The sequence below is a fragment of the Myroides pelagicus genome, from assembly GCF_009711055.1.
Lineage (GTDB): Bacteria > Bacteroidota > Bacteroidia > Flavobacteriales > Flavobacteriaceae > Flavobacterium > Flavobacterium pelagicum.
The window spans coordinates 1-115343 of record NZ_WMJY01000008.1; the positions used below are offsets into that span (position 1 = coordinate 1).

A 115343-nucleotide genomic window follows, 5' to 3' on the forward strand; every position below is an offset into this window, starting at 1 on the left:
TTTTGACTCTCTGTCCATTTACTAGTATCTTTTGTTAGTAGATATCTACTTCTTATAAGTAGTTGCTTGGCTGTATCTCCATTATCAAACTCAAAAGGTATAAAGTGCTCACCTTGTTTTTTTGCTTCTAATATTTGAGTGTTTTCGACATCTAAAGCTTTCCATCGTTCTTGTACCTTAATGTCTTGTACAGCTTCATTGACAAGCTTCTGTAAGGTGTTCCAATGTACAATTGGTCTATTCCAAGTGGACTAAAAGCTTATATCGACCAAATTATGCGTATTAATGAAACTTGGAAATTTCGCTCAAGCATTCCTGACGGTGATTATGTAGGACTACTAAAAAACAAACAAGTATACATTTTATCTAGTAGAGGTGATACAGGATATGGTCAAGGAGAAAAAAATCAACACATGAATTTTCAAACAAACTACCTCGAACTCATCTTTTCTATCTTAGGTGTAAAAAATATCAAAACTTTATCTTTAGACAATGAAGAATTTGGAGGAGATATCTTTCAAAAAGGACAAATGGAAATCTACCACGCAATAAAACAGCTAAAATAGATGTATAATACCACAAAAGCGATTACAGTATCTGTAATCGCTTTTGTGGTATTATATCCTATTTTTTTTTATGGCTCTTACTCCTCTTCTTCTTCGTTATCGAACTCTAACCACTCCATATCCTCTGTCATTGTCTTGTCGAAAAACATATCCATTTGCTCGACATAGTCTTTTCCAAAATACACGCGTTGTGTTTTTCCTATACTTTCAGATAATCGATATAGCTTAGGTTCTAAGCGATTTCTCAATTGCACATCAACATCGTCAATAACATACATTTTCAATTGATTAACGTCAAACCCTGCACTACTAAACATCTCGTTTAAACGGTTGGCCGTACCAATCAAAATATCGTTACCTAAAGACAATTGGTTTTTATCTTCATCCATATCTGTATGGTCATATGTACCATATACACGAATACCTAAATACTTCCCGTATAGATCAAATAATTCCAATAAACGTTCCACTTCCTGCTTATCTTTAACAACAATAAGCACCTTTGTTGCAATTTCTGTTTCAACAGGTACTTCACAACGCTGTATTGCAGCCATTATCATCGCGGTCGTTTTTCCTTGTTCACTAGGTGCTAAAAGGACAAAGTCTTGACCACTTTTAATTCTTCCAAAAGTAGCTTTTTGCATTTCAGTTGGCATCTCCAACCCGTTGCGTAATAAGTTCTCTTGTAATGTACTATTAATCTTTTTTAACTTCATAATTATTTATTCGCAAATAACTCCACATCTTCTTTAGAGATTTCTTTACCTCCTAATATAATCAAACGTTCAACTACATTTCTAAGTTCACGGATATTACCTGTCCAATCGTATTCTTTTAATAATTGTATTGCCTCCTCTGTAAGCACTTTGGCGACTGTTCCTTGTTCATTAGCTATTTGCTTGACAAAATGAGTTAATAACAAAGGTATATCATCACGACGATCATTTAGACAAGGTACTTCTATCAAAATTACCGCTAATCGGTGATATAAATCCTCTCTAAAACGCCCTTCTGCTATTTCTTTTTTTAAATCCTTATTCGTCGCTGCTAAAACACGAACATCTACTTTCACATCTTTTTCTGCTCCTACACGTGTAATCATATTTTCTTGTAGCGCACGGAGTACCTTTGCCTGAGCAGGCATACTCATATCACCTATCTCATCAAGGAAAATAGTTCCAGAATTAGCTAATTCAAATTTTCCTGGTCTATCCTTTACAGCAGAGGTAAAAGCTCCCTTTACGTGACCGAATAACTCACTTTCGATTAACTCAGAAGGTATCGCAGCACAGTTGACCTCTATAAATGGTTGAGCAGCACGTTTACTTTGCAAATGTAGTTGATGAGCCACCAACTCTTTTCCTGTACCATTGGATCCCGTGATTAAGACTCTTGCTTCTGTTTGAGCTACTTTCTCTATCATTTCCTTAATACGTACAATTGGTGTACTCTCTCCTATAATATCGTATTTCTTATTAACTTTTTTCTTTAATATTGTGTTTTCAACCACTAGTTTACTTGTGTCCAAACCATTGCGAACAGTAGTTAACAAACGATTTAAATCTGGCGGCTTAGAAATATAATCAAAAGCACCTAATCGCATAGTAGTAACTGCTGTTTCTAAATCACCGTGTCCTGAAATCATAACAAACACAGTCTCCGGCTTCAACTTTTTAGCTGCAACTAAGAGCTCTTCCCCGTCCATTTTAGGCATCTTGATATCACTAATTACAAGATCATAATCTTCCGCCTTAATTTTTTCTAACCCCTCTTCTCCATCTTCAGCTACATCAACTTGATAGCTGCTTGACTCCTCCTCTAAAATCTTTTTTAATACTCTTCTAATTGAGCTTTCATCTTCCACAATTAGAATTTTCGAAACTTTTGTCATACTACTATATTAGGAGTTTGTTTTAATACTTCAACCATTTGTATAATTCCTTCCAAGAAGGGCGCTTACCATACATTAAAATACCAATTCGATATACTTTTGCAGCAAGCCATACTACTAGTATAAATGTAGCAAATAATATAACAATAGACAATAAAACCTCCCATACTGGAACGCCAAATGGAATACGCATTAACATCACAATTGGCGAGGTGAATGGTACCATTGAAAATATTGTTGCTATTGATCCATGCGGATCATTAATCACTGTAAAGAAACCGATATAAACACCTAACATTAATGGCAACATAATCGGAAATAAAAACTGTTGCGTATCAGTCTCATTATCTACTGCAGCACCAATCGCTGCATACAAAGAACTATATAAAAAATACCCTCCTATAAAGAACACGATGAAATAAATAAACATTGACAACAATGGCAAACTCAATATCTCGTGAACATAGTTTTGGATATCTCCTAAAACTTCTGGTGAAATAGACCCTGCTGTATTTACTACCTCTACAGTTGTCATACCTGGCGTTCCATTTATACCTAATAAAAAGCTACTTCCCATCAAGAGAAAAGCTCCTACAACTCCCCAAATAATAAACTGTAATATACCAGCCATTGAGGTTCCTATAATTTTCCCCATCATCAATTGAAAAGGCTTTACGGAAGAAATAATAATTTCAATAATACGATTAGTCTTCTCCTCAATCACTGAGCGCATTACCATATTTCCATAAATAATTATAAACATCATGATGAAATACCCAAAAGCTCCACCAATAATAATCTTTATTTCATTAAGCCCTCTTACTGTCTCTTCACCTGTTGCTTTAGTTAGTTTTAAGTTAACCTTTGCCTGGGCTTGATCTATCACTTGTGTATCAATCCCTTTATTCTGTAGATTTACATGTGTAATTTTATCAGCTACTAATAACTCTACCTTACTAATAAAAGTAAGACTAGGGCTATCATTCGAGATATAATAGATATTCTTTTCATAGTCTGTTATTACCTCTTGCTTTGGAATATAAATAAGACCTTCATATTTCTCTGCAGCGACGCTATCTTTTAATATTTCAACATCTATTGCTGATAGATCTTGATAAGTAAAAGCATCATTATTTTTGAATTGTTTAAAAAACAATCCACTTTCATCGTGTATAGCTATTTGTTTGTTTTCACCTTTCATTGAAGCTAAATAGGCTACAAAAACCATTAAAGCTACAAAAAAAAGTGGACTCAAAAATGTCATAACAATAAATGACTTATTTCGAACCTTAGCTATAAATTCTCTTTTTATTATTAAGGATAATATATTCATTTTATTTACTTACAGTTTGAATAAAGATATCATTTACAGTTGGCAGTTTCTCTACAAAATGAGTTACTTGTCCATTTTCAGTCAATACTTGCAACAATTCATTCGGCAATCGGGTACCTAAATCTATCTCTAATTGAAGCTCATTATTTAAGGACTTAAACTCCGTTGTGGTCAATTTATAGTTTTCTGAAAGTTTAATCATTAATTGTTGAACGTTATCTGTTAGGATTCCTACTTGATACAAATGTGTTCTGAATTCCTTCTTAACATCAATTAACTTTCCTTCAATTAGTTTATTTGACTTATTAATTAAAGCAATATGATCACACATTTCTTCAACACTTTCCATACGGTGGGTAGAAAAGATAATAGTGGTTCCTTTATTTTTTAACTCAATTATTTCATCTTTAATAATATTGGCATTTACAGGATCAAAACCTGAAAAAGGCTCATCTAGTATCAAAAGTTTAGGTTCGTGAAGTACCGTTACAACAAATTGAATTTTTTGAGCCATTCCTTTAGAAAGCTCTTGTATCTTTTTATTCCACCACTCCTCAATCCCTAATTTTTCAAACCAATATTTTAATTGCTTTTTAGCATCTTGCTTTGACATTCCTTTCAGTTGTGCCAAATACATAGCTTGCTCACCTACTTTCATCGTCTTATAAAGACCGCGCTCTTCAGGCATATAACCAATATCTTTTATATGACTAGGGTTCAATAGCTGTCCATCTAATAAGATTTGACCACTATCAGGATATGTAATTTGATTGATGATTCGGATTAATGAAGTCTTTCCTGCACCATTAGGTCCTAACAATCCATAGATGGTTCCTTCTGGTACCGAAAGCGATACATGATTTAAAGCTACTTTATCAGAATATTTTTTTACAACATCATTTACTTCTAATATCGTTTGCATAGGTAAGGTCTATTATTTTGTGTAAAAATACTTTTTTATTTCTAATATTTTAAAGCAGTCCTACATTTTCATATAGGCATAAAAAAACCCAACCTTATTTATTCAATAAGGTTGGGAAAAATTGCTATGAAAAAGAAAATCCACTGTTTAATAAGTGTGCGTCAAAAGTATGACTAATTTTTTAATTACGAAAACATTTCCTTTACTTTTTCAAAAAAAGATTTGTCGTTTTTTGACGGCGTTGGTTTAAAGTTATCATCTTCCAACATGCTTTCGAAAAATTCCTTCTGTTCTTTTGACAATTTCTTTGGTGTCCAAACGTTTACGTGGATCAATAAATCCCCGTTACCATAACTATTGATTGACGGTAATCCTTTTCCTTTTAAACGTAGAATTTTTCCAGACTGAATACCTTCTTCTAATTTAATACGGACACGTCCAGTTACTGCTTCTATTTCTTTCGAACCACCTAGAGCTGCCTCTGCAAAGCTTATATATAGATCATAATGCAGATTATCACCTTCTCGTTGTAGTGTTTCGTGCTCTAATTCTTCAATGACTACTAATAAATCTCCCGCAATACTATTTTTACCTGGTGCTTCATTTCCTTTACCTGCTACTTTTAACTGCATGCCATCTGCTACACCTGCTGGTATTTTAATAGATACAGTCTCTTCTTGCATGATTAATCCATCTGCATCTGCTCCTGCTGGTTTGTGATCCATTATCTGACCACTTCCGTGACATGCATCACACGGTGCCGCTGTCTGCATACGTCCAAGCATTGTATTCATTACCTTGACTACTTGCCCTGAACCATTACACGTTGTACAAGTTTTATACGTTACACCTGGTGCTTGTATTTTGCGCTTTACTTTTATCTTTTTCTCTACTCCGTTAGCGATATCTTCTAAAGTTAGTTTAACTTTAATACGAAGACTTGTTCCTTTAACTTTTCGCTGACCACCGCCAAAGCCGCCGCCGCCGAATCCGCCAAAACCACCGCCGCCGCCGAATGCGCTTCCAAATATATCTCCAAATTGACTGAAGATGTCATCCATATTCATATGGCCACCACCACCGAATCCACCAGCTCCATCAAATGCCGCATGCCCATACTGGTCATATCTTGCTTTTTTATCTGGATCACTCAATACTTCGTATGCTTCTGCCGCTTCTTTAAACTTCTCTTCAGCTACTTTATCATCTGGATTTTTATCAGGGTGAAATTCAATAGCCTTCTTGCGATATGCTTTTTTTATTGCATTGGCATCTGCATTTTTATCAACTCCTAATATTTCGTAATAATCCTTTTTCATTGTCTTGTTTATCTATTATTTATAGGTTTGATACTATATTATTGTCCGATTACCACTTTTGGAAAACGAATGATCTTATCACCTAGTTTATATCCTCTTTCTATTACATCTACCACTTTTCCTTTCATCTCATCGCCTGCTGGTATTTGTGTTACAGCCTCCGAAATATCAGAATTAAAGTCATCTCCTGCTTTAATTTCTACTACCGTCAATCCTTTATTTGCCAAAGTGTCATTTAATTTTGTAGAAATCAACTTAACTCCAGTCAAATGGTCACTGTCTCCTTGTTTCTCTAACTCAGTTAGAGCACGATCAAAATCATCAAGTACAGGCATCATTGCTACCATTACTTCCTCACTAGCTGTTTTAAACAATTCGATACGCTCCTTAGCTGTACGGCGCTTATAGTTTTCAAACTCAGCAAAAAGACGCAAAAATTTCTCTTTTTCTTCTGCTAATTGTATCGTTAACTGCTCCTCTGCGCTAAGGGTTTCCTCTTGTGTTAGGTTCTCTGTTTGTTCTATATTTTCTTGAACGATGTCCTTCTCTGTATTTATATCTTTATTTTCAGTACTCATATCTTACTAAGTGTTATTGTTATACTTTGCTTTCTTTATAAGCAAATCCTTTGCCAACTATACATTACTGCCACAATGACACGATAATTATCATCACTCTATCCCTTATCTTATGAGGTACGCTTTTACCACCAGTATTTATATAATCTAGTAATACAATATTTTAATAGACACCCTCTATTGACTATAGATATCTTCCAAAGCATCAACTAAATTGCTATAAATAAATTGATACCCTTCTGATTCAACTTTATGCGAACTTACGCGCTGCCCTTCCAAGACGAGACAGGATTTTTCTCCTAACCCTAGTCTAATCAACCAACCAGGTATCGTAGGTAAAAATATTGGTCTATGAAGTACTTGACCCAAAGTCATTGTAAACACGCGATTACTTACCGCTTCTGGAGCAACAGCATTGTAAATCCCTTCTTTACGATTTATCATTAAATAATAAAACAATCCTACCAAATCATCTATATGAACCCATGAATATACCTGTTTTCCACTACCTAAGACGGAACCCATTCCCCAGCGTATTGGCATCGCCATCTTCGGAAGTGCTCCTTCTTGACTATCTAATACTAATCCAATACGCAATAGCGTCACTCCTATGCCCAATTCACTCAGTTGAGTATTTGCCTTCTCCCATTGCTGTACGACCTCTCCTAAGAAATTAGTAGCTAAGGTAAATTGATCTTCAGATTGTACTTCATCCGTATTTGCATAAATACCAATTGCTGAAGAGCATATTACTTGACTGACATTATGTTTTATCCTTTTTAATGTATTGTATAGCAGCTTCGAACTTTGTACACGGCTATCTATAATTGCTTGCTTTCCTAGCTTAGACCAACTTCCTGCAATATTTGCTCCAGCTAAATGAATAATTATATCTACTGCGTCAAAAGCGCTGACGTCAATTTCTCCCGTAGCTATATTCCAATAATAACCTCGAACATTATTTTTTTGCGTAGCTAACTTTCTTTTACTCGTCGATAAAAAGTGAATCGTATGCCCTTGCTTTAATAAATGACTAACTAATCTTTTTCCTATAAAACCTGTAGCACCTGTAACTAGAATTTTCATAAGCTATGTGTTTATTCTTATCAAAAACACGAATGTAACGATATTAAATCATTTATATATACTTTGAAGTAACACAATAACATTATTGCTTCAACAAAGCTCTTAATCCCTTATAAACAGTAACCTTAGCAATAAAAAAACACTTCTTTTTAATTACTTAAAAAGTTAAAATATAGTTAAATTAAACTACTGTGTTATACAAAGTACTGTCTTTTAAACATATCTTTGTATAAGAAAATTAAGAGAACCAAAAAACAATATATATGAATATTGAGAACACCAAAGCCCAAATGCGTAAGGGTATTTTAGAGTTCTGCATTCTATCCATACTAAAAGAAAAAGATTGCTATACTTCTGAAATACTAGACGAATTGAAACAAGTAAAACTTGTCGTAGTTGAAGGTACTGTTTATCCCCTATTGACAAGGTTAAAGAACGACGATTTTCTTGGATATCGTTGGGAAGAATCCACCTCAGGTCCACCAAGAAAGTATTACTGCTTGACTGAAAAAGGAGATCTGTTTTTACAAGAATTAGCCAAAACGTGGGACGAACTATCAAAAGCCGTTAATCAAATAACTATTAAAACGACAAACGATGAATAAGACTTTAACTATAAATATTGCAGGATTAGTATTTCACATTGATGAAAATGCTTACTACAAACTCGACAATTACCTAAAAGCGATCAGACGCTCTTTTACACAAGAGGAACAAGACGAAATCATACACGATATCGAAATTCGAATCGCTGAATTATTTACAGAGCGAATTACAGATACCAACCAAGTAATTACAGTAAATGATGTTGATGCTATCATTAATATTATGGGAAAACCTGAAGATTACACTTTAGGAGATGATGAAACCACACAAGAGACACAATTCGTCTATTCTGGATCTAAAAAATTATATAGAGATAGTAAAAATGGAATATTAGGAGGGGTATTATCTGGACTATCTCATTATTTAAAAATCGATGTGTTGTGGTTACGTATCCTTTTCTTAATCTTAGTATTGTTCTATGGAACAGGAGTATTGTTATATTTCATCTTCTGGATTGTAGTCCCAAAGGCAAAAACTACGTCACAAATACTAGAAATGGAACGAGAACCTATTAATATCTCCACTATTGAAAAAAAAGTAAAAGACAACATTGATTATGTGACTAACAAAATTAATGATGTGGATTATAACAAAATTAAACAAACCACTGAAAAAGCAGGACAAAAAAGTGCTAAGTGGTTAAAGAATTTGATTGGTATTTTCCTAATTGCTATTAGTAGTTTAGCGTTATTGGGTATCATCATAGGAGGTATCGCTACCTATGTAAACAAAGATATAATCATCACAGAAGGGATAAACAACCATATCCCTTTCTTTGTAACATCTCCTTTTACATATACCTTGAGTACAACCCTAGCTTTCTTTATTGCAGCTATTCCTTTCATTGGATTGATACTTATCGGACTTAGACTGATCTATACGAACATTCGATATGTCTTTGCTACCATAGTAGGACTATTTATTGTATGGCTGGTTCTAATTGGCGCATTCGCAGTTCCATTTTTAAACATGAAAAACTACGACTTTAACCAATTCAACTCTGTTCAAATGGATTCAAAGGAAATTATCCAAAAAATCAATATTGACTTTCCTGAAACAGAAGTATTACACATTGCTTACGTAACTCCTGCTTTTTTTGAAACTGATTCAGAAGACTTTACGAATTACTTATCGACAAAACTAGCAAGTGATTTACCTGTTGATTATGAAATCCTTCCTACTTACCAAAACAATACGTATGTAAAGATAAATGGTGATTTCTCTAAGACTATTACAACAAAAAACAAGCAAATGGCATTAACGGTTGATATCGAAAGTATCAAAACACGCAAAGTAAAAGACACACTTGTTGTTTCGGATACCTATTTAGACGCTAAAGACTTGGAATTCAAAATTTACATACCTGTAGGTAAAAACATATACATCGATGCGAAAACAAAAGAAAACTTAGATGATGATGACTTTGCACATATAAAAGAAAACCACACATACAAAATGAGTGAGGACAGAGTCTTAAGCTGTACAGATTGTTAGACTTGTCATCGAACAATTACTATTACTTATTCAAAAATCTAAAAACGAGTAACCTTAAAAGGTTACTCGTTTTTACTTTGTTAGCGAACACCTATTCACTTTATCTAACAAAAAAGTGTCGTAGATAAACTACAACACTCCTTTATATATCATGTAAAAGCAGAATCTAATTAATAGCTTCCTGCTTCGTTTTGTGCATCTTGAATCATTTTCTCATTCGCTCGAATACCAAATTCAACACGTCTATTTTGTGCTCTACCTGAATCTGTATCGTTTGAAGCAATTGGATCAGCAATTCCCAATCCATCTGTTTTGATACGAGAATGTGCTACCCCATTCTGTACTAAATATTGTTTTACAGAGGCAGCTCTTCTTTTTGATAGAGCAAGATTATACTCCTCTCTACCTGTATTATCAGTATAACCGTAAATATCAATATAAGTATCTGGTTCTTCTTTAAAGACAATTATCAACTTGTCAAGGTTAGCTTTTGCTTTATCAGTAAGTGTTGCTTGATTAAGGGCAAAGTTTACAGAGTTTTCTCCTAAGACTAATTTAATTCCCTCACCTACACGCTCTACTTGAGCTCCTGGTACAGTTTGCTCAATTTTGCGTGCTTGTTTATCCATTTTATTTCCAATGGTACCACCGGCAGCACCACCGATTACTCCTCCTAGTACAGCTCCTAGTGCTCCATTACCTCCTTTACCTATATTATTACCCAATATACCGCCAATAATAGCACCACTCGTAGCACCTATTGCCGCACCACGCTGGGTATTATTCGAATTCTTTACAGCAGTACAGCTCGTAAAACTAATTGATGTAGCTAGTAGCGTACCCGCTAATGCATAAGTTGCTATTTTTTTCATACCTAACAATTTTAATTTTTCACGAATTTATATGTTACATCATAAGCCTGACCTCCTGCATAAAATTTATCTACTAATTCAAATGAAGTCGCGGTCTGATTTTTCACATGCATCGAATATCCTGTAGTAATGTGTTTAGCTTTTACACCTTCATCGATAAATTTAAACTCAAACTGACCTGCTGGAGAAATAGTCCACTTGAAATCACTTTCAAATGCTGGACAGTTACCTGCTTTTGTCAAAGCTAAATGACCTGTATTATTATTTGATACAAAGTTCCACTGGCTACCTACAAAACAGTCTGCATCTGCGATATTAAAAGAATTAACCTTTACGAGGTCCCCTCCTAATCTGTTTACCTTCACTAAAGTCCAGTTTCCTTTTAGTCCTACTTGTGACTTTGTATCCATTGTGGGCTTACACGAAGCAACAAACAAAGCTATTGCTCCTAAATAAAGTACTTTTTTCATATCCTTTTATTATTTTCAAATTTTTCATTACAAATTTACAAAGAATCAATATACCTCAGACACTAATCTGCCAAATTGACACTTTTTTTTCATTTGGTATCTTTTTTGTTTTTTAGCCATTACAAAATACGAAGATTATATAACAACATTAAATATAATATTATGACATCTGGAAAAATTAACGTTACAGTGGAAAACATATTCCCACTAATCAAAAAGTTCTTGTACAGTGATCACGAAATCTTTTTAAGAGAGTTAATTTCAAATGCAACTGACGCAACACTAAAATTAAAACACCTAACAACTATAGGAGAGACTGACGTAGAATATGGCAATCCTATCATTGAGGTAAAAATAGATAAAGAAAACAAAAAACTGCACATCATCGACCAAGGTCTAGGAATGACTAAGGAAGAAGTAGAAAAGTATATCAACCAAGTAGCTTTCTCTGGAGCGGAAGAATTCTTAGAAAAATACAAAGACTCAGCAAAAGACTCAGGAATTATTGGACATTTCGGGTTAGGATTCTACTCTGCCTTTATGGTTGCTGATAAAGTAGAAATCTTCACTAAATCATACAAAGGCGAAGCTGCTGCGCACTGGACTTGTGACGGTAGCCCTGAGTATACCTTAGAGGCATGTGATAAAGCAGACAGAGGAACAGAAATCGTATTACATATCGCAGAAGATTCTTTAGAATTTTTAGAAGAATCAAAAATTCGTGAATTACTTGTAAAATACAACAAGTTCATGCCTGTAGCTATCAAATTTGGTACACACGAAGAAGGTGAAGGTGACGATAAAGTAGAAGTTGATACTATCATTAACAACCCTACTCCAGCATGGACAAAACAACCTTCTGAGCTTTCAGACGAAGATTACAAAAACTTTTATAGAGAGTTGTATCCAACACAGTTTGAGGAACCTCTATTCCACATTCACTTAAATGTTGATTATCCTTTTAACCTTACGGGTATTTTATACTTCCCTAAGTTAAGTGCTGATTTATCGATGCAGAAGGACAAAATCCAATTGTACCAAAACCAAGTTTTCGTTACTGATAATGTAGAAGGTATCGTTCCTGACTTCCTTACGATGTTAAAAGGGGTGATTGATTCTCCAGACATCCCATTAAACGTTTCGCGTTCTTACCTACAAGCAGATGGTAATGTGAAAAAGATCTCTAACTATATCACACGTAAAGTTGCTGATAAGTTGAAATCTTTATTTAATGAAAACAGAGAAGACTTTGAAAGCAAATGGAATGATATCAAAGTTGTATTGGAATACGGTATGCTTTCAGAAGAAAAATTCTACGAAAAAGCAACCTCTTTTGCTCTTTATCCTACGGTAGATGGCAAATACTATACCTTAGAAGAGTTGAAAGAAGCTACAAAAGATGTACAAACTGACAAAGATGGTAATCTTGTCATCTTATATGCCTCAAACAAAGATGCTCAACACAGTTATATTACGGCTGCTCAAAATAAAGGATACCAAGTTGTACTACTTGACTCTCCTATCGTATCTCACTTAATTCAAAAACTAGAAAGTGAAAACGAAAAAATGACGTTCACACGTGTTGATGCTGATCACATCAATAACTTGATCAAGAAAGAAGAGGACACGATCTCTAGACTTTCTGAAGATGAACAAAAATCACTTCAGGAGATCGTAGAGAATTTAGTTCCTAAAGACAAATACACCGTAAAATTAGAAGCTATGGACAGCGCTGATGAGCCATTCATTCTGACGCAACCTGAGTTTATGCGTCGTATGAAAGAGATGAGCCAATCATCAGGTGGCGGAGGTATGTTTGGTATGGGGAACCTACCAGAGATGTATAACCTTACAATTAATACAAACTCTGATTTGGCTAGTAACATCATCAACAACAAAGATGAAGCTACAAGATCAGAAAGCATTAAACAAGCAATGGATTTAGCCAAACTTTCACAAGGTTTATTAAAAGGAGAAGAACTTACTGCTTTTGTGAAAAGAAATTTCAACAACTTGAAATAGTTAATACCCTTTATATTTTGATTTTTAAAAAGCTGAGTGATTACACTCAGCTTTTTTTGTATTAATGACTCCTATTTATAGCTGTCTTTATTTTATATACAATACTTTCTCTTCTAAACGCTTATCGCTTTGAAACAAAAAGATTAGCTACTTCTGGCTGATAATCCCTTCCTTACAATTTTGTAATGTCTCTTTTTCTAAGTAATACACTTACTTTCTTTACTGCATATCTTTTCCATTTCCTTTAAAAACTTAACCATTAGTGATTTTCACTAAAAAAAAATATACTTAACCCACCCTAAACTAAGTGAAACAAACATATTTCTACCCTATCCTTGCTGATTAGTGCAGAATACCTGAGGTATACTGCCCAAAAACATAGTTCTCGGCAACAAAACTGCACGCATACCTCAAGCATACTGCACGCATCATTGCACATATCAAAAAATAAGATAGTCAACTCAAGGAACAAACTAAACGCTCAAAGCTAAGTAAATATCAATCAAAGTATTCAAAATACACACCTACAATTCGCGAACTTTTCATTATATTCAACCCTTATTACGTCTATTTAGTAACAGAATAAAAATATAACAATACCTAGGCACCAGGTAGACATTTGTCCTATAGGACAGATAAAAATATACCTACCTTTGCCTTGCAAATTTGAAAGAGATGAAAGAACAAAATAATGTGGTCAAAGGAGTTTTCCTTGTTGCTTTAGGTGCATCAAGCTTTGGTATGCTAGCGTCATTTGTAAAACTAGCATATAAAAGTGGATATACAACTGCGGAGGTAACTTACTCTCAAGTTATACTGGGACTACTATGCGTATCGTTAATTCACTTTTTTCGCAAGAAAAAATCAGACGAAGCAAAAGCAACGGGTAAAGATATCCGCAACCTGATTTTGGCAGGTACATCTATGGGATTTACATCTGTACTTTACTACATGGCTGTGAGTTATATTGACGCCTCTATTGCCGTGGTATTGTTGATGCAATCGGTATGGATTGGTGTAGTACTAGACAGTATTGCGACCAAAACATTTCCTAATACAACCAAGCTAGTCGCTATTTCCTTAATTCTCTTTGGAACCCTTTTAGCAACAAATGTTTTAGCCAACGAGATCAACCTTGATATAAGAGGTGTAATCTTTGGTTTCTTAGCATCATGTTCATTTGCTACTACGATGTTTGCTTCCGGAAGAATTGCAAACCATTTAACAGCTACTAAACGTAGTATGTCTATGCTAATCGGAGCTACTATCATTGTTAGTATTTTTGTTTTTATCACACAAATAGGCCCTAACAACTCAGAAACTATGATGAACTTATATCAACAATTCTCTGATAACACAAGTGGTATCCGTGATTTTGACTTTAGTATTTTCTATGGCTGGGGATTAGTATTAGCCTTATTTGGAACAGTACTCCCTCCTATGTTTCTAAATATGGGATTTCCATTGACAGGTGTAGGGTTAGGAAGTATTATTTCATCCTTAGAATTACCCGCTTCAGTTACGGTAGCATTCCTTGTACTAGGCGAAGATGTTATCCTAATTCAATGGGTAGGTATTCTACTCATTTTATCCGCTATTGTTCTTATGAATAGTAGTTTGTTGTTCAAGAAAAAAGAACTAGAACTAGAGTAATACACTGCTGAACTAGGTGTATTCGTTTGACTAGTATTTTATATCAATATTACAATTACTTAACTTACTTATTACTAAGAGCCTTCACTAACCGTGAAGGCTTTTTTTTTCAACTAAAACGACAATTAAGTCAAAAAGAAAACTCGTCGAACAATCAAGTAATCCACTTCATAAAAACGCATTGTAAGCACCTCACTTATAATATCACAAATTCTTGTGAACATTTTATAATTTTTAAGATTGTTTACTACTTTTACTTTCTTATATAAAGAAAAAAAACACGATCAAATGATTAAAAGATTATTACCTGCAGTTGTCTTATCTTCTCTGGCTGCACAAGCCCAAGTTGCCAAAGACACAATCTTTACTACTAGGTATAATACGCCTGTAGAGAAAAGTTTAGCCCTAAACTATACTCCGTATAATGCTGAAAAAAAAACTATTCAACCCCTTAATACTTATACGCTTGAAAACGACCAACTAATCATAAAAGGACAAGGTATAGTCAGTAATTCTAAAACAATTTCTTATAATGGGAAGGTTAGTTATTTCACTCCTGACGGAAAAGAGCAAATGAGCTATATGTACAACGAAGAAGGAGAACCTACAAATGCTGTATCACACAATATATTTACAGGTGAAACTTACCAAGCCTCATTTAGAGAAAACTCTTCTGGTTCACTAGAAAACGGTAAAGTAATCCAATATGTCAATGGCGTGTACTATTTAGGTGAAGCAGAACAAGGAATTTTCAAACAATTTGAATACATCAATCCCGCATCCCCTAAAGAGAAGATTAATTTCACTTTTGATGAAGAAGGAAGAGTAACTAGCTCACAAACCTTTGATGCCAATGGTAATGAGATAGAAAAAATGAACTATCAAGATGGATCTCCTTATACTGGAACAATGTCTTATCTTGCGGAACAAGATTATGTATTTGCACAAACAGTAACCTATGAAGCGGGAGAATTAATTGCTCAAAAACACTATTACAGCAATGGTCAGCTAAAAAGTGAAATGAAGGTGGAAGGGACTACTAAAACAGAAACTTACTATAACAAAAACGGTGAAGTTTTGGGAACTTATACAGCAGATATGACCAATGGATATGAAGAAAATTATGATGGGCAAGTTATTTACTTCTACGATAATAGTACTCGTGATATCATTTCCCAGATTTATGAGTACAACAAAGGAACTATAGTAAAGTTTACCAACTTCTATACGACAACGGATAAAAATACCATTCAAAGTATCATAACTTATGACGCAGAAACATCTAACCCTAGTCATACAGTCTATTATGATAAAGATGGCAAAGAACTAGGGAACCTTACTTATGATGGGTATTCTCCACAAGATGGTACATCCTATGAAGAAAATGAAATAGTTACTTACAAAAATGGAGTTATTATTTCTAAAAAAGTGTACTATCCAAATACAAAACAATTAATTGAAGAGCAAAAAGACAACCTGAGCATCTATTATGCAAAAGATGGAAAAGAGCTTGGACGACTTACTTATAAAGCTGATGAATATTATGGTAGTAGTATACCATACAATGGAACTTCATACCTTCATTATGGTGGAATATTTAGCTCAGTAATCAAATATGAAAAAGGACTAACGACTTACGTAGCAGAATATGAAACGAGTCAAGGAACTCCTCCTTTTCAACTCGTACAAGAAACTTTTTACAGCAATAATACTGAGACAAAAAAAGTAAGTTATTTCACCAATGGTAAAGTAAAAGAAGTTCAATTACTTGAACAGGATTATTACAACACTACCCCGTCAAAGTCAACGTACTACGACCTTAAAGGAAAAGAAATTGGTACGTATGATTATAACACAAATACAGGAGTTAAATATGAGTATTACTCTGACAAGCAAATCAAGAGTATTGAAAAATTTAATGCTGGTGTAGCAACGTATGCAAAAGTGTATATTCCTGTAGAAGCAATAGCTTATTTGTCTTCTGAAGATGGGCAAGAAATAAAATACTTCTTGGCATATGAAATTGACTTTAATAAAGAAGGAATATTCTATGATGCACAAGGAAATATTGTCACTAAAACTACGTATAAAGATGGAGCTCCATATAATGGAAAGACGCACATCTTAGATGAGTACACACTAACGGTCACACCTTATGTAAACGGAAAAAAAGAAGGAAAAGAAACTTTATCTTACACCTATGACGGATCTAACAGTCCGTATGCTATAAACCATTATGAAGCAGGTGAGTTAGTGCGCGAAGAGACCTATGAGTATGACCAATTAACTAGTATTACTGATTACAAAGACGGATTAAAAAATGGTCTTTCACAGACTTATAATTCGGAAGGGAACTTACTATCAAGTATGGAGTACAAAGCAGGAGAACCATATAATGGTGTCTTAACCACAGATTATTGGCAATATACCTCAGAAGAGACCTATGAAAGTGGAAAGAAAACAAAAACTATTTATCGCACGGCTGATGAGGATAAAAAAATATTAGCTGAAGAGTACTTTACTAATCCAAACACTTCTGAAAGAAAAATATACGATGTTTCAGGTAAGCTAATGCTACATTACCGTATAACAAATGGAATGCTTAATGGAACTTATTTAAACTATGAAGATGGTAAATTAATACACCAAGCAACAATAAAAGATGGGATTCTTGAAAGCGGTCAAGTAGCTTTGAGAGCATTGGATTATGTATATGACTACTATAGTGATACAGAAGAAATCAATGAATACACTGTGTTAGATTATAAAAAGAATAAACTAAAACTAAGTATTTACAAAGCTGAAAATGATGAACTTCTTTATAATATGGACGCAAAAATAAATAAAGCTAATCAAGCTTTAGACCCTATCTTATCTAAGAAAATCGTACCGACAAAACTATTTCCACATAGTCAATTCAACACAGATGTTGAGGAAAGTTACGAAGGTTAACTCTTTCAAATGATATAACACTAGAGCGTCACGAAGGTTTATACTAAGTGACGCTTTTTTTAGTTATAGAACTATACACATTGAATAATTATTACTTTTACAAACCTACATTGTAAAATTGCTATTATATGTTTAAGAAATCAACTATACTATTTATCTTATTAACTACAGGGGTAAGTGCACAAGAAATTACACAAACCTCAACGCTAAAAAGCCAAGTAAACATAGCCTTCAAAGACAATACACCTTATCAAGGAGTATTGCAAACAATGCAAGGATCGTATAAAGTAAAAACCAACTATGATGAAAATGGTTATAAACTTGATGTACATTACTACACAGAAGAAAGTAATCAACTAGTAGCCTCTATCATGTACTTGATCAATAATTATGTTTCTAAAAAAATATATTATTCAGATATCACCCCTTATGCTTCTTACAAGGTAAAAGATGGTGTATTAGAAGATCAGTATACCCTGTACGAAAACGAAGAAGTTAAGTATGAAGCTACTTTTGATAAAGGAGTGCTAATAGAAGGTACTGTTGCCTTGAAAGATATTGGTATACTACCGAACTATATTGGACAGCGCAATAATCGTGAGACTTATACGGTGCTTAGTTTAGATAAAAAAACTTTAAAAATTGTGATTAAGGACAGTCAGACCGATGAAATCGTCTATCAAGAAAAAACAAAGATCAAAAAAAACAAAGAGTTTATCAATGCAATCAATACCAAGTTAATTACTCCAAGCAACTTATACCCTGATCACCCTATTAATCATTGGGACAACAGACAAGATGAAAAACCTTTATTAAAAAGCGACTTATAAAATAACTACTGCGCAAAAAAGAGACTCCTTGATTTTCAAAGAGTCTCTTTTTTTTCATTGAAACAAAAACACTAGAATATATTATCAAACAACATATAAATAATATTAAACTATTAATTAATTTTATTTATATTTATCTGAATAAAACAAAAAAATAAATGACCTTTAAATCTAAACTCCCTATAAACTGCCCGAGTTGTGAAAGTGAGCTCAAAGTCACTCAACTATCATGTGAGCACTGCCAGACTACGGTCAATGGTCTATTCACTCTTCCATTACTATTGCGATTAAGCAAAGAGGAACAAGAGTTCATTCTAGCCTTCTTTTTAAGTAGTGGTAGCCTAAAACAGATGGCACTTCAAATGAATATTAGCTATCCTACTGTACGAAACAAACTAGACGATATAATAGCTCATATCCAACAGCTACAAAAGACGGAATAACGAACTATATACCAACCAACTTATGACACTAAAAAATTATGTAATCAAACCGTTTGAGAATGTTCAGGAAAAGACTTTATTACTCATTGGTCTTTCTGCTGGAGTAGTCAATTGTTATTTGAGCACACTGACCTATTCTAGATCAATAGCTATATTGAAACAGGCCACTATCAATAAAAACCCAAGCCTACTACAGACACTTGGCGATTATGTCATTACATCATTAATTATGGCAATTGCCCTGTTTCTACTTGGCAGAGTAATTAATAAGCGAACAAGGTTTATCGATATTATAAATACCGTTTTGATTGCACGTATCGGTTTAGACATTAGTGTGGTATTCGATATAAATGGATATATGAGCAGTATAGTCAATCAACTACTGAAAAATCCACAGAACCCAGAATTACTCCTACAAAGCGACCCTTGGGCAATGATCTATCTCATCATCGTTTCACTGGTCAGTATACTGATGCTTGTTTTATTTGGATACTATATCTATCAAGGGTTTAAAACGGCTACACACTTAAAAAAGACCTCAATGATTATTGTCTTTGTCATCACTATTCTTGCTGTCGATACATTGACTAGATACATCACTCGACTATATTAACCAAACCGTTTACATAATGAAAAAACTACTACTAACTTTCGCATTTATATTAACTGTTGCTTATAGTTTTGCACAAGTTCCAATCCAAATAGACAGTGAGATAGACGGAGACTTATACCTTGCTAATAAAGACAGTAAGCAATTAGCTATCATCATTGCAGGCTCTGGGCCTACAGATAAAAACGGCAATAGCGCAGCTGGAGTAAAAGCCAACTCTTATAAATACTTAGCCGAAGGACTACATGCTAATGGAATAAATACATTTACTTACAACAAAAGAATGTTTGCTCAGATGAAAAAGCAAACGTTGAAAGAATCAGACATGACTTTCGAAGACAACGTAAAGGATTTAAACTTAGTGATTGATTATTTCAAAAAAGAGTACCCAAACATTATACTCATTGGACATAGTGAAGGAGCATTAGTTGCTACTCTGGCTAGCCAAAACAATAAAGCTGTAAGTAAACTTATTTCTCTACAAGGACCAGGAGAATCCATAGACAAAACATTGTACAAACAATTAACAACTCAGGCTCCTTTCTTTGCGAAAGCTGTAGAAGATATTCATAATAAGCTAAAAAATGGAGAACAAGTAACTGATGTTCCTCCTATGTTAATGAACCTGTATAGACCTTCTGTTCAACCTTACCTAATTTCGTGGATGAAGTATAATCCAACAATCGAAATACAAAAGGTAAAACAACCAATCTTAATTCTTCAAGGTGATAAAGACTTGCAAGTAAAAACAGATCAAGGTAATTACTTAAAACAAGCTATGCCTACTGCAACTCTGATCACCCTAAAAGGTATGAATCATGTACTAAAAACTGTAGTAAAAGATGAAGATAACTTAGCTTTATACAACAAACCTGATATACCTCTACATGATGAGTTAGTACCAAGTATTGTTAACTTTATAAATAAATAAGATGGAACCATTTATTGTAATAGGTTTACTATACGTAGGAATAAGCTATTTTCTTACACCAGATAATGCTGATGGTCTATTAGCTGGATATAACACGATGTCTGACGAGCGTAAAAAACTATATGATATTGCTTCTATGGTTAAGGCGTTAAACTTGACTATGCGCTACACTGGGATATTTATAGGTGTTTTTGGTACTCTAACTATAATATTGGAGTGGTTTATAGTTGCACAGTCTATTTTATTAATTGGAGCCATTGTACCGCTAATGAGTGCTAATGTTTACACACGACTAAAATACTCTAAAGACCCAATGCGCTGGTATGATTGGATACTTCCCTTAGCTATAAGTATAGGCAGTATTGTTTTGACTTATTTGACCATTACCAACTAACAACACTATGATAGCAACACATTACATACTCTTTCCCATTTTATTTATTGTACTAGGATTAATAGCACCTCATCTCAAAACAATCAATGGGATCATAGGATATAGAACTTATCGAGCGATGAAGAATCAGCCCAATTGGGACTATGCGCAAAAGTATAGTGGCAAATGTTTTATCTATATGGGAATAGTCATACTTCCTTTTATATTGATAGACTATCTTGACTTGATAAATTCTAAACTACTAAGTAGCATATTCTTTGTTACCATAACTCTAGCAATCGCTTTTATTATTTATAAAACTGAACAAGGACTAAAAAGACTCGAACAGAAGTAACAAAAGCCTCCAATTATGGCAATTAAAGACTTTTGTTTACCTATAATATTATCTTGTTGATTAACTATTCTCTAGGAAAGTCAGGTCTATCCATTTTAAATCGACTACCTGATAACGCCTCTAAGAAAGAGACAATTGCTTTGACCTCATCTCTTGTCAACTTTAAAGGTTTCATTAAAGAATCTGTTACGGGATATAAAGGATCTTGTAGTTTCTGCTCTTGCGTTGGATCAATCATATGCATACCACTATTGTACAAATTGACAATGCCTTGTAAATCGTCAAATAATCCATTGTGCATCCACGGTCTTGTGTTATTCAAGTCTCTCAGTGATGGGGTCTTAAATTTGCCTACATCATCAGGATTATTAGTTACTTTATAACGACCTAAATCCTCGTAAAATCGCTTGTAATACGTCAAACCGATATTGTGAAAAGAGTCATCTGTCAAATCCTTTCCGAAATGACAATTCATACATCTACCTTTTGTTCGAAACAAGTGCATACCATAAATCTCTTGATCAGTTAAATAGTTGTATTTTCCATCTATAAAGTGATCTACACGACTAGGCTGACTCTTAATCGTTCGTTGAAAAGCAGCAATAGCACGAATAATCTTTTCATTGGTGATCTCAGGACTACCATAGGCCGACTCAAACAAAGGTAAATACCCTTTCACTTGACTTAAACGTTCTGGCAATTCTGCAATATTCATAGCCATCTCATTATGTGCAGTCAATGGACCAACTGCTTGCTCTTCAATACTATTTGCACGACCGTCCCAAAAGAATACTTTTCGATCAGCAATATTGTATAAACTTGGCGTATTACGTCTTCCTTCCAGATGGTCATGTCCCAAAGCTACTTGTCGGCGGTCTGTCCACCCCATCTCAGGATCATGACAAGAACTACATGAAATTTGCTGAGATTTCGACAATTTAGGATCAAAGAACAACATCTTCCCTAAGATAACCTCTGGCTTATCTTGTGTCGTAAAATAAGCTGTATCTCTTTTAATGCTAGTCATTTCTTCCCAAGCTACGCCTTGATCAATCGTTGGCTTTGGCCACTGGCTAATAGGCTTCTTATACCCGTCTATTATCTGTTCATACGCTGGATCTGTAGTCCATGCTTGGTCAAAACTATACAAACACACTATCATCACACCAACCATTAGGCTGGTAAAACTTCTTTTCATGTCGCTATTATCCTCTATATTAAAACGTTATTCCTAATCTAACTCCCATGTATTGATTTACAGGAAATTCACTGTACTTTTCTTGTTGATACTCCACTAGCGTATATAAACCTAATTTACTAGCCAATTGATGATCATATCGAACAGAAAGATTGCTACTTATACAATTACTACTTTTGAGTAGGTAATCGCTTTCTAACCACTGACCTATCGATGGTTTCATCAAATCTGTATTTAACTGATTGTTCGCTTGGATAATTGCTCTGTGTTGAACAGAAGTAGAAAGTGTCAATACACTTTTACTAGACAGCATACGTCTATACTCTCCCATACCTCCTATAACCCCATAGGTAAATGACTGATTTCTATCCAATAACAACATGCTCTCTTGTTCTTTCTGATAAATATAAAAAGGCTTAAAAGAAACAAAATCACGTTGACCTTCCCATTGATACATCACGCTAAATTCACTATAATCAATTGATTTTTTATAGGCTTTTCGTTCCATTAACTTATCTAAGTTAGTATCTATATTCGTATATAATATATCTGTTCCCTCTCTTTTGAAAAAAGAAAACACCACATGTGCCAACAAGCGATGTCTCCCAATAGTAAACCCTTTGAAAGCATCTATACTCCACTGTTTGTTCTCTAATCTATTTATATCATACTGAGAACTGACTTGCTTGTCTAATTTTCCATGAGTAAAATAGCCCACTAAACCAAAGTCAATATCCTCATGAGAAACGATACTAACTCCTGTATGTATCCCATTATAATTATAATGAGCATCTTGTGTCTTATTACTAAAATAAAAACTATACTCTCCTAACCCCGTCATTTGATAAAGACTTGCACGCCCCGTTTGATTAAAAAACTTCACGTCAGTAGACTGTTTATAGGAAGTTAACTCGGCAAAAGTTCCTATCTCAATATCTTTGTACAAGTTATAGGCGATACCTGCTTTTAACTTCAAGTCAGATGTGGTCGCCTTTGGCCGTGGATCTCTATCTCTATGAGCCATCTGAGCTTTATAACTCATTTCTGCACCAAAGCGCCAATTACTTACCTGTTTAGCTACTCCTCCCATAAAAGCATAGGATTCATATTTATTCGTTCCTTTTGTAGAATCTGCTAATACATAAGGTCCGATATAATCCAAGTCTAATGATGAATTCCATTGAACTCCTTTATGTTGCTTATCTTGATAAACAACCTCACCCCACAATACACTGTTATTTTTTAATCGTTTAAACGAACTTCCTTTCACCTGAATGCCTTTGCTTTGATTACCCTCTTGCAATAAATAGGTTTTCTTTTTGTGTTGACCATATCCAGCATCAAAATCAGAAAAAGAATATATACTATAACCCGACATAAATGCCGGGTTACTAAACAAAACTTCTTTCTCTTGTCTTACTGGATCATACTGTTGGTTTAATCTCTGAAAATAACCCCTATCTTTTTGAGCATACCCAACAATGCTAATCAACCACAAGCATATAAACAAAATACTATTTTGAAACCTCATCAATATAATATTAATGTACTATTCCGTTTTTAAGACTTGCCTCTGTTCCCCACTGAATAAAGTCCTCTGTTGAATTATTCGTGTCTTTATACAATGGTTTTCCATTTTCCATTACCCCTAATTGCTTACGGCGAATAGATTTACCAAATCTTGCAGGATCTCCATCCTCAGTACCGACACCAGTATAACCACTATCCACTGAAGTTCCTATAGGGTTGTGTTCCCAAGCAGCTTGAACTGAACTATTCACTCCGTCTAATATCCATTGATTAGGTACTTTATAATGTGTGCGATCAACCACTCTTCCATTAGCTGCAAATTCAAAAGAATAATCATACTTATAATCCTTCAACCAAGACTCAACTGTCACACCTTCAGGAAAACGAGCAATAGCATAACTTTCAAATCCTCTATTGTGTAAAAAGAACATATTAAAATTCATCTCTGAATAAATAACAAGTGCATTAGGCACTCCAGGACTATCTACCTGTCCCAACCTAGGATTATCCATATTTGGATACTCATAATCCGATCCAGATAAATCAAACGCAGTAGAAACCTGTGCACTATGATCTAATCCCATATCTGCCACTACTATAAAATCCCCAGGTTCAACTTCTTTACCAATTTCATGAGGAATATACAATACACCTCCAACAGGCATAGCCTCTTCTCGAATCTCTGGTGTATAATTATTTTGTTTGATTGCTGAATTAAATGCTGAACGAAGAATTAACAAACCTCCTGTTGATAAAGTCTTATCTGTATTATTGGTGATTTTAAAATATTTACCAGAGTTATACCCTTTTCCTTCCTTAGATACAACCCCTGTAAAAAATACCTCTTCGATAATAAAGTCATTTGCAAATGCTTTTGCAATTAGGCTTAATGTTAATTTGTCTTCTGCATTAATTAACTTCACCTCGCTATTAGATGCAATTCCAACTTTATCTCCACTTTCTAATATTGCAATACCATCTATCGTTACGCGATAAGATCCCTTTGCAGCAACAATAGCCTTTGTAGAGTCTTCGCTTAAGTCCGCTAATATTTCTTTACCTGTATTTAATTCAACTAGAACAACTGTAAGTTTTTCAAAACTTTTAAAACCCGTAATCTTATTTGTATTAAACTCTAATCGCAAATTACTTACTTGAGATTGTTGATCATTTTCAATTGCAGTATCATCACTACTACATGATATTGTGGTCATTGTCAGACTCATTACGGCCACTATTATGGCTAATACTCTTTTTTTCATACTATTAAAAATTATAAGTTAATTCCATTCCGAAATACGGATTAGTAGAACTTGGTCTTTCTACTTTTTTATTGTTAAAATAATAGGGCTGATAATAGTCAAACAACTTGTTGACAAATAAAGAAACCCCCAAACTCTTAAATATCTTTTTGGTTACCTTTAGATTAACCTGAACATCAAAAGGTAATCGCTCTTCCATATTATCAGTGACAGATACAGGTCGTATTAACCACTGTTTGTAGGTATCAGTACGATCCATATCCGTATAATCATGGATCACTCCATCTAAACCAAAATAAGCTATAGGAGCATCGTGCTTGAATGCTCTATACTCGCGTAAAAACCATGTTCCCTGTACCGAAGCCGAGATATTCATATCAATACTAGACAAATACGTATCCACTACAAGATTATAATTCATTCCAGACTTTTCGAACCCTGTATCATTGTTATAAATTCCAATATACTCATATCCTTTACCAGCAAGAGAAACATTAGGCTTTTCTTGTATAGGTTGACTATTTTTATAGGTTGTCCTAAACCACGCTCCCATAAAAGTAAATCTGGTTTGCAATGCTTTAATACGGGGAGAGTAATAACCAAACTCTATTCCTCGCTTATAAGTTTCACTACCGTTGTTTTGTTGACTTCTACTCATCAGTACTGCCTTATCTTCATATGGCAGCTCAGCTAACACAGGAGGAGCTGTCATATTTGCTATATCTAATCCTGAAGTATCATACAGCTTATAAACATAGGAGTTATAATTACTTACTGATCGAAAACCAGAAGGCATCTGTTCATCAAAATAGGTCACAAACAGGCTATGCCCTTTATACCCTAGATCTAAACGAATTTCTTTCTTCACGTTCTTAGCTGCCAAAAGTTTCTTATTGGTAATATCTACGACATACGTCATATAGTTAACTCGTCTAACATCTGGATTGATATGTCCAAAATTGAGCTGAGTAAAATCTAAATACTGTAAATTAGGGTAAAGCATTCCTAAAGTTGGTTGCTTGTACAGCTCTCCATAACCTAAGGTCACCCCACTTATCAGTTCTCCATTTCCAATAATTACTTTAGGAAAATTCCACTGTAGATTAACTCGAGGTTCAGCATATATCTTATTGGCAATGCTATATTCTTGAGAAACATCCAACATCTTCGATAAACGCATACCTGCATATAAGGATAGTTTATGCTTTTGTATAGCATATTCCATGCGATCACCAAGGAATAATGCTAATGTCTGATGTGCTGGAATATCATTAAATGATCTAGGCCGAGTAGTCATATTATCCGATGGTGGTTGAGCTACATCATATATTTGTCCTTTCCCATTATTCTTAGAATAGCGGTAATCTACACCAAACTCAATATTGTGCTTAATACTTGCCGTAGTAAAATCTCCCTCGCCTTTTAATTGAGCTTGAATATCCAGTGGACGTCCTTCTGTACGAAAATTAGACACAAAGGTAGTCTTTGGGTAATAGCCGTCATTAACACCTGTTTCTGTAGCTACAGAAATTGAAGTAGGCCCACTAAACTGTACGAGTTTACGCTGTTTTAAGTTCTCTACTGCTTGTCTAATATTCGTTTGTAAACTAAGTTTATCAATAAACGAATTTCCAAAGAAACGCTGCTCTAATTTATTGGTAAGGTAAAAGACATGTTTTTGATTTTTGTATCTATCAATTTTTTCATACCCTACATCTGGATCTACTACATTCTTATCAATACTAGCTTTATAATCTAAATTCGTTTGCCAACTCAAATCGCTTAAGCCGACGGAATAGATTTTTTTCGAACGAATAGAAACTCCATAACGATTATATAATTGAGTTATATCACGAGGATCACTTTTCGCATTTAAATAGTCCACATTCACATTAATATCCCAAGTTGCTGAAACTGCAAAACCTCTACTTAAATAAAACAGCTTACTAAAGCCATCTGTCTTGAGACGTGCTTCAAGCGATTTAAATCCTGATTTACGAGTAATCTTCACAAGTCCAGAAGTCAAGTCTCCATAAGCTGCAGATGGTATTCCTCTAACAATCTCAACACTTTCAATATCGTTAGTTGCTATAGTACGCATATCCACCCCAATATTAGTCGTATTATGCGTCGGTCCATTTCTATCCACCGACACTTGAAAATCGGCATTTGTATTCAATATAGCTCCATCAATCATAAACTGTGTCCCTAATGAACCAGTATTATATTGCCCTCCACCTTTTCCAAACTCGCGAATAAGCACTCTGTTCGTAGACGTTAAATTCGGTTCCGATGCTTTACCTCCTGGAAGTAACTCCATTAAATCAGAAAAACTAGAAGGTTGAAGATGAGCCATTGCTTTTCTATTGATAATAGAACTACTGCTCAATCCTTTGCCTTCTTTAGCAGTTACCACAATATCTTGCAATGCTGTAGTTACCGGAATAAGCTCTAGTTTATAGATTGCTTTATTGTTAACTGTAAATTGCTTTTGCTCAACTCCATACCCCAAATGACTGGTGATTACCGTGAAAATATTCTCTACTTTCCCAAACTTAGCACTCCCTTTATTGTCCGTCAAATCTGTGTATGTGTATTCTCCTGAAATAACTTGTACATATACATCGCTAATAGGCTTACCTAAGGGATCAATAATCAAAAGTGTATTTTTCTTATTCTGTGCCTTTACACTTATCACACTAAACAAAAGAATAAAAAAAGTTAGTAAAGATAGTTTCGATATCGTGTTAAACATGATGCCATTTTTTTTCAAAGTGCAAATGTATACAATATTATTTTATTTAGACTAATTTTACACAATACGCAATACATACTGTAGTACACTCCATAAATCAATTCACAAGCAAGTTTATTAAAAAATATAATATAGATTAAGTTTAAATAAACTAACAGATGATATCACAAGCTTTCTTATAAAATTTGTATAAAAAGAAAAAAATAACTTTTTAACCATTAAACTAAAAACTTTCTATTTTTAATTATATTTGAATATGAAAACATACATAACACTTCTTAGAGGAATTAATGTCAGTGGTAAAAACATCATAAAAATAGAAGCGTTAAAATCGTTGTGTACTACTCTAGGGCTACAGAATATAAAGACCTATATACAAAGTGGTAATATTGTATATCAAACTACGACACAAGATCCTCATGCCTTGTCTCTAAAAATACACCAAACAATACGAGATAACTTTGGGCTAAACATCTCAATACTAACCATGTCAAGCGAACAATTCGAGGACATCGTCAACCAAAACCCCTATAATACGACAGATGAACTGTCAAAACTATATATCTCTTTCATTAATAGTCCACCTCAACTAAATCACTTAGATTCTCTTAATGAAAAGAAAGCCGACACAGAGCTTATTCACATTACAACCTCTGCCGTATACCTAGTCGCAGCGATTGGTTATGGAAAAACAAAAATCACTAATACGCTTATAGAAAACAAACTAAAAGTAACTGCTACCACACGTAACTACAAAACTTGTTTAAAACTAATTGAGTTAAGTAAAACCTAAACATAGCTGTCTAACGAACAATTATGTCTGTCCTTGTCTAAGCCAATAATACCACATAAGTTTGTCAAAAAAGATGAAACTAAAAGATAACATTACTGCTTTTCATCACTATGCTATCAAAGCACAAGCATATAGTGAAACTATCCTCTTCTATGAGCAATTAGGTTTTGTACAAGTACATACATGGTCATTACCAGACTTTAATTTAAAACAAGCTACTATGTTGTTTCAACCCAAGTTAAATATGTACTTAGAAGTATTTGATAAAGATGCTGATATTCCTACACAAGGACGTAAAAGAACAAGTAATGACGAGTATATCGAAAATGCCTTACTTCACATCTGTTTTACGGTAAAAGATGCAGCACTGGCTAGAACAGAAGCTCTAAAGATAGGTGCAAGAGATTTAAGTCATGGCACTTTTGACATCACACTATCAGACAATAATAAAGACGTAGCTGTAACTAATAGCCTTGTCTATAGCCCTAATGGAGAAGTAATCGAATTCTTAGAAGAAGTCTGCTTTCTATAAATCACCTAATGACTGAAAAGATTTTATTATCGTAATAAAGTCTTTTCCCTTTGATGTTAACCAATAAACGGAAGCTGTTTTATCCTTCTCTTTTCTAATCAAATTGTCTTTTTGCAATTCGCTTAACTGCTTAGTAAGAATGCGCTCTGACAGATTAGGCAGTACTTCGATAAACTCATGATAACGCAATTCTCTCTCAATCAAGGCAAACAGTATAGACATCTTCCATCGGCCACTTATTTGCATTAAGACGCGATGAGCTGCACAATACTCTTTTAGCGTATTCTCGTTACTAAAGTTAGTAGAAGTCTCCTTTCTCATAATAGATCAACTTATAAGACTAATAATGCCATTTCTTTTAATGCCAATGCAGGTTTAGAATACCAGAAAGGCTCGAAGTCTTCGTTGGTAAATTCCTCAAAACTTTTCTTCATCTCTTGATAAGTCATTGTTTGTGACGCTTTCTCTTTTAATGTTTCAACGAAGTGTACAAACCAATCTCCCACTACTCTATCCACATCTACAGCAATAGTTTCTTTCTTGGTATAAAACACCAACTGAGCCATCTCAAACACTCTGTTCTTTTTCTTCTTTTCGAAGTATTCGATATAAGGGAAGGTTCCCAACCATACAACCTTTTGATTAGGCTTACACACTGTCAAAGGTTCGTTGTTTAAACAGCTAAATATATAATCTGACGCTATACTCGTACGGGGTACTTTAAAATCAAACCATTCGTTCAACGGCCAGTCAAAGCACATACCATGCATATAGTTAAACAGTGATTTTTTCAATCCAAAGGAAAACTTGTCGTGTATCGCACCATTCATCTCTACGTGAGGCACATCGTTATTTGCAAATGTTCCCATCTCAGCATTTATTCGTTCTACTTTATACTCTTCAGGATTAATCCCTACAGGTGAATGAGCTGTCATCGCGAACTGATGCCAGAAACCCGACTGCATAACCCCAGCCTCAAAAAGCTGACGTACCATCTCTAAACTGTCTATTGTTTCTTGTGCTGTTTGTGTTGGGAAGCCATACATCAAGTAAGCATGTACTAAAATACCGGCCTCTGTAAAGTTTCTATTCACACGAGCCACTTGCTCTACTGTTACCCCTTTGTCAATTAGTTTAAGTAAACGATCTGACGCCACTTCTAGTCCTCCTGATACAGCTATACATCCAGATGCTTTTAGTAGTAAACACAAATCTTTAGTAAAACTCTTCTCAAAGCGAATATTCGTCCACCACGATACTGTTAGTTTACGTCTGATAATCTCTAAGGCTAATTCTCGCATTAATGCTGGTGGTGCAGCCTCATCTACAAAGTGAAACCCTGTCTCTCCTGTCTGTTCTATTAGCGTTTGCATACGATCGACAATCTGCTTAGCCGCTATTGGTTCATACACTTTGATATAATCTAAACTAATATCACAGAACGTACACTTACCCCAATAGCATCCATGAGCCATGGTCAGTTTATTCCATCGGCCATCACTCCACATACGATGCATTGGATTCACTACTTCTATCACGGAGATATATTCTGTTAGTAGTAGATCAGAGTAATCGGGTGTACCAACTTCAGCCTGTTTATAGTCACGCTTTAGAGGATTATTAACATAGACTACCTCTCCCTCTTTAACAATCAGTGTACGTTTTAATTCCTCTTGTGTAATCTTACCTTCTACATATAGAATCAAGTTTTCCAGTGGAGCTTCCCCATCATCTAAGGTAATGAAGTCAAAGAATTCAAATACTCGTACATCTTTTAACGAACGTAACTCTGTATTTGGGAATCCTCCACCCATCGTTATCTTGATATGAGGATACTCACTTTTGATGTACTGAGCACATCTAAAGCTACTATATAGATTACCTGGAAAAGGTACTGAAAAACCAATAATCTTAGGATTAGTCTTATCTATTAGCTGTTGAAGTAACGCTATCGTAATCTCATCGATATAGGTCAATGGCTGTTGAAGTACCTCATACATCTCATCGAATGTATGTGCCGAACGTCCTAAACGCTCTGCGTATCTACTAAACCCAAAGTTAGTATCTACCGTCTCTACGATCAAGTCTGACAAATCTTCTAAGTACAAGGTAGATAGATGTTTTGCCTTATCCTGAATACCCATTGTCCCGAATGCCCACTCTAACTCTTCTAATTGCTCAAAGCGAGATGCTCTTGGCAAATAATCTTCTTGTACAATAGCATGTGCTAACGTAGGATTCTTTCCTTGCAAGAAAGCGATTACTGCATCTATCGTAGCGATATAGTCTTCTTCTAAAGCTAAGATACGGTGAACATTAGGAGATACCTCTTCTATGTGTTCATGCACATAGTCAAACAAATCTACTAACCCTTGTTTACTAAACAATTGTAATATAACCTCTATCCCTAAGTCCGCCTGATAACTATCTATATTTAGAGTATTCAAGAACCCTTTAATATATGCCGTAGCCGGATAAGGTGTGTTTAACTGTGTAAACGGTGGAGTTATAAATGCTATTGTTGTATTCACTGTATCTAATTTTGGAGTGCAAAGATACTACTATTCAATGGAGTAAAAAACTGTATCTGTTATACAAGCAACACTATTTAATTGCAAATTAACACTCAAAAAATCAGCACATTAATAATAAAAGTAATTTTACTATTCAGTTATTCTACTTATAAATAAAATCACACGATAATTTATTTCTATAACTACTATCTCTATCACATCTATCATATTCCTATCTTTGTACAAAATATTAGAGATATGGAGAACAACAGCATTCCCATTTACAACATTTGTAACTTACTCGACAATAACAACATATCACAAGATTGTGTTGTATATCGATTAGAAGAGTATATTTCTAATAGACCTACCATGGTGTCTTCTCCGCATAGACATGCCTTCTACCAAATATTATTTGTATCAAAAGGAAAAGGAATTCACTCTATTGACTTTGAGAAATTCTCTATCGAAGAGAAATGCCTATTCTACCTAAATCCATCACAAGTGCACAAATGGGAATTCGAACCAGGTACTGAAGGTTTCTTGATAAACTTTAATGACAATTTCTTACGCACCTTTTTAGTAAACCCAAATTACCTAAGTGAGTTTACTTTTTTCGGAGGCAATGCACACTATTCCAAGTTCTCTTGTGAGAAGTGCTATGAAACTTTACAAAGTAAATTTGAAAAGATATACTACGCTTACTTAGAGAACCAGCCTTTACAAAAGGATTATATGAAAGTACTCATGCTTGAGTTGTTTCTAGAAACACAATTATTTCTGGTCAAAAAAGTCTTTGATCACGAAGAGCACAACGAAACAAATGGAGCACATGCGATAGTTAAAAATTTAGAAAAACTAATAGAAACTCACTTCATAGAAAAACGACTACCTAGTGAGTATGCAGAATTACTATATATAACACCAAATCACCTCAACTCACAGTGTAAAAAAGTACTAGGTATAACAGTTGGAGAAGTGATACGCAATCGCGTTATTTTAGAATGTAAACGCTTATTAGTTAATGCTGATTTATCTATTACAGAAATTTCGTATGCCTTGGACTTTAAAAATAATGCCTATTTCTCTAGGTTCTTCAAAAAATACACTGGATTGTCCCCTGAAGAATTCCGCAGAAAGAGTAAATAATTGATTCTTTATATCAAAATCCCTATTTACAAACTACGTGGAATTGATTAGTGTAAATATCACCACGTTTAGTGTAATACTTTTCAGTAGCTAGCATTCTAACTTTGCTGAAAAATAACACAATATGGATTTTCCTTTATTTCATTTAGACTGGTTGAACGACCGTTTTCTTATCGCAATGATAGCGATTATACACGTTTTCATCAATCATGGTCTTGCAGTTGGTTTTATCCCATACATTACATTACTAGAGCAAAAAGGAGTAATGAGAGGTGGCCCTGACCAGGTCACTGACTTAGCTTGGGACAAAATGGTACAACGCATGATGATGGTTGGGTTCGTTATCACAACCACAATGGGGGCAATGACAGGAGTAGGAATATGGTTTTCTGCAGCATTAATTAGCCCAAACTCAATTGGTAGTTTAATCCGCGTATTTTACTGGGGATGGTTTACAGAATGGATTGTCTTCGTTTTAGAAGTAATCTTTATTATGATCTACTTCCTTACATGGAAAAACTCTAACAAATCACTACGTGCCAAACAACGTCATATCCGATTTGGATGGTTCTTATCAGCCTTCTCATGGCTAACGATGGCTATTATCGTAGCGATCCTTGGTTTTATGATGGATCCAGGAAACTGGATAGAAGAACACTCATTTATTAATGGATTAACAAACCCTATATATCTACCTCAACTACTATTTAGAACGCCAACGGCTATGGTTATAGGAGGTGCATTCGGATTCTTGTTAATCATGTTATTCACAAAAAAAGAGAGTCCTATTCGTCCAACTGCCATGAAAACAACAGCGATATGGACACTGTTGTGGTTACCTATGTCAATATTAGCAGCGATACACTACTACAATGTGATACCGGAAGCCATGACAGCAAATATGAGTACTGCTGTAGGTACTATGGAATTTGAACTTTACTACGATATACTTAAGTATATCATTTTAGTAGCGACAAGCTCGTTAGCTCTTCTAGCAATATGGGTGTTGTGGAAGCCTAAAAAGGTCAATCTAATTATGGTCATTATTCCATTTGTACTTTCTCTTGGATTCTTAGGTATATTTGAACGTGTACGTGAATTCATTCGAAAACCTTATGTCATTGGAGACTATATGTATTCTAACCTTATTCGCGAAGAAGATTACCCTTTATTACAGCGCGACGGTATACTGAAACACGCAACCTATACTCGTATCACAGAAATCACAGACGAAAATAAACTTGAAGCAGGTAGAGATGTATTTATGATCGCTTGTTCGAGATGTCATACTTCTCAAGGAATAAACTCCATAATCTACGTATTTGAAAAAATGTACGGCATTGGAAAACCGTTAGACATCAACGGAATGAAAGCCTATATACCAAATATGCACAATGGTAGACCATATATGCCTCCATACCCAGGTAATGAAGAAGAGTTAGATGCACTAGCTCATTATATCTACTACTTACAACAGAGTGGTACCGCATTAGAAGGATCACAAAGTGCTGGATCACAATTAAATCCAACACACTCTGTTGAACATTTTATCGAACAAAAATCTAAACAACAATAATTATGAACAATACTCCATTACCTAAAGATATACCATTAGACTTACCTCTTCCGGAATGGCTATTGGTCTTGCTATTAGTCGTTTCATTTTTAGCACACATCGTCTTTGTCAACCTGATGGTAGGCGGATCAATTGCAACGCTGTGGGCAGAAATAAAAGGACTTAAAAACAAAGAATACGATGTCTTAGCACAAGAAATAGCAGCTACCATCACAGTCAATAAATCACTTGCTGTGGTACTTGGTGTTGCTCCTCTACTAAGTATCAATGCCCTATATACTGTTTATTTCTATACGGCGAATTCGCTAACAGGAATTATGTGGATATTGATTATCCCTTTAGTGGCTATTGTTTTCCTATTAACTTATTTGCATAAGTACACATGGGAAGCCATGGCAAACATGAAGCTTTTACACATATCTATTAATGTGTTAGCTGTCTTGATGTTCTTATTTATCCCATTAATATTCTTAGTGAATATCAACTTAATGTTGTTCCCTGAAAAATGGATGAGTGTTCGTGGTTTTCTATCAGCACTTGCTTTGCCAAACGTATTCCCTAGGTATTTCCATTTTATTTGTGCTTCACTAGCCCTCACAGGTTTATTTATCACATGGTATATGGGACGTAAAAATTACCCTTTCGAAGAATATTTTAAAGTGTTTACAAGAGCAAAAGTAAAGCGTATTGGATATCAATTAGCCCTTGGTGCTTCTATTGCTCAATTCTTATTTGGACCAATAGTTATGGCTACTTTACCAGCCAAAGGATTTAGCTGGACGATGATGGGAATCATCCTTACAGGAGTAGCTGTAGCTATTTATGCTGTCTATTATATGATTCAAACCTTAAGAGGAACAGACGAACAGCTGGACCGATACTTCAAGCGCATCGTTATAGCCATGAGTATCGTAGTCGTATTCATGGGAAGTGGTCGTCATGTATATAGAGCTAATGCAATCAACCCTCACCGCGAATTAATGGCTCAAAAAACAGCAGCCTTCGAACAAGCTTCAAAAGAAGCTAGAGAACAACTCAACAACAAACAGCAACAAGAAGAACTAGCATTAGCCGAAGCATCAGCTGTAGGAGATAATACTGCTAAGGGAAAAGCTGTTTTTAATAGCTATTGTGCGGCTTGTCACAAAGAGAAGACACCTCTAGTAGGTCCTCCTGTAACAGAAATGAAAGAAATCTATACAGGAAATAAAGCTGATCTAATCAAATGGATTAAAAAGCCTGGCAAAAAACGACCTGATGCACCACAAATGCCTCCATTCCCTCAAATTAATGATGCGGATATGGAAGACTTGACTCAGTATATTTTAAACATTTAAAAAAAACACATGTATGATTACAACCTTATATGTAATAGTAATATTAGCTATCTTAATAATCTGTGGTATCACAGCTTCTAAAGTAGTTCAAATCTATTTGTATTCCACCAAAAACAAAGAATTGTGGAAGAAAGAAATCAAGGAAGAAAAAGATTATGAGTTCATCAAAGGACTATACTAAATAGCAAACACTACAATTTCATTCATAACAAACACTACATCCTCTATCCCTTATTATTAAGTAATCACGCTTAGTTACACAATACTTTTTGCAACTATAACCCGTTTTTCAAAAACAACAATAGTCCTAAATCTAAGTGTATGAGCATTACTTTTTAATGAGGGATAGCTTTTTGTCTATACCTATATATTTCTAAAAATTGAACAGCTAATATATTAGCGTCCGATTTTTATTTCAATTCACATAGTAGTTTCAACCATATTTATCAAATAATAAAAAAACTTTCATATCTTCACATCGTACTCTATTCAATTAATTCGGTCTTTTTTAAATATTTTAATTGATTAATTTATCGAAGAAAAAAAAGGTAATTAGCAGAAGAATAACTTCGGCTAATTACCTTTTTTATTTCTACTTATTTTTTTCCCAATGGTCGGGACATGATCATATCTAAATCATTTCAACGATCAAAAAACTACTAATTTCACATTCTCCCAAGGTCTAACAAAAACATCACACCTCACTTCCTCCACTACCGCACCTCAGACTTATATTCTTTTCCACACCTAAAAAAGTATTTTTTAAAGAGATTTTTTTGCCCCATTTTCGTTGTAGAATAAGCTTTATATTTAAAAATAGGACATTTAATGGTAAAAAATTGCTTTTACCTATTGCTTTAACAACTATTTCAGTAAAGATTATTACATTTAATCCTAGGACAATAATCTTTAAACAACGTTAAACCTGAATTTAAAAAGCGATTATTATTTAAATTAGCAAAAAACAAACACTATGCCTACAGATAAAATTACGTTTCAAAACGCGGGCTATTTTTCAAAACTAATGGTCGATTACCTCAATCAAGAGGATAATCTAAAACACTTATATAACCACTTTCCAACGCTACAGAACTTTAAACAACAGATAGACGAAAAACGTGTGAACTATCCTACAGCAAATAGGGCTGTACTCTCTCAAGCGTTGTTAAGCCAATATAAAAATACAAAAGTATCTGACAATACTATAGAAAACATACACGCATTAACACAAGAAAACACCTATACGGTTACTACAGGACATCAATTAAATTTATTTACGGGTCCACTATATTTTTTATACAAGATAATTTCTGTTATCAAATTAGCGAAAGAGTTAAAAACTAAATACCCAACTGATCACTTTGTACCCGTATACTGGATGGCTACAGAAGATCACGATTTCGAAGAGATTAATCACTTCGTATTTGAAGAAAAAGTAATTTGCTGGAACAAAGAAAGTAAAGGACCTGTAGGAAGACTCAGTACAAAAGGGTTAGATAAAGTATTTGAAGTATTCCAATCACATATAGGCGTTGGAATTAATGCGACATATATCAAAGAATTATTCGAAAATGCCTATCTAAAACACGACACCCTAACAGCGGCTACGCGCTACTTAGCCAATGAATTATTTGCTGCCTATGGATTAGTAATCATAGATGGCGATGATGCTGCGCTAAAAAAACTATTTACGCCACATATCAAAGAAGAGTTGCTTCAACAAAGTGCCATCAAAGAAGTAGAAAAAAGTTATGCTACACTAGCTGACTACTTCATACAGGTAAACCCTCGTGAGATTAACTTGTTTTACATACAAGACAATCTTCGAGAGCGCATTATTTTTGAAGATGAGGTTTATAAAATAAACAACACAACGATCACATTCTCTAAAGAAGCCCTACTAGAAGAGCTTGAACATCACCCAGAGCGATTTAGTCCGAATGTAATCCTTAGACCTCTATACCAAGAGGTCATCTTACCAAACTTGTGTTATACTGGTGGTGGTGGAGAGTTAGCCTATTGGTTGGAATTAAAAAGTGTATTTGACTTACATAAAGTAACATTTCCAATGCTTTTATTGAGAAATTCAGTCTTATTAGCTACTTCCAAACAAGTAGAAAAAATGGATAAATTAGGTTTGTCATGGAAAGATATATTTCAAAAACAAGAACAGTTAATCAATGCTAAGACAGAAGAGTATTCGACGATACAATTTGACTTTGACCAACAACGTCAATTCTTAGAAGAACAATTCGAATCACTAGAAAAGATTGCTCTACAAACAGACCAATCATTTGTAGGAGCGGTTAATGCACAAAAAACTAAACAACTAAAAGGGTTAGACAATCTAGAAAAACGACTGCGCAAAGCAGAAAAACGAAAATACGCTGATCAGTTAAATCGAGTTGTTTTACTGCAGAATGAATTGTTTCCCAATCAAAGTTTGCAAGAAAGACGAGAAAACTTTTCAGCTTTCTATAAAGCCTTTGGAAACCAACTAATCAATCGTCTATTTGAGCAATTAACCCCCCTTGACCAAAACTTTGACACTATAACATTAGAAGGTTAAAAACCTACAAATCAACTATATTACCGCTTAAACAATTAATCTATATACAATAAAAAGGTTCATAAACTGTTAATAAATAAGATTTTAAAAACTAATAAATAATCGTATTTTTACGACTTAATTAATTTCATTAACAGAATGGGAAAAATCATTGCTGTCGCAAATCAAAAGGGAGGAGTAGGAAAAACAACTACTTCAGTTAACTTAGCAGCTTCATTAGGAGCACTGGAGAAAAAAGTACTTTTAATAGATGCTGACCCACAAGCGAATGCTACATCTGGTCTAGGAGTAGATGTAGATGCAGTAGAGATCGGAACGTATGAAATTTTAGAGCATAGCTGCTCCCCTGCCGATGCAATTGTCGATTGTACAGCTCCAAATGTGTACTTAATTCCTGCACATATTGACTTAGTTGCAATTGAAATCGAGCTAGTTGACAAGAAGAACCGAGAGTACATGCTAAAAGAAGCATTAAAATCAATCAAAAACAACTATGATTACATCATTATTGATTGTGCTCCATCATTAGGGTTGCTAACATTAAATGCACTGACAGCGGCTGATTCAGTAATTATACCTATTCAATGTGAATACTTTGCCTTAGAAGGGCTAGGGAAACTATTAAATACAATAAAAAGTGTACAGAAAATACACAACCCAGCATTAGATATTGAAGGATTATTGCTGACAATGTATGATTCTCGTTTAAGACTATCTAATCAAGTCGTAGAAGAAGTACAAAAACACTTCAATGACATGGTATTTGAAACTATCATACAACGAAATGTAAAATTAAGTGAAGCGCCTAGTTTTGGAGAAAGCATCATAAACTATGATGCAACAAGTAAAGGAGCGACAAACTATATTAATTTAGCAGAAGAAATTATACTTAAAAACAAATAAGTTAAGTATAGAGAATTTAGAAACTATTATGGCAAAGGCATTAAAAAAACAAGCTTTAGGAAGAGGTCTTTCAGCTCTACTGAAAGATCCAGATAATGATATTAAATCTATTGAAGATAATAACGCAGATAAAGTTGTTGGGAACATTATCGAATTAGATATAGATTCCATCGAAATTAATCCTTTTCAACCCCGTACTAATTTCAACGAAGAATCGCTAAACGAGCTTGCTACTAGTATTCGTGAATTGGGTGTAATCCAACCGATTACTGTACGTAAGATTGACTTTAATAAATTTCAATTAATCTCGGGAGAGCGAAGATTGCGAGCATCTAAACTTGTTGGTTTAGATACAGTTCCTGCTTTCATTCGCATTGCTAATGACAATGAGTCTTTAACAATGGCATTGGTAGAAAATATCCAACGTCATGACTTAGATCCAATTGAAATAGCCCTGTCATATCAACGCCTTATGGATGAGATTGACTTAACACAAGAACAAGTAAGTGATCGCGTAGGTAAAAAGCGCTCTACGATAGCCAACTATATTCGATTGTTACGCTTAGACCCAATTATCCAAACTGGTATCCGAGACGGTTTCATATCCATGGGACACGGTCGTGCTATCATCAATGTAGAAGACTTAGATATTCAAACTGAAATCTATCACAAGATTATACTAGAAAGTCTATCTGTACGCGAAACAGAAGCCTTAGTAAAGCAATATCAAGAAGACTTAAAAACTTCTAAAATTCCGGAGTTACCTAAAAAAGCTAAAACCTTTGAAGTACCTGCTACTTATACCAAATCATTTGGAGAGTTTTTTGGTGCTAAAGTAGATATTAAAGTGTCTGCTAATGGAAAAGGGAAAATTTCAATTCCTTTCCACTCTGAAGAAGATTTAAATCGCCTAATCAAACTTTTAGACAACTAGTGAGAACCAAAATATTATTTTTCATATTCCTTTTCTCATGCATTGGGCCTTATGCTAATGCACAAAAAAAAGAAAAAGAAAGCAAAACAACATTTGATACCGAAGCCGATTACAAGCCATTAGACCCTCTTGCACCTGCAAGATCGGCATTCTTTACATCTGTTGTTCCTGGACTTGGTCAAATATACAATAAGAGCTATTGGAAAGTACCTCTAGTATATGCTGGTATAGGTATTCCAGCCTATTTTTGGGCTGATAATCAAAGACAATACACAAGATATCGAGACGAGTATAAAAGACGTTTACAGGGAGTCCATGACAAAGACCATCCAACATTTGGAGGGTTAGACAATGCCCGTTTATTAGAAGCACAAAAATTTTATAGACGAAACCGAGATCTATCTGTTGTTATTACAGTTGGTTTTTATATATTGAGTATCGTTGATGCAAACGTCGATGCACATCTAACCCAATTCAATGTCAATGAAAACCTAAGTATTCGACCTGCCTTTGAATTCAACAACCAATACTTAACACAAAATCAATTGCAACTGCAGTACGCAGTGAACATACAATATAAATTCTAATCAATCACAATACTATAAGAATGAAAATAGCGTTATTAGGATATGGAAAAATGGGGAAGATAATTGAGCGTATCGCCTTAGAACGCGGACACGAAATCGTGTTGCGTAAAACAAGCGAATCATCATTTAATGGAATAGAAAAAGCTGATGTCGCTATTGACTTTAGTGTTCCTTCATCCGCAGTTGAAAATATAAAAGCTGCATTAGATGCTCAAGTACCCGTGATCAGTGGTACTACTGGTTGGTTAGAACACTATGATGAAATCACATCCTACTGCAACGAGCAAGAAGGTGCATTTCTATATGGATCAAACTTCAGTCTAGGAGTAAATATTTTTTTTAAACTAAACGAGTACCTAGCTAAAATGATGAATCAATTAGAACAGTACAACGTTTCGATGGAAGAGATACATCATACACAAAAATTAGATGCTCCTAGTGGTACAGCAATCTCTCTAGCTGAAGGAATAATAGCGAATTCTAACTACACAAATTGGACACTAGAACAAGCTAATACACAAGAGATCCACATTGATGCAAAACGCATTGATAGCGTTCCAGGAACCCATAGTGTATTCTACGACTCAGCTATTGACCAAATCGAGATAAAACACACTGCACACTCACGCGAAGGTTTTGCTTTGGGAGCTGTGGTAGCAAGTGAGTGGATTAAAGACAAAAAAGGTATATTCACTATGCAAGATGTTTTAAATCTAAACAATAAATAACCTTACAGACAAAAAAATAAACTATGACAATGTTACAATGGTTTTTATTCTTTCTATTGATACAAGTAATTCACTTTGCTGGTACATGGAAACTATATACTAAAGCAGGATACAAAGCTTGGCAAGCACTTATACCAGTCTATAATGCTATCATCTTAATGCGTATAATAAACCGACCTACCTGGTGGGTGATTTTATTATTTATACCTATCGTCAATCTAATTATGTTTCCTGTAATATGGGTAGAAACGATTCGAAGTTTTGGCAAAAACTCAACTTTAGACACCGTATTAGTTGTTCTTACTCTAGGTTTTTACACCTACTATATCAACTATGCGACATCAGTGACCTATATCGAAAATAGAAGTACTAAACCTGCTTCTGAAGCAGGAGAGACAATGAGTTCTATCCTATTTGCAGTAGTCGTAGCTACAATTATACACACCTATGCAATACAGCCTTATACTATTCCTTCATCTTCATTAGAGAAGACACTATTAGTAGGAGACTTTTTATTCGTGAGTAAATTTCACTATGGAGCGCGTACACCATTGACAACAGTAGCTATGCCAATGGCACACGATACAATCCCTTTCACAAAACAAAAGTCATATCTAAAAAAGCCACACCTTCCTTACTTTAGATTACCAGGTTTTCAGAAAGTACAACATAACGATATTGTTGTTTTTAACTGGCCAATAGATACTGTTTATACATTTAGAGACCCATTAAGAAGACCCGCTGTTGATAAGCCAATTGACAAAAGGACGAATTATGTAAAAAGAGCTGTTGGATTACCAGGTGAGAATCTATCCATTAAAAATGGTTATGTATTTATCAATGATAAACAACTAGTACTAAACGACCGTGCTAAATTACAATTTGCTTATGTCGTTAAAACAGATGGTAAACCTTTTGATATCATGTCAGTAATTAAAAAATTTGATATCACAGAAACACCTTATTATCCAAGCAATGCTACACAATCAATCATTGTATTCCCGGCATTAACTAACGAAGCTGTTGATTACATAAAAACATTCAGTGCAGTACAGTCTATCGATCGTATTCCGGACACACCGATGCCAGGTTTTATATTTCCACACAACAAAAAAGACTGGACAACAAATAACTTAGGTCCTATACATATCCCAGCGAAAGGAGAGACAGTAAGACTAACTGCTGAGAATTTACCGATGTATAAACGCATTATAGATACATACGAAAACAATACATTGGCGTATGCTGATGGATCATTTATCATTAATGGGGTTCGTACTAATGATTATACCTTTAAGCAGGACTACTATTACATGATGGGAGACAACAGAGATAACTCTGAAGATAGTAGATTTTGGGGATTTGTACCAGAGGATCACATTGTAGGTAAGCCGGTATTTATCTGGATGAGTTTAGATCAAAACACACCGTGGTCAAAATTCTTAGATAAAGTCAGATGGGATAGACTATTTACTACAGTCAATGGTAATGGTGCCAAAACATCATACTTTCCATACTTCATTGTAGTTTTAATTGGATACTTTGGCTATACTACATATAGAAACAGAAAAAAGAAAAAAAATAATAATTAAATAAACAAATGAATACGATCGTTATTCACCCAACATATTTTCCTTCAATAAGTCACTACGTAGCAATGCTACAAAGCGAATCAATACTTCTTGAAGTTGAAGATAACTTTCAAAAACAAACCAACCGAAATAGAATGTACATTTACAGTGCGAATGGTATCCAAATGCTAAACATACCGATCAAACATAGTAAATCAATTCACCAGAAGTTTAGAGATGTTGAAATAGAAGATGCTTTTGGTTGGCAAAAACAACATTTTAAGAGCTTAGAAGCTGCTTATCGTACATCGCCATACTTCGAATACTTTGAGGACGATATACGCCCTATATTTGAAAATAAACAGAAATATATGATGGATCTTAATTTGCAGATTCATGAGGTTATTACTGAATGTTTAGGTATAACCTTACCATATGAAAAAACATTAGAATATCACAAAACCTATGATAATGACAATATTCTAGATTTTAGAAATCTTGTTAATGGTAAAAAAGACGAAAATCAGTTTACATCGTATACACAAGTTTTCGAAGAAAAGGAAGGGTATCTAAACAACTTAAGTATTCTAGATTTACTATTCAATGAAGGAAGACATGCCATAGACTATCTTAAGCAACAAAAACTAGTCTACTAATAATAAAATAAAAGAGGTAAGCAATGCTTACCTCTTTTGCGTCAAAGTGTTTCTACATATTAAAAAATACGTAAATCTTTCCCATAATAACAGATCGTTATCCTACCAAATTAACATATCTGCCTTTATACTTTAGACAAAAAAAATTACAAAAGTCACATTAGTACACGACAAATCAGTCTATCAAATCACTTTCAATACTATTGCAATTAATTATTATTACCACACCCAACCTATAAATAAGTAGACTAAAATTACAGAGTGCATACCTAGATTACTATTGACGAAAAGTGATCTAAGAAAGGGTAGCAAAAAAACACAACCATACATACAAAAAGAAACCAATGATGTAGTGGAAAAAAGCTTTACAATCGTAATTCAGGTCAATTGATTTACTCCATAAAAAAAGTAGATCGTTATGACCTACTTTTTTTAATTCTTCTTTTCATAGCTTTTACTAGATGTATCACAATCCACTTAATCCTCATCTAGTATACGAACAAAACTTATCAAACCTTTTTCATAGCAATATGTTTTTTTGCTTGTTCTACTATTAAGACAACCAATAGTGTATTTGGTCACTTCTTTTTTGCAAAAACATTCGTAACGACATATATCCATAAAAAAAGCAGATCGTTATGACCTACTTTTTTTAATTCTTCTTTTCATAGCTTTTACTAGATGTATCACAATCCACTTAATCCTCATCTAGTATTCGAACAAAACTTATCAAACCTTTTTCATAGCAATATGTTTTCTTTGCTTGTTCTACTATTAAGACAACCAATAGTGCATTTGGTCACTTCTTTTTTGCAAAAACATTCGTAACGTCATACATCCATAAAAAAAGCAGATCGTTATGACCTACTTTTTTTAATTCTTCTTTTCATAGCTTTTACTAGATGTATCACAATCCACTTAATCCTCATCTAGTATTCGAACAAAACTTATCAAACCTTTTTCATAGCAATATGTTTTCTTTGCTTGTTCTACTATTAAGACAACCAATAGTGCATTTGGTCACTTCTTTTTTGCAAAAACATTCGTAACGTCATATATCCATAAAAAAAGCAGATCGTTATGACCTACTTTTTTTAATTCTTCTTTTCATAGCTTTTACTAGATGTATCACAATCCACTTAATCCTCATCTAGTATTCGAACAAAACTTATCAAACCTTTTTCATAGCAATATGTTTTCTTTGCTTGTTCTACTATTAAGACAACCAATAGTGCATTTGGTCACTTCTTTTTTGCAAAAACATTCGTAACGTCATATATCCATAAAAAAAGTAGATCGTTATGACCTACTTTTTTTAATCTTCTTTTCATAGCTATTACTAGATATCAGACATTCTATCTGGTAGTAGAACTAACGTATCAAACCTTTTTCATAGCACTGTTTTCTCATAGTTCTAAGGTTTAGACTACTATTCTGTAAAAAGTCACTAAAAAAAGCTAAAAAAGAGAAAATATCAACAATTCGGTTCGGAACGAACGAATAAATTTAGTGTATCTGGTGATAGAAAAGGAATATCTAACCCTAACCCTCTAACAATAAATAGCATACCGAAAATAACGATAATGATTGGATAATACTTCAGAATTGCCCCCCTAACTTTCATAGAAAATAGATCACGCACATAAATCATCAAACTCATCAAAGGAATAGTACCTACACCAAACAGAACCATATAGAGCATTCCATACAGAATACTTTGAGTAGATAATGCGCCAAACAAGGCGACATAGACCATTCCACAAGGCAAAAAGCCATTAAAAAATCCGATTGTATAAAGAGAGGATGTGGTCTGTTTCTTAAACTGCCTACCTAATGCTTGCTGAATTTTAGATACTAGTTTATAAAAAGGCATCAAAAAATTAAGTTTACCAAGCTTACTCTGGGGTACCAAAACAAATAAGATCATTAGAATACCGACTATAATCGAAACTTGCTGTTGCAAACCAGCTAAAAACAACCCTTTTCCAAAAATACCAAACACAAGCCCTAAAATAGAATATGCAGATATACGACCTAAATGATAGGTCATAATCTGCATAACTTTTTTAGCTTGATTATCACGAGAGACTGGTAGCATTATAGCAATTGGTCCACACATTCCAATACAGTGTAAACTACTTACTAAACCAAAAACAAGTCCTGTTAAAATCACAAGCAATACCTTTTATATGATTATTTAACTGTCTTTTCTGTCAAATTAAGGCTGTATAAGTTTCTATAAGCTACGTTATTATAACTCCACTCAACAGAAATATCCCAGCGACCGCCTGAACCCAGCTTTGTGTTAGGTATGAGCAAATTGGAAGAAGACAATGATATTGGAATGTCAAAGTCTAATGTCTGGTCAGACGGTCTGTATAGGGATACTTTACCTTTTATTTTTGAGTAATCAAATTCTTTAGGAAACACAATACTAACTTCGCTATTGTCATTAATAGTAACCTTAATTGGCGTTTTAAGCTTATTAGCATGTAGCTCACGCTCTGCTCTACCATCAACCTCAATTTCCTGTTGATAGTAATTCTGAGTAACCAATTGATTATCGTACTTTTTATCTAACTGTACTCTTACAACATATTGTAAAATAAACACCATAAAAAGTCCCATAGCAATAACGATTCCTGTTCCAAAATTGAATTTCATACCTATATATTTTATTTCATTAATCCATAATTCTAGGGCCTAAGAAGTTGGTAGAAGTCGTCTGTATCAACTTGTCCCCATCGTAAACCTGAATTTTAATTTTTGTACGATGACTTTCCAGGATATGATCAGGGATCTTAATAAATAAACTACCTTCTGCAAAGCCTTCTTTTTTAACTTCTATAGAAGTTTTACCAACTAAATCAACTGTACCCTCAGCCGGTTCAACAACCTTAAAGTTAACATCTTCAAAGTCCTTCATTGTTTTATTAACCACTTTATATGTATAAAGATTAGTTATAACATGTTCTTTGTGTTGGTAAGTCTGACCAGCCACACGCAAGATAGTAGCTTCTATATCCGTACGCAAGAACAATAACCCTACCAAGACAGTAACTAAAACCATTAATACAGCCGTATAACCTTTTTGTCTAGCCGTAAACTTAGTTTTAATACCTTCAGAAATTTCGCTCTCAGATGCATATCTAATCAGTCCTGTCGGTAAGCCAACTGATTCCATCATGTGATCACACTCATCGATGCATGCTGTACAGTTTACACATTCCAATTGAGTACCATTACGAATATCAATACCAGTAGGACAAACGTTTACACATTGTTTACAATCAATACAATCACCAAAACCCTCTGAAGTTCTATCAATTCCTTTTTTAAACTTAGCACGTCCATTTTCTCCTTCACCTCTAACATAGTCATAAGCAACAATAATTGACTTATTGTCTAATAACACACCTTGTAAACGACCGTAAGGACATGCAATAACACATACTTGCTCACGGAACCAAGTAAAAATAAAATAAAATGCCCCTGTAAAAATAAGTAATCCTATAAACTTACCTAAATGTAAAGCTGGTCCATCTTTCATCATTTGGATAACCACATCGCTACCAATAATATAAGAAAGGAAAATATTAGCAATTAAAAAAGAAATAATAAAGAAAATAAACCATTTCAGAAGTCTCTTTCTAATCTTCTCGCCATTCCAGGCTTGCTTACGAAGTCTAGCTTGCGCACCTCTGTCACCGTCAATCCAGTATTCAATACGTCTAAAAACCATCTCCATAAAGATCGTTTGTGGACATATCCAACCACAGAATATACGACCGAATGATACTGTAAACAAAGTAACGAAAACAACACCTATCACTAAAGAAATAACCACTAAATAAAAATCTTGTGGCCAAAAAGGAAATCCGAAAATATTGAATTTACGGTCTATTACATTAAAAAGTAAAAACTGATTACCGTTAATTTTTATAAAAGGTGCCGCAAATAAGAAAGCGATCAATAAATAACTAACGATTTTTCTTTTGTCATAAAATGGTCCAGAAGGCTTTTTAGGAAATATCCAAGCTCTCTTTCCATCTTTATCGATTGTTCCAATGGAGTCACGGAAACTTTCGTCTTTAATTGTAGCCATAATGTGTAGTGTTTTTAAAAAAGGCAGAGCAAATGAGTAACATTTACTCTGCCTTTATGTTTTTTTATTTATGTTCACCGTTTTTTTTAAAAGCGGCAAAAATGTATTCTAGTTCATTACGCTTAATCTAATAAATTTGTTGTCGCTACTCTATTAGAAACGTAACAATCCTTATATAGCTGATTCTTCAGTAGAGGCTACTTCTCCTGCTGGAGCTACTTGTTCTGCTGGAGCAGATTCCTCTGCTGGAGCTGCATCAGCTGCTCCTTCTTCTAAATTAGCTTTTGACCAAATAATATCTCCTTCTGGAGCTTTTGCATCAGCTGGGTTTGTACCATTAAGTGAAATTACATAAGATGCAATTTTCTCAATTTCAGAAGGCTTAAAGTTATTTTTCCATGGAACCATTCCTTTTCCTGGTCTACCACCCTCAGAAATAGTATGGAAAATATTTTTAATACCTCCACCTAAGATCCAATGATCATCAGTTAGGTTCGGTCCAATAGATCCACCACCATCAATTTTGTGACAAGCCATACAGTTAGAATCAAATAACTTCTTACCTACCGCTAAATCAGCTGGATCTGTTAAATATTTAGCATCGTCCGCTGTCAACATATCAGGAGCATTCTTTTTATACTCTTCAATTTGCAGCTGAGCTTCCGCTACTGATTTCTCATATTCTACAACTTGATTATCACCATCGAAAACGTGGAATCTCAATAGGTATATTACAGAGAAAATAATAGTTACGTAGAATAAACCTACCCACCATGGTGGTAACTCATTATTTAACTCTTTAATTCCATCGTAATCATGATCCATCATTACGTCAGCCTCCTCTTGGATTGTTTTAGTTTTAGTTAATTTACTCATTAACTTTTTAACCCAAGGTTGTTGAGAGAAAGGAAGACTAGTCTCTGCTTCCTTAGCTGCTCTCTCTTCAGGAGTCATTAATCTATCTAAAATTTTATTTGTAGCAGAAGCTACAATCTCAACTGCAATCAAGGCGAATAAGAATAAACCTAACAGGATCAACACTACAGGATGCTCCATAAAAGCAGGTTTCTCACCATCTCCACCTACTAACCACTCTACTGCAAAGAAAAACAAGGCAAATAAAAGCGGTACTCGTACATATACTGGAAAAAACTTTTTCATAATTTTTCTGAATTAGGATCAACATTGTGCTCTTCATCATCCATGAACGGCATATTGCTCAATTCTTGAATGGTTTCCTTTTTGTAGGTTATAACCCATACAAAAAGTCCAACAAAGAAGGTAAAGAAGATAATCAAGGAAATAATTGGAAATACTTCAATCCCTCCTATTGTTTCCATATTATGTTTAATGAACTTTAGCATATTGATTCATTTAATTTATTATTATTCTTCTACTCTTTGTTTTATGTCAGTTCCTAGTCTTTGTAAGTACGCGATTAATGCAATGATCTCACGATCTTTCATTGGCACGAATTCTTCTCCTTTCGCTTTAGCGCGTTCTTCACTTTGCGTATAAGATTTAACATAATCAGGATCGTTCTCTAAGTTCAGAGCGATTAACTCTGCTTGATCAGCAATACTTTCATTAGCATTTGCAATATCCTCGTCTGTATAAGGAACACCTAATGTTCTCATTACACTCATTTTTTTCTCAACTTCAGAATAGTCTGCTGCTTTATTAGCAAATAACCATTTATATCCTGGCATGATTGAGTTAGGAGAAGTAGATTGAGGGTCATACATATGGTTGTAATGCCAGTTATCAGAATATTTACCTCCAACTCTCATTAAGTCTGGACCTGTTCTCTTAGATCCCCATAAGAATGGGTGGTCATATACATACTCTCCAGATTTAGAATACTCGCCATAACGCTCAACTTCTGAACGGAAAGGACGAATCATTTGAGAGTGACATCCCACACAACCTTCTCTAATATATAAGTCACGACCTTCTAACTCTAGTGGTGTATAAGGTTTAACACTAGTAATCGTTGGTATATTTGATTTTACAAATATGGTAGGAATAATCTGAACCATACCTCCGATTAGGATAGCTACTGTAGTTAAGATAGTAAACTGTATAGGTCTTCTTTCCAACCATACGTGCCATCCTTCACCTCTAAGTCTACCAGCAGAAATTCTTTGTAATGCTGGAGCTTCAGCTAATTCATCCTCTACTTTTTGACCAGCAGAAACTGTTCTAGCAATATTATAGATTAATACGAATACCCCAATTAAGTATAATGAACCTCCAATTGCACGCATAATGTACATTGGCATAATAGCAGTAACAGTTTCTAAGAAGTTACCATACATTAATGTTCCATCAGGGTTAAACTCTTTCCACATTAAGTGTTGAGAGAAACCTGCAACATATAAAGGAATTGTATATAAAATAATACCTAAAGTACCAATCCAGAAGTGGAAGTTTGCTAATGCTCTAGAGTATAGTTCTGTTTTTACCATACGAGGTATTAACCAATAAACCATACCGAAAGTCATAAATCCATTCCAAGCTAATGCACCAACGTGTACGTGAGCTACGATCCAGTCAGTAAAGTGAGCAATCGCATTTACGTTTTTAAGTGATAACATTGGCCCTTCAAATGTAGCCATACCATAACCTGTAATACCTACTACAAAGAATTTAAGCACTGGATCAACTCTTACTTTATCCCAAACACCACGAAGTGTAAGTAAACCATTGATCATACCTCCCCAAGATGGAGCAATCAACATAACAGAGAATACTACTCCTAAGTTTTGAGCCCATTCTGGTAAAGCTGAATACAATAAGTGGTGAGGTCCTGCCCAGATGTATAAGAAAATTAAAGACCAGAAGTGAATAATAGATAATCTATATGAATAAACTGGTCTATTCGCTGCTTTTGGTAAATAATAGTACATCAACCCTAGGAAAGGTGTTGTTAAGAAGAATGCTACCGCATTGTGTCCATACCACCACTGCACTAATGCATCTTGTACACCTGCATATACAGAGTAAGATTTAAGCGCATTAACAGGTAACTCTAAAGAGTTGAAAATGTGTAGTACTGCTACAGTAACGAATGTCGCTAAATAGAACCAAATAGCTACGTAGATATGACGCTCTCTTCTTTTGATAATCGTCATAATCATGTTTACACCGAAAGTCACCCAAATCAACGCAATAGCGATATCAATAGGCCACTCTAACTCAGCGTACTCTTTTGATGTTGTATACCCTAATGGTAGAGTAATAACAGCACCAATTAAAATTAATTGCCATCCGTAAAAGTGAAGATTACTTAAAAAATCACTGTACATTCTGGCTTTACATAATCTCTGTAAAGAATAATAGATTCCCCCAAAAATAGCGTTACCAACAAAAGCAAAAATTACTGCATTGGTGTGTAATGGTCTTAATCTCCCGAAACTTAACCACGATATTCCGTCAGTTAAGTTAGGAAATATAAACATTACCGCTAGTAGTAAACCTACAAGCATACCTACTGCACCAAAAAAGATCGATGCGTAAAGGAACTTCTTTACAATTTTGTTGTCATAGTAAAATTGTTGCACTTCCATAGTTGTTTATATTTGATTTTCTCTTTGATTTTCGTTTACTAAATGATTGGTCTTATTTTTAGATGATGATTTTTTAACATCGCTTTTAATCTCATCATCAAATAGCATTCTGACCGAAGGAGTATAGGCATCGTCAAACTGTCCACTCTTTACTGACTTGATAAACAAGTAAAGAAATATACCAGCGACAACTACACTAATACTAATTAAGAAATATATAACACTCATACCTAAAAACTATACGTCAAAATTAACATTAACAAAATTGGTAAAATATGATAATCGTCAGTTTATCGATTTTAAATAAATTACTTCAATATTCGCTTCGCAAAATAATTAGTCAAGATCGTTACAAAACTTATAATTGAAATTGTACTGACAGGCATAATTATCGCAGCAACTAATGGTGACATTTTATTTAACAAACAAACGCTGATACCAATAACATTATACGTTAACGCTAAGATATAACTTAATTTGATTATTTTAACAGATTTTTTCGAATAATCCATAAACTTTTCTAAATATGCGAACTTACGAGCGTCCAAGATCGCATCACTTGCTGGAGTAAACACATTGACGTTTTCTGATATCGAAACCCCAACATTACTCTGGGCTAACGCTCCTGCATCATTCAACCCATCTCCGACCATCATGACATTTGCACCTGTTTCTTGTAATTCTTTAACATATTCCAGCTTCTGCTCTGGCTTTTGATTAAATACTAATGCAGTAGAAGGTGGTAATAACGCCTTTAAAGCTTCAAGCTCTCCATCGTTGTCACCTGATAAAATAGCAAATTTATAGTGTTTCTTATCTAATTGTTCAAATAACTCTTTTACTCCTAAACGATAGTGATTAGCAAATACAAACTTACCTTTATATTCCCCATCAATCTTTATATGAACAGCTGTTTCATTAATGATTTTATCATGAGGGATTCCCACCAACTCTTGAGACCCTATAAAATAACTACGATTATTCATCGTTCCAACTAACCCTTGTCCTGGAATCTCTTCAAACGTATTAGGTTTTGCTACAATTCTAGCTTGTAAAAAACCATATAATTTTCTACTCAATGGATGGTTAGACCCTCTAATAATATTTCGGATATCACTTTGCTCTTCGCTAGTCAGTTCTTCCCCTTCATACTGAATAATAGATTTAGCGTTAGTAGTAATAGTTCCTGTTTTATCAAATACTATTGTATCAACCTTTGCCATCTGCTCTACTACAGTTACATTTTTTAGGTAAAAGCTACTCCTACCTAATATGCGTATAGCATTTCCTAGTGTAAATGGAGCTGTCAATGCTAAGGCACAAGGACAAGCGACTATCAAGATAGCTGTAAATACATTAAAAGCAGCATTAATACTAACAAATGACCAGCCAATAAACCCTAAAATAGAAATGGTTAGCAATACTGGAGTAAAGAAATGACTAATAGTATCCGTAATCGTCTTATACTTCATGTCCACTCTCTTCTGAAAGACATCATTACTCCACAATTGAGTTAAATAACTTTGCGAAACAGAATTTATCACTTCTACTTCTATAATATCTCCTACTTGCTTTCCACCAGCAAACAATTTGTCTCCTGATTTCTTTTCTACTGGAACTGCCTCTCCTGTCACGAAACTATAATCTATAAATGTTGATTCTGATATTAAAATAGAATCTACTGGCAATAGCTCTTGATTTCTAATAAGTAAACGATCTCCTTTGACTACGTCATAAATTTGAATTGGTTCTTCTTTATTTCCTTCAACAAGCTTAGTAATCGCTATTGGGAAATACGATTTGTAATCACGCTCGAAGGATAAGAAATTATAGGTTCTCTGTTGAAACAACTTTCCTAATAACATAAAGAAAACCAACATGGTCATACTATCAAAAAAACCTGGACCTAAATCAAAAATAATATCGACAGCACTGCGGATAAACATTACGATTATCCCTAATGCCATAGGGATATCAATTGTATAGTTCTTTGAACGAATACCTTTCCATGCGGCAATATAATAAGGCGAAGCTGAATAGAAAAACACAGGAAGAGATATGATTAGAATAAGCCATCTGAAGAAATCCTTATATTGACGCATCCATATATCATCAATATTAAAGTATTCTGGAAATGAGAGCATCATGACATTACCAAAAGCAAAAAAGGCTATCCCTATCTTATAGATTAGACTACGATCGACTTGCTGTGGCTTATCGTCGTAATTCTTCAAACTAATATATGGTTCGTACCCTATTTTATTCAATAGGAGTACAATTTCCTTTAGTGAAGTCTTCTCTTTATTAAATGTAATTGTAGCTTTCTTTTCAGGGAAATTTACTAATACTCGATACACCCCTTGGTTTAGCCTATTCAAATTTTCTAGTATCCATATACAAGAACTACAATGAATATGGGGTATATACAATGATACAATCGAAGTAGGTCCTTCGTCAAATTCCAATAACTTATTTATAATCTCAGACTTATCCAAGAAATCATACTTACCATTTGCTTCTTCTGGAGTAGCACCTGGGGCTTGTTGCATATCATAATAACAGCTTAAGTCATTTTCACTAAAAATCTCATAAACTGTCTTACATCCATTACAACAAAACTCTTTCTCATCAAAGACTATCCGATTAAAAGTAGTTATCTCATTACCACAATGATAACATCCTTTTTTTTCCATAATATTCGCTCATTTTACCTTATACAAATTTCAAAGTTTATATTAGCAGAATATATGACATTTATCATAAAAAATAACTATCTTTGTTTAATCTTTTAACAGATATAAAATATTTTATGGGTAGATGTGAGCAATGTATTATTAGAGAATTTAGTTCTTTAAAAGCTTTAACTCGAGAAGAACTAGAAACAATCTCAGAAACGAAAAACCATTTCATCGTTAGAAAAGGAGAGGTTCTATTTTTTGAAGGAGACAACCTCAACGGAGTATTTTGTGTGAAATCTGGTTTTTGTAAACTGACAAAACTAAACTCTAACGGTAAGGATACCATTATCAAGCTTGCTAAAGGTGGTGAACTTTTAGGACAAAGATCTATTATCAATGAGGAAACCTCAAACCTTACAGCGACTGCGTTAGAAGATATGCAAGTGTGTTTTATTCCCAAAAAAGAAATGTTAGACTATTTTGCTGATAACAACAAATTCTCTTTGTTAGTTACCAGAGATATTTGCAATCATTTAAAAGATGCTGATAAAGGTCTTGCTGATCATACACACAAAACTGTTCGTGAAAGACTTGCCATTATTCTATTAAAACTAGAAGACCTAGGTGGTGTTAATCCTGAGACTAAAGCCCTTAATATCCAGTTATCAAGAGAAGACTTAGCTAATATGGTTGGAACAGCAACAGAGAGTTGTATTCGCCTATTATCTGATATGAAGAAAGAAGGACTTATTCAACTATCTGGTAAGAAAATCATTTTAGTTAATAAATCTGAGCTTAAAAACTTAGCACAATAGTCTTATTCATTTTGTATTTATAAGCTATATATTATGATATTAATATAAATAAGCCTTACTTTAGCATTCTTAATTTGTATATTTTATCATGATTAGTGAAAGTAATTTAAATGCCTTAAAGTCAATATTATCAAATAACAATAACTTTGTCATCATCCCTCATCGCAATCCCGATGGTGATGCTATTGGATCTACTCTTGGTCTATACCATGTATTGACTAAGCTAGATAAAACAGTTACTGTTATTAGTCCAAATGACTTACCTCACTTTTTACACTGGATGCCTTGCAGCAAATCGATTGTTAACTTCGAACAACAACGCAATAAAGCTACTCAACTTATCGAGCAAGCAGACTATGTTTTTACCTTAGACTTTAATGTATTGCTTAGAACTGGTGATGAAATGGAGAAATTTCTACTATCACTAAATAAGCCCTATATAATGATTGACCATCATCAGATGCCTGATGATTATGCAGAAGTCATGTTCTCATGTCCTGAGTATGGCTCAACCTGCGAGTTACTCTATACTATTTTAGATAAGATTGGACTAGATCAATACATCGATCAAGATGCAGCTACTTGCATATATACTGGTATTGTTACTGATTCAGGATCGTTCCGTTTTCCGAAAACAACATCAGCTACACATACAACAATTGCTAAACTAATCGACAAGGGAATTGAGAATCCTAAAATTCACAATAGTCTATTCGACAACAATAGTTACAACAAGCTTCAATTAATGGGGAAAGCTTTACAAAACCTAGCTATCCTACCTAAACTTAATACATCTTTTAGCTTCTTAAGTGAAAAAGACCTAAAAGAATTTCACCATGAAAAAGGTGATACTGAAGGATTAGTCAATTATGGACTTAGTATCAAAGGGGTAGATTTAACTGCTTTCTTTATTGAGCAAAAAGAAGAAAAGATTATAAAGATATCTTTCCGTTCTCATAATAATTTTAATGTAAATAGATTTGCTAGAGCTTACTTTAATGGAGGCGGACATATCAATGCTGCTGGAGGGAAATCAGATAAATCACTCCAAGAAACTATTGCTTATTTCAAAACAATTATAGCTGAGCATAAAGACGAATTTTATGATGAACTATCTTAAGTTTTATTGTGGGATTATACTTTTAATTTCAATAGCTGGTTGCGGACAAAAAGAAGAAGCCAGAAGACCTATTTCTGAAAAAAGAAATAGTGTATTAGTGAATTCAGTTGAGCGCAACCAAACTCAATTAGAGAACGAAGAATCTCTGTTAAGTGAATACATGAAAAAGAATGACCAACAATCATTCTTAAACTCTCAAAATGGTTTTTGGTATTCTTATAGCAAACGATTAGTCAAAGATTCTATTTCACCTAAAACTAATGACCAGGTGACCTTCACCTATGAAGTAAGTAACCTAAAGGACTCCCTAATTTACAGTAAGTCTGACATTGGTCTGTTAACTTATATAATAGAAAAAGAGGAGTTGCTACCGGTTCTAAGACAAAGTCTTAAACTCATGAAGCAACACGAAGTCATAAAGGTCTTAACACCTTCCTCCCTAGCCTATAGTTATATGGGAGACAAAAATAAAATACATAAAAATCAACCACTTATATTTACAATTGAACTAATAAAAATTGAAAAACAAAAATATGAAACGTATGAATAGTCTTATTTTAAGTCTTGTAGCAGTATTTGCTTCGTGCACTTCTCATAAAAGTGACCTTCCTGATGGTCTATATGCAGATATTACAACAAACAAAGGGCATATTGTCATTGAATTGGAATACGAGAAAGCTCCTGTTACCGTAGCAAACTTTGTAAGTTTAGCAGAAGGAACTAATCCATTAGTTGATAAGAAATTCAAAGGAAAACCATTTTATGACGGACTTACTTTCCATCGTGTTGTTCAGGACTTCGTTATCCAAGGAGGGGATCCTGATGGTAATGGAGCGGGAGGACCAGGATACGTATTTAAAGACGAATTTGACCCTACATTAAGCCACGATAAACCAGGAACATTATCAATGGCTAATAGTGGACCTTTTACCAATGGTAGTCAGTTTTTCATTACTCATAAAGAAACTCCTTTCCTAGACAACAAACACAGTGTATTTGGTTATACTGTAAAAGGAATGGATGTGGTTAATAACATTAAACAGAATGATAAAATTGAGTCAATCAAAATAATTCGAATTGGAAGACCCGCTAAGAAATTCAATGCTGAAAAAGTATTTAAAGAATATTCCGAAAATGAAGCTAAGGCAAAAAAAGACAAAGAATCAAAACTAGCTAAAATCAAAAAAGAGTATGCTGACAAGTTTGCCTCATTAAAAGAAAAAGCAATCAAAACAGATTCAGGTTTACAATACGTAATCACCGACTCTAAAGAAGGAGCTAAAAAACCGAACATCGGTAACGAGATTAAAATCAACTACGCAGGTTTCTTTGAAAACGGTATATTATTTGACACTAGCGTTGAAGACTTAGCTAAAGCATTCAATAGTCATGATGCACAAAGAGCTGCTTACAACCAATATATTCCTATTCCTTTTAAATATGGAGCCAAAACAGGACTTATACCTGGCTTTATCGAAGGAATTGAACAAATGAAAATTGGTGATAAAGCTGTTATTTTTATCCCTTCACACTTAGCTTATGGCGAAAGAGGAGCTGGAGGAGTTATTCCTCCAAATACTGATTTAGTATTCGAATTAGAACTAGTAGAATAAATAAGTAAATAAAAACGGGCACATTATAATTTAATGTGCCCGTTTTTATTGATATAATCAACGTTTACTTCTTCGTTAACTTCACCTTCAAAAATTCATATACGATTGGTAGTACTGACACCACAATGATGAGTAATACAATCTTCGAAAAATGCTCTTGTACAAAAGGAATATTACCTAAAAAGTACCCTGCTAATGTCAAACTTAATACCCATATCAACGCTCCTACTACATTATATGTCATAAATACAGCATACCTCATACTCCCTACACCAGCAACAAACGGCGCTAATGTACGAACAATAGGAATAAAACGCGCTATAACTATCGTACGCTCTCCATACTTTTCATAAAAAGCATGTGTCTTGTCAATATGTTCTGGTTTTACTAACTGTTTTCCAAATAAACGAACATCTGTCAATCGCATTCCTACTCTCTTACCTATATAATAATTCAAGGAATCCCCACCTATCGCAGCCACTAAGAGAATTACAATAGCTAAGACTATACTCAACTCATCTGACTGAGCAATTAGCATTCCTGTAGCAAATAAAAGTGAATCTCCAGGTAAAAAGGGCATGACCACTAACCCTGTCTCCACAAAAATAATTAGAAATAAAATAACGTAAATCCACGTTCCATATTGCTCTATAAACAAATGTAAGTACTTGTCTATATGCAAGAGATAATCTAAAAGTTCCATAAAAATTCTATAGTATATTTTTCATTGCTCCCAAAGATAACTATCCAAAAATAGTCTAAAATGTTTTTTACAAAATAATAACAGAAAAATAAAAGCTTTTAAAAACTAGAGGCATTCTATTTATCTAAAGTCAAAAAAGCAATTGATATTACTTGTTAAACACACAAAAAAAGAGGGATAGAACAACCTATCCCTCTCTTCAGTATTATAGAAATACAATTAAAATTCTAAATTACGCTTCGATTGACTCATTTGATTGAGGTACTTCCTGAACTGGTAGATCTGCTCTAGTCAAGAAAGTAGTTACTTCTGAATCTACCTCAGCAATTGTTTTCTTAAACAATTCGATCGCTTCGAACTTATAGATTAACAATGGGTCTTTTTGCTCATGTACAGCTAACTGTACTGACTGTTTTAACTCATCCATTTTTCTCAAGTGCTTTTTCCAAGCTTCATCTAAGATTGTCAACGTAATGTTTTTCTCAAAATCATCAATTAAAGAAGCCCCTTCACTTTGATATGCCTTCTCTAAATTAGTAACAATATTGATTGTTTTGATTCCATCTGTAAACGGAACTACAATACGCTCAAAGTTACCTCCATTGTTTTCATAAACGTTTTTAATCACTTTAAACGCCTCGGCAGCACTACGTGCACACTTGTCTTTATATGCATCAAATACGATATCGTATTGTTTGTTTGCTAAAGTTACAAAGTCTTGTTTATTAAAGTCTTCTTCTGATACAATTGTATTTATTCCAAAGTTTCGAATAACATCAAACTCAAAGTTTTTATAGTCATTCGCCATTTTGTTTGATTCTACAATACGCTCACATAAATCATACATCATATTAGCGATATCTACTTTCAGACGATCCCCAAACAATGCGTGTTTTCTTCTCTTATAGATCACTTCACGTTGTACGTTCATCACGTCATCATACTCTAATAGACGCTTACGAATACCGAAGTTATTCTCTTCTACTTTTTTCTGAGCACGTTCGATTGACTTAGTCATCATTGAGTGTTGGATTACTTCTCCATCTTCTAATCCCATTCTATCCATAATCTTAGCTACACGCTCTGATCCAAACAAACGCATCAAGTTATCTTCTAATGACACATAGAACTGTGAACTTCCTGGATCTCCTTGACGTCCTGCACGACCTCTTAACTGACGGTCAACACGTCTAGAATCATGACGCTCTGTACCTATAATAGCGAGTCCTCCTCTATCTTTTACCTCTTGAGAGAGCTTAATATCCGTACCACGTCCTGCCATATTTGTTGCAATTGTTACAACTCCTGGCTTACCTGCCTCTTCTACGATCTGAGCCTCTTGTTTGTGTTGTTTAGCATTCAACACATTGTGTTTAATACCTCGCATTTTTAATGATCTACTCAACAATTCAGAGATCTCAACTGAAGTAGTACCAATCAATACTGGACGTCCTTCATTAGATAATGCTACTACATCTTCAATTACCGCTTTAAATTTCTCACGAACCGAACGATAAATCTTATCTTCTTTATCATTACGCGCAATACCTCTATTCGTCGGAATTTCTACTACGTCTAGTTTGTAAATTTCTAAGAACTCACCTGCTTCCGTAATTGCTGTACCTGTCATACCTGACAATTTATTGTACATACGGAAATAGTTTTGTAATGTAATTGTAGCAAAAGTCTGAGTAGCAGCTTCAATCTTCACATTCTCTTTTGCTTCAATTGCTTGGTGCAGACCATCAGAGTAACGACGCCCATCCATAATACGCCCCGTTTGCTCATCTACAATCATAATCTTGTTATCCATCACTACATACTCCGTATCCTTTTCAAACAAAGTATAAGCTTTTAATAACTGAGTCAACGTATGAATACGCTCCGACTTAACGCCAAAGTCTTGGAACAATCTTTCTTTTGCTTCAGCTTCATCATCTTTAGATAACTTCTGTGCCTCAATTTTGGCAATCTCCGTTCCAATATCTGGAAGTACGAAGAAAGTCTCATCTCCTCCTTGTGACAGATATTTTACACCATGATCTGTTAACTGAACAGAGTTATTTTTTTCTTCAATAACGAAATAAAGAGCCTCATCTACAACGTGCATCTCTCTATTGTTATCTTGCATATAATGATTCTCTGTTTTTTGAAGAATTTGTTTTACTCCTTCTTCACTTAAAAACTTAATCAATGCTTTATTTCGAGGTAAACTACGGTAAGATCTCAACAATAAGAAACCTCCATCTTTTATATTTCCTTCGCGTATTAACTTACGTGCTTCAGCCAAATAGTTATTCGCTAATTTACGTTGCATCTCTACTAAGCTAGCTACAGCTGGCTTAAGCTCGTTAAACTCATGTCTATCCCCATCAGGTACAGGTCCAGAAATAATTAATGGCGTACGTGCATCATCAACTAATACAGAATCCACCTCATCGACAATGGCAAAGTTGTGTTCTCTTTGTACCAATTCTTCTGGCGTATGAGCCATATTATCTCTTAGGTAATCAAACCCGAACTCATTATTCGTTCCATAAGTAATATCCGCTGCATATGCAGCTCTTCTTCCTGGTGAATTTGGTTGATGATTATCAATACAGTCAACGGTCATTCCGTGGAACTCAAACAAAGGTGCTTTCCATTGACTATCCCTTTTGGCTAAGTAGTCATTCACTGTTACTAAGTGAACTCCTTTTCCTGTTAATGCATTTAAGTATAATGGAGAAGTTGCTACTAACGTTTTACCTTCCCCTGTTTGCATCTCTGCAATTTTCCCTTGGTGCAATACGATACCTCCAATTAACTGTACATCGTAGTGAATCATATCCCAAGTTACTTCTTTTCCAGCAGCAGTCCATGTATTCGCCCAATATGCTTTATCTCCTTCAATAGTTACATATGGTTTTATTTCTGCGAACTCCCTATCTTTATCTGTAGCCGTAACTTCCACTACAGGATTCTCCTTAAATCGACGAGCAGTCTCTTTTACCACAGCAAATGCTTCTGGCAAAATATCCATCAATACTTTCTCTGTATTGTTATAAGCCTCTTTTTCTAAAGAATCAATATTAGCATAGATAGACTCTCTAGCATCAATATCTTGTGTCGTTTCAATTTCCTCACGATACGAAGCTATTTTAGCATCTTGATCTGCACGTGATTGTTGAATAATATCTTTAAAGTAAATAGTTTTTGCTCTAAGCTCATCATTAGATAAACTCGCTAAACTCCCGTCATAGGTTTTTATTTTTTCTATTATCGGTTTAATGCCTTTGATATCTCGCTCTGATTTATCTCCAACAAAAACCTTTAATATTGTATTTATAAGACTCATAAGTTATATAGTTAATATTAAAACTTTTTCTATTTTTCGGTTTAAACAAAAAAAAAGCCTTGATTGAGGCTTTTTTCATTTTTTATTATCTCGTCCTAGTACTCATCCTCGTTCCAAAGATAATCTTCGTCAGTCGGATAATCCGGCCATATTTCTTCCATCGATTCGTAAATCTCTCCTTCGTCTTCGATGGATTGTAGATTCTCAACTACCTCTAGAGGAGCACCTGTTCTAATTGCATAGTCAATAAGCTCATCCTTTGTTGCTGGCCAAGGCGCATCACTTAAATAAGATGCTAATTCTAATGTCCAATACATCTCTAATCCTTTTTTTTAATTTTAATGCAAAAATAATTTTTATTATGAAATTAACAAGCGTTTTTTATATATTTCACTCACTAATAAGAACGTAGTTGCTTTACTAAGCAATTCTAGGATATTTTAAAAACTGCTTTTACTGTTTTTTAGGGATCCATTTTACTTCTTCCGCTTGTAAATCAAAAGTCAACTTTCGTGCCAACACAAACAGATAGTCAGAAAGTCTGTTTAAATACCTCAATACAGACTCTTCTACGACCTCTACCTCATTTAATTGTACAGAAATACGTTCTGCTCTACGACAAACACATCTCGCTATATGACAATATGACACTGTAGTATGTCCACCTGGAAGTACAAAATGTGTCATTGGTGGCAAAGACTCCTCCATACGGTCAATCTCATGCTCTAATAACGCAATATCCTCCTCACTAATCTTTGGTATATTCAAGCGTTCTTTACCGTTTTTTAAAATTGCTTTCTCTGGATCTGTTGCTAAGATAGCACCAACCGTAAACAACCTGTCCTGTATTTCTATTAAAACATTTTTATATAACGGATTTATCTCTTGATCACGTATAAGTCCAATATAAGAATTCAATTCATCGACGGTTCCATAACTCTCAATACGAATATGATTCTTCGGGACACGCGTTCCGCCAAATAGTGCTGTCGTTCCTCTATCCCCTGTTTTCGTATAAACTTTCATTTTTTTTATAATATGTAGTTAACTCGTTTTTATTTTATTCGTTGATCGCTCTCTATTACCCCATCGCGCAATCGAATGATGCGATGAGCATGCTCCGCAATATCTTCCTCATGGGTAACCAAAATTACAGTATTTCCATTAGCATGAATATCATCAAACAAATTCATGATCTCAATAGAAGTCTTTGTGTCTAAGTTTCCCGTAGGTTCATCAGCTAAGATAATTGCGGGTTTATTTACTAGTGCTCTAGCTACCGCTACACGCTGTCTCTGCCCACCAGACAACTGATTGGGATGATGATCCATTCGGTCAGCTAAACCTACTTGTCCCAATACCTCCTCCGCTCTTTGTACGCGTTCAATTTTTGAATTTCCAGCATAAACCATCGGTAAAGCTACATTTTCTAAGGCCGAAGTACGAGGAAGTAAATTAAACGTTTGAAAAACAAAGCCAATATCCTTATTTCTAATTTCAGCTAGCTGATCATCATTAAGCACACTAACGTCTTTTCCGTTAAGTACATACACCCCTGATGTAGGCGTATCCAAACACCCTAAAATATTCATAAGTGTAGACTTTCCGGATCCAGAAGGCCCCATCAAAGCAACGTAATCACCCTTCTTAATCTGGAGGTTTACGCCTTTCAATACTTTTACAGTCTCCGTTCCTAACTTAAAATCTCGCTTAATATCGCGTATATCGATTATATTGTTTTCCATACCTAAGTCTTATACCTGGGATACCTCCATTGCAAAGCTTAAAAATAAGAAACCTTCTGTATAGTATCAATAGTTTTTTTAAGAAATGTGATTATATACAAAACTTTGTCTTAAAAAAGAAGTACACCTATCATCTTCTAACTTTTAGTCTTGATCCATTATGTTATGCTATGTCATGAAAAGACAACATATGTTGCCAAGCTTGCACTATAAGTGCAGTAATTCTGCAGTATACTAGCCCAGAAGCACATCCTTGGCAAGAAAACCTCAAGCTTACTGCTCGTATTCTGCAAGAAAGTGTGGAAAAAAGATATCTACAAACAAATAAACCATCTTAAGTCACCCTATTGGTAATGACAGAACAGAGTAAACTAATTTGAAAACAACGAAAAAATCATCACCTAATCTAAAAAAACAGGAGATTTTAAGCTTTATTAAAAAAATCTATAGAGTAAACAAACAATCTTTTGAAGTCAACAATGTAACTTTATCCCTAAACACAATTTTCTAGATTGATCGCCAACAACTACATACGCAGTACAAAGTGTTGTTTTAATTGCTCAGTACGAATAAACGCCACCCCGTAATAATAGAAATCAAGTGTAACTATAAATCGGTCATCGCAGACTATCTCTTGCCAAAGTTGCTCGGATACCGCATTTTTGAAACGTCGATCAATCATTAGTACAGAATCATTATGCATATAAGAATACAAATCACTAGTAGTGATTACATCTTTGCCTGCCTGCCCTACATATATCATATCTAAAGAAGAAATCACTTCACCAGACACTAGACCTCTACTGAAAAGATTATCATTCTTTAAATCGCCATTAATCACCACAAAGCTTGAAGGAGAAAAATATTCATATATACGCTCTAAGAAAGCATCTTTCTTCTTCATTTGGCTCCAACGATTATCTTTTAAATAAAGTCCCTTAGTCAATAACGAGAAAACAAATGGAGAATGCACGCCATGTTGATTCGACGACTTCTTCCAAAAACTAAAATAACTTTCCTTAATTGGCATATTAGTACAATTAGAATAAGGTGTAGAAATAAAAAAAGCTCCTTAAAAAAAGGAGCTTTTCGTGACCACGGCAGGATTCAAACCTGCAACCTTCTGAGCCGTAATCAGATGCGCTATTCAGTTGCGCCACGTGGCCGTGTTTATATTATTTACAAAATTTGTGACCNGTGGCCGTGTTTATATTATTTACAAAATTTGTGACCATGGCAGGATTCAAACCTGCAACCTTCTGAGCCGTAATCAGATGCGCTATTCAGTTGCGCCACATGGCCTATTGCTTTATTGCGAGTGCAAATATATAACGTTATTCTATAAATACAAACTTTATCGAATAAAAAATACAATTTATTTTTCATCAATCCCTTTAAACATCTCTACTTAAACGAATTATACTTTAAAAAAAATACATCAAAATTTATTGTTTGGTGGTAAATAATGTAGAAATAAAAAAGCAGTTATTAAAAACAAAATCATATTCCAATAAAGATCGTTTCCAGTAAAAAGTCCGACAATAAGAAATAGTAAAGTCGCTATAAATCCTAGAAACAAAAAATTGAAACTCTCTTTGTCCATTAACTCATCTTCCCATTCTTCTTCCTCTAATTCCTTTTCTTTATTAGTTAGATACTCTTCAGTACTATTAAACCTATTTACTGTGAAATACCTTCTCAAAACAAGAATAGCTATTACAACAACCCCTATGACCACAATAGTTACATTCATCTTTCGTATAGCTAAATTAACATTCATCTATCGCTCGAAAGTAATACATTTTACTTTGGTAACAAAATTAGGACTTTCAGAAACACTTATTACAAAAAAAGAGTGCATCTGATGCACTCTTCTTTACATTTTATTTACAATGTCTTGATTATCCGTTTAACGTTTTCAAGAAATCTTCATTTGATTCTGTTTTTCTAACTTTATCAATAATAGTAGTCATCGCTTCGAATGAGTTCATATCATCAATATACTTTCTAACTGCCCATGAACGCTGTTGAGCAGGAGCATCTAGCAATAAATCATCTCTACGAGTAGAAGAGGTAGTAATATCGATCGCAGGGAATATACGCTTATTAGCTAGCTTTCTATCCAACTGTAACTCCATATTACCCGTTCCTTTAAATTCTTCAAAGATTACTTCATCCATCTTAGATCCAGTATCTACAAGTGCCGTAGCGATAATACTTAATGATCCACCATTTTCAATATTACGCGCCGCCCCGAAAAAGCGTTTTGGCTTCTGTAAAGCATTAGCATCTACCCCTCCACTTAACACCTTACCTGAAGCAGGCTGAACCGTATTATAGGCACGTGCTAAACGCGTGATTGAGTCAAGTAATATAACTACATCATGACCACACTCGACAAGTCGTTTCGCCTTTTCTAAAACAATATTTGCAACTTTTACATGGCGATCTGCTGGTTCATCAAAAGTAGAAGCAATAACTTCCGCATTTACACTTCGCTGCATATCTGTAACCTCCTCTGGACGTTCATCAATTAGCAGTACAATTAAATAAGCCTCAGGATGATTGGCTGCAATAGCATTTGCTACTTCCTTAAGCAACATAGTCTTACCTGTTTTAGGCTGAGCGACAATCATTCCACGTTGTCCTTTTCCTATAGGAGCGAACATATCCATCAGACGTGTAGATACCGTACTTCTACGTGCATCTAAGTTAAACTTCTCATCAGGAAACAATGGCGTTAAGTGCTCAAAAGACACACGATCTCTCACTGCTTGAGGATCATGTCCATTAATCTTAACAACTTTCACTAATGGGAAAAACTTCTCGCCCTCTTTAGGGGGTCTAACCACGCCTTTTACCGTATCTCCTGTTTTTAAACCAAACAAACGAATTTGAGATTGAGACAAATAAATATCATCCGGAGATGACAAATAATTATAGTCAGCCGAACGCAAGAAACCATAACCATCTGGCATCATTTCCAACACACCTTCACTCTCTATAATTCCATCAAATTCATAATCAGGCTCTCTGAACGTATTCTTTTTATTGTTCTGAGATTGGTTATTATGTTGAGATTGGTTATTCTGAGACTGGTTATTGTTTTGTCCCTGAGTATTCTGAGACTGGTTATTGGCCTGAGACTGGTTATTGGCCTGAGATTGATTAGTAGCCTGATTGCGATTTTTATGCTGATTAGGGTTTTGCTTTTTCGGCTCTTGATCAACTGATGCAGTAGTATTTGCATCATTTACACCTATATTCGTATTAGTCTGTTGACGATTATCTCTTTTTTGGTTGTCACGACGATTGTCACCTTTTTTCTTTCCGAAATCTCTTTTATTATCTTTAGAGGAGTTTCTATTCTCAGAAGTATTATCTGCAGTTTTCTCTACAGCTGTTTCTTTTGAAGGATTAATACGTTTACGTTGTTGACGAGCATTATTATTAGCCTGATCATCAGTTGTTTCACTTGCTCTTTTACTATCATCGCCCTTCGCAACATTTCCTGTATCGGTTACTGATATCTTGTTACTAACTACCTCCTGAGCAGCAGCCTTAACAGATTCTTCTACTTTAACTGCTATTGCACCTTTACTCTCTTTCTTAATTGTTTTCTTCTCTGTAACATTAGGAGTTTTTACAGTCACTTTTTTCATTGTAGCTGTATGCTCAAGAATTTTACCAATTAATAATTCTTTCTTTAAACCTGAAGTTCCTAAGATGTTGAGTTCTTTAACAATTTTCTGAAGATCTGCGACCTTCAACTTTTGTAATTCGGAATTGTCAAACATATAAATGTTTATAGATTATAAAATATTGAGTTGTGTTCTTAAATATAAGAGTGGAATTTTTTCATATAGAATTGTCGTATTATGAAGAACTTACGACAGAACTGATGCAATATTACGAATTAATTTTAAAAAACAATAGGTTTTAATGAAAAAGAAACGTTATTTTTGTAGCTCAGAACAAATAAAAAGTATGTTACAGAGAATCCAGAGTATCTATTTATTTCTTGTTTTCGTAATTATGGGAATTGTATCCTTATTTATTCCTCTTTGGACAAACGGTCTAAATGAAACGATAATGGTAGGACATAGCCCAATTACAGCTATACTATTTGGTGGTAGTGCTGCCTTAAGTATGATTAGCTTATTAGGTTTTAAAAATAGACAACGTCAGTTCGTTATGAACAGACTAAACATGATATTAAACGTTTTACTATTAGGATTATTCGTATTCCGATCACTAACTGTATCTGGAGAAGTAGCAGAGGCTATTTCTGAGAAAGGTATTGGGATGTTCCTCCCTATTATTTCTATCCTGTTGCTAGTATTAGCTAACAGAGCCATAAAAAAGGATGAAGATCTTGTAAAATCTGTAGATCGCCTACGATAAACCTTACATCTTAGTTTATTAGTGCGTTAAAAAAGCCGAACTTATTATAGTTCGGCTTTTTTGTTTTTTGGCCATTCAATAACCTCCATATCTTTAACCACTCCTTTATCAATAACAAATCGAAGCATAGTTCTTACTTGATGAAACCCACTAATCCCAGCTGCTCCTGGATTAAGATGTAGCACATTATGAAGTTGATCATACTGCACTTTCAATATATGTGAATGCCCACAAATATAAATACCAGGTTTCTCTGTCATTAATCGTTCTTTTACAACTGCCTTATATTTACCAGGATACCCACCGATGTGAATCATATAAACCTTCATTTCTTCACACATAAAAAGCTGCTCCTCTGGGAACTCTGCCCTAGCTTCTTTCCCATCAATATTACCATATACAGCGCGCAAAGGTTTAAGTCCCTGTATCGTCTCTGTAACCGCTAAATCTCCTATATCGCCAGCATGCCAAACCTCATCAGCTTGTCTGACGTATTTTAATATAGACTCATCAATACACCCGTGTGTATCAGAAAGCAATAATATATTTTTCATTTGTACTTATTTACGTAAAAGTAAAAAGCTTTTCTTTTTAGAGAAAAGCTTTTTCATTCTATTTGGTATAAAACTCTATTAATTCTTTTATAGCATTTTGGCACACTGGACAAAACTCAGAGTATTGATTTGTTTTCATTCGGCAATCTAAGGCTCCTTTATATATTCTATTCCCTTCTAAACCTTCATACACACCTACGCTATACTTTTTAGCATCTTTAGTCGATGTAGGGATCGGTGTACCCTTTTTTAGCATTTTCTTCCATTTACTATCAAAATCAACTAAAGTAGTTATATTTTGCTCCCATGGTTCTGAAGCATTCGAAATCAAGTCACTTAACACATCGTTTGGGTAAAAATACTCATCTCCTAAACCTGCAAAACTATGACCAAATTCGTGTACTACTACCGGTTTAAAGTCTTTGTGTCCAGTAGTGGTAAGTGTATAAGAATTATAAATTCCTCCTCCTCCGTATACATCAGTATTCGCTAAAATAATAATGTGCTCATAAGGAATACCCGCTAATATATCGTGTAATTTCTTAATGCGATTCGTAGTTAGATAACGTTGAGAATAAAACGTATCAAAATTCGACTCTACAGCTGTCTTTTTCCAATCACCTTCACGTGGCACACTTACGCCTGAATCTATAGAAGGGCTCTGTACAGCAATAAAATTAAAATTAGCAGAGAATTGACTAAAAGGATCATGTGCAAACAATTGTTCAACCGACACATGAACTGCCTCCATAAACTTATCCATTTCTCCTTCCTTAAATCCCTCAGCAACGAATACTACGTTAATAGCTTTTGAATCATCTTCCGCCTTGTGTACATATTCATGTTTAGTAACATCGTGCTCTCCTTTTTTATGAATTAGAATATCACTAGGGTCAACATATTGTACTAATTTCGTTTTTTCCTTTCCATTCATATCAAATAAAACTAGCTCAATAGTTACTTTTTCTTTAGGAAAAGGAACTAAGAATACATTTTCAAAACTCTTCGTTGCCTTTGTAGCTTCTTCCGTAGAAAGCCACTCTTGGAACAACGTACTAAAACTATTGGTATATATCAATGTTTCACTCTTAGCGTCATAAATGCGAACCTGACCATTCCCTTTAAGCGCATTCTTATCTAAATTGTGAATCCTACCTGCCCATTGGGGATAAGAACTCACTTCATCCAATAAAATATATTGATCTTCTAAGTTTCCCCCAAAGATATAGTCTAACCTTAGGGTTTTCTGTTCAAAATATTGATTAAAATCCTGTGCTTGTAGTAAACAAACACAAAACAGAGTTACAAGCGTAAAAAGCTTATTCATGTTTTTAATTTATTTGTAGTTATTGATTAGTTATCTCGTAAAAATAAACATTATTTTTTCATATCCTCTTAAATCTCTCTACTAGAATCAAACGCACAAAAAAAGAGGTTGCCATTTGACAACCTCTATCTAATATTTTATACTACTTCAATCTTATAAGTGAATAACTTCACCGTAAGCATCAGCTACAGCTTCCATTACAGCCTCACTCATTGTAGGGTGTGGGTGTACCGCTTTTAAGATTTCATAACCTGTTGTTTCTAATTTACGAGCTACAACTGCCTCAGCAATCATATCAGTAACACCTGCTCCAATCATATGACATCCTAACCACTCTCCGTATTTAGCGTCAAAAATTACTTTAACAAATCCGTCAGGAGTACCTGCAGCTTTAGCTTTACCTGAAGCTGAGAATGGGAACTTACCAACTTTGATATCATATCCAGCCTCTTTTGCTTTCTTTTCAGTCATACCTACCGAAGCAATCTCTGGTGTAGCATATGTACATCCTGGAATATTTCCATAATCTAAAGGCTCCACATGGTGCCCAGCAATTTTCTCAACACATAAAATACCTTCCGCAGAAGCCACGTGTGCTAATGCTTGCCCAGGTACAACATCACCAATAGCGTAATAACCAGGGATATTTGTTTGATAATATTCGTTTACTAAGATTTTATCTCTATCTGTAGCAATACCTACTTCTTCTAATCCGATATTTTCAATATTAGACTTAATACCTACCGCAGATAATACGATATCAGCCTCAATAACTTCTTCTCCTTTTGCTGTTTTCACAGTTGCTTTCACTCCTTCACCTGTAGTATCAACTTTCTCTACAGAGGAATTAGTCATCACTTTAATACCTGCTTTCTTCAACGAACGTTCAAATTGCTTTGAGATATCCTCATCTTCTACTGGCACAATATTAGGCATAAACTCAACAATAGTAACTTCAGTTCCCATTGCATTATAGAAATAAGCAAACTCTACTCCAATAGCTCCAGAACCAACAACAATCATTTTCTTTGGTTGTTGTGGTAAAGTCATTGCTTGACGGTAACCAATTACTTTTTTACCATCTTGTGGTAAGTTTGGTAACTCTCTAGAACGAGCACCTGTTGCAACGATGATATGATCTGCAGATAATTCAGTTACTTTTCCGTCTTTATCAGTTACTTCTACTTTCTTTCCAGGTTTTACTTTTCCAAAACCATCAATGATTTCGATTTTATTCTTTTTCATCAAGAATTGAACACCTTTGCTCATTCCTTCTGCTACACCACGTGAACGTGCAATTACTGCATTGAAATCCTTATCTACCTCTCCACTGATTGTTAATCCATAATCTGATGCGTGTTGAAGGTATTCAAATACTTGAGCAGATTTTAAAAGTGCTTTTGTAGGAATACATCCCCAGTTTAAGCAAATCCCACCTAAGTTTTCTTTCTCAACTACTGCAACTTTAAAGCCTAATTGAGAAGCTCTGATTGCAGTCACGTAACCTCCAGGGCCACTTCCTAAAACAATAATATCGAATTTCATATATGTAAATATTTCTATATTTAATGCTACGAAAATACAGATTTATTTCTGTAAGTAAAACTTTCAATTAGAAAAGTTATTACTCCTTTATTTGGCAATTATCAATCATATTCAAAAAATAATCACCTCTTTTAATCACATTCACAAAAAAAGCCTTTGTTTTTTGAAAACACTCAAAAAACAAAGGCCTTTTTTCTGTACATAAAACACCTATTCTTTTTAGTAGGTATGCTTATTTTTTATAATTATTAAGCATTACTCTCTTCTTTCACAGCCTTAAACTGTGATTCATATAAGTTTCTATAATATCCTTCTTCAATATTTAACAACTCATGATGAGTACCTTTTTCCACAATAACTCCCTTATCCATTACGATAATCTGGTCAGCATTAACGATAGTTGCCAAACGATGGGCTATAATAATCGATGTTCTATTTTCTGTTAAATAATCTGTTGCCTTTTGAAGTAGCTCTTCAGAATAAGTATCAATTGAAGAGGTCGCTTCATCTAATATAAGAATACTCGGATTACTAACATAAGCACGTAAAAATGCTATGAGTTGCCTCTGTCCAGAAGATAACATAACACCACGTTCTTTCACATTATAGTCATACCCACCAGGCAAACTTGTAATAAATTCATGTATCCCAATTTGCTTGGCAGCTAACTCAACTTGTTCAAGGCTAATCGTTGGATTATGTAAAGTAATATTATTAAAAATCGTATCGCTAAACAAAAAGACGTCTTGGAGTACTACGGCAATCTGTTTGCGTAAAGAAGCAAGCGTAAATGCATTAATATCAGTATTGTCAATCTTTATCTCTCCACTATCAATATCATAAAAACGATTAAGTAAATTAATAATAGTTGACTTTCCTGCTCCAGAAGATCCGACAATAGCAATTGTATTCCCTGCAGGGATAGACAGACTTATACCCTTCAATACTTCTACTTCGTGAATATAACTAAATCGAACATCTTTCAATAAAATATTACCTTTAAACTGAGGTGCTATCACAGTTCCTCTATCAGTCATCTGTTCATCAGTTTCTAACACATCAAATACACGTTCCGCTGCTATAATCCCCATCTGCATAACATTGAACTTATCTGCAATTTGTCTCAAAGGGTTAAACAACATCGTAATCAGCATGGTATAAGCAAACAAATCTCCAAAAGTAGTCAGGTTATCTCCTTCAACTATCGACATTCCTCCATACCAAATTACAAATCCTAAAGTTAAAGAAGATACTATATCTGCAATCGGGAAAAAAATAGAATTATACAATATATTCTTTAACCAAGCTTGATTGTGCTTTTGATTAATTTCCTCAAATTTTTCATACTCTATTTGCTCCCGTGTAAATAGTTGTACAATTTTCATACCTGTCAATCGCTCTTGAACAAAGGTATTCAAATTAGAAATTTGTGTACGTACTTCTTGGAAAGCAGACTTCATTTTCAATTGAAAAATACGAGTTGCATAAACCAATATAGGCATCGCTACTAGGACAATTAAACTCAGTTTCCAATTCATATAAAACATAAAGCCTAACACGACAAACATCTTCAACACATCACTGACTATCATAAAAAGTCCTTGACTAAAAATACTGGCAATAGACTCAATATCTGACACCGCACGGGTTACTAACTTTCCAACTGGTTCTTTATCAAAATAACGCATCCGAAAACTCAGTATCTTATCAAAAAGCTTTTCTCGTATATCCTTAACAATATCTTGACCTAACCAATTAGCCCAATAGGTAAAGTAAAACTGTGACAATACTTCCCCTGTCAACACTAATGCCATCAAGCCGATGTAAAACAATAGCCCCTCTTGATCTCTAGTCTGAACATAGTTATCAACAGTCTGTTTCAGCATATAAGGACGAACAGCAGCAAATATTGACAATGCAATCGCAAAAACTATAACCCAGTTAAATCTTCTTTGATAAGGTTTTGCGTAACTTAAAATTTTTCTTAATGAGATTGATCGAAACTTTTTCATAGATAAGGATAGCTTACTTGAGTTAAAAATAATCCTTTTCCTGGTACTGAGAAACCAGCTTGCCCTCTATCCTTACTTTCTATTATTGTTCTAACATCTTCAACACTAATTTTTCCTAAACCAACATTTACTAATGTTCCAACAATTGCGCGAACCATGTTACGCAAAAATCGATTAGCTGAAATAGTAAAAACTAACTTCTGTTTATCAATAACTGTCCACTCTGCTCTATAAATTGTACAATTAAAAGTAAATACATCAGTATGAGTTTTCGAAAAACATTCAAAGTCTTCATATTCAAATAATACCTTAGCTGCTTCATTCATCTTTTGGACATCTAAAGCTTTGAAATGATAAAAACTCAGATTATTGCAAAAGGCATCTTTATATAAGTGCATATGATACTCATATGTACGTGCTGTCGCATCAAATCGAGCATGAGCTTCTGTATCTACTGGATGAATTGCATATACTACGATGTCTTGTGGCAAAAACGAATTCATCTTTTGAATTAAAGAATCTTTATCAAAGCTTATTTCATAGTCAAAATGAGCAAACATTTGTTTTGCATGAACTCCAGCATCAGTACGACCAGCACCAACCAATTCGATTGGCGCACGTAACAACGTAGAAATAGCAGTGGTTAAAGTCTCCTGTACTGTATTTGCATTAGGCTGTATTTGCCATCCGTGATAATGAGTTCCGTTATAAGCAAATTCTAAAAAATATCTCAAAATATATCTCCTCTTTTTTACAAAAAGCAAATATACTTTAAAATAAGGACTCACTTATTTATGTTATTAAAATTTATGATGACTGATCTCACTTTCAATGAATCTTTTTAACTAGCCCTGCTTATAGCGCATAGATTCACAACAGACCTTTTAGATTTAAACTACTATTTTGCCATTTATTTAATATTCAGTACCTTTAGAATACATTAACCATGAAAAAACATACTTATGGGTCGGACAAACCTTAATCTAATCAAAGCTATAGCTTTTTTGCTCTTAGTCGTCGGTGTAATACTCTTTGTAAAAAACGTTGATGCTATTATCTTTAAAGAAGAATTCAATATTTCTAGCATTCTTCTCTCAATAGCACTGATGACAGCGAGTTTTTTAGGAAACAGAAAAGTGAAGTCATTAAAGAAAATAACAATTTAAAATAAAGAAAGCAAATTTCTAATCTATAGAAATTTGCTTTCTTTATTTAGATTGTCTTTAAGAACTACTTCTCTACCTCTTCAAAATAGGCGATTAACTGCTTTTCTTGTGCTATACGTTTTTCCATAAGTTGCTCTTTTACTTCATATGTTCTATTATCTCCCAAAGCACTTAGTCTATCTAATAAATCTTGCTTAGCCAAATCTGTGCAATAGACTGGAGTTCCTGGTTCTTGTTTCCACGAATCAGACAATGTCCCATTATCAACAACATCGAATCCAATAGTATCAATTAACTCGCTGACCACTTCTTTGTGATGCTGTACATCGCCAGAAACAGGTAAAGCTATTCTTTTATCGTTTCCTTTTGGCAAACCTGCTTGAGCTAAGTTAAGGTAGGTAATAGAGTTAAAAGCCTTTACTACTGGTCTATCTATAATAGAAGAAACCCATTCAGAATCAGTCATTCCTAAGTCAATCGCTTCAATTTGCCCATCTCTTAACAATGGATAATAATTACATGTATCTATTACAATTACCTCATCACTAACACCTTCAAATAAGTCTCTTGGCAAATTTAACACACCTATCTGTGGAATAGCAATTAAAACAACATCATTATTTCTCGCTACATCATAAACCGTAGCTGCAGTAATACCTAGTGATTGTGTTAACTCCCACAAACTCTCGGATCCTCTCGAATTAGCAATACTCACTTGATGTCCCAAAACTTTAAAGTGTTTTGCCAATGTGCTTCCAATATTTCCGGCTCCTATAATTCCTATTTTCATATTTTCCTTCTTTTAATTAGAGATTTTTGTTTCAGCAAATCTATGTACTTTGGGTTTCTAAAATACACTAGTTACCTAAAGGTAATCATACAACCCTAATATTATGACCAAAAACAAACATATAGAGTGCCTTCATTCTTTATTACCTATTAGAGATGCAATTGATGTCATCAGTGGGAAATGGAAATTGCAAATAATTGTTTCTATCTGGTCAGGAAACCAGAAATTTAAAGAAATAGAGCGAAGTATTCCAAAATTAACGGCTAAAGTTTTAGCTAAAGAATTAAAAGATCTAGAGGAACATAAACTAATTAAACGTACTGTTTATGACGAATCTCCCATACGAATCCAATATACCTTAGAACCACATGCTAAATCCTTAGAGCCTTTAATTATGGCTTTAAGAGACTTTGGACTAAAACACAGAAAGGAAGTTTTAGCAAGAGAGTATGTTATAAATAAATAACTTAAAGCTCTAACTATATAAAAAATCCACTCAAAATGAGTGGATTTTTTTATATAGTCGATCTGTTTTACAATATATCTACACCTAAATAATTGGCAGGTGATATTTGTTTCAATTCTACTTTAATAGGCTCAGATACAGCTAATGTATCAATAAATGAATGTATTGATTCTCGATTAATAACTGTATTTGTTCTTGTCAAATCTTTCAATGCTTCATAAGGATTAGGATAACCTTCTCTTCTCAAAATTGTTTGAATAGCTTCTGCTACTACAGCCCAGTTATTTTCTAAATCTTGAGCAAACTTAGCCTCGTTTAGCAATAACTTATCTAATCCTTTCAATGTTGATTCAAAAGCAATAACTGTATGTCCAAAAGGCACTCCTACATTTCTCAATACTGTACTATCCGTTAAATCGCGTTGTAAACGTGAAATAGGCAATTTCGCCGCTAAATGCTCTAAAATAGCATTTGCAATCCCTAAGTTTCCTTCTGAGTTTTCAAAATCAATTGGATTAACTTTATGTGGCATAGCCGAAGAACCAATCTCTCCTGCCTTTATTTTTTGCTTGAAATAATCCATAGAAACATATGTCCATACATCTCTATCTAAATCAATAAGAATAGTATTGATTCGTTTTAATCCATCAAAGAATGCAGCAAAATGATCGTAGTGTTCTATTTGAGTTGTAGGGAATGAATGTTTTAATCCTAAAGTTAATTCAACAAAATCAGTTCCAAATTGTTTCCAGTTATACATTGGATAAGCTACATGGTGTGCATTGAAGTTACCCGTAGCACCTCCAAATTTAGCTGCAAATGGAACATTTTGCAATAAGCGAAGTTGCTCTTCCAAACGCTCTACAAAAACAAATAGTTCTTTACCTAGACGAGTTGGTGAAGCTGGCTGACCATGTGTTCGAGCCAACATTGGTACATCTTTCCACTCAGTTGCTAATTCTTTCAATTTATTTATTACACGAATAAATAATGGCATATATACATCGTGAAAAGCCTCCTTTGTTAGTAGTGGAATTGATGTATTATTAATATCTTGAGAAGTTAATCCAAAGTGAATAAATTCTTTGTATTGTTCTAATCCCAAACGATCAAAAGCATCTTTAATAAAATATTCAACTGCTTTTACATCGTGATTAGTGATACGTTCTTTATCTTTAATCCATTGTGCATCTGCTGTTGTAAAGTCTTGATACAACTTGCGCAGTTCAGGGAACAAACTAGAAGAAACATCTTTTAATTGAGGTAAGCCATGATTACATAAAGCAATGAAATACTCTACTTCAACAAGTACTCTGTACTTAATAAGGGCCTCTTCTGAAAAATAATTAGCTAGTGCATTAGTCTTTCCTCTATAACGTCCATCAATAGGGGAAATTGCATTTAATTCTGTTAGCATATTTTAGATTGTGTTGTTAAAGGACAAAGATAAAGTATTCATCATAAAGTAAGAAATTAAATAAAAAAAGATAGTCCACATGGACTATCTTTTTAATAATGACTTCCAATTAGGAAACTCTCTCTTTCAATAACGCAGACCATTTAGATTTATAACTTATCGGTGTTTATTTTTGAGAAGCTCTTTCATATATTCTCTGGTAAAATTAAATCCTTTAAGCATTACCTAATCGTATCTTTAATCACAACTAAATCTGGTAAACCTAAACCTTTTATATCGATTTAGACCACTCCTTTATAGCATCTTTATTAATCTTAATATAATCAAGATTATTCGCTTTTTCTGCTAAAGCTAACGCCCATTTAGCAGTTTCTACTGCAGCTACCTTATCTCCTAACTTTGCTTGAATTTGAGATTTTAATCGAACAAAATAGTAAGGTATCTGATCTCCTGACTTCTCAATTGCTTTATTTATCCAATCTAGTGCTCGGTCGTAGTCCTTATTTGTCAAGTAAAAATATTCTGAAGCAGCATAATAATCAATCACCTTTGGTCCTGCAAAAGTATCTTCAATTGTCTCCATTGCTAACTTATCAGTTGGGACATAGAAGCGAACAGGTACTACTGTCTTCTCCCACATGATCTCTAAGTCTGCATAGTCAATATTGACATTATTCACCGCTATAGTAAAAGTCTCGTGTTTGCGATTGGAATTCATCACCTTAACTTTTGTAGACAAGGCTACTTTACTATCATCCCACTTCTCCGGAAGCCCCCAGTTATTCACATCGTTATAAAAAATCACCTCCCATTCCTCTATTTTAGGAATAGTGTAAATAGCATATGATCCTTTCTTCAATGTCTTTCCATCAATCACCACATCATTACCAAAAGTTACAATGGAGTTCATATTAGCTCCTGTTCGCCAAAGTCGACCATAAGGAACCAAATCTCCATAAATTAACCGTCCACGCATATTAGGGCGTGAATAATCAACTTTCACGTCTGTCAGCCCCACCACTTGATGAACTTCTGATTTAGTACTTGTCGAAGGAGTATGAACTTGTGCTATTCCACAAATTGACAACAAAGCAAAAGCTCCTACAATTAAATTCTTTTTCATTTTATAGCGTTTTTATTTTTCTAAAAGTACCTCAATTAGCCATCCGCAATTCAATGAATACAGATACTCGAAACTATTGAGTCTTCCAAAGATATTAACTTAATTCTTAACTTTTTCTCAAAATAAACACTTCACTGCTGTTTTGCAAAAAAAAGAGCTTCTAAGTAAATTACTTAGAAGCTCTGCAATAATATCAATTATCAATAATTATTTCTTTTTATTGATTCCTTCTTTTAACCATTTTTTGTATTCTTCAATATCTGGAGTATAGCCTACATGCTCAGTCAATCGACTTTCATCTGTATCCAACACAATGTAATACGGTTGAGCATTTGCTTGATAATGCTTCATTTGAAAATCACTCCATTTGTTTCCAATCGTCTTTACCTTCTTACCACTTGTCTCAGATATATATTGTTCACCTTCTGGTAATTTTGTAGGATCATCTACATAAAGTGAAATCAAAACGATCTCGTTCTTTAAAATTGACATAATTGTAGGATCAGACCATACATAATCCTCCATCTTACGACAATTTACACATGCAAAACCTGTAAAGTCTAATAAGATCGGTTTATTAACTGACTTAGCATAAGCTAAACCTTTCTCATAATCAGTAAATGCAACTATATCATGAGCACCTAGTTTAGCGCCTTCTGGTAGAGCTGCTACTTCTCCAGCAGATGCACCTCCTTTACCTCCTACTCCATATGGGCTCTCCGCATACGTCAATGGTGGCGGAAATCCTGAAATAATCTTCAGTGGAGCTCCCCATAAACCTGGTATCATATATATAGTAAATATAGAGACAAACAACGCCATAAATAGACGACCTACCGATATACTTTCTACTGGTGAATCGTGTGGTAACCTTACCTTTCCAAACAAGTATAGTGCCCAAGTACCAAAGATAGCAATCCAGATAGCAAGGAAAACTTCTCTTTCTAACCAATGTGCTTGTAATACTAAATCAGCATTAGATAAGAATTTGAACGCTAATGCTAACTCCAAAAATCCTAAAGATACTTTTACTGTATTTAACCAGCCTCCTGATTTCGGCATTGAATTTAACCACCCTGGAAACATAGCAAAAAGCATAAAAGGTAGCGCTAAAGCTAAAGAGAAACCTAACATACCTACTACTGGTGCAATTCCTCCTTTAGACGCTGCTTCTACTAACAAAGTTCCTACAATAGGCCCTGTACAAGAAAACGAAACAATCGCTAAAGCTAAAGCCATAAAGATGATTCCTATTAAACCTCCTCTATCAGCCTGCGAATCTACTTTGTTTGCCCATGAATTAGGTAACATAATCTCGAAAGCACCTAAGAATGATGCTGCAAAAACAATTAATAACAAGAAGAAAATAACATTAAAGTACACATTGGTAGATAATGCATTTAATGAGTCTGCTCCAAATATTGCTGTCACTACAGTACCTAAAATTACATAAATTAAAATAATAGATACTCCGTAAAATACTGCGTTCTTAATTCCCTTTGCTCTTGTTTTACTTTGCTTTGTAAAGAAACTTACCGTCATTGGTATCATCGGAAATACGCATGGTGTTAATAATGCTGCAAAACCAGATAAGAATGACAAAAAGAATATGGTAAACAATCCTTTGCTCTCTGTTTTTGTAATCGCTCCTTGTGTTTTAGAAGTCTCAGTTGAAGTAACAACCGTTTTCCCTTGCTCGTACTCTTCAAAGTTTTTAACCTCCTGAGCTGTTAATGATTTCAAGTCATAGACAAATAGATTACTTTGTGAGATACACATTTCCTCACAAACCTGATATTCCATCTCTACCTGTATATTCGAAACATCTCTGTTAGTTACTTTCACCTTTTGAACCAGAGTGATTGGTCCTTCAAAAAAGGTCTCATCAACTTCAAAGATATCGTTATACTTTTTGACAGTCTTACTTTCAGTCGTTGATCCGACTAACTCGTAATTACCCTCCAAGTTATTATACTCAAATGTCAATGGCAACGCTCCTCCATCAGCTGTATACTGAGAGTACAAATGCCACCCTTCTTCCACTGTACCATTCCACGTAATCGTATATTCCGTGTCTGATTCTTTCTCTATTTTTGTCGTCCATACCGCTGGATTCATCATCATCTGTGCCTGCACAGTGAAAAACGACAAGAATAAGAGTAGCAAATAAGCTAATTTTCTCATACTGTAATTTGTATTTTAATAATGTTTTTTGTTGTACTTCGTATTTTAAATCGTTCATCCATTCGACTACCAATAACCCATACAATTTCATCTCCTGAACACAAAAGCCAAGTATTTTCTTTCTCAAACTGATTAAACTTCTCGTCTTTAAAATACTTACTTACCTTTTTTGTTCCTTTCATTCCAAAAGGAACAAACTTATCTCCACTTCTGTGTTTACGCACTATTAATGGAAATGTCAATCGATCCTCATCAACTAATATAGTTGTAGAATCTACCTTCATTTCTCCATCTTCATGCGCTATTATTGCTAACTTAAGTGGTTCTTCTAAATTTTGCCCTTTTGCTAAATAATATATTTGTTCTTTATTCTCTTCTTCTATACTTTTCGGTTGCAATATAAGTACTTGTCTGTCTTTTAGCAACACATATTTCTTAGAATATACAATTTTTCCGCTTTCCGCTTCTAGCAGATGTACGATATCATCCCAAGCTGTAAAACCATAGGGTTGCAACCATTGATACAAATAAGCCTTAGGTTCAGATAGTTTATTTAATTTATCTATCGCAAACACAAGACTTCCATCTCCTTGCTTTGTTACCACCTTGTTATACTCTAATGTTGATGCATCATTCGCTAATAACGCCGTATCAGTCAAATTACTAATCGTATCACTAAAGCATCTTGTGAATTGTGGATTGATCTCCTTCAACAAGGGAACTATTTGCTTTCGAAACTTATTACGCAAATATTTTGTCTGAGCATTTGTATAATCTTCTCTCCACGTTATTTTATGTTCAGCTGCATAGGTAGCTATCTCTTCACGTGTAAAAGGCAACAATGGCCTAAGTATATAATCATTCTGCTCGGGTATACCTAATAGTCCCGTAATCCCTGTCCCTCTTGAGAAATTAATCAAAAACGTCTCTATAGAATCATCTAAATGATGAGCGGTCAATAAATAGTCATATCCTTCCTTTCGAATCAAGGATGCAAACCAATCATACCTCAAATCTCTAGCTGCAATCTGAATTGACACTTTCTGTTCTGATGCATATTGTTCGGTATCAAAAGATTGCACCAAAACATTTACGCCTAACGTTTGGGCTAAAGCTTCTACAAAAGCCTGATCCTCATTACTGTCTTCTCCTCTAAGGTGAAAATTACAATGTGCCATGACAAAAGGAATCTTAGCCTCCTTGCACAAATGACACAAAACAACACTATCAATCCCTCCACTTACCGCAATAAGTAACCTTTTCTTCGCTACAAGCGGAAAACGATCACGTAGATGTTGTTTAAACTGTTCTAACATTGTTATTTATCGTATGACATACACTTAAAAAACGAATCTAATGCTAAAATAAAAAGTTTACTAAAAAATTCGTTTGTGTATATTTTTATTTCAATTGTAAAAGTATAAAATAGGAATAGAAAATAAATAATTAAATGATATACTTTAACAAAGTAAACTAAAAAAGCTACATCTTTTAATCGATATAGCTTTCGTTATTATATATTTTCTTGAATTGAATTATGTGCGTAATTCCTCCATTTTGCAATACATTGTTGCATATCATCTGGAACTTCTGTATCAAATCGCATATATTCTTTTGTCACAGGATGCTCAAACCCTAAAGTCTTCGCGTGTAATGCTTGTCTAGGCAATACCTGAAAACAGTTTTCTACAAATTGCTTATACTTTGTAAAGGTTGTTCCTTTCAAGATTAGATTTCCTCCATATCGCTCATCATTGAATAATGTATGTCCAATATGTTTCATATGCACTCTAATCTGATGTGTACGTCCTGTTTCTAATCGACATGATACTAAAGTCACATAACCTAAACGTTCTAACACTTTGTAATGTGTTACAGCCCACTTTCCTTTCTCTTCATCGTCAAAAGCTGCCATTTGCATGCGATCTTTAACGTGGCGACCGATATAACTTTCAATTGTACCTTCTTCCTCTTCGACATTTCCCCAAACAATAGCTACATATTCGCGCTCTGTTGTCTTTTCAGCAAACTGTCGTTGCAGATCAGCCATAGCTACCTCTGTTTTGGCTATCACTAATAACCCACTTGTATCTTTATCGATACGGTGTACTAATCCTGGACGTTCACTGCTGTTCAATGGTAGGTTTTCAAAATGATATGCCAACGCATTCACAAGTGTTCCCGTATAGTTTCCATGTCCTGGATGTACTACTAAACCAGGCTTCTTATTCACCACTAATAACGCATCGTCCTCATAAATAATATCCAAAGGAATATTCTCTGGAATAATGACATTTTCGAAAGGAGGTTGCTTCATCAAGACACGGACAACATCCATTGATTTAACCTTGTGATTTGACTTTACAGGTACATCATTGACAAATATATTTCCATTAGCTGCCGCTTGTTGAATCTTATTGCGTGTTGCATTCTCTACTAAGTTCATCAAAAACTTATCTACACGCAACGGTGCTTGTCCTTTTCCCGCTTCAAACCTATAATGTTCATACAACTCTTCTTCCATGTCGTCAAACATCTCTACATTATTTTCTAGCATCTATATTCTCTTGATATTTATTCAATTGCTGGAGCTACATCCAATTGCTCTGGTGATAATGGTGCTCTACCATCCCCTAATACAAAGTCAATAACAGAATTCTTCTGCACTTGATCACCTTGTTTTAATTCTTTCCCATTTTGAGATACACGCAGTACTACATCTTTTGCTATGCTAGGACTATAACTAACTTTACCTTTGCGCAACCCTAATGAAGTAATCATTGTCAATGCTTGTCTATACGTTAAGTCCTCTAAATTAGGCAACATTAAATTTCTATATTTAGCAGCATTGATCTTTACGTATATTTTTCTGTTTTCTTTTACAAAAGTGGCAGCCTTTGGATTCTGCTCAACAATAGAAAGTGGTGGAATATTTTTATTGAAATCCAACGTATCTAGAACTACCATTTGTAGTTTACTCTCTTTTAACTTATTTATAGCCTGTTCACTAGTTAGTTTTGTAATATTAGGCACCTCTATTCTTTGATCGTGATTTGTCGTTTTATCTAGCCACTGTAATGCTATAAACGCTCCTAATACACAAAGTAATAAAGCTACAATTACAGATATCCAAAAAGCTTTACTGACAAAAAACTTAACTATTTTCATACTTATTAATTTTAGGCAAAGATATAAAATCAAGACAAATGCTTGATTTTTCATTCTTGATTTTTCATTCTTGATTTTTCTCTCCCGATTTATTTATATCCTCCCAGCACTCTTTTTCATGTAACCTTTTCAAAAAATCCCCTCACCTTTCTACCTTCTTGCAAAAGCTTATTTACTTGATATTTCAAGTAATACTTTCATCATTTCCTCCCTGGAATTTACTAGTTAGCAAGTCTAAATCATCAAAAAAAAACAATCCAAAAAAACTAGAAAGTATTCGTTGCGATTATTTAAGAGCAACTACTTACTTTAAAGGTTTTTTGTTTCTTTCTTTTATTATACATTTGTTTTAGAGAAGGATCAATAAAGATTACAACCTTCTAAAAAAAATATTTCTTATGAAGCATGTAGCAATCGTCATGGGAGGCTATTCAAGTGAATGGAAAATCTCTTTAACCAGTGGTCAAGTAGTGTATGAAAGTTTGGACCGAACAAAGTATACTCCTTACAAAATACATATCCTAGAAGATAAATGGGTGTACGTAAATGATCAAGACCAAGAATTTCCTATTGATAAAAATGACTTTTCGATAGTGGTCAATAATCAGAAAATTTCGTTTGATGTTGTATTTAATGCAATACACGGAACACCAGGTGAAGATGGTTTATTACAAGCTTATTTTTCACTTATTGGTATGCCACAAACTTCATGTGACTTTTATCAAGCTGCACTAACAATGAACAAAAGAGATATGCTGTCGGTATTAAAACCTTATGGAATTAAGACCGCTATTTCATATTACTTAAACCAAGGTGACTATATCGATACTGAAATGATTATACAACGCGTCGGTTTACCTTGTTTTGTAAAGCCTAATCGCTCTGGATCGAGCTTTGGCATATCAAAGGTAAAATCAACTGAAGAACTCTTAACAGCTATTGAAAATGCCTACAGAGAAGACAATGAGATAATCATTGAGAGCTTCTTAAATGGAACAGAAGTTTCGGTAGGAGTAATCAACTATCACGGAGAAGTGATAGTTCTTCCAATGACCGAGATTGTTTCAGAAAATGATTTCTTTGACTACGAAGCTAAATACTTAGGTAAGTCTCAAGAAATTACTCCTGCGCGAATTGATGAAAAAACTAAGCTTAAAGTAGAAGAAATAGCTATACGCATTTATAAAATACTAAACATGAAAGGGTTTTCACGTAGTGAATTTATTATTGTCGATGGCGTTCCATTCTTATTAGAAATGAATACGGTGCCCGGACTAACACGTGAAAGCATCTTGCCAAAACAAGCCAAAGAGGCAAATATTCCTCTGCCTGATTTGTTTGACAATGCAATTGTCTTAGCTTTGCAATCAGCAAATTAATTATAAACAGAAGAATATGAGAAGAGCAGTACTACCCGGTTCTTTCGATCCTATCACCAACGGACACTTCGATATTATACAAAGAGCACTACCTCTATTTGACGAAATCATCGTTGCCATTGGCGTGAACTCTGACAAAAAGTATATGTTTACACTAGAAGAAAGAAAGCGTTTTATCGAAGAAACCTTCAAAGATGAGCCTAAAATAAAAGTAGCAACCTATGAAGGGCTAACAACGGATTTCTGTTTCAAAGTAGATGCGAAGTTTATCCTAAGAGGATTGAGAAACCCAGCTGACTTCGAGTTCGAAAAAGCAATTGCGCATACCAATCGCTTTCTTACAAAACTTGAAACTGTTTTTTTACTAACTGCTGCTAGTACCTCTTTTATTAGCTCTAGTATTGTAAGAGATGTAATAAGAAACAAAGGTGATTATACTAAATTAGTCCCATCAACAGTGAGATTATAATCCTAAAACATACAAAAGCCTATCTAATACAATTTGTTAGATAGGCTTTTCTTATATACTTTCCTTTGTCTCTATTTCTTGCCAAATCCTATAGGTATACTTTAGGTTTAGGTGCACTTTAGTACCCAACAGCCTATCTCTTGGCAAGAAAACCTCAACTATACTGCAAGTATTCTTCAAGCATCATTGCATCTAAACGAGCTTAAAGACAAATATTATTCCTTTAATAAACCTAACTCATCAATTAATAGCTTGATATTCTCATAGGAATTATTCATTGCCTCACGTATTTGATCCTTGTTTAACCAAGCCACTTGTTCTATTCCTTCTTCTATTTGTCCTACTAACTCACCTTCGTATGTACTCGTCATTTCGTACCAAGTAGTTATTTTCAACTTATATTTACCATTTCGTTTAAAAATGTGATAGGTCTTTGGCAATTTTCGAACAATAGACAAATTTGACACACCTGTCTCCTCCTCAACCTCGCGCATAGCGGTCTCTTCCATCTCCTCATTCTTCTCAATTCCTCCTTTAGGTAAATCCCACTTACCACTACGCAAAATAAACAATACCTCTCCTCTATCATTAAAGACGACTCCTCCACCTGCTTTCTGAACAGGTATCTTCTCCTTTATCTTCTTTAATATCTGTTTTTCGTTAGGATGATATAAAAAAGCCTTATCTATTTTATTTTGAAAATATTTAATGATAATTTTGTCGATATCGACACTATCTAATAAGAACAGTTTAAAATCGGTTTCTTTCTCGATTTTATCTGTCAGAAACAATGGTTTGTCGTTTACAAAAACTTTATACATTTGTATTATGATTTTTAATAAAGAAACAGCACACAAAACAGCCGAGTCACTTCTGCAAATTAACGCAATTAAATTAAATCCTAAAAATCCTTTTACATGGGCTTCAGGATGGAAATCACCAATTTATTGTGACAACCGTATTACATTGTCTTATCCAGAAATCCGAAAATTCTTACAAAAAGAATTTGCAGAGAACATCATTGCAAAATATGGCAAACCAGATGTAATCGCAGGGGTAGCTACTGGAGCTATCGGAATAGGGTTACTTGTAGCAGAGGCATTGGAACTACCATTTGTTTATGTACGTCCTGAACCAAAAAAGCACGGAAGACAAAATCAAATAGAAGGACAATTAGAGGCTGGTAAATCTGTAGTGGTAATCGAAGACCTTATCAGTACTGGAAAAAGTAGCTTACAAGCAGTAGAAGCTTTAAAAGCTAATGGTGCTAATATCCTAGGTATGGCTGCAATCTTTACCTATGAGTTTCAAGTAGCTGAGGACAACTTTAAAGAAGCGGGTATTGAATTAACAACACTTAGCAACTATACTTCACTATTAGAAAATGCCGTGAATCAGAAATACATTTCAGACAGTGATTTTGACACACTACAAGAGTGGAGAAAAAACCCTGCCCAGTGGAATCAATAATAACCCCAAAAACAAAAGGATATGAATTTAGAAAGTCCAAAAGTAACCGTAAATAAATCAGCAGAATATATCTTTAATGCTTTGACAGACGTTAAAAACTTTGAAAAATTAATGCCTGAATCAATTGCTAAATTTGAAGTAACAGGAGAGGATTCTTTTATCTTCGCGTTGAAAGGTATGCCTGAGATTAAACTTAAAAAGAAAGAGCAAACACCTAACTCTACAGTAATTTTAGGAGCAGCTAGTGATAAACTTCCTTTTACATTAACAGGAAATATTACAGAGGTAGATGCTGAAAAAACCGAAATACAATTACAGTTTGAAGGAAGCTTCAACCCTATGATGGCAATGATGGTTAAAGGTCCTATCGGTAAGTTTATCGAAGCCTTAGCTGGAAACATGAATAAATTATAAGGCCAAGCATATAAAAAAAACGAGCAATTGCTCGTTTTTTTTATATCTTCTTTATTTCAATTTTACTTTATATCCTAGTATCGTAGGATCCTCCATAATATCTCCAACTTTAAACTCTTTCGTAAAGCTTTTTCCATCTGCACTAATCACAGCATCTGGATAAGATACAGATTTAATTTTTCGGTCAAAACTAACCTTTACAATATAGGTAAACATCTTATCCATTCCACCCATATTTGTCTTTTTCATTTCAGCAGTATCAACCTCTTTTACTTTTCGCTCAAATACTTTCTTACTGCTCTCGTAATAAGTCTTTTCACTGACTACTGAATTAAAGTCCATTGCATCTTTTGATGGGTTCTCTTTATCTTTTGTTACTTTGCTTAATTCTTCTAATTGAGCAAACGTTTTATTCAATTGATCAGAATCCTCAGCATCAATTCTAAAGTTTACATCACCAACACTATCATTCATTACAAATTTAATAAGAACATTGTCTAAATTTTTGAACAGGTCTGGATGCTCTGCTAACAAACTATCTTTTTTTTCTTGTCCATTCTCTTCTTTTGCTAAAGCAAGGTCAAGATATTGTTCGATTGTCAACTCTTTTCCATTAAAGAAATCTAAAGCTTTCCCCATATCCTTTTGCATACTATCTTTTGCATCAGGTGAAAACTTCATCAATTCAGAAAAGTCTAAGTTGAAAGAATAATCGATATTCCCTTTTCTATTAACGTGTATTTCCTCTTTCATTACACATGACTGTAGAGAAACAACCATGAGCATACACAACATAAGTATTTTCTTCATAATGATTATTTTTTTCAAAGGTAACACATTAGATATATAATCCTATAAAAAACTAGATAACCTAGACTTCACCTGTTACTAGAAAAACTACTAATTGCAAAGAAACTAATTCAATCTTTTTACTGAGTAATAAGATACAGGTCCGCTTCCTGTATTTCCCTCACTAAAAGCTTTAACTGTTAACTCATGCTTTTTTGAAAGAAACCCAGTAACAACACGAAAAGACTATTTTACATCTTTAACTAATTTCACAGCAGTTATTAAAGTATATGTTTGGAAACCTATCTTATTATTAGGCATAGCCGTATAAGTATCATTTGTTCTTGCCAACCATCTTCCAATTTTTGCGGTTTCAGGATTTACAAAATTATCTTCCCAAATTCCTATAACAGGACGAATTTTAATCGTTTGATCATAAGTCGCACCTCTACTTTCCTCATCATCACCAAAAGTATCATAAGAAAGTTGAGCATTAATAGTCACTAGATAAATACCAGTTTCATCAACTTTAAAGGATCCAGAATTTAAATATTATTACAAGTATCTATAATTTTAGTATTTAGAGTATTAATAATCTTAGGTTCAATCATCGTTTCAGTAAACTTAAAATCAGTATCCATTAAATATGTAATCTCCTCTGCAATCTGCATATTACCATTTACAGCAATTAATGAACCTGAACTTGTAGCTGGCACCTCTGGTATTGCTAATGTAGCCCAACTAGCCGCTTTGTCTGGACCATTAGACTTCAATATTTGACCATTTTTTCCAGGATCACCTAAAGTTGTTGCAGTACCACCTAATCGAATATCTTTTGACACTTGCATATTACCATTAACATGTAAATCTGGTAAAGGTACCTCTACCTTAACTCCCATCTGCGCATAACCATCAATACTAGACATTACAACGACAACCATTATCATAAAAATATTTTTCATAGCTTTTTTTGCAGTCTCTAAAAAGTCAATCTTGAAAATACATGACAATAAACTTATACCAAAAAAAAGCAAGTTATCTAATGTAGATAACTTGCTTTTTGTTCATTTTTATGATCAAATACAATTGATCTAAATGTCTATTAAACTATTTCTGCACTTAGACCGGCATCTAATAGTTGTAAACATTGGTTCTTTAACTTTTCAAACTCACCACTTTTTACAGTGCACTTTCCTTTATAATGTACTAACATAGCACATTGCTCAGCTTGTAAACTTGTGTGATTACACACTCGAATAAGTGTTTCTATCACATAGTCAAACGTGTTGACATCATCATTATGCAAAACTAATTCACTAGTTCCATTAAGTAGCTCTGCAATATCAACTTTCTCTAGAATTTGCTCCTTCGTACTCATATTTCAATGATTCTTAATTGTTTATTTAAGCCTTTCTGAATTTCAAAGATACCCAATTATTTCTTTCTAATTGATTTTCATACACTAAACCTTTTGCTTCAGCACAATTTTTTATAGCCTCAATATCTTCTGTATAAAATCCACTAAAATATATTTCACCATTTGATTCCAAACAAGCGACATAATGTACCATATCATTAAGTAGAATATTTCGGTTAATATTGGCTAGTATCACATCGTACTTCGGTTCTTTTGATAATATACTTGCATCACCTTCATATACAGAAATGTTCATGCAGTTATTACGAGTAGCATTTTCTATTGAATTAAGATAACACCAATTATCAATATCTATAGCATCAACTGTTACTGCACCACTCATAGAAGCTAAAATAGCAAGAATGGAAGTTCCACACCCCATATCTAATACACGTTTACCTATAACGTCATTATTTAATAGTTGGCGAATCATCATATAGGTCGTTTCGTGATGCCCTGTACCGAAACTCATTTTAGGTTCAATAACGATTTCATACTTTGCTCCTCTGGATTGATGAAAAGGAGCACGTACATAACAAATACCATCTACATCAATGGGCTCAAAGTTCTTTTCCCACTCTTCATTCCAGTTGACTTGAGCTATTTCCTCTTTTGTATAAGTAATGGCAAATTGATCAGACTCCATTATATATATTCCGTCCAAAATATCCTCGGTCCATAAATCCTTTTGCACGTAAGCATTTACCCCTACTTCGGTTTCTTCAAAACTTTCAAAAGCTCTTTCTCCAAGCTCTGCAATCAATATTTCCGTTCCTAACTCTTTAGGTTCAACAATAAAATGATAACCAATATATATCATAAACTATTACTTTTTTCATTCCTTAACGATTTCGTAACATTAACTTTACATTGAGAAAACATTAAAGACCTTCTTATTTGCAAAACTAATGCTAATTTTGCAATTCACAACACATTTTAATTTATGAATAAAATTTACACATTCATTGCCTTGCTATTTTCAGTAGCTCTTTTTGCACAAGAAGAGAAGAAAATAGATGCAAACAACGACTTAAAACTAGCGCAGCTACCATATTATAACTATGGTAAGGGGTTAGGAATGACATCAGCGGATAGTATATTCCAATTAAACATCCGCTTTAGAATGCAAAACAGAATAACTTCTGTAAACAATGAAGATGAGAAAAGCAAATACGAAGGTGAAATCAGAAGACTTCGTTTGCGTTTAGATGGTTATGTAGGAAATCCTCAATTTCTATACGTAATTCAGTTATCATTCGCTCCTAGAGATATGGGAAAGCAAAAAGATAATGAAGCACCTAATATAATTCGCGATGCTGCATTAACTTACCGACCAAAAAATTCAGACTGGAGTTTTATCTTCGGACAAACTAAACTACCCGGAAACAGACAGCGCACGAATTCATCGGGAGCATTACAGTTAACAGACCGCTCAATCAACAATGCTAAATTCAACATTGATCGTGATTTCGGTATCCAAGCTTATTACTTAAAAGAGAAAAAAGATGCCTTCGGGTATAACGTAAAAACTGCAGTAAGTACAGGTAAAGGAAGAAACTGGAGTGGTTCTTCTGCTAGTGATAGCTATGCGTTAACAGGGCGTCTTGAACTATTTCCTTTAGGTGAATTTAAAAACAATGGAGCCTTTTTCGAAGGGGATTTAGCGAGAGAAACTAAACCAAAGTTAATGGTTTCTGGAACTTTTTCTTATAATAACAATGCCAGCAAAACACGCGGACAAACAGGAGAAGACTTATTCCAGCCTAAGTCATTCCGTTCGATTATGGGAGACGCTATTCTAAAATATAATGGATGGGCTGCTATGGCTTCGTATATGAGCAGATATACTAGTGATCCTATCACATCTCAATTACAAGATAATGGTGAGTACCTAAAAAGTGCAGTATTTGCAGGTCACGGTATGGACTTTCAATTAAGTTATTTATTCCCAAGCAACTATGAATTAATTGGTCGTGTTTCTCAACAAAACATGCACAAAGATCTATACAAACAATTAAATATGCCTAATACAACTGAGTTTACTTTAGGAGCTACTAAATACCTTTGGGAGCACGCTTTTAAAATTCAAGCAGAGTTAACTTACGATAGATTGAGTTTTGATCAAAAACCATCAAAAGATAATTGGTATTTCAGAGTACAATTCGAAATAGGTATTTAATAATTGGCAATCCTTAAATATCTCAATTACAAATAAGCACAAAAATTAACCATTCTTTATAAAACATTTTAGGTATTTATACAAAAGAACATTTCTTTCATTGAGTATCTTTGTACAGATGTTTTAAATGTTTGAATAGAATGAAGAAATTATTTTTATCAATTCCTATACTGCTATTTTTAATTGTAGGTGCTTGTGCTAAGCGCAATAATGCAACTATGTTAAGCAAAGATGGTGTAGTACTAAATACCGCAGAAACTGCGGAAGACAGAGAGTTTCGAATTATTTCAGACGAACAGATTGATCGACTTAATACTATTATTAAAAAGAAAAGTCTAATAACTGAAGAGGAAATCATGAAAGAATATGCGCCAGAGGACAAAAATGCTGAAGGTAATTATCTATACATTCTAAAGAGAACTACTGATAATCCCAAAATGGTTACAGTAACTTTATTAGAAGACGGTATCATGGATGACACTTTAAAGGCTAGAAAAGTGGTAATGGACTTACGTCTAAAAGATAATCGCTTCTATGTAATTAATATTAAAGAAAGCTATTTATGTTGGGAAGGTAGAGGTAGTCAAGAATGGACTTCTGAGTTGTGCTACTAATTCAAAACTAACATACTTAATAAAACAATAAAAAAGGCCTTAGTATATCTAAGGCCTTTTTTATTATTCTTGTGTATGCTCAACTCCTACTCCATCTTGCTCTTTTCTCTCGATATTCATGTTCGGGAATTTCTTTTGAATTGATTTCAAAGCAAATTCATTAATTTCTGTCATTGCTTCTGGAGAAGGTAATTTTAAAGTATCTGCATTGTGCTTTAAAACTTCTTCTAATAGTATTTGTGTTCTTAATAATTGAAAGTTTAAATCAATTATTTCTCCTGCTACATCGATGTCTCCTAATGTCATGTTCTCGTTGTTTTCTAATTATACATTAAATATATGTTCTGTACCAAAAATAACAAACTATTTTAATTATTGAGCACATTTTACCGATTATTCTTTATAAAAATAATTTAATGGCTGTCTTAAATTATAGCGTGAAGACATCACTTCTCCATATGCTCCAGCAGAACGTATTGCAATCAAATCTCCTCGTATCAGTTCTGGTAGTAAAACGTCTTTCCCAAAACAGTCACTACTCTCACAGATTGGCCCTACAATGTCGTATCTAACCTTACTTATTTCTTCTTCCTCTATCTGCTTATCTTCTTGTAATAGCTCCACTTTATGATATGCTTGATACAACGCTGGCCTTAGAAGTTCTGTCATTCCAGCATCTAAGATAGCGAAGTTCTTTTTTAATCCATTTTTAATATATAAAACTCGGCTAATTAAACTTCCACAATTAGCTACAATAGATCTTCCCAACTCAAAGTGTACTTCTTGACCTGGCTTTAATTCAAGAAACTGATGAAACAAATAAAAGAAATTTGAGAAATTAACTATAGACTCTTCATCTGGCTCCATATAATTAATTCCCAATCCTCCTCCTAAGTTTAAAATCGGTACGGTATATCCTCTATCATAAAAGTAAGCATTCCATTCGTTTACTTTTACACATAAGCGCTTATATACATTCAAATCTGTAATTTGAGACCCTACGTGAAAATGTAACCCTACTAAACTTAAACTTGCGTGATTTTCAATAATTTCAAGACAAGTATCAAGTTCGTGCATCATGATACCAAATTTATTCTCATCTAGCCCTGTTGTGATATAATGATGAGTCTTTGCATCTACATTAGGATTGATTCGCAAAGCTATATTAGCTACCTTTCCTAGTGAAGAAGCTATCTCACTGATAACTCCAATCTCTTGAACTGATTCAACATTGAAAGCTAGAATATCATTTTCTAAAGCGAGCTGTATCTCCTTATCCGTCTTTCCAACTCCAGCAAATACAACCTCAGCAGGTTGAAAGCCTTTTTCTATGGCTAAAGCTATTTCTGCTCCACTAACACAATCTGCTCCTACGCCCAACTGACTAATCTCTTCTAAGATTCTAGAATTATTATTCGCTTTTATCGCATAATGTATTTTATAGCCATAGCGATCTGCTGCATTTTTTGCAACATTAACTGTCTCTCTTAACAGAGGTAAATCATAGTAATATAACGGCGTTGATTGATTTTGTAATTCTTCTCTTACGTTTTCCATTTTTGTAAACTCTATTCGATTAAAACAATCTATTGTGTAATGAGCGCAATGCTTCTAACTTTTGATCAGCAGGAACCAATAAAGAAATATTGTGTTCACTACCTCCATAAGAAATCATACGAATTGGAATATGTTTAACTGCTTCTGATACGATCGTTGCATAACCGTGTTTGTTCTTTTTAAAATCTCCTACAATACATATAATTGCTTGATTGTAATCCACTTCCACTTGTCCAAAATGCTCTAGCTCCGATATAATATTATCTAAGTGTTGTGTATCATCAATTGTTAAAGACACAGCTACCTCAGAAGTAGTAATCATATCTATCGGTGTTTTATATCGTTCGAATATCTCAAATACTCGACGTAAAAATCCATATGCTAATAGCATTCGCGATGAATTAATACGAATCGCCGTAATTCCATCTTTAGCTGCTACTGCTACTATTTGATCGCCATTTTGCACTTGTTCTGAAATCAAAGTACCAGGAGCGCTTAATTTCATTGTATCCAATAAGCGAACAGGCACATTAAAACGCTTTGCAGGAAATACACTTTGCGGGTGCAATATTTTTGCACCAAAATAAGCTAACTCAGCTGCTTCATCAAAACTTAAGTGAGCTATTGCCTTTGTATTCTGTACATAACGTGGATCATTATTGTGGAAACCATCTATATCAGTCCATATCTGAATCTCTTCTACTCCTAATACTGCTCCAATTAAAGAAGCTGTATAATCCGATCCTCCTCTTCGAAGATTATCGATTTCTCCAAATGCATTTCTACAAATATATCCTTGAGTAATAAACAACGTTTCTCTTGGACATTTATTCAATTCTACTGTAATATTTTCTCTGATATAATCCAGATTTGGCTCATGCTCCTCATCGATACGCATAAAGTCTAATGCACGTAATAGAACTGAGGAAACTCCTTGCTCCTTTAGGAAAAAGTGAAACAAAGTCGTTGAAATCAACTCTCCTTGAGCAAGTACTATACGTTCTTCTATAGCAGTAAATAAATCATTTCCCAAGTCATCTAATAACGTAAAATGATGTGTAATTACTTCTTCTCCTAAGGATAGCCCTTCTTCTGTTTTAAATAATTCTTTGATGAAAGTTTTATACTTACTGTAAAGAATAGCTATTAATGCTCTAGCCTCCTCTTTTTGACCTTTTAGATAAGCTTCTGAGATCTCTACTAGACTATTCGTTGTACCTGATACAGCAGACAGCACTACAATATGTTTATCACTGGGCTGTGATTGAATAATTGGTAGTAACTGTTCCATTCTCTCTGGACTTCCTACTGAAGTCCCTCCAAACTTTAAAACTTTCATATATTAAATTAGTTATTGATTTATTTTTGCAAAAAAAGGGGCTTGTCGTGATGACAAGCCCCTTTTTAATATCTCTAGTTATATCTATTAGGAAACCGCTCACGACGTTTGACGTAAGTACTGTTTCTTTCCCTTTTTTATAATAGATATAATCATTTTTCTTCTTTGATTTGAAACAAATATAAATACTTTATTTAAAAACAAGCCTTTCTTATAACTTTTTTTTAAAATAAAATATCATTCGTTACTTTTTCTATGTACATTAGAAAATATAACCCTCTGTACATAAGGTAGTCCATATTTTATAAAAAAACTATTCGATACTTGCTTTTTCTGCTCTTCGATCCGCTTCTGAAGCTGACTCTGCTTTACCAAATTTCCAATAAGAATAAGCATATACCTCATCTTTTGTCCACTGTTTTTCTTTTCTAAAGTAATTTCTCAACTCTTTTACCGTTGAAAACTCCGCCGCTAGATAAACAAATTTCGTATCTGGTATCACGTTGTTTTCCACAAAGTCTATTACTTTGCCTGCTACTTCTGAATTATTCCCTGGCGTTGGATTGATTACCCATTCAATATCAAATGATCCTGCTGATTTTAAATTCTGAACATCTTCCACAGTTTCAACCTCAATAATAACTTTTGCCTTTGATGTGCTAGGAATATTCTCCAAAATTGAACTCAACACCGGAATAGCTGTTGCATCACCAATCAAATAATACCACTCTACTTCCGGAAACAACTCTGATGGATCACAGCCCATGGCTACTCCTAACTCATCACCAATTTTAGCGTTTATAGCAAAATTAGAAGCTGGTCCTTCATCTCCATGAGCTACAAAATCAATATATAACTCATTCTTTTCTAAATCTAACCCGCGATGTGTATAAGTACGAATATAGGGTTTTATTGACTCGTCCATTGGTGTCCATGCCATTTTTTCCATATCAAATTCTGGCAGGTACACATGGTCGCATCCCTCAGGAGCAATAAATATTTTATTGTTTACCCCTACTGTAGTATATTTATAATCACTAACATCATTTCCTCCTAATGTTAAACGAATAAAGTGAGGAGTTATATATTCTCTATTCTTTAAAGTAAACACCTTACGTTGTATATTTGATTTCTTTGCCATCTTATTATCTAATTTACTTTCTGACTTGTCTAGCAAAGATAAGTACTTTATTTAGATTAATTACAAACAACTTGTTAAACAAAAAAGACAATGCTATTTACATAAGCTCGTATTACCTAAATACTACCTGAATGATAAAAGTAAAGGTGTTTCATATCAACTAACTCATTTATATAGTGTAAATACACCTACTTTTTTACAGATATTTCGTATAATTGACTTAAGTTTTGATCTAAATAACAATTTTAATGTACTAAGCACTCTACAATTATAATCAAACGTTTTTTGTAATGTTATTAATTTTTATAACTTAATTTATATTACCTTACAAATAGTTAAATATAAAAGTGTATATCCGCTAAAAGTAATATTAAAAGATAAGTTGATCTTTAACAAACTAAACAACAGATATTTACTTTTAAAAAAATGGCATAGTATCTTTTATATTTTTCGAAAAATCACTACTTTTTCTATTAATTTTAATAGTATTGTACTGATTAGGAAAACATTTTTTTTTAAATCAAGTAACTTGTTTTACCACAAAGAGAGTTCAAAATAATAACATTTGGTGCCAAGCTATAGCTATACTTGCAGTATACCTGCAGTTTAGTAGCCCAGAAGTACATTCTTGGCAAGGAAAGTGCACCTATACTGCACGAATAGGTAAAGAAAGCGTGGGAAAAATCTGTCCGTAAATAGAGCATCAGTTACAATAACCTGAACGGTTAAAAAAAAACAAATATAGCTAAAGTATTAGATAGCATGATTTATAAGACATTTACAAACATCTGTTTAATCTAAGATGGGGACAAGTTAATAAACATCTAAAGAAATAACGTAGGATAACTTTTTTTGAAGGCAATAGAATAGTTAGATATGCTTTTCTAATAACTACTTGTTTTCTCTAAGTCTCTAAATCATGGTTATGATAGTAAATGAGATATATAAAAATAAATATAATAACAGTATATGTGAAAATAGTTTCCCCCTTGATGGATTAATTTTTATTTTTGCTAAAAATACATTTAAACATGCTAATCATAGGAATCGCTGGAGGAACTGGAAGTGGAAAAACAACTGTAGTTCACCAGATTATGAATGAATTACCCGAAACTGAAGTAGGTATTATTTCTCAAGATGCTTATTACAAAGCAACAGATAACTTATCGTTTGAAGAAAGAACGCTTATCAATTTTGATCACCCTAGATCAATTGACTTTAATCTTTTAGTAGAACATCTAAAAGAATTAAAAAAAGGAAATAGTATCAATCAACCAGTATACTCTTTTGTCAAACACAATAGAACAGATGATTATGTCCTAACACATCCCCGTAAAGTAATGATTGTGGAAGGTATCTTAATACTTTCTAATCCTGAATTAAGAGAAATGTGTGATATCAAAATATTTGTTCATGCTGACTCTGACGAACGATTGATTAGACGTCTCAAAAGAGATATTGCTGAACGTGGAAGAGATATGATTGAAGTTTTAAATAGATATCAAAATACTTTAAAACCAATGCATGATCAGTTTATAGAACCCTCAAAGGCTTACGCTGATATTATTATTCCAAATGACACTTATAATACTGTTGCAATTGATATAGTACGTACAGTAATCAATGAAAAAATAGGATAATAAACCTTACTAATATGAATGTATCTCAAATATTTACTAAATTTAAGTTCGCAAACCTTCTAAAAAATGTATTCTTTTGGATTACTGTCTCTTTTTTAGTTTGGATAGTATTCTTTGATAGTTTTTCATTTTTTGAACATCAAACTATTAATAAAGAAATAGACAAACTTGAAGAGAGAAAACACTACTATGAAAGTGAAATCGAAAGGGATCGAAATTCTATCAAAGGACTCAAGAATGGTGATGCGACAGAGAAATATGCGAGAGAAAAATATTATATGAAACGTGCTAATGAGGATATATTTATCATTGAATTTGATACATTAGCACAATAATAAATCTACCAAAAACTATGAATAATCAACTATTTGAAGAATTTAACCAAGTATCTTCAAAAGAGTGGAAAAACAAAATTCAATACGAACTAAAAGGTGCTGATTACAATGAGACACTGATTTGGGAAAGTCTTGATGGCATTAAAGTACGACCTTTCTATCACTCAGATACAGATAAGATAGTCCTACCTATCGACACCCAAGCTACTAATTTTCAAATTGTACAGCGCATCTACGTTCACGACGTGAAACGTTCTGTTGAAAAAGCAATTGACTCTTTAAATCGAGGTGCTAATACAATCTATTTTACCATAGAAAAGGAAAAGTTAGATTGTAAGGAATTACTTACCCCATTACCCAAAAAAACAACCTATTTCTTTAACTTTGGATTCTTAGATACTACTTATCTAAAGGAATTAGCAAATTGGGCTACAAATAACCAATATACAATACATATTTTATTAGACCCTATTCATCAATTAGAAACAGATGGTAATTGGTTTATAAATCTTAATGAGGACTTCAAGCAAGTTACTAACTCCTTAAGTTCCAATACAAATATTCTTATCAATACAACTACCTATCAAAATGGGGGAGCTAATATGATACAACAAGTAGCTTATGCTCTAGCTCACGTGAACGAATATTTAAACCGTATTGACCAGTTAGGTAAAACCATATTCATAGAAGTTGCAGTTGGTACAAATTACTTTTTTGAAATTGCAAAAATTAGAGCAATACGCATGCTGTTTGACACTTTGATAAAAGAATATACAACAGAATTAGACGTAAAAATAATCGCTAGGCCTACCAAACGCAATAAAACTCTTTATGATTACAATGTAAATATGCTTCGTACTACTACAGAGTGTATGAGTGCTATATTGGGAGGAGCTGATTTTGTAAGCAATCTAGCTTACGACAGCATTTACCACAAAGAAAATGAGTTTGGTGATCGTATAGCGAGAAATCAACTACTTATTCTAAAAAGAGAAAGTTATTTCGATGCAGTGAATAACCCTGCAGAAGGGGCTTACTATATCGAAAACCTGACAGTTCAAATTGCAGAAAAAGCACTTGAAATCTTTAAGAAGATAGAGACAGCTGATGGATTAATCACTTCTTTAATAGAAGGGACGATACAGCGTAAAATTGCTCAAAGCGATGCTAAAGAACAAGCACTTTTCTATTCTGGAGAAGAAGTACTATTAGGAACTAATAAATATCCTAATCCACAAGACATGATGAGTCATGACTTGGAGCTATACCCTTTCGTAAAACAAAATCCGAGAAAGACACTAATTGTTCCAATCATAGAACGCCGATTGGCCGAAAAATACGAACAAGATAGACTAGCTAAGGAAGAATCAACTAAATCGGAGTAATATGAAAAGAAAGGACATACAACACTTGTCTATTAATACCACTAAAACAAGAACGGCAAGCGAAGCATCAGACTTCACAACTGCTGAAGGTATTAAAATAAACAAGACTTATAGTTTCAACGATATTGAAACTCTAGAACATATTGGATTTGCAGCTGGTTTTACACCTAACCTTAGAGGTCCCTATACCACAATGTACGTTAAGCGTCCCTGGACGATTAGACAATATGCAGGCTTTTCGACAGCCGAAGAAAGTAATGCTTTTTATAAACGAAACCTTGCAGCAGGTCAAAAAGGACTATCAGTAGCTTTTGATTTAGCTACTCATCGTGGTTATGACTCAGATCATGAAAGAGTAGTCGGTGATGTTGGTAAAGCTGGAGTTGCTATCGATAGTGTAGAAGATATGAAGATCTTATTTGATCAAATTCCATTAGGAGAAATGTCAGTTTCCATGACGATGAATGGGGCTGTATTACCTATTATGGCTTTCTATATTGTTGCTGCAATGGAACAAGGGGTTGATCAAAAACTACTATCAGGTACTATTCAAAACGATATCTTGAAAGAATTTATGGTGCGTAATACCTATATTTACCCACCTACTCCATCAATGAAAATCATTGCAGATATATTTGAATACACTAGTAATAATATGCCTAAGTTCAACTCTATATCAATTTCTGGATATCACATGCAGGAGGCTGGGGCAACAGCAGATATTGAATTAGCTTATACATTAGCCGATGGTTTAGAATATATCCGTACTGGATTAAATGCAGGAATGAAAATCGATGATTTTGCACCTCGTCTATCTTTCTTTTGGGCTATAGGAATGAACCATTTCATGGAAATTGCCAAAATGCGAGCGGGACGTATGTTATGGGCTAAATTATTGAAACAATTCAACCCACAATCAGAAAAATCACTTGCTTTACGTACCCATTGTCAAACATCTGGTTGGAGTTTAACAGAGCAAGATCCTTTTAATAACGTAGCACGTACAGTTATCGAAGCGGCAGCGGCAGCATTTGGAGGAACACAATCACTACATACCAATGCTTTAGATGAAGCGATTGCCTTACCTACAGATTTCTCTGCGCGAATAGCTCGAAATACACAAATCTTCTTACAACAAGAAACCAAGATTTGTAAAACCGTGGATCCTTGGGCAGGTAGTTTCTATGTAGAAAGTCTAACAAACGAAATTGCCGATAAAGCTTGGGAGTTGATTCAAGAAGTAGAAGAACTAGGAGGTATGACAAAAGCTATTGAAGCTGGAATACCTAAACTTCGCATTGAAGAAGCAGCTGCACGTAAGCAGGCTCGTATAGATAGTGGACAAGATATCATCGTAGGTGTAAACAAATATCGTTTAGCTAAAGAGGATCCTTTACATATCTTAGAAGTAGATAATCAAACTGTTAGAAAAGCACAAATTGACCGTTTAAATCACATTAAGGCGACTCGAGACAATACCAAGGTAAAAGATGCCCTAGAAGCACTTAGTCAAGCTGCTCAAACTGGCAAAGGAAATTTATTAGCATTAGCTATTGAAGCGGCCAAACTTAGAGCAACACTTGGAGAAATAAGTGATGCATTAGAAAGTATCTTTGGTAGATTTAAAGCACAAATTCAATCCGTTAGTGGTGTGTATAGTAAAGAAATAAAAAATGACGAAAGCTTTTTACAAGCAAAAGCTCTTGCTGATAAGTTTGCAGAAATCGAAGGAAGAAGACCACGTATCATGATTGCCAAAATGGGACAAGATGGTCATGACCGTGGAGCAAAAGTAGTTGCTACCGGGTATGCCGATGTAGGTTTTGACGTAGATATTGGCCCCCTTTTCCAAACACCTGCAGAAGCAGCCAAACAAGCTGTTGAAAATGACGTTCACGCTCTTGGCGTTTCTTCTCTTGCCGCAGGTCATAAGACGCTAGTTCCACAAGTAATCGAAGAACTTAAGAAGTACGGAAGAGAAGATATAATGGTTATTGTTGGAGGAGTTATTCCCGCACAAGATTACGACTTTCTTTATGAGTCTGGTGCTGTTGCTGTCTTTGGACCTGGCACTAAAATTAGTGATGCTGCTAGCACCATGTTAAAAATATTATTAAACGAAGAATAAAAAACAAAAGCGATTACATTAACATGTAATCGCTTTTTCTTTTAAACAGTAATTTCTTTTCTTGTATGTTAAAATCAAATATAAACCTTTGATATAATACTATACAAACATTAGGCCAAGATTACTATTGCATTTTATTTTTTTACAAAAAAACTCATTATCCATAAAAACATTCCTTCCTATAGGCTAAAAGTATATTTTTTAGAAGATATTAAAACAAATGTTGAAAAGTATCAACAACGTTATATTGATACAAAATATAGATTAACACACCAGCAACAGCTACACTTAGAAAACGAAGAATATTAAGTGTAAACATAAAATCTTCTTTATTTAAACTATTCCTAAACGTAAAAACGCTCGGTTTTGTTTTATAATATACCACTTTATACTCAGTACCAATATCTTCCAACCCTCTTTTTTGACTAGTACTAGTAGGGTCATCAGCAAGAGCTTTATCTTTTGATTTTTTCAAGTTGTACTCTCGTGGTATCCCTTGAATAGTCTCTCCTTCATTAGTTACAAATTCCATAACAACATAATCTTTTCTAGCATGAGATCGTCTACTGCTCGCAACTGTCGTATCAAATCGAGAAGCAATTTGGTGTTTAATTACTTTTCCTTTGACTACTATACCATTTCGAATAAGTCTTTCTGTCCAGATTATATTTCTCCAAATAGCTAAAAAGATAAATACAACTGGTAAAAACATTAAATACATCAATTCATTAGCAACTGCTAACAGAGAAATACCTATAGCAAGTAAAGCTATTGGGTAATATAATTTGTTTAAAATTTTATACATACTTCTATTATTAAATACTTCTACAATGTAATTAACTTTTTGATAAAATAAAATAGTCTAAATCAGATATATTACAATTTTTATCTCTTTTTACAAGAAAAACCTCTTACTTTTAGTAAGAAGAACAACTAACTACTTAATGCTAAAAAAAATAGAGTAACTTTGTGCAAAATAGATTATAGACAAATGACTTTCGAGAATTTACAGTTAAACAAGAATATTTTACGTGCCATTGAAGAACTGGGATATGAATCTCCTACACCAATACAAGAAAAAGTAATTCCTCTTGTATTAGCTGAAAAAGACATCATTGGCTGTGCCCAAACAGGTACGGGAAAAACAGCTGCTTTTGCTATGCCTATTATCCACTATCTTCATAAAATTGGCAATACAAAAAAAGCAAAAAAAGCAAAAGTATTAGTTATAACACCAACTCGTGAATTAGCTGGACAAATAGCTGATAACTTCACTGCATATGCTAAATATACAAATGTAACACAAGTGACTATTTATGGGGGTATGTCTGTCAAACCGCAAATTGAGCAGTTACAAAAAGGAGCTGATGTCATCATTGGTACACCAGGTCGCCTATTAGATCTTTATAAACAAAAACACCTAGACCTGGATAGCTTGCATTACTTAGTTATTGACGAAGCAGATTTAATGCTAGACATGGGATTTATAGACGATGTAAAGAAATTAATCCAGCTTACTCCATCTAATAGACAAACACTGTTGTTTTCAGCTACAATGCCTCTACCTATTAGAGAATTAGCGCATGAATTCTTACAAAAACCCGAATATGTTGCTGTAGATGCTATTTCATCAAGTGCAAAAACGGTTAAACAACAAGTGTATTTCGTAGAAAAATCGGATAAGAAAAAACTACTATACCACATCATTAGAAATCAAAAGCTAACAGATGTATTAGTTTTTACACGTACTAAAACAGGAGCTGATAGTGTAGTTGAATCACTTAAAAAGAATGGTGTCAATGCTGAATCTTTTCATGGTGATAAATCACAAACAGCTAGACAGGAAGCTTTAAATAGCTTTAAGAATAAAGAAACAAAGGTTTTAGTAGCTACGGATATTGCTGCTAGAGGAATTGATATTGATTCTTTACCCGTAGTCATTAACTATGACTTGCCTAATATTCCCGAAACTTTTGTACACCGTATTGGGCGTACTGGTAGAGCAGGTAATGAAGGTATTGCTATCTCTTTTTGTGATAAATCCGAAAAGACATATTGGGAGGCTATCGTCAAATTTACACGAACTCAACCTAAGGTAGTACAAGACCACCCATACCCTTGGAAAGAAAACGAAAGTAAGAGAGGTAATTCCTCTAGTGAACAACCTAAAAAAGACTATCGAAACAAAAATAAATCTAGAAAATCAGAAGCTTCTAAAAAGAAGAAAAAGCGTTGGTATTAAGTTTAATCCATAGCTATTCATCTATAACTAACCTGTAGTATGAAAAAATTTATAAAGCGTAGTTTGCTTATTTTTTTAGTTCTTATCGCTTTTACTTATATCTGTAATAGCTATGTATCTCATACATCAAAGGACAACCTATATTCGTCTGTAGAACTAATTCCATATAATAAAGTGGCTTTAGTACTTGGTACAGCAAAATATTTAAAAGGAGGGTATCCTAACTATTATTTTACATATAGAATAGACGCTGTTACGGAACTCTATAAAGCAGGTAAAATAGAATATATCTTAGTGAGTGGAGACAACAGTCGTATGGATTACAATGAGCCAATTGACATGAGAGAAGCTTTGATTGAAAGAGGCGTACCAGCCGATAAGATATACATGGATTTTGCAGGACTAAGAACATTAGATTCGGTTTATAGAACACACACAATATTCGATCAAAGCACTTTTACAATTGTCTCACAACCTTTTCACAATGAAAGAGCTGTATTTATTGCAAAATACCTTGGATTAAATGCCATAGCTTATAATGCAAAAGACGTGAACAAAAAAATGGGGTTTAAAACAAACCTAAGAGAAAAGTTTGCAAGAGTAAAAGTAATAGTAGATAGATTGTTTCATGTAAAACCCAAATATTTAGGGGACAAAATAATTATTGGTGTTGATCCAATTGTAGAGCCCCAAGTAACAAATAAGAAATAAAAAAATCCAGTGAGAAGTATCACTGGATTTTTTTATGTAAACATATACCAAAGTCTAGTAACGAGAAAGCACACAATCACTCCAAATACAACAGGAAGTAACGAAGCTATTGTCGTCCACTTAGCACTATTTGTTTCTTTATATATTGTATAAATAGTCGTACTACAAGGGTTGTGAAGTAAACTAAAGAGCATTAAATTAATTCCTGTCAGCGTAGTCCAACCTGCTTGATATAGTATTGTAGCAATCTCTCCATCAGATACTTCAAACATAACCCCAGCTCCTTCACCAAGTGAAGCATCTCCTAAAACCATCGCTGTCAACATCAATACCGTTGGTATCACAATCTCATTAGCAGGAATAGCAACAATATAAGCTACTAATATCACTCCATTTAACCCGATAAGAATACCTATTGGATCTAAAGCGTCTATCATCCAAAGCGCAATACTTTTATCGCCAATCAATACATTACTGATTAACCAAATAACTGCCCCTGCAGGTGCTGCAAATACTATAGCTCGCCACAACACAATTAATGTTCGATCAATAATGGAGGTATATATAGTCTGTAAGACACGTGGTGGTCTATACGGAGGTAATTCTAAGGTAAAGAAAGACGACTCGCCCTTCAACAGTGTCTTTGACAATAGCCAAGAAGTAAAAAAAGTAAAACTTATACCTAATAAAACAATACCAACTACTGCTAATGTAGATATTGTACCTGCCAATTGATTAGGTACTAATACACCAACAAAAATAGATGCCATTAATATCTGAGTAGGCCAACGACCATTACACAATGAAAAATTGTTAGTAATAATAGCGATTAACTTTTCTCTTGGACTATTAATAATTCGCGTCGCTACAACTCCTGCAGCATTACAACCAAACCCCATACTCATTGTCAATGCTTGTTTTCCGTGTGCTCCTGCCCCTTTAAACAAACGATCAAGATTAAAAGCTACTCTTGGTAGATAACCAAAATCTTCTAACAAAGTGAACAAAGGGAAAAATATAGCCATCGGCGGCAACATCACGGCAATTACCCATGCTGTAGCTAAATAAACACCATCTATTAAAAAACCTGATAGCCACCAAGGAAATTTTAATTGTATAGCTCCTTCCTTTAAAAACGGATACAATTGATCTAACAATAAGTTTGACAATGCACTTGATGGATAATTAGAACCTATAATTGTCAACCACAATACTCCTCCTAATAACAACAGCATGATAGGAAAACCAAATGTCCTACTTGTGACTAACTTATCTATTGTACGATCAATACGAAAAGCTCTTTGCCCTGCATCTACTTTCACAGTACTCTTAACTGTCTTTGTCACTTGTCCAAATATAGCTCCTGCCACATTATCTGCGTAATCCAAACCTAATTTGTCGTGGTATTTAGCCGCCTTAACCAAAATAGGCGCTATCTCTTCCTTGGTTATTTTATCTGATAGTATACCACTTATTAGTGCATCTTCTATACTTTCATCTCTTTGGATTAATCGCATTGATATCCAAGACACACTCGGAAGCTCAGCATCTATTGCCAATAATTCTTGAGATAATTCACTTACTGCTCTTCTCGATTCTCCAGAAATACCGCTAATTGTTTTTTGTTCAGGAACATACTTACCTGTAGCTACTTCGTCAATTGCTAAAAGCAATTCCCCTATTCCTTCTTTTCGTCGAGCCGAAGTTGGTATTACAGGAACCCCTAAATCACGGGATAATCCTCGCACATCTATCTCTACACCATGGCGACTTGCTTCATCCATTAAATTTAAGCACACAACTACTTTGTTAGTAATCTCCTGTATTTGTACTACTAAACTTAAATGGCGTTCTAAACGACCAGCATCTACAACTACTACAGTCACATCAGGTTTTCCAAATAAAATATAATCTCTAGCTACCTCTTCATCTTCTGAGGTAGACATCAAAGAATACGTCCCAGGTAAATCAATTAATTTATATTTATTATCCTTATATTGAAAGCTTCCTTCAGCTCTAGTTACAGTCTTTCCTGGCCAATTACCCGTATGTTGCTTCAGACCCGTTAGTGCATTAAATATGGTACTTTTTCCTGTGTTGGGGTTTCCAGCCAAGGCTATAGCGTAATCATATTTACTAGACACCTCTCCAAGTTTTTTTAGCGTAGTGGCTCCATTCAAATCACATATTTCACATGCTGATTTTGACATCTTTTTTTCTCCTCTCTTTTGCTTAATTATCAATCGTTATTAAGACACTATCTGCATCTTCTCTACGTAATGAAATAATCGTATTATAAATAGAATAGGCTATTGGATCTCTTAATGGGCTGATACTATGTACGTGAATCTCAGCTCCTGGTACAAAACCTAAATCAAGAAAACGTTGATGTTTCTCTGCAGAACACCCTTTTTCTATTCCTTTAATAATCGCTCGTTTTCCTTTTTCTAAATTTGACAACCTCATTTACTCATACTTTAGATATGCAAAACTACAAAATTAGACACGTCTAACAATTATTTTAGCATCAAAATAATTTATATAAATATATTCTAAACTAATACACTATGCTAGTTCAGTTATATTCTCAAAAAAATGAACCCCATATAAAGAACATCAATTGAAAAATGAATGAGAAAAGAAGTAATGTGATTATTCTACTTAGTTAATTTCTAAACATATCTATGTATTAGTATCATACTTATATATTAGTAGCGATCAGAATAGCTTTTCAAAAAAACATAAATAATCAACGATATGTTCTCTATGAATAATAACTATATATAATTGAGTTGGGGAACTTCCTATCATTACAGGAAGTAGAAACCTATTTGCACCACACATTTCAAATAAAAAGCCAAGGAGACTGCCTAAAGTTTTTAAGTCGTATTTTTTTATATTCCAATTGAAAAACAACCTGGCGTACTTAGAATGACAATCTCCTTATATCCTTCCTTTTACCATGCTTTGTTGACCTTTGGTTGCAGAATACATGCACTTTCCTTGCCAAGAAGAGCCTTCTGGGCTACTAAACTGCACCTATTCTGCACGTATAGCTATAGCTTGGCAACAAATGCTGTATTATAAACAGTTCTATGAGTTAAAATAAGTTGTTGGGGTTTACAAACATTCTGTTTTTTTATTTAGTTTCCTAGAAATGCTAATATCTACTTATCATATACCAAGCGAGGATTCAGTATTTCTAATAGACAAAACAAGTTATTACACAATAAAAAGAGTAATCAATAAAAAATACTAATTGCCATTATTATCTAATAATATCATTTAAAACAAATAATTACACAGCTTTAAAAGCATTCTCAAATGGAACACGATGTACTAAACTACGGCCTAAAGTAACTTCATCAGCATACTCTAATTCATCACCTACTGAAATACCTCTAGCAATGGTGGAAGTTATTATATTATAATCCTTTATTTGCTTATAAATATAGAAATTTGTAGTATCTCCTTCCATTGTAGAACTAAGTGCGAAGATAATTTCTTTTACTTTTCCTTCTTTAACCTTCTCCACTAATGATTGGATTTTTAACTGACTAGGACCAACGCCATCAATGGGCGATATTTTCCCTCCTAGTACATGGTAAATTCCTTTAAACAATTGTGTGTTTTCAATTGCCATAACATCGCGTATATCTTCAACAACACAAATCGTCTGATGATCACGTAAAGGATTCGCACAAAGATCACATACTTCTTTATCAGAAATATTGTGACAACTATTACAAAAAATAATCTCTGTTCGCATTTTCATCAGTGCATTTGCTAAATGCATTGTCTGCTCTTCTGGCTGCTTTAGCATATGCAGCATTAAGCGCAGCGCTGTACGCTTACCAATACCTGGCAATTGAGACATCTCTTCAACTGCTTTCTCTAATAATTTTGAAGGAAATTCCATGGTGACAAATATACGAAAAATGCCTTTGTTAATTGTTTACTCCATTTTTCACCAAATAAACAATCAACATATCATCACATCATACAGAAATAACACTATTGAAAAGAGTTCGTTCTTTTAAAAAATATTTACATTTGACAATGTAGAGTAAAATAGTTAAAAAACAGAATCATGACTCCGATCACTATCATCAGTATTATTGTAATTTATTTTGGCGTTCTTATAGCTATATCACAACTAATAGGCAAAAAAGACAGTAGTAATGATGCTTTCTTCAGTGCTAATAAAAATGCTAAATGGTATCTAGTAGCATTCGGAATGATTGGAACAGCATTGTCAGGTGTCACCTTCATTTCTGTACCTGGAGAAGTCGGTGCTCCCTCTGGAGAACAATTCAAATATTTTCAATTTGTGTTAGGAAATGCCGTTGGCTTTTTAATCACTGCAGCAGTTTTGCTCCCTCTATATTACAAATACAACCTGGTGTCTATCTATACCTTCATAGAAAAAAAACTGGGACACTATAGCTATAAAACATCTGCCACTATATTCTTAATAAGTCGTACTATAGGATCAGCCTTTCGCTTGTACTTAGTGGTTATCGTATTACAACGCTATGTATTCGACCATTATGGCATTCCATTCTTTGCCACAGTACTTATAGCCTTAGGACTAATCTATGCGTATACTTATAAAGGAGGTTTAAAAACAATCATTATCACGGATACTCTGCAAACGTTTTTCCTAGTTTCTTCCGTTATTTTCACAATAATATTTATTTGTAAAAGCTTAGATTTAAACGCAATACAAGCTTTTGAAACTATTAAACAAAGCAATTACTCTAAAGTATTTTTCTTTGAAGACCTCATTGGAAACCGTTATCACTTTATCAAACAATTTGTTGGAGGTATATTTGTAACACTAGCTATGGTTGGTTTAGACCAAGATTTAATGCAAAAAAATCTAAGTTGTAAGAATATTAAGGAATCACAGAAAAACATGTATTCTTTTACAGCTATATTCGTCTTAATTAATCTATTCTTTTTAGGTGTAGGAGCATTGTTATATATCTATGCTGAGCAAAAGGGAATTAGTGTACCCCTTGACCATATAACTGGTAAACCTCGTACCGATTTACTATTTCCAGAAATAGCATTTCATCACTTAAGTATAATACCAGCAATTGTATTCTTACTTGGCTTAACGGCAGCAACCTTTGCAACAACCGATTCAGCTTTAACAGCTTTAACCACATCATTCTGTATTGATTTTCTTAATATGGATAAAAAGAAAGACGATAAAGCTAATATTTGGAAAAGAAAACTAGTACATCTTTCTTTTTCAATACTTATGTTCTTAGTAATTGTCCTTTTTAATGCAATAAATGACGCATCTGTTGTAAGTATGATATTCAAAATAGCCTCCTATACTTACGGACCATTGTTAGGTCTATTTGCCTTTGCAATACTATTTAAAAACCGAATAGTTAAAGATAAACTAGTACCTTATTTCTGTATAGCAGCACCTTTTATCACCTTGTGGATTAGCAGCAACTCCACCAAATTATTTGGAGGGTATGTCTTTGACAATGAATTAATCTTAGTCAATGGTATAATAACTGTAATTTTATTGTTTATTAGCTCTAAATCAAAACTGATTAGTAGTCAACAAAACTAAGGTACAAGCCTCCTCATACGCAATGTGATTTGCCGTTAATAACTCGTAAAACTCAGGGTTTTCAGTTCCTGGATTAAAGATTAGGCGTTTAGGTTTTAGTCCAATGATGTAATCGTAGAATTCAACTTGTCGTTTAGGGTTGACATACATGGTAACAGTATCTATATCTTCATAAGCCTCCTTGGTCGTTCGAATACTAACGTCAGCTACCATTCCTTCTTTTAACCCATAGGTATATACCACATGACCATGAGTACGAAGTAACTCAATAGCTTTATAAGAATAGCGCGCTGAGTTTAATGAAGCGCCAATAACTAATACTTTCATAATTTTTACAGAATTAACATTAATACTACTAATACCTCTAATATAAACAATTATAACTACAATTTGTAACTAATTAAAAGGAACATTACACACAAATTATACTAATTCTTTAGTCTTTTTTTACTAAAAATTCGAAAAAAGCGTATAAAGATGACATCTATCATGTTTCTAACTCATAATTCATACTACCTTTACATCAAGAAATTTAATAAAAGAATTATGAAAAAATTATTACTATCTTTTTTAGGAGCGGCTTTATTTTTTAGTGGTTCAGCTTTTGCTCAAGACAATGGAAATACTACTAAAGCAAAAGAAGATTACAAATGGCAAATGCGTCTACGTGGTGTAGGAGTTATTCCTCACAACAGAGCTGACATTGGTATTATCGGTGGTCAAATTGATGTTAATAACAACTTCATCCCAGAACTTGACTTCACTTACTTCTTTACAAAAAACATTGCTGCTGAGTTAATTTTAGGTACATCAAGACACACTGTTGGTACTTTAGCATCTGACATTACAGCTGTGGGAGGTGGATCATCTGCCAACCTTGATTTAGGAAGTGTATATTTATTACCTCCTACATTAATGTTCCAATACCACTACAATGTGACTGATAACTTCAAACCATATGCAGGGGTTGGGGTTAACTACACAATCTTCTACAATGAAAAATCAGGTATTGCTAAAGATATTTCATACGACAATAAATTCGGGTGGGGATACCAATTTGGATTTGACATTGATATTACAGACAAATTCTTTATCAACGTTGACTTCAAAAAATTATTCTTAGAAACAGATGTAACTGTAGATGCATCAAATTTAGCAGGAGGTGCAACATTAGACATCCCTGCGAAAGTTAAAATAGATCCTATGTTAATCGGATTCGGTGTAGGAATGCGTTTTTAAATTATTTAATGAGACATTTTTTTTACCACTCTATACATCCATTGTATAGAGTGGTTTTTTTATGCCTTTAATTTTCACGACCTTTGCACCTCAATAAAGGTATAGGAAAATGAAAAGCACTATAACATTCAAGGATATTAATAAACTGGCTATACCAGCGATTTTTTCGGGAATTTCTGAATCTATCATTTCCTTAAGTGATATAGCTATTGTAGGAAATATTAAGGAGAACAGTGTAGAAGCATTAGCTGCTGTTGGATTAGTAGGATCTTTCTTATCAGCATTAATATGGGTAGTTGCACAAACGAAAACATCTATATCAGCAACTGTTTCACAACACCTTGGAGCAAAGCGATTACATGCTATAAAAACATTAATACCACAAGCGATTGTTTTCAACCTTTCATTAAGTATTCTACTTTTCTTAACAACTACAATATTTGTAAGGGAGATATTTCAAGCATACAATGCAGAAGGTTTAATCCTTCAATACGCTAAAGACTATTACCTAATCAGAGCCTGGGGATTTCCTTTAACTTTAATCACATTTGCACTTTATGGAGTTTTCAGAGGAATGCAAAATACTGTGTGGGCGATGAAATGTAGTTTAACTGGCGCAATACTCAATGTAGGACTTAACTATGCTTTTGTATATGGAATAGAAGGAGTAATACCTGCTATGCACATTCAAGGGGCAGCATATGCTAGTGTCATTGCTCAAAGTATCATGTTAATTATGGCATTTTACTACTTCTTTACAAAAACCCCTTTCAATCTAAAGCTCCGTAAAAAAATAAATCCTTCTTTGAAACCATTGATCATAATGAGTTTTAACTTCATAATACGTACAGCAACACTAAACATAGCGCTCTATCTTGCCAATGCTTATGCTACAGGATATGGTAAAAACTTTATAGCTGCTCAAAGTATCTTAATGAACATCTGGCTATTCTTCTCTTTTTTCATTGATGGATATGCAAGTGCAGGAAATGCACTTTCAGGAAAGCTTTTAGGTGAAAAAAACTATACAGCACTTTGGAAAATGAGTAAAGATATCAGTAAGTATGCAGTGGCGATAGCTGTATTGCTAATAGGTATATGCTTATTATTCTATACACAAATAGGACAATTATTCAACCAAGACACGAAAGTAATAGCGGTTTTTACATCAGTTTTCTGGATTGTACTAATAATGCAACCTATCAATGCACTTGCCTATATCTATGATGGGATATTTAAGGGCATGGGAGATGCAAAATTTTTGAGAAACAATTTATTGTTCGCAACGTTCTGTGGGTTTATTCCTACATTACTGATATTTGATTACTTTGATTTCAAATTATACGCTGTTTGGTTAGCTTTTGCGGTATGGATGTGTTGCCGTAGTTTTCCATTAATGTATATTTTCAAAAGAAATTATGTCGATAAATAGCAAATGCAACAGCATTGCAAAGACAGAGCAACATTATTTAAACTCATTTTAAGATGATACCTTTGTATTAAATAAATACAAAATTATCTAACTATGGGACAAGAACATTCAAATCGAAATCACACGCATAATAATGTAAATCAAGAACACAGCCATGATCACGACCATAGCCATGGAGGAGAAAACACTAAACTCTTTGTTGGATTTAGCTTAATTATGTTTTTCATAGGTGTGCTCCTAACCAATATACTTAAACTAGATTGGTTTATCAACAATCAACCATTACGCCTTACGTGGTATATTGTTGCGTACTTACCTGTTGGATTCCCAGTGTTAAAAGAAGCCTTTAAACTAGCAAAAAAAGGTGATTTTTTTAACGAATTCACACTAATGAGTGTAGCCACAATTGGAGCTTTCTGTATTGGAGAACATGCAGAAGGCGTGGCTGTAATGATATTTTATACCATCGGTGAAATTTTTCAAGAATCAGCAGTAAATAAAGCCAAAGGTAATATTAAAGCACTTTTAGATATCAGGCCAAATCAAGCTACAGTCTTACGCGATGGCAAATATCAAATAATGAGTCCAGAAGAAGTAGGTATTGGAGAAATAATACAAGTAAAAGTTGGAGAAAAAATTCCTTTAGATGGAGAATTACTAACAGAAAAAGGAAGTTTTAATACATCAGCACTTACAGGTGAAAGTAAACCAAGCACATATACCAAAGGAGAGGTTGTACTAACAGGTATGATAAACTTACAAAACGTTATAGAAGTTAAAACAACAAAGCGGTATGAGGATAGCTCTTTAGCTAAAATCTTAGAAATGGTACAAGAAGCAAGTGCAAGAAAAGCTACAACCGAGCTGTATATTAGAAAATTTGCAAAAATTTACACGCCTATTGTATTCTTTTTAGCTGTTGTACTTACCATACTGCCTTATTTCATTCTTGGTCAAGAATATCAATTTACAACTTGGTTAGAACGTGCCTTAGTATTTCTAGTAATTTCTTGTCCTTGTGCTCTAGTGATTTCTGTTCCATTAGGATATTTTGGAGGAATTGGAGCTGCTTCAAAAAATGGAATACTATTTAAAGGTTCTAATTACCTAGAATTAATGGCAAAACTAGATATTGTCGTTATGGATAAAACTGGTACTTTAACAGAAGGAATTTTTAAAGTACAAGAAGTAAAGTCAACTATAAATCAAGAGGAATTCACCACTATAGTTGCTGCAATAGAAAAACAATCAACTCACCCTATTGCAAAAGCAATCGTTGAGGCTTTCCCTACAACAAAAGTAGCATTAAACGTACACGAGATCTCTGGTAAAGGGCTAAGTGGTGTCATTAATGAACAAACAATACTAGTTGGTAACACAGCACTGCTAAAACAATTTAATATTAATTATCCTGAAGATATTGATATGATTGTAGAGAGCATAGTAGTAGTTGCTATAGAAAAAAAATACATAGGATACATCACAATAGCAGACCAAATCAAACCTGATGCTAAACAGGCTATTGCTAAAATGAAAGCAATGGGAATTCAAAAAACAGTAATGTTAAGTGGAGACAAAAATACAATTACAAAAAAAGTTGCTAAAGAAGTAGACATTGATATAGCGATTGGTGGCCTACTACCTGAAGGAAAAGTAAAAGAACTAGAAAAACTAAAAGCCGCAAACACAACTAAATCAATTGCTTTCGTAGGAGACGGCATTAATGATGCACCAGTACTAGCACTGAGTGATGTAGGAATTGCTATGGGAGGATTAGGAAGTGACGCAGCTATAGAAACAGCAGATGTAGTAATACAAACCGATCAACCAACAAAAATTGCCGTCGCAATGCATATAGGTAGAGAAACCCGTAAAATCGTAATTCAGAACATATCATTAGCACTAATCGTAAAAATTATAGTACTAATACTTGGAGCAGGTGGAATAGCTACAATGTGGGAAGCTGTATTTGCCGATGTAGGTGTAGCACTTTTAGCTATACTAAACGCAGTACGAATACAAAAAATGAAATTTCAATGATACAAATTAAAAGGTCTTAGCTAAACTAAGACCTTTTCTATTTTCTCTAAATAATGTATACAACACTTTATGACCTATTGCAATACA

General features: G+C 34.0%; 105 protein-coding genes and 2 tRNA genes. 47 read left to right on the forward strand and 60 right to left on the reverse strand.

The genetic code is table 11. The features are described from left to right. Positions 1 to 224: 224 nt before the first annotated feature. A complete protein-coding gene (locus GJV77_RS04900; protein ID WP_240142823.1) occupies positions 225 to 566 on the forward strand; it encodes an NAD(P)H-dependent oxidoreductase in 342 nt (113 codons plus the stop codon). Between the two features lie 77 nt (positions 567 to 643). Here GJV77_RS04900 and GJV77_RS04905 read toward each other — a convergent pair whose 3' ends face one another. From GJV77_RS04905 to GJV77_RS04935, 7 genes are all read right to left on the reverse strand, one after another. Beyond that, a complete protein-coding gene (locus GJV77_RS04905; RefSeq protein ID WP_155035241.1) occupies positions 644 to 1282 on the reverse strand; it encodes a DEAD/DEAH box helicase in 639 nt (212 codons plus the stop codon). Positions 1283 to 1284: 2 nt separating this feature from the next. Beyond that, positions 1285 to 2457: a sigma-54-dependent transcriptional regulator gene (locus tag GJV77_RS04910; RefSeq protein ID WP_155035242.1), complete on the reverse strand. Its 1173-nt coding sequence runs from the start codon at positions 2455 to 2457 to the stop codon at positions 1285 to 1287. Positions 2458 to 2479: 22 nt separating this feature from the next. After that, positions 2480 to 3790, reverse strand: coding sequence for an ABC transporter permease (locus GJV77_RS04915; RefSeq protein WP_155035243.1), 1311 nt, complete (start codon positions 3788 to 3790; stop codon positions 2480 to 2482). Between the two features lies 1 nt (position 3791). Next, on the reverse strand, positions 3792 to 4712 hold the full coding sequence (locus tag GJV77_RS04920) for an ABC transporter ATP-binding protein (protein ID WP_155035244.1): 921 nt from the start codon (positions 4710 to 4712) through the stop codon (positions 3792 to 3794). A 185-nt stretch (positions 4713 to 4897) separates the two neighbouring features. Continuing rightward, positions 4898 to 6031 (reverse strand): molecular chaperone DnaJ, encoded by a 1134-nt coding sequence (dnaJ, locus tag GJV77_RS04925; RefSeq protein ID WP_155035245.1) that lies wholly within the window; start codon positions 6029 to 6031, stop codon positions 4898 to 4900. A 38-nt stretch (positions 6032 to 6069) separates the two neighbouring features. After that, entirely contained in the window at positions 6070 to 6609 is a 540-nt protein-coding gene (locus tag GJV77_RS04930) for a nucleotide exchange factor GrpE (protein ID WP_155035246.1), read from the reverse strand. Between the two features lie 177 nt (positions 6610 to 6786). Next, positions 6787 to 7695 (reverse strand): TIGR01777 family oxidoreductase, encoded by a 909-nt coding sequence (locus tag GJV77_RS04935; protein WP_155035247.1) that lies wholly within the window; start codon positions 7693 to 7695, stop codon positions 6787 to 6789. Between the two features lie 263 nt (positions 7696 to 7958). On the opposite strand from GJV77_RS04935, the gene GJV77_RS04940 reads away from it, so the two are divergent. After that, a complete protein-coding gene (locus tag GJV77_RS04940; protein WP_155035248.1) occupies positions 7959 to 8300 on the forward strand; it encodes a PadR family transcriptional regulator in 342 nt (113 codons plus the stop codon). After that, the gene (locus GJV77_RS04945; RefSeq protein ID WP_155035249.1) at positions 8293 to 9795 is read left to right on the forward strand and encodes a PspC domain-containing protein; all 1503 of its coding nucleotides are present in this window, start codon (positions 8293 to 8295) and stop codon (positions 9793 to 9795) included. The genes GJV77_RS04940 and GJV77_RS04945 overlap by 8 nt, the downstream gene beginning before the upstream one ends. Before the next feature lie 170 nt (positions 9796 to 9965). On the opposite strand, the gene GJV77_RS04950 is transcribed toward GJV77_RS04945, so the two are convergent. Both GJV77_RS04950 and GJV77_RS04955 read right to left on the reverse strand, forming a co-directional pair. Further along, positions 9966 to 10667, reverse strand: a complete 702-nt coding sequence (locus GJV77_RS04950) for an OmpA family protein (RefSeq protein ID WP_155035250.1) — start codon at positions 10665 to 10667, stop codon at positions 9966 to 9968. Between the two features lie 11 nt (positions 10668 to 10678). Next, entirely contained in the window at positions 10679 to 11137 is a 459-nt protein-coding gene (locus tag GJV77_RS04955) for a lipocalin family protein (RefSeq protein WP_155035251.1), read from the reverse strand. A 162-nt stretch (positions 11138 to 11299) separates the two neighbouring features. Between GJV77_RS04955 and htpG the strand changes: the two genes are divergently transcribed. The 9 genes from htpG to GJV77_RS05000 all read left to right on the forward strand — a co-directional run bounded on the left by htpG (position 11300) and on the right by GJV77_RS05000 (position 21306). Continuing rightward, positions 11300 to 13159, forward strand: a complete 1860-nt coding sequence (gene htpG / locus GJV77_RS04960) for a molecular chaperone HtpG (RefSeq protein ID WP_155035252.1) — start codon at positions 11300 to 11302, stop codon at positions 13157 to 13159. Positions 13160 to 13834: 675 nt separating this feature from the next. Further along, the gene (locus GJV77_RS04965) at positions 13835 to 14812 is read left to right on the forward strand and encodes an EamA family transporter (protein ID WP_155035253.1); all 978 of its coding nucleotides are present in this window, start codon (positions 13835 to 13837) and stop codon (positions 14810 to 14812) included. 288 nt (positions 14813 to 15100) lie between these two features. Next, complete coding sequence (locus tag GJV77_RS04970) at positions 15101 to 17764, forward strand: toxin-antitoxin system YwqK family antitoxin (RefSeq protein WP_155035254.1); 2664 nt, start codon at positions 15101 to 15103, stop codon at positions 17762 to 17764. A 128-nt stretch (positions 17765 to 17892) separates the two neighbouring features. Further along, positions 17893 to 18594 carry a hypothetical protein gene (locus GJV77_RS04975; protein ID WP_155035255.1) on the forward strand — a complete coding sequence of 234 codons (702 nt, stop codon included), beginning with the start codon at positions 17893 to 17895 and terminating at the stop codon, positions 18592 to 18594. 158 nt (positions 18595 to 18752) lie between these two features. After that, positions 18753 to 19037 carry a DUF2089 family protein gene (locus GJV77_RS04980; RefSeq protein ID WP_155035256.1) on the forward strand — a complete coding sequence of 95 codons (285 nt, stop codon included), beginning with the start codon at positions 18753 to 18755 and terminating at the stop codon, positions 19035 to 19037. A 22-nt stretch (positions 19038 to 19059) separates the two neighbouring features. Further along, a complete protein-coding gene (locus GJV77_RS04985; RefSeq protein WP_155035257.1) occupies positions 19060 to 19650 on the forward strand; it encodes a hypothetical protein in 591 nt (196 codons plus the stop codon). A gap of 16 nt (positions 19651 to 19666) precedes the next feature. Continuing rightward, positions 19667 to 20578, forward strand: coding sequence for an alpha/beta hydrolase (locus GJV77_RS04990; RefSeq protein ID WP_155035258.1), 912 nt, complete (start codon positions 19667 to 19669; stop codon positions 20576 to 20578). A 1-nt stretch (position 20579) separates the two neighbouring features. Continuing rightward, positions 20580 to 20972: a DUF3784 domain-containing protein gene (locus GJV77_RS04995; RefSeq protein ID WP_155035259.1), complete on the forward strand. Its 393-nt coding sequence runs from the start codon at positions 20580 to 20582 to the stop codon at positions 20970 to 20972. A gap of 7 nt (positions 20973 to 20979) precedes the next feature. Further along, positions 20980 to 21306 (forward strand): SdpI family protein, encoded by a 327-nt coding sequence (locus GJV77_RS05000; protein WP_155035260.1) that lies wholly within the window; start codon positions 20980 to 20982, stop codon positions 21304 to 21306. 64 nt (positions 21307 to 21370) lie between these two features. On the opposite strand, the gene GJV77_RS05005 is transcribed toward GJV77_RS05000, so the two are convergent. Genes GJV77_RS05005 through GJV77_RS05020 form a run of 4 tightly spaced genes read right to left on the reverse strand, consistent with a single transcriptional unit; the run spans position 21371 to position 28051 of the window. Further along, complete coding sequence (locus tag GJV77_RS05005) at positions 21371 to 22468, reverse strand: cytochrome-c peroxidase (protein ID WP_240142825.1); 1098 nt, start codon at positions 22466 to 22468, stop codon at positions 21371 to 21373. Positions 22469 to 22523: 55 nt separating this feature from the next. Next, positions 22524 to 24035 carry a DUF6850 family outer membrane beta-barrel protein gene (locus GJV77_RS05010; protein WP_155035261.1) on the reverse strand — a complete coding sequence of 504 codons (1512 nt, stop codon included), beginning with the start codon at positions 24033 to 24035 and terminating at the stop codon, positions 22524 to 22526. A gap of 10 nt (positions 24036 to 24045) precedes the next feature. Continuing rightward, positions 24046 to 25296, reverse strand: coding sequence for a DUF4876 domain-containing protein (locus GJV77_RS05015; RefSeq protein ID WP_155035262.1), 1251 nt, complete (start codon positions 25294 to 25296; stop codon positions 24046 to 24048). Positions 25297 to 25300: 4 nt separating this feature from the next. After that, positions 25301 to 28051: a TonB-dependent receptor plug domain-containing protein gene (locus tag GJV77_RS05020; protein ID WP_155035263.1), complete on the reverse strand. Its 2751-nt coding sequence runs from the start codon at positions 28049 to 28051 to the stop codon at positions 25301 to 25303. Between the two features lie 256 nt (positions 28052 to 28307). Between GJV77_RS05020 and GJV77_RS05025 the strand changes: the two genes are divergently transcribed. Continuing rightward, entirely contained in the window at positions 28308 to 28844 is a 537-nt protein-coding gene (locus tag GJV77_RS05025) for a DUF1697 domain-containing protein (protein WP_155035264.1), read from the forward strand. A gap of 73 nt (positions 28845 to 28917) precedes the next feature. After that, complete coding sequence (locus tag GJV77_RS05030) at positions 28918 to 29376, forward strand: VOC family protein (RefSeq protein WP_155035265.1); 459 nt, start codon at positions 28918 to 28920, stop codon at positions 29374 to 29376. Here GJV77_RS05030 and GJV77_RS05035 read toward each other — a convergent pair. Together GJV77_RS05035 and GJV77_RS05040 are read right to left on the reverse strand one after the other, a co-directional pair. Then, a complete protein-coding gene (locus GJV77_RS05035; RefSeq protein ID WP_155035266.1) occupies positions 29371 to 29697 on the reverse strand; it encodes a winged helix-turn-helix transcriptional regulator in 327 nt (108 codons plus the stop codon). The two genes, GJV77_RS05030 and GJV77_RS05035, sit on opposite strands and share 6 nt — an antisense overlap. An 11-nt stretch (positions 29698 to 29708) precedes the next feature. After that, positions 29709 to 31907, reverse strand: coding sequence for a B12-binding domain-containing radical SAM protein (locus GJV77_RS05040; protein WP_162521566.1), 2199 nt, complete (start codon positions 31905 to 31907; stop codon positions 29709 to 29711). A 240-nt stretch (positions 31908 to 32147) separates the two neighbouring features. On the opposite strand from GJV77_RS05040, the gene GJV77_RS05045 reads away from it, so the two are divergent. From GJV77_RS05045 to GJV77_RS05090, 11 genes are all read left to right on the forward strand, one after another. Further along, positions 32148 to 33038 (forward strand): helix-turn-helix domain-containing protein, encoded by an 891-nt coding sequence (locus tag GJV77_RS05045; RefSeq protein ID WP_155035267.1) that lies wholly within the window; start codon positions 32148 to 32150, stop codon positions 33036 to 33038. Positions 33039 to 33162: 124 nt separating this feature from the next. Further along, complete coding sequence (locus GJV77_RS05050; protein ID WP_155035268.1) at positions 33163 to 34614, forward strand: c-type cytochrome; 1452 nt, start codon at positions 33163 to 33165, stop codon at positions 34612 to 34614. Between the two features lie 2 nt (positions 34615 to 34616). Beyond that, the gene (locus GJV77_RS05055) at positions 34617 to 35951 is read left to right on the forward strand and encodes a c-type cytochrome (protein WP_155035269.1); all 1335 of its coding nucleotides are present in this window, start codon (positions 34617 to 34619) and stop codon (positions 35949 to 35951) included. 13 nt (positions 35952 to 35964) lie between these two features. Then, a complete protein-coding gene (locus tag GJV77_RS14765; RefSeq protein ID WP_162853985.1) occupies positions 35965 to 36132 on the forward strand; it encodes a hypothetical protein in 168 nt (55 codons plus the stop codon). A gap of 792 nt (positions 36133 to 36924) precedes the next feature. Next, the gene (bshC, locus tag GJV77_RS05060) at positions 36925 to 38520 is read left to right on the forward strand and encodes a bacillithiol biosynthesis cysteine-adding enzyme BshC (protein WP_155035270.1); all 1596 of its coding nucleotides are present in this window, start codon (positions 36925 to 36927) and stop codon (positions 38518 to 38520) included. A gap of 138 nt (positions 38521 to 38658) precedes the next feature. Continuing rightward, positions 38659 to 39423 carry a ParA family protein gene (locus tag GJV77_RS05065; RefSeq protein WP_155035271.1) on the forward strand — a complete coding sequence of 255 codons (765 nt, stop codon included), beginning with the start codon at positions 38659 to 38661 and terminating at the stop codon, positions 39421 to 39423. Between the two features lie 28 nt (positions 39424 to 39451). Continuing rightward, a complete protein-coding gene (locus GJV77_RS05070; RefSeq protein ID WP_155035272.1) occupies positions 39452 to 40357 on the forward strand; it encodes a ParB/RepB/Spo0J family partition protein in 906 nt (301 codons plus the stop codon). Then, complete coding sequence (locus tag GJV77_RS05075; RefSeq protein WP_162521567.1) at positions 40357 to 40944, forward strand: DUF5683 domain-containing protein; 588 nt, start codon at positions 40357 to 40359, stop codon at positions 40942 to 40944. Before GJV77_RS05070 ends, GJV77_RS05075 begins: the two co-directional genes overlap by 1 nt. A 20-nt stretch (positions 40945 to 40964) precedes the next feature. Then, positions 40965 to 41672: a 4-hydroxy-tetrahydrodipicolinate reductase gene (gene dapB / locus GJV77_RS05080; protein WP_155035273.1), complete on the forward strand. Its 708-nt coding sequence runs from the start codon at positions 40965 to 40967 to the stop codon at positions 41670 to 41672. Between the two features lie 23 nt (positions 41673 to 41695). Next, positions 41696 to 43264, forward strand: a complete 1569-nt coding sequence (gene lepB / locus GJV77_RS05085; protein WP_155035274.1) for a signal peptidase I — start codon at positions 41696 to 41698, stop codon at positions 43262 to 43264. An 8-nt stretch (positions 43265 to 43272) separates the two neighbouring features. Continuing rightward, positions 43273 to 43899, forward strand: coding sequence for a WbqC family protein (locus GJV77_RS05090; protein ID WP_155035275.1), 627 nt, complete (start codon positions 43273 to 43275; stop codon positions 43897 to 43899). 1474 nt (positions 43900 to 45373) lie between these two features. Here the strand turns inward: GJV77_RS05090 and GJV77_RS05095 are convergent. The 8 genes from GJV77_RS05095 to GJV77_RS05130 form a co-directional block, all read right to left on the reverse strand. Beyond that, positions 45374 to 46069 carry a sulfite exporter TauE/SafE family protein gene (locus GJV77_RS05095; protein ID WP_162521569.1) on the reverse strand — a complete coding sequence of 232 codons (696 nt, stop codon included), beginning with the start codon at positions 46067 to 46069 and terminating at the stop codon, positions 45374 to 45376. A gap of 23 nt (positions 46070 to 46092) precedes the next feature. Further along, positions 46093 to 46563: a FixH family protein gene (locus GJV77_RS05100; protein ID WP_155035276.1), complete on the reverse strand. Its 471-nt coding sequence runs from the start codon at positions 46561 to 46563 to the stop codon at positions 46093 to 46095. A gap of 19 nt (positions 46564 to 46582) precedes the next feature. Beyond that, on the reverse strand, positions 46583 to 48004 hold the full coding sequence (gene ccoG / locus GJV77_RS05105; RefSeq protein ID WP_155035277.1) for a cytochrome c oxidase accessory protein CcoG: 1422 nt from the start codon (positions 48002 to 48004) through the stop codon (positions 46583 to 46585). A 171-nt stretch (positions 48005 to 48175) separates the two neighbouring features. Next, a complete protein-coding gene (locus tag GJV77_RS05110) occupies positions 48176 to 49165 on the reverse strand; it encodes a cbb3-type cytochrome c oxidase N-terminal domain-containing protein (RefSeq protein ID WP_155035278.1) in 990 nt (329 codons plus the stop codon). Then, on the reverse strand, positions 49162 to 49368 hold the full coding sequence (locus GJV77_RS05115; protein WP_155035279.1) for a CcoQ/FixQ family Cbb3-type cytochrome c oxidase assembly chaperone: 207 nt from the start codon (positions 49366 to 49368) through the stop codon (positions 49162 to 49164). Before GJV77_RS05115 ends, GJV77_RS05110 begins: the two co-directional genes overlap by 4 nt. A 21-nt stretch (positions 49369 to 49389) precedes the next feature. Next, positions 49390 to 51573, reverse strand: coding sequence for a cytochrome-c oxidase, cbb3-type subunit I (gene ccoN / locus GJV77_RS05120; RefSeq protein WP_155035280.1), 2184 nt, complete (start codon positions 51571 to 51573; stop codon positions 49390 to 49392). 6 nt (positions 51574 to 51579) lie between these two features. Further along, complete coding sequence (gene ccoS / locus GJV77_RS05125; RefSeq protein WP_155035281.1) at positions 51580 to 51801, reverse strand: cbb3-type cytochrome oxidase assembly protein CcoS; 222 nt, start codon at positions 51799 to 51801, stop codon at positions 51580 to 51582. 80 nt (positions 51802 to 51881) lie between these two features. Beyond that, positions 51882 to 54266, reverse strand: a complete 2385-nt coding sequence (locus GJV77_RS05130) for a heavy metal translocating P-type ATPase (RefSeq protein WP_155035282.1) — start codon at positions 54264 to 54266, stop codon at positions 51882 to 51884. Between the two features lie 116 nt (positions 54267 to 54382). Here GJV77_RS05130 and GJV77_RS05135 point away from each other — a divergent pair, with 116 nt between their 5' ends. The 4 genes from GJV77_RS05135 (at position 54383) to GJV77_RS05150 (ending at position 57799) form a co-directional block, all read left to right on the forward strand. Continuing rightward, positions 54383 to 55066, forward strand: a complete 684-nt coding sequence (locus GJV77_RS05135; protein ID WP_155035283.1) for a Crp/Fnr family transcriptional regulator — start codon at positions 54383 to 54385, stop codon at positions 55064 to 55066. A gap of 88 nt (positions 55067 to 55154) precedes the next feature. After that, entirely contained in the window at positions 55155 to 56186 is a 1032-nt protein-coding gene (locus tag GJV77_RS05140; protein ID WP_155035284.1) for a DHH family phosphoesterase, read from the forward strand. Continuing rightward, the gene (gldI, locus tag GJV77_RS05145) at positions 56170 to 56736 is read left to right on the forward strand and encodes a gliding motility-associated peptidyl-prolyl isomerase GldI (protein ID WP_155035285.1); all 567 of its coding nucleotides are present in this window, start codon (positions 56170 to 56172) and stop codon (positions 56734 to 56736) included. Before GJV77_RS05140 ends, gldI begins: the two co-directional genes overlap by 17 nt. After that, entirely contained in the window at positions 56720 to 57799 is a 1080-nt protein-coding gene (locus GJV77_RS05150; RefSeq protein WP_155035286.1) for a peptidylprolyl isomerase, read from the forward strand. The genes gldI and GJV77_RS05150 overlap by 17 nt, the downstream gene beginning before the upstream one ends. A 64-nt stretch (positions 57800 to 57863) precedes the next feature. Here GJV77_RS05150 and GJV77_RS05155 read toward each other — a convergent pair whose 3' ends face one another. From GJV77_RS05155 to rho, 10 genes are all read right to left on the reverse strand, one after another. After that, positions 57864 to 58502, reverse strand: coding sequence for a DedA family protein (locus GJV77_RS05155; RefSeq protein WP_155035287.1), 639 nt, complete (start codon positions 58500 to 58502; stop codon positions 57864 to 57866). A gap of 232 nt (positions 58503 to 58734) precedes the next feature. Next, positions 58735 to 61839 carry a preprotein translocase subunit SecA gene (gene secA, locus GJV77_RS05160; protein ID WP_155035288.1) on the reverse strand — a complete coding sequence of 1035 codons (3105 nt, stop codon included), beginning with the start codon at positions 61837 to 61839 and terminating at the stop codon, positions 58735 to 58737. A 95-nt stretch (positions 61840 to 61934) separates the two neighbouring features. Beyond that, a complete protein-coding gene (locus GJV77_RS05165) occupies positions 61935 to 62156 on the reverse strand; it encodes a DUF2795 domain-containing protein (protein WP_002986941.1) in 222 nt (73 codons plus the stop codon). A 136-nt stretch (positions 62157 to 62292) separates the two neighbouring features. Further along, entirely contained in the window at positions 62293 to 62865 is a 573-nt protein-coding gene (locus GJV77_RS05170; protein WP_155035289.1) for a cob(I)yrinic acid a,c-diamide adenosyltransferase, read from the reverse strand. Between the two features lie 29 nt (positions 62866 to 62894). Then, positions 62895 to 63584, reverse strand: coding sequence for an ABC transporter ATP-binding protein (locus tag GJV77_RS05175; protein WP_155035290.1), 690 nt, complete (start codon positions 63582 to 63584; stop codon positions 62895 to 62897). Between the two features lie 526 nt (positions 63585 to 64110). Beyond that, positions 64111 to 64614: a hypothetical protein gene (locus GJV77_RS05180; protein WP_155035291.1), complete on the reverse strand. Its 504-nt coding sequence runs from the start codon at positions 64612 to 64614 to the stop codon at positions 64111 to 64113. Positions 64615 to 64676: 62 nt separating this feature from the next. Continuing rightward, positions 64677 to 64750 (reverse strand) — tRNA-Arg (locus GJV77_RS05185). A 62-nt stretch (positions 64751 to 64812) separates the two neighbouring features. Beyond that, positions 64813 to 64886, reverse strand: a tRNA-Arg gene (locus GJV77_RS05190). 136 nt (positions 64887 to 65022) lie between these two features. Next, entirely contained in the window at positions 65023 to 65364 is a 342-nt protein-coding gene (locus GJV77_RS05195) for a hypothetical protein (protein WP_240142824.1), read from the reverse strand. Positions 65365 to 65485: 121 nt separating this feature from the next. Then, a complete protein-coding gene (gene rho / locus GJV77_RS05200; protein ID WP_155035292.1) occupies positions 65486 to 67381 on the reverse strand; it encodes a transcription termination factor Rho in 1896 nt (631 codons plus the stop codon). Between the two features lie 190 nt (positions 67382 to 67571). Between rho and GJV77_RS05205 the strand changes: the two genes are divergently transcribed. Continuing rightward, the gene (locus tag GJV77_RS05205) at positions 67572 to 67988 is read left to right on the forward strand and encodes a DUF4293 domain-containing protein (RefSeq protein ID WP_155035293.1); all 417 of its coding nucleotides are present in this window, start codon (positions 67572 to 67574) and stop codon (positions 67986 to 67988) included. Positions 67989 to 68032: 44 nt separating this feature from the next. Here GJV77_RS05205 and GJV77_RS05210 read toward each other — a convergent pair whose 3' ends face one another. From GJV77_RS05210 to GJV77_RS05235, 6 genes are all read right to left on the reverse strand, one after another. After that, positions 68033 to 68542 (reverse strand): metallophosphoesterase family protein, encoded by a 510-nt coding sequence (locus GJV77_RS05210; RefSeq protein ID WP_155035294.1) that lies wholly within the window; start codon positions 68540 to 68542, stop codon positions 68033 to 68035. A gap of 58 nt (positions 68543 to 68600) precedes the next feature. Further along, entirely contained in the window at positions 68601 to 69869 is a 1269-nt protein-coding gene (locus tag GJV77_RS05215; protein WP_155035295.1) for a M64 family metallopeptidase, read from the reverse strand. 153 nt (positions 69870 to 70022) lie between these two features. Next, positions 70023 to 71414, reverse strand: a complete 1392-nt coding sequence (lpdA, locus tag GJV77_RS05220) for a dihydrolipoyl dehydrogenase (RefSeq protein WP_155035296.1) — start codon at positions 71412 to 71414, stop codon at positions 70023 to 70025. A gap of 248 nt (positions 71415 to 71662) precedes the next feature. After that, positions 71663 to 73426, reverse strand: a complete 1764-nt coding sequence (locus GJV77_RS05225) for an ABC transporter ATP-binding protein (protein ID WP_155035297.1) — start codon at positions 73424 to 73426, stop codon at positions 71663 to 71665. Then, complete coding sequence (gene truA / locus GJV77_RS05230; protein ID WP_155035298.1) at positions 73423 to 74160, reverse strand: tRNA pseudouridine(38-40) synthase TruA; 738 nt, start codon at positions 74158 to 74160, stop codon at positions 73423 to 73425. The genes GJV77_RS05225 and truA overlap by 4 nt, the downstream gene beginning before the upstream one ends. Before the next feature lie 496 nt (positions 74161 to 74656). After that, positions 74657 to 75382: an NADPH-dependent F420 reductase gene (locus GJV77_RS05235; protein ID WP_155035299.1), complete on the reverse strand. Its 726-nt coding sequence runs from the start codon at positions 75380 to 75382 to the stop codon at positions 74657 to 74659. Positions 75383 to 75485: 103 nt separating this feature from the next. Here GJV77_RS05235 and GJV77_RS05240 point away from each other — a divergent pair, with 103 nt between their 5' ends. After that, positions 75486 to 75848 carry a winged helix-turn-helix transcriptional regulator gene (locus tag GJV77_RS05240; protein WP_155035300.1) on the forward strand — a complete coding sequence of 121 codons (363 nt, stop codon included), beginning with the start codon at positions 75486 to 75488 and terminating at the stop codon, positions 75846 to 75848. A gap of 67 nt (positions 75849 to 75915) precedes the next feature. Here the strand turns inward: GJV77_RS05240 and purB are convergent, their stop codons facing one another. The 6 genes from purB to GJV77_RS05270 all read right to left on the reverse strand — a co-directional run bounded on the left by purB (position 75916) and on the right by GJV77_RS05270 (position 83740). Then, positions 75916 to 77265, reverse strand: a complete 1350-nt coding sequence (purB, locus tag GJV77_RS05245) for an adenylosuccinate lyase (protein WP_155035301.1) — start codon at positions 77263 to 77265, stop codon at positions 75916 to 75918. 271 nt (positions 77266 to 77536) lie between these two features. Next, entirely contained in the window at positions 77537 to 78388 is an 852-nt protein-coding gene (locus GJV77_RS05250) for a DUF2911 domain-containing protein (RefSeq protein ID WP_155035302.1), read from the reverse strand. Between the two features lie 207 nt (positions 78389 to 78595). After that, positions 78596 to 80572 (reverse strand): protein-disulfide reductase DsbD family protein, encoded by a 1977-nt coding sequence (locus GJV77_RS05255; protein WP_155035303.1) that lies wholly within the window; start codon positions 80570 to 80572, stop codon positions 78596 to 78598. Beyond that, positions 80569 to 81888 carry a tRNA lysidine(34) synthetase TilS gene (gene tilS, locus GJV77_RS05260; RefSeq protein WP_155035304.1) on the reverse strand — a complete coding sequence of 440 codons (1320 nt, stop codon included), beginning with the start codon at positions 81886 to 81888 and terminating at the stop codon, positions 80569 to 80571. The genes GJV77_RS05255 and tilS overlap by 4 nt, the downstream gene beginning before the upstream one ends. Before the next feature lie 197 nt (positions 81889 to 82085). Next, on the reverse strand, positions 82086 to 83129 hold the full coding sequence (locus tag GJV77_RS05265) for an RluA family pseudouridine synthase (protein WP_155035305.1): 1044 nt from the start codon (positions 83127 to 83129) through the stop codon (positions 82086 to 82088). 17 nt (positions 83130 to 83146) lie between these two features. After that, positions 83147 to 83740: a PASTA domain-containing protein gene (locus tag GJV77_RS05270; RefSeq protein WP_155035306.1), complete on the reverse strand. Its 594-nt coding sequence runs from the start codon at positions 83738 to 83740 to the stop codon at positions 83147 to 83149. Between the two features lie 398 nt (positions 83741 to 84138). On the opposite strand from GJV77_RS05270, the gene GJV77_RS05275 reads away from it, so the two are divergent. After that, complete coding sequence (locus GJV77_RS05275; protein WP_155035307.1) at positions 84139 to 85119, forward strand: D-alanine--D-alanine ligase; 981 nt, start codon at positions 84139 to 84141, stop codon at positions 85117 to 85119. A 16-nt stretch (positions 85120 to 85135) separates the two neighbouring features. Then, on the forward strand, positions 85136 to 85588 hold the full coding sequence (gene coaD / locus GJV77_RS05280) for a pantetheine-phosphate adenylyltransferase (RefSeq protein ID WP_155035308.1): 453 nt from the start codon (positions 85136 to 85138) through the stop codon (positions 85586 to 85588). A 215-nt stretch (positions 85589 to 85803) separates the two neighbouring features. Here the strand turns inward: coaD and GJV77_RS05285 are convergent, their stop codons facing one another. Beyond that, positions 85804 to 86409 (reverse strand): NUDIX hydrolase, encoded by a 606-nt coding sequence (locus tag GJV77_RS05285; RefSeq protein WP_155035309.1) that lies wholly within the window; start codon positions 86407 to 86409, stop codon positions 85804 to 85806. A 7-nt stretch (positions 86410 to 86416) separates the two neighbouring features. Between GJV77_RS05285 and pyrE the strand changes: the two genes are divergently transcribed. Continuing rightward, positions 86417 to 87058 (forward strand): orotate phosphoribosyltransferase, encoded by a 642-nt coding sequence (gene pyrE, locus GJV77_RS05290; protein WP_155035310.1) that lies wholly within the window; start codon positions 86417 to 86419, stop codon positions 87056 to 87058. Positions 87059 to 87079: 21 nt separating this feature from the next. After that, positions 87080 to 87472, forward strand: a complete 393-nt coding sequence (locus GJV77_RS05295; RefSeq protein WP_155035311.1) for an SRPBCC family protein — start codon at positions 87080 to 87082, stop codon at positions 87470 to 87472. Between the two features lie 51 nt (positions 87473 to 87523). On the opposite strand, the gene GJV77_RS05300 is transcribed toward GJV77_RS05295, so the two are convergent. The 5 genes from GJV77_RS05300 to prmA all read right to left on the reverse strand — a co-directional run bounded on the left by GJV77_RS05300 (position 87524) and on the right by prmA (position 90498). After that, complete coding sequence (locus tag GJV77_RS05300) at positions 87524 to 88282, reverse strand: hypothetical protein (protein ID WP_155035312.1); 759 nt, start codon at positions 88280 to 88282, stop codon at positions 87524 to 87526. A gap of 225 nt (positions 88283 to 88507) precedes the next feature. Next, entirely contained in the window at positions 88508 to 88765 is a 258-nt protein-coding gene (locus GJV77_RS05305) for a hypothetical protein (protein ID WP_155035313.1), read from the reverse strand. Positions 88766 to 88806: 41 nt separating this feature from the next. Beyond that, positions 88807 to 89223, reverse strand: coding sequence for a hypothetical protein (locus GJV77_RS05310; protein WP_155035314.1), 417 nt, complete (start codon positions 89221 to 89223; stop codon positions 88807 to 88809). 140 nt (positions 89224 to 89363) lie between these two features. After that, a complete protein-coding gene (locus GJV77_RS05315; RefSeq protein ID WP_155035315.1) occupies positions 89364 to 89639 on the reverse strand; it encodes an ATP-dependent Clp protease adaptor ClpS in 276 nt (91 codons plus the stop codon). A gap of 25 nt (positions 89640 to 89664) precedes the next feature. After that, a complete protein-coding gene (prmA, locus tag GJV77_RS05320; protein ID WP_155035316.1) occupies positions 89665 to 90498 on the reverse strand; it encodes a 50S ribosomal protein L11 methyltransferase in 834 nt (277 codons plus the stop codon). Between the two features lie 123 nt (positions 90499 to 90621). Here prmA and GJV77_RS05325 point away from each other — a divergent pair, with 123 nt between their 5' ends. Then, positions 90622 to 91857: a porin family protein gene (locus GJV77_RS05325; RefSeq protein WP_155035317.1), complete on the forward strand. Its 1236-nt coding sequence runs from the start codon at positions 90622 to 90624 to the stop codon at positions 91855 to 91857. A gap of 140 nt (positions 91858 to 91997) precedes the next feature. Then, complete coding sequence (locus tag GJV77_RS05330) at positions 91998 to 92471, forward strand: hypothetical protein (RefSeq protein WP_155035318.1); 474 nt, start codon at positions 91998 to 92000, stop codon at positions 92469 to 92471. A 63-nt stretch (positions 92472 to 92534) separates the two neighbouring features. On the opposite strand, the gene GJV77_RS05335 is transcribed toward GJV77_RS05330, so the two are convergent. The 4 genes from GJV77_RS05335 to GJV77_RS05350 form a co-directional block, all read right to left on the reverse strand. Further along, complete coding sequence (locus tag GJV77_RS05335) at positions 92535 to 92777, reverse strand: hypothetical protein (RefSeq protein WP_155035319.1); 243 nt, start codon at positions 92775 to 92777, stop codon at positions 92535 to 92537. An 87-nt stretch (positions 92778 to 92864) separates the two neighbouring features. Further along, positions 92865 to 94028: a diaminopimelate decarboxylase gene (lysA, locus tag GJV77_RS05340; RefSeq protein WP_155035320.1), complete on the reverse strand. Its 1164-nt coding sequence runs from the start codon at positions 94026 to 94028 to the stop codon at positions 92865 to 92867. 19 nt (positions 94029 to 94047) lie between these two features. After that, the gene (locus GJV77_RS05345) at positions 94048 to 95367 is read right to left on the reverse strand and encodes an aspartate kinase (protein ID WP_155035321.1); all 1320 of its coding nucleotides are present in this window, start codon (positions 95365 to 95367) and stop codon (positions 94048 to 94050) included. Positions 95368 to 95680: 313 nt separating this feature from the next. Further along, entirely contained in the window at positions 95681 to 96508 is an 828-nt protein-coding gene (locus GJV77_RS05350; RefSeq protein ID WP_155035322.1) for a siderophore-interacting protein, read from the reverse strand. A gap of 1031 nt (positions 96509 to 97539) precedes the next feature. On the opposite strand from GJV77_RS05350, the gene udk reads away from it, so the two are divergent. From udk to scpA, 4 genes are read left to right on the forward strand one after another with little or no spacing between them, the layout of a single operon-like run. Then, positions 97540 to 98148: a uridine kinase gene (gene udk / locus GJV77_RS05355; RefSeq protein ID WP_155035323.1), complete on the forward strand. Its 609-nt coding sequence runs from the start codon at positions 97540 to 97542 to the stop codon at positions 98146 to 98148. A 14-nt stretch (positions 98149 to 98162) separates the two neighbouring features. Next, on the forward strand, positions 98163 to 98483 hold the full coding sequence (locus GJV77_RS05360; protein WP_155035325.1) for an FtsB family cell division protein: 321 nt from the start codon (positions 98163 to 98165) through the stop codon (positions 98481 to 98483). Between the two features lie 17 nt (positions 98484 to 98500). Next, on the forward strand, positions 98501 to 99868 hold the full coding sequence (locus tag GJV77_RS05365) for a methylmalonyl-CoA mutase subunit beta (RefSeq protein WP_155035326.1): 1368 nt from the start codon (positions 98501 to 98503) through the stop codon (positions 99866 to 99868). Between the two features lies 1 nt (position 99869). After that, entirely contained in the window at positions 99870 to 101996 is a 2127-nt protein-coding gene (gene scpA, locus GJV77_RS05370) for a methylmalonyl-CoA mutase (protein ID WP_155035328.1), read from the forward strand. A 211-nt stretch (positions 101997 to 102207) separates the two neighbouring features. On the opposite strand, the gene GJV77_RS05375 is transcribed toward scpA, so the two are convergent. Beyond that, positions 102208 to 102801, reverse strand: coding sequence for a DUF3592 domain-containing protein (locus GJV77_RS05375; protein WP_155035329.1), 594 nt, complete (start codon positions 102799 to 102801; stop codon positions 102208 to 102210). A 186-nt stretch (positions 102802 to 102987) separates the two neighbouring features. Here GJV77_RS05375 and GJV77_RS05380 point away from each other — a divergent pair, with 186 nt between their 5' ends. Together GJV77_RS05380 and GJV77_RS05385 are read left to right on the forward strand one after the other, a co-directional pair. After that, a complete protein-coding gene (locus tag GJV77_RS05380) occupies positions 102988 to 104238 on the forward strand; it encodes a DEAD/DEAH box helicase (RefSeq protein WP_155035330.1) in 1251 nt (416 codons plus the stop codon). A 39-nt stretch (positions 104239 to 104277) separates the two neighbouring features. Further along, complete coding sequence (locus GJV77_RS05385; protein ID WP_155035331.1) at positions 104278 to 104949, forward strand: SanA/YdcF family protein; 672 nt, start codon at positions 104278 to 104280, stop codon at positions 104947 to 104949. Positions 104950 to 104981: 32 nt separating this feature from the next. Here GJV77_RS05385 and feoB read toward each other — a convergent pair whose 3' ends face one another. The 3 genes from feoB to recR all read right to left on the reverse strand — a co-directional run bounded on the left by feoB (position 104982) and on the right by recR (position 108868). Next, the gene (gene feoB, locus GJV77_RS05390; RefSeq protein ID WP_155035332.1) at positions 104982 to 107159 is read right to left on the reverse strand and encodes a ferrous iron transport protein B; all 2178 of its coding nucleotides are present in this window, start codon (positions 107157 to 107159) and stop codon (positions 104982 to 104984) included. Positions 107160 to 107181: 22 nt separating this feature from the next. Next, positions 107182 to 107415, reverse strand: coding sequence for a FeoA family protein (locus tag GJV77_RS05395; protein ID WP_155035333.1), 234 nt, complete (start codon positions 107413 to 107415; stop codon positions 107182 to 107184). Between the two features lie 832 nt (positions 107416 to 108247). Then, positions 108248 to 108868 (reverse strand): recombination mediator RecR, encoded by a 621-nt coding sequence (gene recR, locus GJV77_RS05400; protein WP_155035335.1) that lies wholly within the window; start codon positions 108866 to 108868, stop codon positions 108248 to 108250. Between the two features lie 171 nt (positions 108869 to 109039). On the opposite strand from recR, the gene GJV77_RS05405 reads away from it, so the two are divergent. Then, the gene (locus tag GJV77_RS05405; protein WP_155035336.1) at positions 109040 to 110545 is read left to right on the forward strand and encodes a sodium:solute symporter; all 1506 of its coding nucleotides are present in this window, start codon (positions 109040 to 109042) and stop codon (positions 110543 to 110545) included. On the opposite strand, the gene GJV77_RS05410 is transcribed toward GJV77_RS05405, so the two are convergent. Continuing rightward, positions 110516 to 110872, reverse strand: a complete 357-nt coding sequence (locus tag GJV77_RS05410; RefSeq protein WP_155035338.1) for a CoA-binding protein — start codon at positions 110870 to 110872, stop codon at positions 110516 to 110518. The two genes, GJV77_RS05405 and GJV77_RS05410, sit on opposite strands and share 30 nt — an antisense overlap. A gap of 219 nt (positions 110873 to 111091) precedes the next feature. Here GJV77_RS05410 and GJV77_RS05415 point away from each other — a divergent pair, with 219 nt between their 5' ends. From GJV77_RS05415 to GJV77_RS05425, 3 genes are all read left to right on the forward strand, one after another. Continuing rightward, entirely contained in the window at positions 111092 to 111784 is a 693-nt protein-coding gene (locus tag GJV77_RS05415; RefSeq protein WP_155035339.1) for an OmpW/AlkL family protein, read from the forward strand. 109 nt (positions 111785 to 111893) lie between these two features. Further along, positions 111894 to 113216: an MATE family efflux transporter gene (locus tag GJV77_RS05420; protein ID WP_155035340.1), complete on the forward strand. Its 1323-nt coding sequence runs from the start codon at positions 111894 to 111896 to the stop codon at positions 113214 to 113216. A 93-nt stretch (positions 113217 to 113309) separates the two neighbouring features. Continuing rightward, positions 113310 to 115256, forward strand: coding sequence for a heavy metal translocating P-type ATPase (locus GJV77_RS05425; RefSeq protein ID WP_155035341.1), 1947 nt, complete (start codon positions 113310 to 113312; stop codon positions 115254 to 115256). The last annotated feature ends 87 nt before the right edge of the window (positions 115257 to 115343 follow it).

What these genes read in the sequence shown, in the direction of transcription:
- GJV77_RS04900 (WP_240142823.1), top strand. Translation starts at nt 225, where the DNA reads ATGTACAATTGGTCTATTCCAAGTGGACTAAAAGCTTATATCGACCAA.
- GJV77_RS04905 (WP_155035241.1), bottom strand. Translation starts at nt 1,282, where the DNA reads ATGAAGTTAAAAAAGATTAATAGTACATTACAAGAGAACTTATTACGC.
- GJV77_RS04910 (WP_155035242.1), bottom strand. Translation starts at nt 2,457, where the DNA reads ATGACAAAAGTTTCGAAAATTCTAATTGTGGAAGATGAAAGCTCAATT.
- GJV77_RS04915 (WP_155035243.1), bottom strand. Translation starts at nt 3,790, where the DNA reads ATGAATATATTATCCTTAATAATAAAAAGAGAATTTATAGCTAAGGTT.
- GJV77_RS04920 (WP_155035244.1), bottom strand. Translation starts at nt 4,712, where the DNA reads ATGCAAACGATATTAGAAGTAAATGATGTTGTAAAAAAATATTCTGAT.
- dnaJ (WP_155035245.1), bottom strand. Translation starts at nt 6,031, where the DNA reads ATGAAAAAGGATTATTACGAAATATTAGGAGTTGATAAAAATGCAGAT.
- GJV77_RS04930 (WP_155035246.1), bottom strand. Translation starts at nt 6,609, where the DNA reads ATGAGTACTGAAAATAAAGATATAAATACAGAGAAGGACATCGTTCAA.
- GJV77_RS04935 (WP_155035247.1), bottom strand. Translation starts at nt 7,695, where the DNA reads ATGAAAATTCTAGTTACAGGTGCTACAGGTTTTATAGGAAAAAGATTA.
- GJV77_RS04940 (WP_155035248.1), top strand. Translation starts at nt 7,959, where the DNA reads ATGAATATTGAGAACACCAAAGCCCAAATGCGTAAGGGTATTTTAGAG.
- GJV77_RS04945 (WP_155035249.1), top strand. Translation starts at nt 8,293, where the DNA reads ATGAATAAGACTTTAACTATAAATATTGCAGGATTAGTATTTCACATT.
- GJV77_RS04950 (WP_155035250.1), bottom strand. Translation starts at nt 10,667, where the DNA reads ATGAAAAAAATAGCAACTTATGCATTAGCGGGTACGCTACTAGCTACA.
- GJV77_RS04955 (WP_155035251.1), bottom strand. Translation starts at nt 11,137, where the DNA reads ATGAAAAAAGTACTTTATTTAGGAGCAATAGCTTTGTTTGTTGCTTCG.
- htpG (WP_155035252.1), top strand. Translation starts at nt 11,300, where the DNA reads ATGACATCTGGAAAAATTAACGTTACAGTGGAAAACATATTCCCACTA.
- GJV77_RS04965 (WP_155035253.1), top strand. Translation starts at nt 13,835, where the DNA reads ATGAAAGAACAAAATAATGTGGTCAAAGGAGTTTTCCTTGTTGCTTTA.
- GJV77_RS04970 (WP_155035254.1), top strand. Translation starts at nt 15,101, where the DNA reads ATGATTAAAAGATTATTACCTGCAGTTGTCTTATCTTCTCTGGCTGCA.
- GJV77_RS04975 (WP_155035255.1), top strand. Translation starts at nt 17,893, where the DNA reads ATGTTTAAGAAATCAACTATACTATTTATCTTATTAACTACAGGGGTA.
- GJV77_RS04980 (WP_155035256.1), top strand. Translation starts at nt 18,753, where the DNA reads ATGACCTTTAAATCTAAACTCCCTATAAACTGCCCGAGTTGTGAAAGT.
- GJV77_RS04985 (WP_155035257.1), top strand. Translation starts at nt 19,060, where the DNA reads ATGACACTAAAAAATTATGTAATCAAACCGTTTGAGAATGTTCAGGAA.
- GJV77_RS04990 (WP_155035258.1), top strand. Translation starts at nt 19,667, where the DNA reads ATGAAAAAACTACTACTAACTTTCGCATTTATATTAACTGTTGCTTAT.
- GJV77_RS04995 (WP_155035259.1), top strand. Translation starts at nt 20,580, where the DNA reads ATGGAACCATTTATTGTAATAGGTTTACTATACGTAGGAATAAGCTAT.
- GJV77_RS05000 (WP_155035260.1), top strand. Translation starts at nt 20,980, where the DNA reads ATGATAGCAACACATTACATACTCTTTCCCATTTTATTTATTGTACTA.
- GJV77_RS05005 (WP_240142825.1), bottom strand. Translation starts at nt 22,468, where the DNA reads ATGATAGTGTGTTTGTATAGTTTTGACCAAGCATGGACTACAGATCCA.
- GJV77_RS05010 (WP_155035261.1), bottom strand. Translation starts at nt 24,035, where the DNA reads ATGAGGTTTCAAAATAGTATTTTGTTTATATGCTTGTGGTTGATTAGC.
- GJV77_RS05015 (WP_155035262.1), bottom strand. Translation starts at nt 25,296, where the DNA reads ATGAAAAAAAGAGTATTAGCCATAATAGTGGCCGTAATGAGTCTGACA.
- GJV77_RS05020 (WP_155035263.1), bottom strand. Translation starts at nt 28,051, where the DNA reads ATGTTTAACACGATATCGAAACTATCTTTACTAACTTTTTTTATTCTT.
- GJV77_RS05025 (WP_155035264.1), top strand. Translation starts at nt 28,308, where the DNA reads ATGAAAACATACATAACACTTCTTAGAGGAATTAATGTCAGTGGTAAA.
- GJV77_RS05030 (WP_155035265.1), top strand. Translation starts at nt 28,918, where the DNA reads ATGAAACTAAAAGATAACATTACTGCTTTTCATCACTATGCTATCAAA.
- GJV77_RS05035 (WP_155035266.1), bottom strand. Translation starts at nt 29,697, where the DNA reads ATGAGAAAGGAGACTTCTACTAACTTTAGTAACGAGAATACGCTAAAA.
- GJV77_RS05045 (WP_155035267.1), top strand. Translation starts at nt 32,148, where the DNA reads ATGGAGAACAACAGCATTCCCATTTACAACATTTGTAACTTACTCGAC.
- GJV77_RS05050 (WP_155035268.1), top strand. Translation starts at nt 33,163, where the DNA reads ATGGATTTTCCTTTATTTCATTTAGACTGGTTGAACGACCGTTTTCTT.
- GJV77_RS05055 (WP_155035269.1), top strand. Translation starts at nt 34,617, where the DNA reads ATGAACAATACTCCATTACCTAAAGATATACCATTAGACTTACCTCTT.
- GJV77_RS14765 (WP_162853985.1), top strand. Translation starts at nt 35,965, where the DNA reads ATGATTACAACCTTATATGTAATAGTAATATTAGCTATCTTAATAATC.
- bshC (WP_155035270.1), top strand. Translation starts at nt 36,925, where the DNA reads ATGCCTACAGATAAAATTACGTTTCAAAACGCGGGCTATTTTTCAAAA.
- GJV77_RS05065 (WP_155035271.1), top strand. Translation starts at nt 38,659, where the DNA reads ATGGGAAAAATCATTGCTGTCGCAAATCAAAAGGGAGGAGTAGGAAAA.
- GJV77_RS05070 (WP_155035272.1), top strand. Translation starts at nt 39,452, where the DNA reads ATGGCAAAGGCATTAAAAAAACAAGCTTTAGGAAGAGGTCTTTCAGCT.
- dapB (WP_155035273.1), top strand. Translation starts at nt 40,965, where the DNA reads ATGAAAATAGCGTTATTAGGATATGGAAAAATGGGGAAGATAATTGAG.
- lepB (WP_155035274.1), top strand. Translation starts at nt 41,696, where the DNA reads ATGACAATGTTACAATGGTTTTTATTCTTTCTATTGATACAAGTAATT.
- GJV77_RS05090 (WP_155035275.1), top strand. Translation starts at nt 43,273, where the DNA reads ATGAATACGATCGTTATTCACCCAACATATTTTCCTTCAATAAGTCAC.
- GJV77_RS05100 (WP_155035276.1), bottom strand. Translation starts at nt 46,563, where the DNA reads ATGAAATTCAATTTTGGAACAGGAATCGTTATTGCTATGGGACTTTTT.
- ccoG (WP_155035277.1), bottom strand. Translation starts at nt 48,004, where the DNA reads ATGGCTACAATTAAAGACGAAAGTTTCCGTGACTCCATTGGAACAATC.
- GJV77_RS05110 (WP_155035278.1), bottom strand. Translation starts at nt 49,165, where the DNA reads ATGAAAAAGTTTTTTCCAGTATATGTACGAGTACCGCTTTTATTTGCC.
- GJV77_RS05115 (WP_155035279.1), bottom strand. Translation starts at nt 49,368, where the DNA reads ATGCTAAAGTTCATTAAACATAATATGGAAACAATAGGAGGGATTGAA.
- ccoN (WP_155035280.1), bottom strand. Translation starts at nt 51,573, where the DNA reads ATGGAAGTGCAACAATTTTACTATGACAACAAAATTGTAAAGAAGTTC.
- ccoS (WP_155035281.1), bottom strand. Translation starts at nt 51,801, where the DNA reads ATGAGTGTTATATATTTCTTAATTAGTATTAGTGTAGTTGTCGCTGGT.
- GJV77_RS05130 (WP_155035282.1), bottom strand. Translation starts at nt 54,266, where the DNA reads ATGGAAAAAAAAGGATGTTATCATTGTGGTAATGAGATAACTACTTTT.
- GJV77_RS05135 (WP_155035283.1), top strand. Translation starts at nt 54,383, where the DNA reads ATGGGTAGATGTGAGCAATGTATTATTAGAGAATTTAGTTCTTTAAAA.
- GJV77_RS05140 (WP_155035284.1), top strand. Translation starts at nt 55,155, where the DNA reads ATGATTAGTGAAAGTAATTTAAATGCCTTAAAGTCAATATTATCAAAT.
- gldI (WP_155035285.1), top strand. Translation starts at nt 56,170, where the DNA reads ATGATGAACTATCTTAAGTTTTATTGTGGGATTATACTTTTAATTTCA.
- GJV77_RS05150 (WP_155035286.1), top strand. Translation starts at nt 56,720, where the DNA reads ATGAAACGTATGAATAGTCTTATTTTAAGTCTTGTAGCAGTATTTGCT.
- GJV77_RS05155 (WP_155035287.1), bottom strand. Translation starts at nt 58,502, where the DNA reads ATGGAACTTTTAGATTATCTCTTGCATATAGACAAGTACTTACATTTG.
- secA (WP_155035288.1), bottom strand. Translation starts at nt 61,839, where the DNA reads ATGAGTCTTATAAATACAATATTAAAGGTTTTTGTTGGAGATAAATCA.
- GJV77_RS05165 (WP_002986941.1), bottom strand. Translation starts at nt 62,156, where the DNA reads ATGTATTGGACATTAGAATTAGCATCTTATTTAAGTGATGCGCCTTGG.
- GJV77_RS05170 (WP_155035289.1), bottom strand. Translation starts at nt 62,865, where the DNA reads ATGAAAGTTTATACGAAAACAGGGGATAGAGGAACGACAGCACTATTT.
- GJV77_RS05175 (WP_155035290.1), bottom strand. Translation starts at nt 63,584, where the DNA reads ATGGAAAACAATATAATCGATATACGCGATATTAAGCGAGATTTTAAG.
- GJV77_RS05180 (WP_155035291.1), bottom strand. Translation starts at nt 64,614, where the DNA reads ATGCCAATTAAGGAAAGTTATTTTAGTTTTTGGAAGAAGTCGTCGAAT.
- GJV77_RS05195 (WP_240142824.1), bottom strand. Translation starts at nt 65,364, where the DNA reads ATGAATGTTAATTTAGCTATACGAAAGATGAATGTAACTATTGTGGTC.
- rho (WP_155035292.1), bottom strand. Translation starts at nt 67,381, where the DNA reads ATGTTTGACAATTCCGAATTACAAAAGTTGAAGGTCGCAGATCTTCAG.
- GJV77_RS05205 (WP_155035293.1), top strand. Translation starts at nt 67,572, where the DNA reads ATGTTACAGAGAATCCAGAGTATCTATTTATTTCTTGTTTTCGTAATT.
- GJV77_RS05210 (WP_155035294.1), bottom strand. Translation starts at nt 68,542, where the DNA reads ATGAAAAATATATTATTGCTTTCTGATACACACGGGTGTATTGATGAG.
- GJV77_RS05215 (WP_155035295.1), bottom strand. Translation starts at nt 69,869, where the DNA reads ATGAATAAGCTTTTTACGCTTGTAACTCTGTTTTGTGTTTGTTTACTA.
- lpdA (WP_155035296.1), bottom strand. Translation starts at nt 71,414, where the DNA reads ATGAAATTCGATATTATTGTTTTAGGAAGTGGCCCTGGAGGTTACGTG.
- GJV77_RS05225 (WP_155035297.1), bottom strand. Translation starts at nt 73,426, where the DNA reads ATGAAAAAGTTTCGATCAATCTCATTAAGAAAAATTTTAAGTTACGCA.
- GJV77_RS05235 (WP_155035299.1), bottom strand. Translation starts at nt 75,382, where the DNA reads ATGAAAATAGGAATTATAGGAGCCGGAAATATTGGAAGCACATTGGCA.
- GJV77_RS05240 (WP_155035300.1), top strand. Translation starts at nt 75,486, where the DNA reads ATGACCAAAAACAAACATATAGAGTGCCTTCATTCTTTATTACCTATT.
- purB (WP_155035301.1), bottom strand. Translation starts at nt 77,265, where the DNA reads ATGCTAACAGAATTAAATGCAATTTCCCCTATTGATGGACGTTATAGA.
- GJV77_RS05250 (WP_155035302.1), bottom strand. Translation starts at nt 78,388, where the DNA reads ATGAAAAAGAATTTAATTGTAGGAGCTTTTGCTTTGTTGTCAATTTGT.
- GJV77_RS05255 (WP_155035303.1), bottom strand. Translation starts at nt 80,572, where the DNA reads ATGAGAAAATTAGCTTATTTGCTACTCTTATTCTTGTCGTTTTTCACT.
- tilS (WP_155035304.1), bottom strand. Translation starts at nt 81,888, where the DNA reads ATGTTAGAACAGTTTAAACAACATCTACGTGATCGTTTTCCGCTTGTA.
- GJV77_RS05265 (WP_155035305.1), bottom strand. Translation starts at nt 83,129, where the DNA reads ATGCTAGAAAATAATGTAGAGATGTTTGACGACATGGAAGAAGAGTTG.
- GJV77_RS05270 (WP_155035306.1), bottom strand. Translation starts at nt 83,740, where the DNA reads ATGAAAATAGTTAAGTTTTTTGTCAGTAAAGCTTTTTGGATATCTGTA.
- GJV77_RS05275 (WP_155035307.1), top strand. Translation starts at nt 84,139, where the DNA reads ATGAAGCATGTAGCAATCGTCATGGGAGGCTATTCAAGTGAATGGAAA.
- coaD (WP_155035308.1), top strand. Translation starts at nt 85,136, where the DNA reads ATGAGAAGAGCAGTACTACCCGGTTCTTTCGATCCTATCACCAACGGA.
- GJV77_RS05285 (WP_155035309.1), bottom strand. Translation starts at nt 86,409, where the DNA reads ATGTATAAAGTTTTTGTAAACGACAAACCATTGTTTCTGACAGATAAA.
- pyrE (WP_155035310.1), top strand. Translation starts at nt 86,417, where the DNA reads ATGATTTTTAATAAAGAAACAGCACACAAAACAGCCGAGTCACTTCTG.
- GJV77_RS05295 (WP_155035311.1), top strand. Translation starts at nt 87,080, where the DNA reads ATGAATTTAGAAAGTCCAAAAGTAACCGTAAATAAATCAGCAGAATAT.
- GJV77_RS05300 (WP_155035312.1), bottom strand. Translation starts at nt 88,282, where the DNA reads ATGAAGAAAATACTTATGTTGTGTATGCTCATGGTTGTTTCTCTACAG.
- GJV77_RS05310 (WP_155035314.1), bottom strand. Translation starts at nt 89,223, where the DNA reads ATGAAAAATATTTTTATGATAATGGTTGTCGTTGTAATGTCTAGTATT.
- GJV77_RS05315 (WP_155035315.1), bottom strand. Translation starts at nt 89,639, where the DNA reads ATGAGTACGAAGGAGCAAATTCTAGAGAAAGTTGATATTGCAGAGCTA.
- prmA (WP_155035316.1), bottom strand. Translation starts at nt 90,498, where the DNA reads ATGATATATATTGGTTATCATTTTATTGTTGAACCTAAAGAGTTAGGA.
- GJV77_RS05325 (WP_155035317.1), top strand. Translation starts at nt 90,622, where the DNA reads ATGAATAAAATTTACACATTCATTGCCTTGCTATTTTCAGTAGCTCTT.
- GJV77_RS05330 (WP_155035318.1), top strand. Translation starts at nt 91,998, where the DNA reads ATGAAGAAATTATTTTTATCAATTCCTATACTGCTATTTTTAATTGTA.
- GJV77_RS05335 (WP_155035319.1), bottom strand. Translation starts at nt 92,777, where the DNA reads ATGACATTAGGAGACATCGATGTAGCAGGAGAAATAATTGATTTAAAC.
- lysA (WP_155035320.1), bottom strand. Translation starts at nt 94,028, where the DNA reads ATGGAAAACGTAAGAGAAGAATTACAAAATCAATCAACGCCGTTATAT.
- GJV77_RS05345 (WP_155035321.1), bottom strand. Translation starts at nt 95,367, where the DNA reads ATGAAAGTTTTAAAGTTTGGAGGGACTTCAGTAGGAAGTCCAGAGAGA.
- GJV77_RS05350 (WP_155035322.1), bottom strand. Translation starts at nt 96,508, where the DNA reads ATGGCAAAGAAATCAAATATACAACGTAAGGTGTTTACTTTAAAGAAT.
- udk (WP_155035323.1), top strand. Translation starts at nt 97,540, where the DNA reads ATGCTAATCATAGGAATCGCTGGAGGAACTGGAAGTGGAAAAACAACT.
- GJV77_RS05360 (WP_155035325.1), top strand. Translation starts at nt 98,163, where the DNA reads ATGAATGTATCTCAAATATTTACTAAATTTAAGTTCGCAAACCTTCTA.
- GJV77_RS05365 (WP_155035326.1), top strand. Translation starts at nt 98,501, where the DNA reads ATGAATAATCAACTATTTGAAGAATTTAACCAAGTATCTTCAAAAGAG.
- scpA (WP_155035328.1), top strand. Translation starts at nt 99,870, where the DNA reads ATGAAAAGAAAGGACATACAACACTTGTCTATTAATACCACTAAAACA.
- GJV77_RS05375 (WP_155035329.1), bottom strand. Translation starts at nt 102,801, where the DNA reads ATGTATAAAATTTTAAACAAATTATATTACCCAATAGCTTTACTTGCT.
- GJV77_RS05380 (WP_155035330.1), top strand. Translation starts at nt 102,988, where the DNA reads ATGACTTTCGAGAATTTACAGTTAAACAAGAATATTTTACGTGCCATT.
- GJV77_RS05385 (WP_155035331.1), top strand. Translation starts at nt 104,278, where the DNA reads ATGAAAAAATTTATAAAGCGTAGTTTGCTTATTTTTTTAGTTCTTATC.
- feoB (WP_155035332.1), bottom strand. Translation starts at nt 107,159, where the DNA reads ATGTCAAAATCAGCATGTGAAATATGTGATTTGAATGGAGCCACTACG.
- GJV77_RS05395 (WP_155035333.1), bottom strand. Translation starts at nt 107,415, where the DNA reads ATGAGGTTGTCAAATTTAGAAAAAGGAAAACGAGCGATTATTAAAGGA.
- recR (WP_155035335.1), bottom strand. Translation starts at nt 108,868, where the DNA reads ATGGAATTTCCTTCAAAATTATTAGAGAAAGCAGTTGAAGAGATGTCT.
- GJV77_RS05405 (WP_155035336.1), top strand. Translation starts at nt 109,040, where the DNA reads ATGACTCCGATCACTATCATCAGTATTATTGTAATTTATTTTGGCGTT.
- GJV77_RS05410 (WP_155035338.1), bottom strand. Translation starts at nt 110,872, where the DNA reads ATGAAAGTATTAGTTATTGGCGCTTCATTAAACTCAGCGCGCTATTCT.
- GJV77_RS05415 (WP_155035339.1), top strand. Translation starts at nt 111,092, where the DNA reads ATGAAAAAATTATTACTATCTTTTTTAGGAGCGGCTTTATTTTTTAGT.
- GJV77_RS05420 (WP_155035340.1), top strand. Translation starts at nt 111,894, where the DNA reads ATGAAAAGCACTATAACATTCAAGGATATTAATAAACTGGCTATACCA.
- GJV77_RS05425 (WP_155035341.1), top strand. Translation starts at nt 113,310, where the DNA reads ATGGGACAAGAACATTCAAATCGAAATCACACGCATAATAATGTAAAT.